Source organism: Micromonospora sp. USAFONa4, assembly GCF_057197825.1.
The window spans coordinates 1,145,533-1,259,293 of the sequence record NZ_CM170072.1 but is presented as its reverse complement, the minus strand read 5'-3'; the positions used below and the strand labels follow the sequence as shown (position 1 = coordinate 1,259,293).

General features: G+C 73.4%; 101 protein-coding genes (2 of these 101 running past the window's edge). 64 read left to right on the top strand and 37 right to left on the bottom strand.

The annotated features are described in order from the left end of the window. From pgl to tkt, 6 genes are all read right to left on the bottom strand, one after another. A protein-coding gene (pgl, locus tag AC0OO9_RS04930) for a 6-phosphogluconolactonase (RefSeq protein ID WP_484515921.1) crosses the window boundary here: on the bottom strand, nt 1-229 show its 5' end (the start). Its footprint begins 542 nt before the window's first position; the window shows 229 of its 771 coding nt (coding positions 1-229); it begins with the start codon at nt 227-229; the stop codon falls past the left edge of the window. Between the two features lie 67 nt (nt 230-296). Continuing rightward, a complete protein-coding gene (locus AC0OO9_RS04925; RefSeq protein WP_484515919.1) occupies nt 297-1,313 on the bottom strand; it encodes a glucose-6-phosphate dehydrogenase assembly protein OpcA in 1,017 nt (338 codons plus the stop codon). 85 nt (nt 1,314-1,398) lie between these two features. Continuing rightward, on the bottom strand, nt 1,399-2,949 hold the full coding sequence (zwf, locus tag AC0OO9_RS04920; RefSeq protein ID WP_421451779.1) for a glucose-6-phosphate dehydrogenase: 1,551 nt from the start codon (nt 2,947-2,949) through the stop codon (nt 1,399-1,401). A gap of 2 nt (nt 2,950-2,951) precedes the next feature. Continuing rightward, entirely contained in the window at nt 2,952-4,601 is a 1,650-nt protein-coding gene (locus AC0OO9_RS04915; RefSeq protein WP_484515917.1) for a glucose-6-phosphate isomerase, read from the bottom strand. Nucleotides 4,602-4,677: 76 nt separating this feature from the next. Next, the gene (gene tal / locus AC0OO9_RS04910; RefSeq protein WP_357579573.1) at nt 4,678-5,856 is read right to left on the bottom strand and encodes a transaldolase; all 1,179 of its coding nucleotides are present in this window, start codon (nt 5,854-5,856) and stop codon (nt 4,678-4,680) included. Between the two features lie 16 nt (nt 5,857-5,872). Next, nucleotides 5,873-8,011 (bottom strand): transketolase, encoded by a 2,139-nt coding sequence (tkt, locus tag AC0OO9_RS04905; RefSeq protein ID WP_484515915.1) that lies wholly within the window; start codon nt 8,009-8,011, stop codon nt 5,873-5,875. A gap of 265 nt (nt 8,012-8,276) precedes the next feature. Here tkt and AC0OO9_RS04900 point away from each other — a divergent pair, with 265 nt between their 5' ends. The 3 genes from AC0OO9_RS04900 (at nt 8,277) to AC0OO9_RS04890 (ending at nt 10,865) form a co-directional block, all read left to right on the top strand. Continuing rightward, complete coding sequence (locus AC0OO9_RS04900; RefSeq protein WP_484515913.1) at nt 8,277-9,236, top strand: heme o synthase; 960 nt, start codon at nt 8,277-8,279, stop codon at nt 9,234-9,236. A 366-nt stretch (nt 9,237-9,602) separates the two neighbouring features. Next, nucleotides 9,603-9,935, top strand: coding sequence for a hypothetical protein (locus AC0OO9_RS04895; protein ID WP_132240329.1), 333 nt, complete (start codon nt 9,603-9,605; stop codon nt 9,933-9,935). Between the two features lie 6 nt (nt 9,936-9,941). After that, on the top strand, nt 9,942-10,865 hold the full coding sequence (locus AC0OO9_RS04890) for an ATP-grasp domain-containing protein (RefSeq protein WP_484515911.1): 924 nt from the start codon (nt 9,942-9,944) through the stop codon (nt 10,863-10,865). 56 nt (nt 10,866-10,921) lie between these two features. On the opposite strand, the gene AC0OO9_RS04885 is transcribed toward AC0OO9_RS04890, so the two are convergent. Next, nucleotides 10,922-11,884 (bottom strand): COX15/CtaA family protein, encoded by a 963-nt coding sequence (locus tag AC0OO9_RS04885; protein WP_484515909.1) that lies wholly within the window; start codon nt 11,882-11,884, stop codon nt 10,922-10,924. Between the two features lie 98 nt (nt 11,885-11,982). Between AC0OO9_RS04885 and AC0OO9_RS04880 the strand changes: the two genes are divergently transcribed. The 15 genes from AC0OO9_RS04880 (at nt 11,983) to AC0OO9_RS04810 (ending at nt 25,803) form a co-directional block, all read left to right on the top strand. Next, on the top strand, nt 11,983-12,741 hold the full coding sequence (locus AC0OO9_RS04880) for a helix-turn-helix transcriptional regulator (RefSeq protein ID WP_484515908.1): 759 nt from the start codon (nt 11,983-11,985) through the stop codon (nt 12,739-12,741). After that, complete coding sequence (gene sufB / locus AC0OO9_RS04875; RefSeq protein WP_151453357.1) at nt 12,738-14,168, top strand: Fe-S cluster assembly protein SufB; 1,431 nt, start codon at nt 12,738-12,740, stop codon at nt 14,166-14,168. The genes AC0OO9_RS04880 and sufB overlap by 4 nt, the downstream gene beginning before the upstream one ends. 143 nt (nt 14,169-14,311) lie before the next feature. Then, nucleotides 14,312-15,454 carry a Fe-S cluster assembly protein SufD gene (gene sufD, locus AC0OO9_RS04870; RefSeq protein WP_484515906.1) on the top strand — a complete coding sequence of 381 codons (1,143 nt, stop codon included), beginning with the start codon at nt 14,312-14,314 and terminating at the stop codon, nt 15,452-15,454. Then, a complete protein-coding gene (locus tag AC0OO9_RS04865) occupies nt 15,454-15,780 on the top strand; it encodes a non-heme iron oxygenase ferredoxin subunit (RefSeq protein ID WP_484515905.1) in 327 nt (108 codons plus the stop codon). The genes sufD and AC0OO9_RS04865 overlap by 1 nt, the downstream gene beginning before the upstream one ends. Next, nucleotides 15,780-16,553, top strand: a complete 774-nt coding sequence (gene sufC / locus AC0OO9_RS04860; protein WP_393002497.1) for a Fe-S cluster assembly ATPase SufC — start codon at nt 15,780-15,782, stop codon at nt 16,551-16,553. Before AC0OO9_RS04865 ends, sufC begins: the two co-directional genes overlap by 1 nt. A gap of 32 nt (nt 16,554-16,585) precedes the next feature. Beyond that, on the top strand, nt 16,586-17,890 hold the full coding sequence (locus tag AC0OO9_RS04855) for a cysteine desulfurase (RefSeq protein WP_484515902.1): 1,305 nt from the start codon (nt 16,586-16,588) through the stop codon (nt 17,888-17,890). Between the two features lie 42 nt (nt 17,891-17,932). Then, nucleotides 17,933-18,409 carry a Fe-S cluster assembly sulfur transfer protein SufU gene (sufU, locus tag AC0OO9_RS04850; RefSeq protein ID WP_151453362.1) on the top strand — a complete coding sequence of 159 codons (477 nt, stop codon included), beginning with the start codon at nt 17,933-17,935 and terminating at the stop codon, nt 18,407-18,409. Next, a complete protein-coding gene (locus AC0OO9_RS04845) occupies nt 18,406-18,831 on the top strand; it encodes a metal-sulfur cluster assembly factor (RefSeq protein WP_421451749.1) in 426 nt (141 codons plus the stop codon). Before sufU ends, AC0OO9_RS04845 begins: the two co-directional genes overlap by 4 nt. 347 nt (nt 18,832-19,178) lie before the next feature. After that, nucleotides 19,179-19,550, top strand: coding sequence for a glyoxalase superfamily protein (locus AC0OO9_RS04840; RefSeq protein WP_484515899.1), 372 nt, complete (start codon nt 19,179-19,181; stop codon nt 19,548-19,550). 534 nt (nt 19,551-20,084) lie between these two features. Continuing rightward, nucleotides 20,085-20,417, top strand: a complete 333-nt coding sequence (locus AC0OO9_RS04835; RefSeq protein ID WP_484515897.1) for a PadR family transcriptional regulator — start codon at nt 20,085-20,087, stop codon at nt 20,415-20,417. Next, entirely contained in the window at nt 20,414-21,472 is a 1,059-nt protein-coding gene (locus AC0OO9_RS04830; RefSeq protein WP_484515895.1) for a hypothetical protein, read from the top strand. The genes AC0OO9_RS04835 and AC0OO9_RS04830 overlap by 4 nt, the downstream gene beginning before the upstream one ends. Before the next feature lie 242 nt (nt 21,473-21,714). After that, nucleotides 21,715-22,341 (top strand): LysE family transporter, encoded by a 627-nt coding sequence (locus AC0OO9_RS04825; RefSeq protein ID WP_484515894.1) that lies wholly within the window; start codon nt 21,715-21,717, stop codon nt 22,339-22,341. A gap of 56 nt (nt 22,342-22,397) precedes the next feature. After that, nucleotides 22,398-23,051 (top strand): acVLRF1 family peptidyl-tRNA hydrolase, encoded by a 654-nt coding sequence (locus AC0OO9_RS04820; RefSeq protein ID WP_484515892.1) that lies wholly within the window; start codon nt 22,398-22,400, stop codon nt 23,049-23,051. Nucleotides 23,052-23,095: 44 nt separating this feature from the next. Continuing rightward, complete coding sequence (locus tag AC0OO9_RS04815) at nt 23,096-24,475, top strand: hypothetical protein (RefSeq protein WP_484515890.1); 1,380 nt, start codon at nt 23,096-23,098, stop codon at nt 24,473-24,475. Further along, nucleotides 24,472-25,803, top strand: coding sequence for a helix-turn-helix domain-containing protein (locus tag AC0OO9_RS04810; RefSeq protein ID WP_484515888.1), 1,332 nt, complete (start codon nt 24,472-24,474; stop codon nt 25,801-25,803). Before AC0OO9_RS04815 ends, AC0OO9_RS04810 begins: the two co-directional genes overlap by 4 nt. 116 nt (nt 25,804-25,919) lie before the next feature. Here the strand turns inward: AC0OO9_RS04810 and AC0OO9_RS04805 are convergent, their stop codons facing one another. Then, a complete protein-coding gene (locus AC0OO9_RS04805; RefSeq protein ID WP_484515886.1) occupies nt 25,920-26,705 on the bottom strand; it encodes a dioxygenase family protein in 786 nt (261 codons plus the stop codon). A gap of 181 nt (nt 26,706-26,886) precedes the next feature. Continuing rightward, entirely contained in the window at nt 26,887-27,861 is a 975-nt protein-coding gene (locus AC0OO9_RS04800) for a helix-turn-helix domain-containing protein (RefSeq protein ID WP_484515885.1), read from the bottom strand. A 216-nt stretch (nt 27,862-28,077) separates the two neighbouring features. On the opposite strand from AC0OO9_RS04800, the gene AC0OO9_RS04795 reads away from it, so the two are divergent. Beyond that, a complete protein-coding gene (locus AC0OO9_RS04795; RefSeq protein WP_484515884.1) occupies nt 28,078-29,418 on the top strand; it encodes a carbohydrate-binding protein in 1,341 nt (446 codons plus the stop codon). 85 nt (nt 29,419-29,503) lie between these two features. Here the strand turns inward: AC0OO9_RS04795 and ypfJ are convergent, their stop codons facing one another. Continuing rightward, the gene (ypfJ, locus tag AC0OO9_RS04790) at nt 29,504-30,421 is read right to left on the bottom strand and encodes a KPN_02809 family neutral zinc metallopeptidase (RefSeq protein WP_484517853.1); all 918 of its coding nucleotides are present in this window, start codon (nt 30,419-30,421) and stop codon (nt 29,504-29,506) included. Between the two features lie 245 nt (nt 30,422-30,666). Between ypfJ and AC0OO9_RS04785 the strand changes: the two genes are divergently transcribed. Beyond that, nucleotides 30,667-32,271 carry an ABC-F family ATP-binding cassette domain-containing protein gene (locus AC0OO9_RS04785; RefSeq protein ID WP_484515882.1) on the top strand — a complete coding sequence of 535 codons (1,605 nt, stop codon included), beginning with the start codon at nt 30,667-30,669 and terminating at the stop codon, nt 32,269-32,271. A 171-nt stretch (nt 32,272-32,442) separates the two neighbouring features. On the opposite strand, the gene AC0OO9_RS04780 is transcribed toward AC0OO9_RS04785, so the two are convergent. Next, the gene (locus AC0OO9_RS04780; RefSeq protein ID WP_484515880.1) at nt 32,443-33,042 is read right to left on the bottom strand and encodes a cadmium resistance transporter; all 600 of its coding nucleotides are present in this window, start codon (nt 33,040-33,042) and stop codon (nt 32,443-32,445) included. 211 nt (nt 33,043-33,253) lie between these two features. Between AC0OO9_RS04780 and AC0OO9_RS04775 the strand changes: the two genes are divergently transcribed. From AC0OO9_RS04775 to AC0OO9_RS04765, 3 genes are all read left to right on the top strand, one after another. After that, nucleotides 33,254-33,481 (top strand): helix-turn-helix domain-containing protein, encoded by a 228-nt coding sequence (locus AC0OO9_RS04775; RefSeq protein ID WP_007462679.1) that lies wholly within the window; start codon nt 33,254-33,256, stop codon nt 33,479-33,481. Between the two features lie 46 nt (nt 33,482-33,527). Beyond that, nucleotides 33,528-34,295, top strand: coding sequence for an enoyl-CoA hydratase/isomerase family protein (locus tag AC0OO9_RS04770; protein WP_393168201.1), 768 nt, complete (start codon nt 33,528-33,530; stop codon nt 34,293-34,295). 116 nt (nt 34,296-34,411) lie between these two features. Continuing rightward, the gene (locus AC0OO9_RS04765; RefSeq protein ID WP_484517852.1) at nt 34,412-36,391 is read left to right on the top strand and encodes an ABC transporter ATP-binding protein; all 1,980 of its coding nucleotides are present in this window, start codon (nt 34,412-34,414) and stop codon (nt 36,389-36,391) included. An 84-nt stretch (nt 36,392-36,475) separates the two neighbouring features. Here the strand turns inward: AC0OO9_RS04765 and mug are convergent, their stop codons facing one another. From mug to AC0OO9_RS04735, 6 genes are all read right to left on the bottom strand, one after another. Continuing rightward, a complete protein-coding gene (gene mug / locus AC0OO9_RS04760) occupies nt 36,476-37,156 on the bottom strand; it encodes a G/U mismatch-specific DNA glycosylase (protein WP_484515878.1) in 681 nt (226 codons plus the stop codon). Next, on the bottom strand, nt 37,156-37,923 hold the full coding sequence (locus AC0OO9_RS04755) for an SDR family oxidoreductase (protein WP_484515876.1): 768 nt from the start codon (nt 37,921-37,923) through the stop codon (nt 37,156-37,158). Before AC0OO9_RS04755 ends, mug begins: the two co-directional genes overlap by 1 nt. A gap of 89 nt (nt 37,924-38,012) precedes the next feature. Further along, nucleotides 38,013-38,459 carry an SCO6045 C-terminal-like domain-containing protein gene (locus AC0OO9_RS04750; RefSeq protein WP_484515874.1) on the bottom strand — a complete coding sequence of 149 codons (447 nt, stop codon included), beginning with the start codon at nt 38,457-38,459 and terminating at the stop codon, nt 38,013-38,015. Next, nucleotides 38,456-39,274, bottom strand: a complete 819-nt coding sequence (locus AC0OO9_RS04745; protein WP_484515873.1) for an MbnB/TglH/ChrH family RiPP precursor modification enzyme — start codon at nt 39,272-39,274, stop codon at nt 38,456-38,458. Before AC0OO9_RS04745 ends, AC0OO9_RS04750 begins: the two co-directional genes overlap by 4 nt. Beyond that, nucleotides 39,271-40,182, bottom strand: coding sequence for a TIGR04222 domain-containing membrane protein (locus tag AC0OO9_RS04740; RefSeq protein WP_484515871.1), 912 nt, complete (start codon nt 40,180-40,182; stop codon nt 39,271-39,273). Before AC0OO9_RS04740 ends, AC0OO9_RS04745 begins: the two co-directional genes overlap by 4 nt. A 118-nt stretch (nt 40,183-40,300) precedes the next feature. Then, nucleotides 40,301-40,873 (bottom strand): TetR/AcrR family transcriptional regulator, encoded by a 573-nt coding sequence (locus AC0OO9_RS04735; RefSeq protein ID WP_132240304.1) that lies wholly within the window; start codon nt 40,871-40,873, stop codon nt 40,301-40,303. Between the two features lie 109 nt (nt 40,874-40,982). Here AC0OO9_RS04735 and AC0OO9_RS04730 point away from each other — a divergent pair, with 109 nt between their 5' ends. From AC0OO9_RS04730 to AC0OO9_RS04720, 3 genes are all read left to right on the top strand, one after another. Next, nucleotides 40,983-41,849, top strand: coding sequence for a carbon-nitrogen hydrolase family protein (locus AC0OO9_RS04730; RefSeq protein WP_484517851.1), 867 nt, complete (start codon nt 40,983-40,985; stop codon nt 41,847-41,849). Nucleotides 41,850-41,907: 58 nt separating this feature from the next. Further along, nucleotides 41,908-42,552: an HAD family hydrolase gene (locus tag AC0OO9_RS04725; protein ID WP_484515869.1), complete on the top strand. Its 645-nt coding sequence runs from the start codon at nt 41,908-41,910 to the stop codon at nt 42,550-42,552. A 247-nt stretch (nt 42,553-42,799) separates the two neighbouring features. Next, on the top strand, nt 42,800-43,735 hold the full coding sequence (locus tag AC0OO9_RS04720; RefSeq protein ID WP_421451708.1) for an RIO1 family regulatory kinase/ATPase domain-containing protein: 936 nt from the start codon (nt 42,800-42,802) through the stop codon (nt 43,733-43,735). Between the two features lie 45 nt (nt 43,736-43,780). Here the strand turns inward: AC0OO9_RS04720 and AC0OO9_RS04715 are convergent, their stop codons facing one another. After that, nucleotides 43,781-44,029, bottom strand: a complete 249-nt coding sequence (locus tag AC0OO9_RS04715; RefSeq protein ID WP_132240301.1) for a DUF2630 family protein — start codon at nt 44,027-44,029, stop codon at nt 43,781-43,783. Between the two features lie 82 nt (nt 44,030-44,111). On the opposite strand from AC0OO9_RS04715, the gene AC0OO9_RS04710 reads away from it, so the two are divergent. From AC0OO9_RS04710 to AC0OO9_RS04675, 8 genes are all read left to right on the top strand, one after another. Further along, entirely contained in the window at nt 44,112-45,026 is a 915-nt protein-coding gene (locus tag AC0OO9_RS04710) for a GNAT family N-acetyltransferase (protein WP_484515866.1), read from the top strand. A gap of 243 nt (nt 45,027-45,269) precedes the next feature. Further along, a complete protein-coding gene (locus tag AC0OO9_RS04705; protein WP_484515864.1) occupies nt 45,270-46,595 on the top strand; it encodes a cytochrome P450 in 1,326 nt (441 codons plus the stop codon). A 5-nt stretch (nt 46,596-46,600) separates the two neighbouring features. Then, nucleotides 46,601-47,524: a terpene synthase family protein gene (locus AC0OO9_RS04700; RefSeq protein ID WP_484517850.1), complete on the top strand. Its 924-nt coding sequence runs from the start codon at nt 46,601-46,603 to the stop codon at nt 47,522-47,524. Beyond that, a complete protein-coding gene (locus AC0OO9_RS04695) occupies nt 47,521-49,098 on the top strand; it encodes a prenyltransferase/squalene oxidase repeat-containing protein (protein ID WP_484515862.1) in 1,578 nt (525 codons plus the stop codon). Before AC0OO9_RS04700 ends, AC0OO9_RS04695 begins: the two co-directional genes overlap by 4 nt. A gap of 154 nt (nt 49,099-49,252) precedes the next feature. Further along, complete coding sequence (locus AC0OO9_RS04690) at nt 49,253-51,838, top strand: nitrate- and nitrite sensing domain-containing protein (protein WP_484515861.1); 2,586 nt, start codon at nt 49,253-49,255, stop codon at nt 51,836-51,838. Between the two features lie 91 nt (nt 51,839-51,929). Further along, complete coding sequence (locus AC0OO9_RS04685; RefSeq protein WP_091629996.1) at nt 51,930-52,352, top strand: roadblock/LC7 domain-containing protein; 423 nt, start codon at nt 51,930-51,932, stop codon at nt 52,350-52,352. 5 nt (nt 52,353-52,357) lie between these two features. Further along, nucleotides 52,358-52,744, top strand: a complete 387-nt coding sequence (locus AC0OO9_RS04680; protein ID WP_132240297.1) for a DUF742 domain-containing protein — start codon at nt 52,358-52,360, stop codon at nt 52,742-52,744. Further along, a complete protein-coding gene (locus AC0OO9_RS04675; protein WP_132240296.1) occupies nt 52,725-53,336 on the top strand; it encodes a GTP-binding protein in 612 nt (203 codons plus the stop codon). Before AC0OO9_RS04680 ends, AC0OO9_RS04675 begins: the two co-directional genes overlap by 20 nt. Nucleotides 53,337-53,596: 260 nt before the next feature. Here AC0OO9_RS04675 and AC0OO9_RS04670 read toward each other — a convergent pair whose 3' ends face one another. Next, nucleotides 53,597-56,482 (bottom strand): aconitate hydratase, encoded by a 2,886-nt coding sequence (locus AC0OO9_RS04670; RefSeq protein WP_484515858.1) that lies wholly within the window; start codon nt 56,480-56,482, stop codon nt 53,597-53,599. Nucleotides 56,483-56,641: 159 nt separating this feature from the next. Here AC0OO9_RS04670 and AC0OO9_RS04665 point away from each other — a divergent pair, with 159 nt between their 5' ends. Continuing rightward, complete coding sequence (locus AC0OO9_RS04665) at nt 56,642-56,998, top strand: VOC family protein (protein ID WP_484515856.1); 357 nt, start codon at nt 56,642-56,644, stop codon at nt 56,996-56,998. A gap of 127 nt (nt 56,999-57,125) precedes the next feature. Here the strand turns inward: AC0OO9_RS04665 and AC0OO9_RS04660 are convergent, their stop codons facing one another. Then, entirely contained in the window at nt 57,126-57,776 is a 651-nt protein-coding gene (locus AC0OO9_RS04660; RefSeq protein WP_484515855.1) for a C39 family peptidase, read from the bottom strand. Nucleotides 57,777-58,460: 684 nt separating this feature from the next. Here AC0OO9_RS04660 and AC0OO9_RS04655 point away from each other — a divergent pair. Then, nucleotides 58,461-58,997 (top strand): ArsC/Spx/MgsR family protein, encoded by a 537-nt coding sequence (locus AC0OO9_RS04655; protein ID WP_484515853.1) that lies wholly within the window; start codon nt 58,461-58,463, stop codon nt 58,995-58,997. Nucleotides 58,998-59,071: 74 nt separating this feature from the next. Then, nucleotides 59,072-60,742: a right-handed parallel beta-helix repeat-containing protein gene (locus AC0OO9_RS04650; protein WP_484515852.1), complete on the top strand. Its 1,671-nt coding sequence runs from the start codon at nt 59,072-59,074 to the stop codon at nt 60,740-60,742. A gap of 10 nt (nt 60,743-60,752) precedes the next feature. Here the strand turns inward: AC0OO9_RS04650 and AC0OO9_RS04645 are convergent, their stop codons facing one another. Then, complete coding sequence (locus tag AC0OO9_RS04645; protein WP_091630004.1) at nt 60,753-60,935, bottom strand: hypothetical protein; 183 nt, start codon at nt 60,933-60,935, stop codon at nt 60,753-60,755. 19 nt (nt 60,936-60,954) lie between these two features. Between AC0OO9_RS04645 and AC0OO9_RS04640 the strand changes: the two genes are divergently transcribed. From AC0OO9_RS04640 to pulA, 5 genes are all read left to right on the top strand, one after another. Then, a complete protein-coding gene (locus AC0OO9_RS04640; protein ID WP_484515850.1) occupies nt 60,955-61,695 on the top strand; it encodes a hypothetical protein in 741 nt (246 codons plus the stop codon). A gap of 37 nt (nt 61,696-61,732) precedes the next feature. Beyond that, nucleotides 61,733-62,122, top strand: a complete 390-nt coding sequence (locus AC0OO9_RS04635; RefSeq protein ID WP_132238701.1) for a hypothetical protein — start codon at nt 61,733-61,735, stop codon at nt 62,120-62,122. A 133-nt stretch (nt 62,123-62,255) separates the two neighbouring features. Further along, complete coding sequence (locus tag AC0OO9_RS04630) at nt 62,256-62,939, top strand: cellulose binding domain-containing protein (protein ID WP_484515848.1); 684 nt, start codon at nt 62,256-62,258, stop codon at nt 62,937-62,939. Between the two features lie 35 nt (nt 62,940-62,974). Then, the gene (locus tag AC0OO9_RS04625; protein WP_484515846.1) at nt 62,975-63,463 is read left to right on the top strand and encodes a GNAT family N-acetyltransferase; all 489 of its coding nucleotides are present in this window, start codon (nt 62,975-62,977) and stop codon (nt 63,461-63,463) included. 136 nt (nt 63,464-63,599) lie between these two features. Beyond that, the gene (pulA, locus tag AC0OO9_RS04620; RefSeq protein WP_484515844.1) at nt 63,600-69,089 is read left to right on the top strand and encodes a pullulanase-type alpha-1,6-glucosidase; all 5,490 of its coding nucleotides are present in this window, start codon (nt 63,600-63,602) and stop codon (nt 69,087-69,089) included. Between the two features lie 99 nt (nt 69,090-69,188). On the opposite strand, the gene AC0OO9_RS04615 is transcribed toward pulA, so the two are convergent. The 3 genes from AC0OO9_RS04615 to AC0OO9_RS04605 all read right to left on the bottom strand — a co-directional run bounded on the left by AC0OO9_RS04615 (nt 69,189) and on the right by AC0OO9_RS04605 (nt 74,462). Beyond that, nucleotides 69,189-70,754 carry a hypothetical protein gene (locus tag AC0OO9_RS04615; RefSeq protein WP_484515842.1) on the bottom strand — a complete coding sequence of 522 codons (1,566 nt, stop codon included), beginning with the start codon at nt 70,752-70,754 and terminating at the stop codon, nt 69,189-69,191. A gap of 367 nt (nt 70,755-71,121) precedes the next feature. Then, nucleotides 71,122-72,615, bottom strand: a complete 1,494-nt coding sequence (locus AC0OO9_RS04610) for a hypothetical protein (protein WP_484515840.1) — start codon at nt 72,613-72,615, stop codon at nt 71,122-71,124. Between the two features lie 365 nt (nt 72,616-72,980). Continuing rightward, on the bottom strand, nt 72,981-74,462 hold the full coding sequence (locus AC0OO9_RS04605) for an aminopeptidase P family protein (protein WP_484515839.1): 1,482 nt from the start codon (nt 74,460-74,462) through the stop codon (nt 72,981-72,983). A 274-nt stretch (nt 74,463-74,736) separates the two neighbouring features. Here AC0OO9_RS04605 and asnB point away from each other — a divergent pair, with 274 nt between their 5' ends. Continuing rightward, nucleotides 74,737-76,698 (top strand): asparagine synthase (glutamine-hydrolyzing), encoded by a 1,962-nt coding sequence (asnB, locus tag AC0OO9_RS04600; protein WP_484515838.1) that lies wholly within the window; start codon nt 74,737-74,739, stop codon nt 76,696-76,698. A 133-nt stretch (nt 76,699-76,831) separates the two neighbouring features. Here asnB and AC0OO9_RS04595 read toward each other — a convergent pair whose 3' ends face one another. Continuing rightward, entirely contained in the window at nt 76,832-77,947 is a 1,116-nt protein-coding gene (locus AC0OO9_RS04595) for a lytic polysaccharide monooxygenase (RefSeq protein ID WP_484515836.1), read from the bottom strand. Between the two features lie 437 nt (nt 77,948-78,384). Between AC0OO9_RS04595 and AC0OO9_RS04590 the strand changes: the two genes are divergently transcribed. Further along, entirely contained in the window at nt 78,385-79,320 is a 936-nt protein-coding gene (locus AC0OO9_RS04590) for a PfkB family carbohydrate kinase (RefSeq protein ID WP_484515835.1), read from the top strand. Nucleotides 79,321-79,437: 117 nt separating this feature from the next. Here the strand turns inward: AC0OO9_RS04590 and AC0OO9_RS04585 are convergent, their stop codons facing one another. Together AC0OO9_RS04585 and AC0OO9_RS04580 are read right to left on the bottom strand one after the other, a co-directional pair. Continuing rightward, on the bottom strand, nt 79,438-80,265 hold the full coding sequence (locus AC0OO9_RS04585; protein ID WP_484515833.1) for an MBL fold metallo-hydrolase: 828 nt from the start codon (nt 80,263-80,265) through the stop codon (nt 79,438-79,440). Next, nucleotides 80,262-80,666: a thioesterase family protein gene (locus tag AC0OO9_RS04580; protein ID WP_484515831.1), complete on the bottom strand. Its 405-nt coding sequence runs from the start codon at nt 80,664-80,666 to the stop codon at nt 80,262-80,264. Before AC0OO9_RS04580 ends, AC0OO9_RS04585 begins: the two co-directional genes overlap by 4 nt. Nucleotides 80,667-80,853: 187 nt before the next feature. Here AC0OO9_RS04580 and AC0OO9_RS04575 point away from each other — a divergent pair, with 187 nt between their 5' ends. Further along, entirely contained in the window at nt 80,854-81,888 is a 1,035-nt protein-coding gene (locus AC0OO9_RS04575; protein WP_484515830.1) for a phosphatase PAP2 family protein, read from the top strand. A 15-nt stretch (nt 81,889-81,903) separates the two neighbouring features. Here the strand turns inward: AC0OO9_RS04575 and AC0OO9_RS04570 are convergent, their stop codons facing one another. From AC0OO9_RS04570 to AC0OO9_RS04560, 3 genes are all read right to left on the bottom strand, one after another. After that, nucleotides 81,904-83,403 (bottom strand): PH domain-containing protein, encoded by a 1,500-nt coding sequence (locus AC0OO9_RS04570; RefSeq protein ID WP_484515828.1) that lies wholly within the window; start codon nt 83,401-83,403, stop codon nt 81,904-81,906. Between the two features lie 110 nt (nt 83,404-83,513). Further along, entirely contained in the window at nt 83,514-84,062 is a 549-nt protein-coding gene (locus AC0OO9_RS04565; protein ID WP_484515826.1) for a PH domain-containing protein, read from the bottom strand. A gap of 13 nt (nt 84,063-84,075) precedes the next feature. Then, nucleotides 84,076-84,306 (bottom strand): hypothetical protein, encoded by a 231-nt coding sequence (locus AC0OO9_RS04560; protein ID WP_421451650.1) that lies wholly within the window; start codon nt 84,304-84,306, stop codon nt 84,076-84,078. A gap of 277 nt (nt 84,307-84,583) precedes the next feature. On the opposite strand from AC0OO9_RS04560, the gene AC0OO9_RS04555 reads away from it, so the two are divergent. From AC0OO9_RS04555 to AC0OO9_RS04525, 7 genes are all read left to right on the top strand, one after another. After that, nucleotides 84,584-85,696, top strand: coding sequence for an AAA family ATPase (locus AC0OO9_RS04555; protein WP_132238733.1), 1,113 nt, complete (start codon nt 84,584-84,586; stop codon nt 85,694-85,696). Next, nucleotides 85,675-86,679: a DUF58 domain-containing protein gene (locus AC0OO9_RS04550; protein WP_484515824.1), complete on the top strand. Its 1,005-nt coding sequence runs from the start codon at nt 85,675-85,677 to the stop codon at nt 86,677-86,679. The genes AC0OO9_RS04555 and AC0OO9_RS04550 overlap by 22 nt, the downstream gene beginning before the upstream one ends. After that, the gene (locus AC0OO9_RS04545) at nt 86,676-87,626 is read left to right on the top strand and encodes a VWA domain-containing protein (protein WP_484515823.1); all 951 of its coding nucleotides are present in this window, start codon (nt 86,676-86,678) and stop codon (nt 87,624-87,626) included. Before AC0OO9_RS04550 ends, AC0OO9_RS04545 begins: the two co-directional genes overlap by 4 nt. Before the next feature lie 749 nt (nt 87,627-88,375). Further along, nucleotides 88,376-89,080: a 3-oxoacyl-ACP reductase FabG gene (gene fabG / locus AC0OO9_RS04540; RefSeq protein WP_151457585.1), complete on the top strand. Its 705-nt coding sequence runs from the start codon at nt 88,376-88,378 to the stop codon at nt 89,078-89,080. A 35-nt stretch (nt 89,081-89,115) separates the two neighbouring features. Continuing rightward, nucleotides 89,116-89,883, top strand: coding sequence for an enoyl-ACP reductase FabI (fabI, locus tag AC0OO9_RS04535; protein ID WP_132238740.1), 768 nt, complete (start codon nt 89,116-89,118; stop codon nt 89,881-89,883). 112 nt (nt 89,884-89,995) lie between these two features. Continuing rightward, nucleotides 89,996-91,045 carry a ferrochelatase gene (locus AC0OO9_RS04530; protein WP_484515821.1) on the top strand — a complete coding sequence of 350 codons (1,050 nt, stop codon included), beginning with the start codon at nt 89,996-89,998 and terminating at the stop codon, nt 91,043-91,045. A 128-nt stretch (nt 91,046-91,173) separates the two neighbouring features. After that, the gene (locus AC0OO9_RS04525) at nt 91,174-92,730 is read left to right on the top strand and encodes a serine/threonine-protein kinase (RefSeq protein WP_484515819.1); all 1,557 of its coding nucleotides are present in this window, start codon (nt 91,174-91,176) and stop codon (nt 92,728-92,730) included. 40 nt (nt 92,731-92,770) lie between these two features. Here the strand turns inward: AC0OO9_RS04525 and AC0OO9_RS04520 are convergent, their stop codons facing one another. Further along, nucleotides 92,771-93,565: a hypothetical protein gene (locus AC0OO9_RS04520; protein WP_132238744.1), complete on the bottom strand. Its 795-nt coding sequence runs from the start codon at nt 93,563-93,565 to the stop codon at nt 92,771-92,773. Between the two features lie 267 nt (nt 93,566-93,832). Between AC0OO9_RS04520 and AC0OO9_RS04515 the strand changes: the two genes are divergently transcribed. After that, nucleotides 93,833-94,642, top strand: coding sequence for a DUF3097 domain-containing protein (locus AC0OO9_RS04515; protein ID WP_132238746.1), 810 nt, complete (start codon nt 93,833-93,835; stop codon nt 94,640-94,642). A 54-nt stretch (nt 94,643-94,696) separates the two neighbouring features. Here the strand turns inward: AC0OO9_RS04515 and AC0OO9_RS04510 are convergent, their stop codons facing one another. Next, nucleotides 94,697-96,013, bottom strand: coding sequence for a serine hydrolase domain-containing protein (locus tag AC0OO9_RS04510; RefSeq protein WP_484515817.1), 1,317 nt, complete (start codon nt 96,011-96,013; stop codon nt 94,697-94,699). A 111-nt stretch (nt 96,014-96,124) separates the two neighbouring features. On the opposite strand from AC0OO9_RS04510, the gene AC0OO9_RS04505 reads away from it, so the two are divergent. The 4 genes from AC0OO9_RS04505 (at nt 96,125) to AC0OO9_RS04490 (ending at nt 101,058) form a co-directional block, all read left to right on the top strand. Then, nucleotides 96,125-96,598 carry an NfeD family protein gene (locus tag AC0OO9_RS04505; RefSeq protein WP_151457518.1) on the top strand — a complete coding sequence of 158 codons (474 nt, stop codon included), beginning with the start codon at nt 96,125-96,127 and terminating at the stop codon, nt 96,596-96,598. 4 nt (nt 96,599-96,602) lie between these two features. Continuing rightward, on the top strand, nt 96,603-97,709 hold the full coding sequence (locus tag AC0OO9_RS04500) for an SPFH domain-containing protein (RefSeq protein ID WP_357580091.1): 1,107 nt from the start codon (nt 96,603-96,605) through the stop codon (nt 97,707-97,709). A 148-nt stretch (nt 97,710-97,857) separates the two neighbouring features. After that, entirely contained in the window at nt 97,858-98,658 is an 801-nt protein-coding gene (locus AC0OO9_RS04495; RefSeq protein ID WP_484515815.1) for a hypothetical protein, read from the top strand. Nucleotides 98,659-98,841: 183 nt separating this feature from the next. After that, a complete protein-coding gene (locus AC0OO9_RS04490; protein WP_484515813.1) occupies nt 98,842-101,058 on the top strand; it encodes a transglycosylase domain-containing protein in 2,217 nt (738 codons plus the stop codon). 229 nt (nt 101,059-101,287) lie between these two features. Here the strand turns inward: AC0OO9_RS04490 and AC0OO9_RS04485 are convergent, their stop codons facing one another. Continuing rightward, entirely contained in the window at nt 101,288-101,896 is a 609-nt protein-coding gene (locus tag AC0OO9_RS04485; RefSeq protein WP_484515811.1) for a nucleoside/nucleotide kinase family protein, read from the bottom strand. Between the two features lie 142 nt (nt 101,897-102,038). Between AC0OO9_RS04485 and AC0OO9_RS04480 the strand changes: the two genes are divergently transcribed. Continuing rightward, the gene (locus AC0OO9_RS04480; RefSeq protein ID WP_484515809.1) at nt 102,039-102,602 is read left to right on the top strand and encodes a dihydrofolate reductase family protein; all 564 of its coding nucleotides are present in this window, start codon (nt 102,039-102,041) and stop codon (nt 102,600-102,602) included. A 46-nt stretch (nt 102,603-102,648) separates the two neighbouring features. On the opposite strand, the gene AC0OO9_RS04475 is transcribed toward AC0OO9_RS04480, so the two are convergent. Next, nucleotides 102,649-104,520 (bottom strand): thiamine pyrophosphate-requiring protein, encoded by a 1,872-nt coding sequence (locus AC0OO9_RS04475; RefSeq protein WP_484517849.1) that lies wholly within the window; start codon nt 104,518-104,520, stop codon nt 102,649-102,651. Nucleotides 104,521-104,635: 115 nt separating this feature from the next. On the opposite strand from AC0OO9_RS04475, the gene AC0OO9_RS04470 reads away from it, so the two are divergent. From AC0OO9_RS04470 to argG, 4 genes are all read left to right on the top strand, one after another. Continuing rightward, a complete protein-coding gene (locus AC0OO9_RS04470) occupies nt 104,636-105,472 on the top strand; it encodes a TrmH family RNA methyltransferase (protein WP_311413879.1) in 837 nt (278 codons plus the stop codon). Between the two features lie 199 nt (nt 105,473-105,671). Further along, nucleotides 105,672-106,523 (top strand): LLM class flavin-dependent oxidoreductase, encoded by an 852-nt coding sequence (locus AC0OO9_RS04465; RefSeq protein WP_484515807.1) that lies wholly within the window; start codon nt 105,672-105,674, stop codon nt 106,521-106,523. After that, nucleotides 106,520-106,945, top strand: a complete 426-nt coding sequence (locus AC0OO9_RS04460) for a nucleoside deaminase (protein ID WP_151455753.1) — start codon at nt 106,520-106,522, stop codon at nt 106,943-106,945. The genes AC0OO9_RS04465 and AC0OO9_RS04460 overlap by 4 nt, the downstream gene beginning before the upstream one ends. A gap of 107 nt (nt 106,946-107,052) precedes the next feature. Beyond that, nucleotides 107,053-108,504, top strand: coding sequence for an argininosuccinate synthase (gene argG / locus AC0OO9_RS04455; RefSeq protein ID WP_132238770.1), 1,452 nt, complete (start codon nt 107,053-107,055; stop codon nt 108,502-108,504). 100 nt (nt 108,505-108,604) lie between these two features. Here argG and AC0OO9_RS04450 read toward each other — a convergent pair whose 3' ends face one another. After that, complete coding sequence (locus AC0OO9_RS04450) at nt 108,605-109,564, bottom strand: quinone oxidoreductase family protein (protein ID WP_484515806.1); 960 nt, start codon at nt 109,562-109,564, stop codon at nt 108,605-108,607. 126 nt (nt 109,565-109,690) lie between these two features. Here AC0OO9_RS04450 and AC0OO9_RS04445 point away from each other — a divergent pair, with 126 nt between their 5' ends. Continuing rightward, nucleotides 109,691-110,113 (top strand): MarR family winged helix-turn-helix transcriptional regulator, encoded by a 423-nt coding sequence (locus AC0OO9_RS04445; RefSeq protein WP_484515805.1) that lies wholly within the window; start codon nt 109,691-109,693, stop codon nt 110,111-110,113. A gap of 173 nt (nt 110,114-110,286) precedes the next feature. Here the strand turns inward: AC0OO9_RS04445 and AC0OO9_RS04440 are convergent, their stop codons facing one another. Next, on the bottom strand, nt 110,287-110,859 hold the full coding sequence (locus AC0OO9_RS04440; RefSeq protein WP_484515803.1) for a DUF6892 domain-containing protein: 573 nt from the start codon (nt 110,857-110,859) through the stop codon (nt 110,287-110,289). Nucleotides 110,860-110,996: 137 nt separating this feature from the next. Between AC0OO9_RS04440 and AC0OO9_RS04435 the strand changes: the two genes are divergently transcribed. Further along, entirely contained in the window at nt 110,997-112,922 is a 1,926-nt protein-coding gene (locus AC0OO9_RS04435) for a PucR family transcriptional regulator (RefSeq protein ID WP_484515801.1), read from the top strand. 29 nt (nt 112,923-112,951) lie between these two features. Here AC0OO9_RS04435 and AC0OO9_RS04430 read toward each other — a convergent pair whose 3' ends face one another. Beyond that, nucleotides 112,952-113,761, bottom strand: partial view of a MurL-like N-terminal domain-containing gene (locus AC0OO9_RS04430; RefSeq protein WP_484515799.1) — the 3' portion only. The gene runs 540 nt beyond the window's last position; only the last 810 of its 1,350 coding nucleotides appear in the window; its start codon lies off the right edge, out of view; the stop codon is at nt 112,952-112,954.

Here is a 113,761-nt window from a genome sequence, read left to right as displayed (position 1 = left end):
ACCGCTCGTCGCCCCACCAGACGTCCACCCGGGACCAGTCCACGGCGTCGCGGGCCGGCAGCGCCGCCACCGCCCGGTGCACCGCTGCGGCTATCCGCCCGCCGGTCAGCACCACCGACGCCTGGCCCCGCTCGGCCTGCGCGTCGAGCAGCTTGACCACCAACCGGGCGGCCACCGCCTGGGCCAGCAGGTCTGCGTCGGCGTGGACGGCGACACTCGCCTCACTCATCTGTGTGCCTTCGTTTCTCCGGCCGCCGCGCGGCCGGTCCTCCGTGGTGCCCCGGGTAGTCGGGCGCTCAGCGCTCGGCGCTCGTTCCCACGTGCGCGGTGACCCCCGCCTCGGCCCGCTGGGCCGTGGCCGGGTCCTTCCAGACGTGCACCCGCTGCGGTGGGCGCTGGTCGAGGTCGGCCAGCCCGGCCGCCGTGCCCAGCGCCTCCGCGTAGACCTGGTCGGCGTCGAGCCGGCGCAGCTCCTCGGCCAACTCGTCGCCGAGGGGCCGCCGGACGAGCGGCAGCTGCCGGTCCTCCTGGCCGGTACGCCGGAACGTCGCCACGCTGTCGTCCCGGCTCAGCGTCAGCGTGTCGCCGTTGGCGCAGCGCAGCTGCACCTCCCGCATCCGCGGCGACGCGTCGGTGTGCTCCCACACCGGCTCGATGCCGAGGCGCGCGGCCAGCCAGCCCTGCATCAGCGCGGCGGTCGGGTCGGTGGGCGGGCCCACCACGGTCGCCTCCGTCACCTTGGCCTGCGTGGTGTCGAACGCGCCCGCCACGAGCGTGCGCCACGGGGTGATCCGGGTCCACGCCAGGTCGGTGTCGCCGGGCGCGTAGTCCCGGGCCCGCTGGCGCATCGCCTCGATCGGGTCGGCGGCCTGCGCGCAGTCGGTGATCCGCCGGTCGGCCACCACGCCGAGGAAGTCCGTGGCGATCTCGGCCGGCGGCTCGCCGTGCCACCACGTCACCACCGGCACGTCCGGCACCAGCAGCGGCATCACCACCGACTCCGCGTGCAGGGCGAGTCGCCCGTACATCCGGGTGACCACCGCCTCGCACGGGCCGAGCCGGCCGCCGACGACGATCTCCGCGTCCAGCCGGTTGCGCTCGCGCTCCACGTCGGTGCGGACGACCACCAGTAGCCGGCAGGGGTGGGCGGCGGCCGCTATCGTCGCCGCCGCCTCCGCCTCGCGGACCCGCTTCTCGTCCACCACCACGATCAGGGTGAGCGCCATGCCGCTGGCCACCCCGCCCGCGCTGCGCCGCTCGGCGGCCAGCGCCTTGACCACCTCGTTCCCGGTGGTGTCCCACAGGCCGATCAATGGAGCCTCCTGGTCTGCTCGCTGCGCCCGGTCACGGCACCTGCCTTCGTTCGCGGCTGCGGGGCTCGCAGGACCGGCTCACTCCTCACGCCCGCCGCCACGCCCGGCCCTCGCGGGCCAGCATCTCGTCGGCGGCGCGGGGACCCCACTCGCCGGCCCGGTACGGCTCCGGCTTCGTGCCCGCCCACGCGCGCTCCAGCGGGTCCACCACCTGCCAGCTCTGCTCGACCTCGGCGGCGTCGGGGAAGAGGGTACGGTCGCCGATCAGCACGTCCAGCACGAGCCGCTCGTACGCCTCGGGGCTGGCCTCGGTGAACGCCTCGCCGTACTGGAAGTCCATCGCGATGTCGCGGACCTCCATCGTGGTGCCGGGCACCTTGGAGCCGAACTTGAGCACGACGCCCTCGTCCGGCTGCACCCGGATCACGAGCTGGTTGTTGCCGAGCGACTCCATGTCGGCCTCGTTGAACGGCAGGTGCGGCGCCCTCTTGAACATGATGGCGACCTCGGTGACGCGGCGCGGCAGCCGCTTGCCGGCCCGGATGTAGAACGGCACCTCCGCCCAGCGGCGGTTCTGGATGCCGAGCCGGACGGCCACGTAGGTCTCCGTGGTCGAGTCCTCCGGGACGCCCTCCTCCTCCAGGTACCCGACGGCACGCTCGCCCCCCACCCAGCCGGGCAGGTACTGGCCGCGCACGGTGCCCTCGGCGACGTCCTTGGGCAGGGTGATCGCCCGGAGCACCTTGAGCTTCTCCGTGCGGATCTCGTCGGCGTCGAAGCTCGTCGGCTCCTCCATCGCCACCAGCGCCAGCAGTTGGAGCAGGTGGTTCTGGAACACGTCGCGGGCCGCGCCGGCCGAGTCGTAGAAGCCGGCGCGGGTGCCGATGCCGACGTCCTCGGCCATGGTGATCTGCACCGAGTCGACGTACTTGGAGTTCCACAGCGGCTCGAACAGGTTGTTGGCGAACCGCAGGGCGAGGATGTTCTGGACGGTCTCCTTGCCCAGGTAGTGGTCGATACGGAAGACGTCCTCGCGGGTGAAGACGTCGTCGACCAGGTCGTTGAGCGCCTTCGCCGAGGGCAGGTCGTGCCCGAACGGCTTCTCCACCACCACCCGGCGCCAGCCGCCGGACTTGGCGTTGTCGGCCATCCCGGTGCGGGCCAGCTGCTTGAGGACCACGGGGAACGCCGCCGGGGGGATGGAGAAGTAGAAGGCGGCGTTGCCCGGGATCCCGTGCGTCTGGCGCAGCTCGTCCAGCATCTCGGAGAGGTGGTCGAACGCGGCGTCGTCGTCGAACGATCCGCCGACGAACTTGATGTTGCCCACCAGCCGCGCCCACACCTCCTCCCGCCAGGGGGTGCGGGCGTGCTTCTTGGCGGCCTCGTGGGCGAGCGACTCGAAGTCCCCGTCGCCCCAGTCCCGCCGGGCGAAGCCGAGCACGGCGAAGCCCGGGGGCAGCAGCCCCCGGTTCGCCAGGTCGTACACGGCCGGGAGGAGCTTCTTGCGGGCCAGGTCACCGGTGACGCCGAAGATCACCAGAGCGCACGGCTCCGGGATCCTCGGCAGCCGGCGGTCCTGCGGGTCGCGCAGCGGGTTCACGCCGCCTCCTCGCTCCGCGTCATCCACGGTCCTCATCGTCACGCCCGCAACGCCCCGACGGCATCGAGCAGCTGGGCCACGCCCGCCGACCGGTCGGTCAGGTGCAGCCGGACCACCGGGCGCTCCCGCTCGGCCAGGGCCTGCCGGTCGCCGGCGGCCTGCGCCGCCTGCAACTGCCCGAAGGTGTAGGGCCTGCCCGGCACCGGCAGGTCGTCGACGACCGCGCCGGTGAGCTGGAGGTAGCTGCCGACCTGCGGACCGCCCTTGTGGTACTGGCCGGTGGAGTGCAGGAAGCGCGGGCCCCACCCGAAGGTGACCGGCCGGCCGGCGGCACCGGCCAGCAGCGGCCGCAGCCGGGCCGCGTCGGCGTCGGCGAACCGGTCGAGGTACGCCATCACCGCGAGGTAGCCGTCGTCGCCCGTCGCGTCGACGAGCTGGCGGAGCACGCCGGCCAGGTCGCCGGGGGCGCCCTGCGGCGCGTACACCTCGATCGCGCCCTCGGTGAACGACGGCGTCTCCGCCGGCGGACCCGAGGCGAGGATGCGGTTGGTGTTCTCCTTGGACTCGGTGACGTTGGGCTGGTCGAACGGGTCGATGCCGAGCACCACACCGGCGATCGCGGTGGCGTACTCCCAGGCCAGGAAGTGCGCGCCGAGCGGGCCGTTGACGGCCACGTCGGCGTCCACGCCGCCGCCGGGGACGGCGCCGGCGGGCAGCGCGCCGCCGTAGGTCACGGTGAGCACGTCGTCGCCGGCGGCGCCGGGGCTCTGCGGCGACTCCACGACGACCGGCAGGATGCCGACCCCGGCCTTGCCGGTGGACTCGGCGATCAGCTGCTCGGCCCAGTCGCCGAGGCCCTCGATGCCGGTGCCGTCGGAGATCAGGGCGACCTTGTCCCGGCCCATGGTGGCCGCCGCCCCGAGGGCCGCGCCGAGCGCCAGGGCCGGGTTGTCGCGGTCCCCGCCCAGGGAGGCCGCCAGCGCCTCCGCCTCGTCGAGCAGCTCGGCCACCTCGACCCCGGCCAGCGCCGACGGGACCAGCCCGAACGCGGTCAACGCCGCATAACGGCCGCCGACGTTCGGGTCGGCGAGTACGGTGAAGGCACCCATCTCGGCGGCGGTGGCCTCCAGCGGCGAGCCCGGGTCGGTGACGACGACGAAGTGCCGGCCGGCCTCCGCCTCGGTCATCCCCGCGTCGAGGAACGCCTGCCAGTACGCCCGGCGGTGGCTGTCGGTCTCGACCGTCGAACCGGACTTGCTGGCCACCACGACCACGGTGCGTTCCAGCCGGTCGGCCAGCGCCGCCCGGATCTGCCCCGGGTCGGTGGTGTCGAGCACGGTCAGCGGCTTGCCGAGGGTACGGGCGATGACCTCGGGGGCCAGCGACGAGCCGCCCATCCCGGCGAGCACCACGTGGTCCAGGTCGGCCAGCTCCGCCTTCAGCTCGGCGAGCTGGGGGAGCAGCTCGCGGCTGCGCAGGTAGGTGTCCACCCAGCCGAGGCGGATCTTCGCCTCCGCCTCGGCGTCCGGACCCCACAGGGTCGGGTCCTTCGCGGCCAGCTTGCCCGGCGTGCCGGCGTTCACCAGCGCGTCCCGGGTGGAGGCGGGGGCCGACTTGTCGACGTTGTCGGCCCCGTGCACGGAGAGCCCGGCGGCGGCCTCGACCGCCCCGTTGAGCAGATCACTCACGCCGCCACCTCGCTCCGCTCGGCGGCGGCGCGAGGCGCCGCACTGCTGAGCCTGATGGTTCGCTCGCTACGCTCGCTCACGCGTTCCCTCCCGCCTGCTGCGCGGCCTGCGCGTTGTCCTTCGCGGCGTCGCTCGGGTTGCCGGCGCCGCGGCCCGCGGCCGCCAGCGACTTGCGGACGCCGTCGAGCAGTTCCTGCCAGCTCGCCTCGAACTTCTCCACGCCCTCGCGCTCCAGGGTCTCGATGACGTCGGCCATGTCGATCCCGACCGACTCCAGGTCCGCGAAGGCCTTGCGGGCCTCGTCGTACGAACCGGTGATGGTGTCGCCGCGGGTCTCGCCATGGTCGGCGTACGCGTGCACGACCGGCTCCGGCATGGTGTTGACCGTGCCGGGAGCGATCAGTTCCTCGACGTAGATGACGTCCCGGTAGTCCGGGTTCTTGGTCGAGGTGGAGGCCCACAGCGGCCGCTGCGGGTGGGCGCCGGCGTCGGCGAGCGCCTGCCAGCGGTCGGACGAGAACACCTCGCCGTAGCGCTCGTACGCGAGCTTGGCGTTGGCGACGGCGGCCTTGCCGCGCAGCGCCTTGGCCTCGTCGGAGCCGAGCTTCTCCAGCCGCTTGTCGACCTCGCTGTCGACGCGGGAGACGAAGAACGACGCGACCGACCCGATCTTCGACAGGTCGTGCCCGTTCGCCTTCGCCTGCTCCAGGCCGGCCAGGAACGCCTCCATCACCTGCGAGTAGCGGTCCAGCCCGAAGATCAGCGTGACGTTGACGCTGATCCCCTCCGCCAGGGTGGCGGTGATCGCCGGCAGGCCGGCCTCGGTGGCCGGGATCTTGATGAAGAGGTTCGGCCGGTCGACCAGCCACCACAGCGCCTTGGCCTCGGCGACGGTCCTGTCGGTCTCGTGGGCCAGGCGCGGGTCCACCTCGATGGAGACCCGGCCGTCGACCCCGCCGCTGCCCTCGTACGACGGGCGCATCACGTCGCACGCCCACCGCACGTCGTACGTGGTGAGCATGCGTACGGCCTCCTCGACCTCCACCCCACGGGAGGCGAGGTCGCGCAGCTGCCAGTCGTACTCGTCGGCGTCGCTCAGCGCCTTGGCGAAGATCGTCGGGTTGGTGGTCACCCCGGCCACGTGCTTCTCCCGGCGGAGCTGGTCCAGCCCGCCGGAGGACAGCCGTACCCGGGAAAGGTCGTCGAGCCAGACCGCCACGCCTGCGGCGGTGAGTTCACTCAGCCTGTCCGTCATGCCGTCCACGCTCCCCTCAGTTGCCGGTGGTGAAACCGGTGATGTCGCCCATCCGGGTCAGTGCCGCGTGCGCGGCGGCCACGATCCGGTCGGGGGTGAATCCGAACTGCTCGAAGAGCACGGAGTGCGGGGCACTCGCGCCGTAGTGCTCCAGGCTCACGCTCTCGCCGCAGTCGCCGACGATGCCGCGCCAGGACATGGCGATGCCCGCCTCCACGCTCACCCGTGCCTTTACCCCGCGCGGCAGCACCGACTCCCGGTACGCCTCGTCCTGCTCGAAGAACCACTCCTGGCAGGGCATCGAGACGACCCGGGTCGGGGTGCCGTCGGCCTCCAGCCGGTCGCGGGCGGTCAGGCAGAGCTGCACCTCGGAGCCGGTGCCGACGAGGATGACCTGCGGCTTGCCGTTGGACGCCTCGGCCAGCACGTAACCGCCCTTGGCCACGCCCTCGGCGCCGGCCAGGGTCGACCGGTCCAGCGTCGGCAGCGGTTGCCGGCTCAGCGCCAGCGCGGTCGGCCGGTCGGTGTGCTCCAGGGCCTGCCGCCAGGCCCAGGCGGTCTCGTTGGCGTCGGCCGGCCGGACCACGTCCAGGCCGGGGATGGCGCGCAGCGCGGTCAGGTGCTCCACCGGCTGGTGCGTCGGGCCGTCCTCGCCGAGGCCGATCGAGTCGTGCGTCCAGACGTAGACCACCGGCAGCTTCATCAGCGCGGCGAGCCGTACCGCCGGGCGCATGTAGTCGCTGAAGACCAGGAAGGTGCCGCCGTACGGGCGGGTGCCGCCGTGCAGCGCGATGCCGTTGAGGATGGCGCCCATGGCGTGCTCGCGGATGCCGAAGTGCAGCGTGCGGCCGTACTCGTGGCCGGGGAAGTCCTTGGTGGCGTGGACGGCGGGGACGAAGGACGGCTCGCCCTTCATGGTGGTGTTGTTGCTCTCCGCCAGGTCGGCCGAGCCGCCCCACAGCTCCGGCAGCACTCCGGCGAGCGCCTCCAGGACCTTGCCGGAGGCCGCCCGGGTGGCGACGCCCTTGGCGTCGGCCGGGAACTCCGGCAGCGCCTCGGTCCAGCCGGTCGGCAGGACCCGTCCGGCCATCCGGTCGTAGAGTGCGCGGCGCTCCGCGTTGGCCTTCGCCCAGCCGTCGAACGCCGTGGTCCACTCCTGCTGGGCCTGCGCGCCGCGCTCCATCACCGTGCGGGCGTGCCCGAGCACCTCCTCGCCGACCTCGAAGGAGCGGGCCGGGTCGAAGCCGAGCAGCTGCTTGGTGGCCGCCACCTCGTCGGCGCCCAGCGCCGAACCGTGGATCTTGCCGGTGTTCTTCTTGTTGGGCGCGGGCCAGCCGATGATGGTGCGCAGCGCGATGAACGAGGGGCGGCCGGTCTCGGCCTTCGCCGCCAGCAGCGCCCGGTACAGGGCCTCCACGTCCTCGTGGTAGTCGCCCTGGTCGGCGTCGCCGGCGCGCCAGTCGACGGTCTGCACGTGCCAGCCGTACGCCTCGTAGCGGGCCGCGACGTCCTCGCTCTTGGCGATGCGGGTGTCGTCCTCGATCGAGATCTCGTTGTCGTCGTAGATCACCGTGAGGTTGCCGAGCTGCTGGTGCCCGGCGAGCGCGCTGGCCTCGTGGCTGATGCCCTCCTCGATGTCGCCGTCCGAGGCGATGCACCAGATGTCGTGGTCGAAGACCGACCGGCCCGGCTCCGCCTCCGGGTCGAACAGGCCGCGCTCGCGGCGGGCCGCCATCGCCATGCCGACCGCGTTGCCGAGGCCCTGCCCGAGCGGCCCGGTGGTGGTCTCCACGCCGGGGGTGTGCCCGTGCTCCGGGTGGCCCGGGGTCAGCGAGCCCCACTGCCGCAGCGACTTCAGGTCCTCCAGGGCCAGCGGGTAGCCGGAGAGGAAGAGCTGGATGTAGAGGGTGAGGCTGGAGTGGCCCGCGGAGAGCACGAAGCGGTCCCGGCCGGGCCAGTTCGGGTCGGCCGGGTTGTGCCGCATGACCCGGTTGAAGAGCAGGTAGGCCGCGGGCGCGAGGCTCATCGCGGTGCCCGGGTGGCCGTTGCCGGATTTCTCCACGGCGTCCATGGCCAGCACGCGGACGGTGTCGACGGCCCGGCGGTCGAGGTCGGACCAGTTGAGTGCGGGGTGCTCGGGTCGGTTGGCAGCCACGATGGTTGTGCTCCTCGGCAGATGGGCGGAACCCTCAGTGATGACCCTATCGAGCGGTCCTAAACGTCCGCCCAGGGATCTCTGCATGCCGGTCTGTACTGGTCCGCGCCGGTGCGCGGCGCTGCCCCGACGGTGTGACGGCCCGCACCGTTGTCGGGTCGCCCGGGCAGCCAAAACGACGACGCGTAGTCTGTGGTCCGGCGTGTGGCCCCAGTCGGGTCCGGCCGATCCGACCTCCCCTGCCGACGCCGGAAGGTGGCAATCCGTGAGCATGATCACCGAGCGCCCCGTCAGCAACTCTGCCGGGCAGCCGCCGGTGCGGACTGCGGCGGAGACGTCGGAGGTGGCCCGCCGGGACGTCCGCGCGGTGGTCGCGGCCTACGTGACGCTGACCAAGCCGCGGATCGTGGAGCTGCTCCTCGTCACCACGGTGCCGGCGATGATGCTCGCGGACGGCGGGATGCCGTCGCTCTGGCTGGTGGCCGTGGTGCTGGTCGGCGGCTCGCTCGCCGCGGGCGCGGCCAGCGTCATCAACTGCTACATCGACCGGGACATCGACCAGCTGATGCGGCGCACCAAGCGCCGCCCGCTGCCGACGCACACCGTGACACCGCGCAACGCGTTGATCTTCGGGCTGGTGCTGGCGGCGGTGTCGGTCGCGATGATGGCGGCGTTCACCAACCTGCTGGCCGCCGGGCTCACGCTGGCCGCGATCGTCTACTACGACGTCGTCTACACCCTCTGGCTCAAGCGCACCACGACGGCGAACACGTTCTGGGGCGGGGCCTGCGGGGCGGCGCCGGTGCTGATCGGCTGGGCGGCGGTCACCGGGACGCTCTCCCCGGCCGCGTGGGCGCTCTTCGCGGTGGTCTTCTTCTGGCAGATGCCGCACTTCTACCCGCTGGCGATGAAGTACAAGGACGACTACGCCCGGGCCGGCATCCCGATGCTGCCGGTGGTGGCCTCCACGCGGCGGGTCAACGCCGAGATCATCGGCTTCGCCTGGCTGACCGTGGCGTCCTCGCTGGCCGTGTGGCCGCTGGGGATGAGCCTCATCTACGGCGTGCCCGCCGTGGTGGTCGGCGCCATCTTCGTGGTGGAGGCGCACAAGCTCGCCCGCCGGGTGGCGCGGGGGCAGGCCGTCAAGCCGATGCGGCTGTTCCACTGGTCGACGACCTATCTGACCATCCTCTTCGCCGCCGTCGCGCTCGACGCGCTGATCTGACCCGGCTGCGCCCGCCGCTCCGGCGGGCCGCCGCGTCGAAGCCGGATCCCGGCCTGGTCCGTCCCGCCCCGGTCCCGGCGGGAGGGCCGTACCGCCCGGTCCCCGGCGGCCGGAGGCCGTACCGGCAAATCATCATCGTGCATGGCTTGTCCGGGTTTCTTGTCACATCGGTGACGCCGTCGGTATGGTTCCAGAACCGCTCGGATGGCCCGGGCCGGCCCGGTTCGGGCCGACCTTTTGGCGGGATAAGTCCGGACAAGACTGGGCATTTCGCCTGTGGTTCTCCTTAAACCTGCGGGTAATTGGCATCACAAAAGGTTCATGGTTCTCGCCCGCCCGGGTGCAAGTCTGCTTACGCTTCCCGACATGGCAGATGGTTCCGATACGACGCTGACGGCCGAGCAGACCCCCGGGCAGGCCCCGCAGGGCCTGGTCGCGGGCATCAAGTCGTTCGCCGCCGGTCACGGCGGGGCGAAGGCGGTCATCGAGTACGTCGGCAAGCGTGGCGCGCGCATCGTCCTCGTGGGCGAGGACGGGGTGTGGGGCGACCAGTTCGCCGACGACACCGTCGTGGCGCGGCAGGCCTGCGCGAAGGCGGGAGTCACCGTCGAGAACGCCTGGGAGCGTGAACTGATGGACCAGATGCGTCCGAGCAACGACCTCTGGCGGTCGATGGCCCGTCGCACGATGGCCCGTTGACATAACTTGACCGATCACCACCAGCCGACCCGGGGGAAACCCCGGGTCGCTCTCGTCACCTGTGCCGACCTGCCCGACCTCGACCCCGACGACCGGCTGCTGCTCGACCCGCTGGCGCGCCGCGGCGTGAGCACCGAGGCGGTGGACTGGGCCGACCCGGCCGCCGACTGGGCCGCGTACGACCTGGCGGTGCTCCGCTCGCCGTGGGACTACGCGCTGCGCCGCGACGAGTTCGTCGCCTGGGCGTCGCGGGTCCCCGCCCTGGCCAACCCGGCCGACGTGGTGCGCTGGAACACCGACAAGCGGTACCTGGCCGAGCTGGCCGCGGCCGGGGTGCCCACCGTGCCGACGTCCTGGGTCGCGCCGGGGGAGGGCTGGCGACCGCCCGCCGTCCGCGGCGAGTACGTCGTCAAGCCGGCCGTCAGCGCGGGCAGCCAGGACACCGGCCGCTACGACCTGGCCGATCCGCACCACCGGGAACTGGCCGTGGCGCACGTGCGGCGGCTGTCGGACGCCGGGCGGCTGACCATGGTGCAGCCGTACCTCGACGCGGTCGACACGGCCGGCGAGACGGCGCTGCTCTTCCTGGCCGGTCCGGACGGCCCGACGTTCAGCCACGCCATCCGCAAGGGCCCGATGCTGACCGGCCCGGACCTCGGCGCCGACGCGCTGTACCGGCCCGAGGAGATCACCGCCCGCACCGCCACCCCGGAGCAGTCGGCGGTGGCGGAGCGGGCCCTCGCGGCGGTGCCAGGCGGGCCGGGACGGCTGCTCTACGCCCGGGTGGACCTGATCCCGGGCCCGGACGGCGCGCCGGTCCTGGTGGAGCTGGAACTCACCGAGCCGTCGCTGTTCCTCGGCCACGCCGCCGGCGCCGCCGACCGCCTGGCCGACGCGATCCTGACCCACCTGGACCGCGCCGCCGGCTGACCGTCGGGGCGGGTGGGGGAGCGCTCAGGTGCGCAGCCGGACCGGCCGGGGCGCGGTCAGGCGGCGACCGGGACGGCCCGGTCGGCGGCGTCCGGGGCGGGGGCCGGCCCGACCGGGCGGCGCTCGCGGGTGGACCACTGCACCGAGAGGGTGGCCAGCAGCACCAGGCAGGAACCCAGCATGTGCGCGCCCACCAGCAGCGCCGGCAGGTTGGTGAAGTACTGCACGAAGCCGATGAGGCCCTGGCTCAGCTCGACGCCGACGAGCACCAGCGCGGCCCGCGCGGCCCGCTGCGCGCCGACCGCGCGGAAGGCGAAGACCAGCGCCACGGACAGGCCGATCAGCAGGAAGACGCTGTCGGCGTGCACCTGGGAGATCGTCTCCGGGTCGAGCCCGTTGCGGGCGGCGCCGTGGTCGCCCGCGTGCGGGCCGCTGCCGGTCACCCAGGTGCCGATCACCAGCACCGCCGCGCTGACCACGGTGGTGATCGCGGTCAGGGTCCGCAGCGGGGTGGGCACGACGGCCTCCGCCGGGCCCACCGGGTCCTTGACCCGCCGCCACAGCGCGTACGCGGCCGCGATCACCAGCATCGAGGCGAGGAAGTGCAGGCCGACCACCCACGGGTTGAGGTCGGTGAGCACGGTGATCCCGCCGATGATCGCCTGTGCGGGGATGCCGAAGAGCACGGCGACCGCGAGCGGGACCAGGTCCCGGCGCCGGGGGAGGTGCAGCAGCACGGCCAGCAGCACCGCCAGCGCGATGAAGCCGACCGCGAAGGTGAGCAGGCGGTTGCCGAACTCGATCACTCCGTAGATGCCCATCTCCGGCGTCGTCACGTACGACTCCTCGGTGCACCTGGGCCAGGTGGGGCAGCCGAGGCCGGACCCGGTGAGCCGGACGGCCCCGCCGGTGACGACGATGCCCACGTTCGCGATGATCGAGGCGAGCGCGAGACGGCGCAGCAGGGCGGTGGAGACCGGGAACCGGACGGATCGCTTCACGGCGCAAATCCTACGCACCGTAGTGGAGCACGATCGGGTGACTCCGTCCGTGCGGTGGTTCGGATCACCGGGGCCCGGGTTTGCGGGCCCCGGACGAATTACGTAACGTTGGCGTTGTGAAAAACGCGGCGGCGCTCTCCGGGCACCAGCCGGCGGCCGTCCCGGCCGCCGGTCAGTCCGCGTCCGTCGCGGATCTCTCCACCCGTGACCGGGTCACCCAGCTGCTGCTGGAGCGGGGCGCGACCACCGCCGCGCAGCTCGGCTCGGTGCTCGGGCTCAGCCCGGCCGCGATCCGCCGCCACCTCGACGCGATGCTCGCCGACGGCGACGTGCTCGCCCGCGAGCAGACCGTCCGCGGCCACCGCGGCCGGGGCCGGCCGGCGAAGGTGTTCGTGCTGACCGACGCGGCCCGGGTCCGCTGCGGCACCCACCACTACGACAACATGGCCACCGCCGCGCTGCGCTGGATCGCCCGCAACGGCGGCGCCGCGGCGGTCGAGGCGTTCGCCGCCGACCAGGTCGCCGCGCTGGAGACCCGCTGCCGGGCCGCCATGGAGGACGCCGGCGACGACCCGCTCGCGCGGGCCGAGGCACTCGCCGGAGCGCTGACCGCCGAGGGTTACGCTGCGAACGCGTCCACGATCGCCACCGGCGGCCAGCTCTGTCAGCACCACTGCCCGGTGGCGCACGTGGCCGCCGAGTTTCCCCAGCTGTGCGAGGCCGAGACCGCGGTGATCTCCCGCCTGGTCGGCACCCACGTGCAGCGCCTGGCCACCATCGCGCACGGCGACGGAGTGTGCACCACGCACATTCCCACCCAGCCGGGGCGTGCCCGTTCCGGTAAGACCGTCACCACTGTGAGGACAGATAGATGACCGAGCAGATCGTCCAGCCCCTGACGCAGGAAGAGCAGCTCGCCGCCCTGGGTCGCTACGAATACGGCTGGGCCGACCCCGACGTCGCCGGGGCGGTCGCCCAGCGCGGCCTCAACGAGGCGGTGGTGCGGGACATCTCGGCCAAGAAGAACGAGCCGGCCTGGATGCTCGACCTGCGGCTGAAGGGCCTGCGGCTGTTCGGCCGCAAGCCGATGCCGGCCTGGGGCGCCGACCTCACGGGGATCGACTTCGACAACATCAAGTACTTCGTCCGGTCCACCGAGAAGCAGGCCACCAGCTGGGAGGACCTGCCCGAGGACATCAAGAACACCTACGACCGGCTGGGCATCCCCGAGGCGGAGAAGCAGCGGCTGGTCGCCGGCGTCGCGGCGCAGTACGAGTCCGAGGTCGTCTACCACAAGATCCGTGAGGACCTCGAGGAGCAGGGTGTCGTCTTCCTGGACACCGACACCGCCCTGCGCGAGCACGAGGACGTCTTCAAGGAGTACTTCGGCACGGTGATCCCGGTCGGCGACAACAAGTTCGCCGCGCTGAACACCTCCGTGTGGTCCGGCGGCTCGTTCATCTACGTGCCGAAGGGCGTGCACGTGGAGATCCCGCTGCAGGCCTACTTCCGGATCAACACGGAGAACATGGGCCAGTTCGAGCGGACGCTGATCATCGTCGACGAGGGCGCGTACGTGCACTACGTCGAGGGCTGCACCGCGCCGCTCTACTCCTCCGACTCGCTGCACAGCGCGGTCGTGGAGATCATCGTCAAGAAGAACGCCCGGTGCCGCTACACGACCATCCAGAACTGGTCGAACAACGTCTACAACCTGGTCACCAAGCGGGCCGTCTGCCACGAGGGCGCGACCATGGAGTGGGTCGACGGCAACATCGGCTCCAAGGTCACCATGAAGTACCCGGCGGTCTACATGACCGGCGAGCACGCCAAGGGCGAGGTGCTCTCGGTGGCCATGGCCGGCGAGGGCCAGCACCAGGACGCGGGCGCCAAGATGGTGCACGCCGCGCCGCACACCTCCTCGACCATCGTCTCCAAGTCGATCGCCCGGGGCGGCGGCCGCACGTCGTACCGGGGCCTGGTCCAGGTGCTGGAGGGCTCGCACAGCAGCCGCAGCACGGTCAAGTGCGACGCCCTGCTTGTCGACACCATCTCCCGCTCGGACACCTACCCGTACGTCGACATCCGCGAGGACGACGTGTCGATGGGGCACGAGGCGACCGTCTCCAAGATCAGCGACGACCAGCTCTTCTACCTGATGAGCCGGGGCCTGAGCGAGGACGAGGCGATGGCGATGATCGTTCGCGGCTTCATCGAGCCGATCGCCAAGGAGCTCCCGATGGAGTACGCCCTGGAACTCAACCGCCTGATCGAGCTCCAGATGGAGGGCGCGGTCGGCTGACGCCGCCCCGACCCGCTGCGGGCCGCGCCGAAAGCCGGCCCGCTGCGGGGGCCGGTGGACGCCGACCCGTCTGACCGGGCCGCGCGGACACCGACCGACCTCCGACCAATGACACCGTCGTCGCAGAACAGACCAAGGAAGAGATGACTACCCAGGCTTCCGCGCCGCCCAGCACCAAGTCGCAGGCGCTCCGCTCGTACGACGTCGCCGACTTCCCGGCCCTGACCGGCCTGGAGGAGGAGTGGCGCTTCACCCCGCTCAAGCGGCTGCGCGGGCTGGTCGGCGCGTCGCCGGCCGCCACCGGCGCGGTCCGCCACGAGCACGGCGACCTGCCCGAGGGCGTCACCGTCGGGCGGATCGGCTCCGACGACCCGCGGGTGGGCAGCGTGCTCACCCCGGTCGACCGGGTCAGCGCGCTGGCCTACGGCGGGGCCGACCAGGCGCTGCTGGTCCAGGTCGCCCGCGACGCCGTGGTGGCCGAGCCGGTGAGCCTGCGGGTGGTCGGCGAGGGCGTCGAGGGCCTGGCCTTCGGGCACACCTTCGTCGAGGTGGGCCGGTTCGCCGAGGTGACCCTGGTGGTGGAGCACGTCGGCTCGGCGACGCTGGCCGACAACGTCGAGGTGGCGGTGGCCGACGGGGCGAAGCTGACCCTGGTCACCGTCGCGGACTGGGCCGACGACGCCGTCCAGGCCCAGCACCTGAAGGTCCGGCTGGGCCGCGACGCGAAGGTCGTGCACGTCCAGGTCTCCCTCGGCGGCGACCTGGTCCGGCAGTACACCTCGGTGGAGTACACCGACCGGGGCGGCGAGGCCGAGCTGTACGGCCTCTACTTCGCCGACTCGGGTCAGCACCTGGAGCACCGCCAGCTGGTCGACCACACCGTGCCCGACTGCCGCAGCTACGTCGGCTACCGGGGCGCCCTGCAGGGCGAGAGCGCGCGCACCGTCTGGGTGGGCGACGTGCTGATCCGCGCCGAGGCGACCGGCACCGACACGTACGAGATCAACCGGAACCTGCTGCTGACCGACGGCGCGCGGGCGGACTCCGTACCCAATCTGGAGATCGAGACCGGCGAGATCGCCGGCGCCGGGCACGCGAGCGCGACCGGCCGCTTCGACGACGAGCAGCTGTTCTACCTGATGGCCCGGGGCATCCCGGAGGCCGAGGCGCGGCGCCTGGTGGTCCGCGGCTTCTTCGCCGAGCTGATCAACAAGATCCCGGTCGAGGAGCTGCGCGAGCGGCTGGGCGACGCCATCGAGGCCCGGCTCGCGAAGGCCGGCGCCTGATGATCCGCCTCTGCGCCACCGAGGACGTGCCGAAGGGCACCGTGGTCAGCGCAAACGTCGACGGCACCCCGATCGCGCTGGTGCACGGCGAGGACGGCGTCTTCTACGCCGCCTACGACGAGTGCTCGCACGCCGCGGTCGCCCTCTCCGAGGGGGAGGTCGAGGGCTGCACGCTGGAATGCTGGCTGCACGGATCCCGTTTCGACCTGAGGACCGGCGAGCCGACCGGGCTGCCCGCCACCGAACCCGTTCCCGTCTATCCCGTCGAAGTCCGAGACGGCGACATCTACGTCAGTCTCACGCCGAGCAATGGAGTGACCCGATAATGAGCACCCTGGAGATCCGCGACCTGAAGGTGTCGGTCAAGCTGCCCGAGGGTGAGCTCAAGCCGATCCTGGCCGGTGTCGACCTGACCGTCCGCTCGGGTGAGACCCACGCGATCATGGGCCCGAACGGCTCCGGCAAGTCCACCCTGGCCTACTCGATCGCCGGCCACCCCAAGTACGAGATCACCGGCGGATCGGTGACCCTCGACGGCGAGGACGTGCTGGCCCTGTCCGTGGACGAGCGCGCCCGCGCCGGCCTCTTCCTGGCCATGCAGTACCCGGTCGAGGTCCCCGGCGTCTCGGTGGCGAACTTCCTGCGTACCGCCAAGACCGCCATCGACGGCCAGGCGCCCAAGCTGCGCACCTGGGGTGGCGAGCTGCGCGGGGCCATGGAGCGCCTCCAGATGGACCCGGCGTTCGCCCAGCGCAACGTCAACGAGGGCTTCTCCGGCGGTGAGAAGAAGCGGCACGAGATCGTGCAGCTGGAGCTGCTCAAGCCGAAGATCGCGATCCTCGACGAGACCGACTCCGGCCTCGACGTGGACGCGCTGCGCGTGGTCAGCGAGGGCGTCAACCGGGTCCGCGACACCGGCGACACCGGGATGCTGCTGATCACCCACTACACCCGGATCCTGCGCTACATCAAGCCGGACTTCGTGCACGTCTTCGTCGCCGGCCGGATCGTCGAGCAGGGCGGCCCGGAGCTGGCCGACAAGCTCGAGGAAGAGGGCTACGAGCGCTACGTCGCCGGGGCCGGCGCGGCGCGGGCCTGAGTCCTCTCGGAAGAATGGGTGGGCCGGTCGACATGACTTCCATCGCGATCCCGTCGGGGATGCCGCAGTACGACGACGTGCCGCGTTACGACGTGGCGAAGGTGCGCGCCGACTTCCCGATCCTCGACCGGGAGGTCAACGGGCACCGGCTGGTCTACCTCGACAGCGCCAACACCTCGCACAAGCCGCGGCAGGTGCTCGACGTGCTCGGCGAGCACTACGCGATGCACAACGCCAACGTGTCCCGCTCGGTGCACACCCTGGGCACCGAGGCCACCGAGGCGTACGAGGGCGCGCGGGCGAAGATCGCCGCGTTCATCAACGCGCCGAACGTGGACGAGGTGGTGTTCACCAAGAACTCCACCGAGGCGATCAACATCGTCGCGTACGCGTTCTCCAACGCGTCGCTGCGGCCCGACGGCGACCCCCGGTTCCGGCTCGGTCCCGGCGACGAGGTGGTGATCTCCGAGATGGAGCACCACTCGAACATCGTGCCGTGGCAGCTGCTCTGCGAGCGCACCGGCGCGACCCTGCGCTGGTTCCCGGTCACCGACCAGGGGCGGCTGGACGAGTCGGGGCTGGAGGACCTGGTCACCGAGCGGACGAAGATCGTCTCGCTGGTGCACACGTCCAACATCCTCGGCACGGTCAACGCCACCTCGCGGATCACCGCGCGGGTCCGCGAGGTGGGCGCGCTGCTGCTGCTCGACTGCTCCCAGTCGGTGCCGCACATGCCGATGGACGTGGTCGACTACGACGCCGACTTCATCGTCTTCACCGGGCACAAGATGTGCGGCCCGACCGGCATCGGCGTGCTCTGGGGCCGGGCCGAGCTGCTGGCGGCGATGCCGCCGGTGCTGGGCGGCGGGTCGATGATCGAGACGGTCACCATGGCCCGCTCGACGTTCGCCGCGCCGCCGGCCCGGTTCGAGGCGGGCACCCCGCCGATCGCGGAGGCGGTCGCGCTCGGCGCGGCCGTCGACTACCTCGCCGGCATCGGGATGCGGGCCATCCAGTGGCACGAGAAGGAGCTGACGGCGTACGCGCTGGACGCCCTCGCCACGGTGCCCGGCCTGCGGATCTTCGGGCCGGCCGTGCCGGTGGGCCGGGGCGGCACGATCTCGTTCGCCCTCGGCGACATCCACCCGCACGACGTCGGGCAGGTGCTCGACTCGCTGGGCGTGCAGGTGCGCGTCGGCCACCACTGCGCCAAGCCGGTGTGCAGCCGGTTCGGCGTGCCGGCCATGACGCGGGCCTCGTTCTACCTCTACACCACCACCGAGGAGATCGACGCCCTGGTGGCGGGCCTGGAGCAGGTGCGGAAGGTGTTCGAGTGAGCGGCGACGCAGGAGCCCGCGGATCGACGGGAGTTCAGCCCGATGCAGCTTGAATCTCTCTACCAGGAGATCATCCTGGACCACTACAAGCACCCGCACGGTCGCGGCCTGCGCGACCCGGACGCCACTGGCGCCCGGGTCGCCGAGGCGCACCACGTCAACCCGACCTGCGGTGACGAGGTCACCGTGCGGGTGGCCACCGACGGCGACGTGCTGCACGACGTCTCGTACGACGGCATGGGCTGCTCCATCAGCCAGGCGTCGGCGAGCGTGCTGCACGAGCTGCTGGTGGGCCGGGATGCGGGCGACGCGTTCCGGGTGCACGAGGCGTTCGTCGAGTTGATGTCCGGCCGTGGCCAGGTCACGCCGGACGAGGACGTGCTCGGTGACGGGGTAGCGTTCGCGGGCGTCGCCCGCTACCCCGCCCGGGTCAAGTGCGCGCTGTTGCCGTGGATGGCGTTCAAGGACGCCGCGGCACGCGCCGGTGTGGGCGTGAGCCCGACGGAGGTTGAGGCATGAGCAGCGAGGACACCGCCACCGCGGCGACCCCGGAGACCGAGGGCGCGGCCGTGCCGGCGGCTCCGGCCGCGGAGGCCGCCACGTCGGCGGCCAAGGGGAAGGCCGCCGTCGCCGACGTCGAGGAGGCGATGAAGGACGTCGTCGACCCCGAGCTGGGCATCAACGTGGTCGACCTCGGCCTGGTGTACGGCGTGCACGTCGGCGACGACAACGTCGCCACCCTGGACATGACGCTCACCTCGGCGGCGTGCCCGCTGACCGACGTGATCGAGGACCAGGCCCGGCAGGCGCTGACCACCGGACCGGGCGGCGGCCTGGTCGACGACATCCGGATCAACTGGGTGTGGCTCCCGCCGTGGGGGCCGGACAAGATCACCGACGAGGGGCGCGACCAGCTCCGCTCCCTCGGCTTCAACGTCTGACCCGTTTCTCGTCGAGCGCGTCGTCCCGGAGGGGCGGCGCGCTCGACGTTTTCTCGGCGCGATCACCCTGAATCGCCCTGGGCCTCGTGACGTCCGGCTCCGGCTGGGCTCCCGGGTCTGACTCGATTACGCCCACAACGTCCTGCGCGCTCCTGACCACCTCAGGGACCCTAGACCGGCGGACGTACGCGGAATGCCTTCCACGCCGCCTCGACGTTGTCCATCCGGTCCGGAGCCGGGCCCCGTCGGCGTAGCGGTCCGGCCAGTTATTCCATCGAGTCACACCACGCGATACCCACGCTGCAGCCTCCCCGCGCGGAACCGTAACCATGTCCTACGGTGGGTCCATGGACTGGAAGATCGAACTCATCCCCGTTCCGGTGACCGATGTCGACCGGGCCAAGGCGTTCTACCAGAAGGTGGGCTTCAACGCCGACCACGATCACAGGGTGCACGAGGGCCTGCGGTTCGTCCAGCTCACACCACCCGGCTCGGCCTGCTCCATCGTGATCGGCGAGGGCATCACCGACAAGACTCCCGGCAGCCAGGAAATCCAGGTTGTGGTCGCCGACGCCGAGGCGGCGCGCCGGCAACTGCTCGACGCCGGCGTCGATGCCAGCGAGGTCGAGGTGCAGCCATGGGGCAGCTTCGTCTACTTCGGCGATCCTGACGGCAACAGGTGGTCGCTGCAGGCGATCGAATCACGCCCCAACGGCTGATCGATGGCCCACGGCAGCCCTGGCAATGCCTTGACGTACTGCTGACTGTGCGCCGATCTGCCAAGATCAGTGCACGTTCGTCCGCCCATCGCTCGTCATGCAAGGCGACGCGCGGTCTTGCCGACGTGCGGGGCGTTTGCCAGCTTCCAACCCCGTTACGGATGATCGTCGGCCGCTGCCCGTGAATCCTCTCCAGCGCCGCCGCCAAGGTCACCGCTTGCGACTGGGGGTAGTGGCCGAACCCGTTGCGGAGCCCGGGGCAGCAGGACCTGACCGCTGTATCCGGGGCCCAGGACGATGGCCGGCGCGTTGGTGGGCGGGGCGCCGACGACGCTGCTCTCCACCGCCGGTATCGCCGGAGCGAAGTCCGGCCCGCCCAGGTCGCCGGCGTCCGCCGCGTCACCGTCGCCCATGATCACTCCTTCTTGGGTGGGCTCCGCGCGTGCCAGGGTCCGGTGCACCCTGGCGCCAGTCTGACTCCGTCGCGGAAGATATCTTGTCTTCCACTATATTGGGCAGATGAGTTCCCGGGCTATGACAGAGCCAGCCTTCTTCATCCTCACCGTGCTGCTCGACGCTCCGCGTCACGGCTACGGGATCGTCGCGGACGTGGCGGAACTGTCGCGGGGCCGCGTGCAGCTGAAGATCGGCTCCTTGTACGGGGTCCTGGACCGACTCGTCGGTGACGGCCAGGTCGAACTGGACCGCGAGGAGGCATGGCAAGGACGGTTACGCCGGTACTACCGGGTGACCGAGCGGGGCCGCCAGGCCCTCGAAGCGGAGGCGCAACGGCTGGCCGCCAACGCGCGCCTCGCCTCCACCCGGTTGCGCGACCGGCCGAACCCGATCACGGGGACGCCGTCGTGAGCCGGCTGGAGGAGCGCTACCGGTTCGTTCTCCGGCTGCTGCCCGCCGCCTACCGGCGGGAATGGGAGGACGACATGGTCGCCGCCTTTCTGGACAGCATGGAAGCCGGCGACTCCGAGACCACCGCATATGTCACGGACTACGGCCGGCCGAGCCTGTCCGAGGTCGCCAGCATCGTCTCCCTCGCCGTTCGGTTGCGACTCGGCGGGGCTGACGCGCCACCCCGCTCGTTTGCCTGGGGGCAAGCCGTGCGCCTGGCGACCCTGATGGCGATGCTGGCGCACGCGGTCATGGTCACCGCCAGCATCACCGTCACGCTGTGGCTCTCCCGGAAGATCGCCTGGTTGCCGGCTCCTGAACTGGAATGGCCACTCAGCCCGTCGTCGAACATCTGGCACACCGCGTGGAATCTCGCCGACTACGCGTGGTTGCCGGCCTACGTCGCGCTCGTGCTCGGACACCGGCGGGTGGCCCAAGCGGTCGCCCTGCTCGCCATCGTGCCTCCGGCCATCACCACCGCCGTGGAACAAGGCGTCGGTGACGTACCGCTGTCCGTGACGCCCTGGGCGATGCGATTCGTCGACGTGCTCCTGCTACTCGCGATGGCGGCTTTTCACCACGGCGCCCCACCGGTGCCGCGCCGTCCCTGGCTCCTCGCGCTGCCGATCGGCATCTTCCTCGTCCCTGTGCCGCTGTTCACCATCCAGGCGGCGAGACCGGCGCTGAGGCTGCTGGACTGGCCGGGCCTGTCCTGCGCGGTGGTCACTGTCGCCATGGTGGTCCACCTGGCCGGTCGGGTGTCCAGCCACCCATCTCGGAGGCTGCCATGGTCACTGGCACTCACCCTGCTCGCCGCGACCGCGCTCGCCCTGCGAACCGCAACCCTGCCCGACTACAGCAACCAGGCGCAGCGGACAACACTCGCCACGATTGCCTTCGTAGAGGTTGTCGCCGTGCTGGCGGTAGGCGTACCGCTCGCCGTACTGGCCATCCGAGCACTGCGCCGACTTCCACCGATCCCCACCGTCGCCCCAAGACCCACCACACCGACGTAGGAACTCGTCCGTCGGGGTGACTGTGACCCTCGGTAACGCCACCCCAGCCGAGCCCCGCGGTCGCGTCCACCTGCGGATGAACGGCGTCGGTGGGGAATTCGGTGGCAGGGCCGAGGTGGCGGGGCCGAGGATGAGCGGGTGATCGAGACGTACCCGACGAAGACCGTCCCCGTCGCCGCGGCCGCCGCCGCACGGCGACAGCGGACCGCGTCCGGTCGCGTCCCGACCCGCCGCCGACCGTCGTGATCGGCGCGTTCCTGGCCGGTCTGCTCGCCGGCTACGGCGTCGCCATCCCGGTCGGTGCGATCGCGGTCCTCATCCTCGGGCTCAGCGCCCGCACGTCGTTCCGGGTCGGCGCCGCCGCCGCGTTCGGGGTGGCCACCGCCGACGGGCTCTACGCCACCGTGGCGGCCCTCGGCGGGGCCGCCGTCGCCGGGCTGATCGCCCCGGTCGCCGGGCCGCTGCGGCTGGCCGCCGCGCTGGTGTTGCTCGTCCTCGCCGGCCACGGCGCCTGGCGCGCGCTGCGTCCCCGCGCCGCGACCGGGACCGCCGGCGTCCGCCGGGGCCTGGACACCCCGGTCCGCGCCTTCACCGGCGTGCTCGCGCTGACCCTGCTGAACCCCGCGACCGTGGTCTACTTCGCCGCGCTCGTGCTGGGCCGTACGGACCACGCCGAGCCGGATCCGCTCGCCGCCGGCCTCTTCGTGCTCGGCGCGTTCGTCGCCTCGGCGAGCTGGCAGCTGTTGATCGCCGGCGGCGGCACCCTGGTCGGCCGGGTGCTCACCGGCCCGCGCGGTCGACTCGTGACCGCGCTGCTCTCCAGTGCCATCATCGCCGCCCTGGCCGTGGCGATGCTGCTGTCCGGCTAGCCGGGCCACCCACCCACGGCGGTCAGCCGGCGCCGCCGTGCCGTAGGTTCGGGCGTATGAGCAGCCGACCCGCAGCCGGAGGCGGCCGGTGGGTGGAGGTGGACCCCGCCCGGGTCGCCCGGTGGGTCGAGGGCTTCGCCGACCGGCACGGCCCGCCCACCACCACCGTCGAGGCGTACGGGCTGCTGCTCGCCGCCGCGGACGGCGCGACCGCCGAGTTGCACGCCCCGCCCGGCGCGCCCGCCGCCCCCGACCTGCCCGGCTTCGTGGCCGCCGCCGCCGCGCCCCGCCGCATCGGCCTGCTGCTCGCCCGCAAGGGCGCGGTGGCCCTCGGCGTCGCGGCGGGGGAGCAGCTGGTCGTCTCCAAGGTGGACACCCGCTACGTGCAGGGACGCACCGCCGCCGGGGGCTGGTCCCAGCAGCGCTTCGCCCGGCGGCGCGACAACCAGGCGAAGGCGGCGCTGGGCGACGCGGCCGACCTGGCCGTACGGCTGCTGCTGCCGGAGGCGGCGTCGTTGCGCGCGGTGGTCTGCGGCGGCGACCGGCGGGCGGTGGACACCGTGCTGGCCGACCGGCGCCTCGCCCCGCTGGCGGCGCTGCGCGCGGAGCGGCTGCTGGACGTGCCCGAGCCCCGGCACGCGGTGCTCGTCGGCGCGATCGCGGCGGCCCGGGCGGTCCGCATCCTGGTGCGCGATCCCGCCCCGTCCTGACCCGGCGCACTAGGCTGGGCGCGACGGTCGGGGAGGGAGCCAGGATGGCGGAGACGGCGGCGGCCGACGTCGCCGTGGTCAGGGTCGTCGATGCCCACGACGACGCGGTCGGGGTCGTCGATGCCCACGACGACGCGGTCGGGGAGAGCCTGGGTGACCGGATCCGACGGCTGCGCCTGGCCCGTGGCCTGACCCAGCAGCAGGTCGTCGGCTCCCGTTACACCCGCGCCTACCTGGGTGCCGTGGAGTCGGGTGCCCGGATGCCCGGTCCCGATGCGCTGGCCCACTTCGCCGACCGCCTCGGGCTGGCGGTGGACGACCTGCGCCACGGCCGGCCGGCGAACGCCGCCGCCCAGCTCGCTGCCGAGCTGGCGGCGGCCCGCCGGGACCTCTCCGCCGGGCGGTTGGACGCCGCCGAACGGGCGTTGACCGGGATACGTCGCCGCGCGGAGCGCTACCGGCTGCCCGAGCTGGCCGGTTGGGCCGGATACCAGCTGGCGGAGGCCCAACTGCACCGGGGGCGCACCGAGGACGCGGCCGCCCGGTACGACGAGCTGGCCGGGGACCTGCCCGACGACTGCCCGGCGCTGCGCGCGGCCGTGCTGGCCCGGCAGGCGTACTGCCTGCTCGTCGCCGGGGACGCGCCGCGGGCGGTGGCGATCCTGGAGGGCGGCCTGCGGGCCCTGCGGACGACGCCGCCGGTGGACGCCGACGCCGAGCTGCGGTTGACCAACGCGTTGATGTACACGTTCCTCGAGCTGAGCTGGCGGGAGCGGGCCCGGCGGTTGGAGCGGGAGGTGACGCCCCTGCTCACCCGGGCGACCAACCGGGAGTGGGCGGCGCAGTTCCACGCTGTCGCCGGGCAGTTGCGGCGCGACGGCGAGCTGGACGAGGCGGACCGGCACCTGCGGGAGGCCGTCCGCCGCTACACCGAGCTGGGGCTCACCCGGGAGATCGGTCTGTGCCACTGGGCCCGTGGCTACGTGCTGCTGCGGGCCGGGCGACCGGGGGAGGCGGGTACGCAGCTGCGGCGGGCCCGGGAGACGCTGGGCGACGTCGGGGCGGTGCTCGACCACGCCGGGGCGACGCTGGAGCTGGCCGAGGCGCGCCGGCGCGAGGGCGCGCTGGACGAGGCGGCCGAGCTGGCCGAGGAGGCGGCCGGGGCGGCGACCGCCAGCGACCACCGCGAGATCATGGCCGAGGCCGACCGGGTACGCGGGCTGGTGCGGGCCGCCCAGGGCGACGGCGAGCAGGCGCGGCGGCTGCTGCTGCGGGCGGTCGACAGGTACGAGCGGGCCGGCCTGATGGGCGACGTGGTGATCACCTGCCGTCACCTGGCGGAGCTGCTGCTGGCCCGGGCGGAGCGGGACGAGGCGGCGGCGGTGCTGCGCCGCGGCCTGCGTGCGGCGGAGCGGCTGTCGTGAGCCGGCCGGAGCCGGACGGAACGGGCGCGACGGCGAGCGGGCTGGGCGCGCGGGTGCAGCGGCTGCGCGCGCAACGGGGGCTCACGCAGCGCGCCCTGGCCGAGCCCCGCTACACCGCGGCCTTCGTCTCCGCCGTGGAGAGCGGTCGCCGGGTGCCCTCGGCCGACGCCGTCGCCCATTTCGCCGAGCGGCTCGGCGTCACGCCCTCGGACCTGACCACGGGCCGCTCGCCGGCCGAGGTGGTGCGCCTGGGCCTGCGCCTGGCCGAGGCCGACCTGGCCGGCTCCGTCGACGAGACGGCCGCCGTCTGCCGCGAGGTGGCCGACGCCGCCGTCGACCTGGCGGAGCCGGTGCTGGAGGCCCGGGCCCGGCTCGGCCTGGCGGGCGTGGCGCTGCGCCGCGACGAACCTCGTACCGCCTCGGTCCAGCTCGACCGGGCGGAGGCCCTCCTGGCGGGGGCGGCGCCGCACGTACGGGCCGAGGTGGCGGTCGGCCGCGCCGGGCTGGCGCACCACGACGGTGACCCGCGCTACGCCCGCTACCTGCTGATCGAGGCCCGCGACGCGCTGGTGCGCGACGGGTACCCGGACCCGTCGGTCCTGCTGGTCCTGCACGCCGAGCTGGTGCGCTGCCACGTCGCCCTCGGTGACGAGGGGGCGGCGGCGGAGGCCGCCACGCAGGCCCTGGCCCTTGCGGTGCTTCCCGCCCCGGCCCGGGTCGCCGGCCTGCACCTGGGCGTCGCGGCCTCGCTGCTCGCGTCGGGGCGGACGGCGGAGGCCGCCGTCGCCGCCGAGCAGGCCCGCCAGGCGGCCCGGCAGGTCGCCCTGCGGTGGCTGCTGGCGTGCTGTCACCGGGCCCGGGGACAGGGGCGGCGGGGAGCCGGCGACCTGGCCGGCGCGCTGGCCGACCTGGCGGAGGCGCACGCGATGCTGACGGACACCGGGCAGCCGGCGCTGGCCAGCGAGGTGGGGGTGGAGCTGGCGGAGGTCTACCACGCGCTGGGCCAGCCGGGGCGGGCCGGGGCGCTGTTGCGCGACGCCGTCGACCTGGGCGGCGACCCGGTGGTGGCGGCCCGCGCGGAGCGGGTGCGTGGTCTGCTGCGCGACGACGCCGGCGACCGGGCCGGTGCCGAGCGGCACCTGCGGGCGGCGCTCGCCGGCTACCGGGCGGCCGGGCGGCGCCGGGAGTTGGCGGCGGCGGTTCAGTTGCTGGCCGACCTGGTGCAGGGGTGGGGCCGCCCCGACGACGCGCTCGCTCTGCTCCGCGAGGGGCTGCACCAGGTGGAACAGCTCGGTGAGCGGGTCGCCGTGCCGCGCGCCACGGCCTGAGCCCCCGGCGACGGGTACGCCGCCGGGGGCCCCGGCCGGGCCGTCGGGTCGGCCCGCCCGTGCACCGGTCACCCCGTCCGCCGTGCCCCGGCGGGTGACCGGTGCGTGCCCGTGCGTCAGTCCCGGGCCCAGAGCGCCGGCGCGTTCGGCGGCTCCCAGCCGGGCTGGGCGGTGTGCGCCTGCTGGCACCGGTAACCGGCACCGCCGTAGGTGACCCGGGCCCCGACCGGGTACGCGGTGCCGGCCGCCCAGGTGCCGCCGGGGGCGCTGCCGGTCGGGGTGGGGGTGGGACCCGAGGGGACGTTGAGGACGAAGTCGAAACTCGCCTCCCGGACGCCGTTGACCGTGCGTACCGTCATCAGCAGCGCGGGGTCGAAGAGCGTGTCGGTGCTGTTGCGGGGCTCGCCCGGGAAGTACAGCTGGGTGGTGAGCGCCGGCCGGTTCGGCGCCTGCGCCTTGACGTGGATGTGCCGCGTCCGCCCGGGATAGAGGCCCGGCACGATCGTGCTGAGCCGGTACGCGCCCGACGCGTCGGTGAACTGGTGGCCGCGTAGCCGGTAGCCGACGTTGTCGTAGCCGCCGTTGGCGTCGGCCTGCCAGAAGTCCAGCAGCACGTCGGGCAGGGGCCGGCAGTCCAGCCCGAAGACGTACCCGGTGACGGTGAGTCGGGTGCCGACCGTACCGGCCTCGACGAGCGACGAGCGGCGCGGCGAGTTCGGCTTGAAGTAGGGACCCTCCATCTGCGACGGCGTCGGGTCGTCGCCGTCGTCGCAGTACGGGGTGAGGGGCGGCACCGACGCGGGGTCGGCGGTCCTCGCGCCCACCGCCCGCGCGGCGCCGGCGACGAGGAACGGGGCGGGCAGGGCGAGCGCCGCCGCCCGCAGCACGCTCTTGCGTGTCACACCGCTGTGGGGATGGGCACCGTCTGGCTCCCGTGCGCCGCTGGCTGCACCGTTCATGAGCGTTCCTCCTGCTGGAAGGGCGGGTGTCGGGGTCCGGCCGGCCCGGTAGCTCCCTGGCCCACCCGGGCCGGTCGGGCCGGCGACCCGACGCTATTGACGGACGTCGGGGTGCGTCGATGTGTCAGCCGGCGGGATCGTGGTGTTTTCCGCCGTGCCGGCGGAACGCCCCGGGGGAGTCGCCGGCCTCCCGGCGGAAGAACCGGCAGAAGTAGGCGGGGTCGGCGAAGCCGAGCCGGTCGGCGATCGCGGCCACGGTGAGGTCGGTGCGGGTCAGCAGGCGCTTCGCCTCCAGGACCCGGGCCCGGCGGATCAGTCGGGCGGGGGTGGCGCCGGTGGCCAGCGGGACCGCGTCGTTGAGGTGGCGCACCGACACGCCGATGCGGCGGGCGTACGCGCGGGGAGGCTCGCCGACGAGGTCCGGTTCGCCGAGCAGCTCCTCGAAGCGGCGGGCGATCGCGGCGGCACGCCGGTTGCGGGTGTCCGGCCCGGACGGCGGGTCGGGCGGTGGGCCCGTGGGCCGGGACCGGCGCACCTCGGTGAGCAGGAGGTGCAGGTAGGCGCGCAGGGTACTCGTCCGGCCCGGCCCACCCCGGCGGTACTCGGCCGTCGCCCACCGCATCAGGGCGGCGATCCGCCTCGCCTGCGCGTCGTCACGCGGGCGCCAGGAGCGGTGCGCCGAGCGGCGTAGCGCGTCGCGGTCGGCGGGGAAGGTCAGCAGGAACTCGGCGGCGCAGAGCAGCACGTGCCCGCGCAGGTCGCGCTGGTCCTGCCAGTGGTGCACCTGTCCGGGCGTGACGACGAACAGGTGCGGCGGTCGGACGGGGTGGGCGTCGAGGTCGATGACGTGGGTGGCCCGCCCGTGGGTCACGTACACCAGCTCGTAGAAGGCGTGCCGGTGCGGGAAGTCGGCGCGGGAGAGCGGGCCGATCTCCTCGAAGGAGCCGACGGCGAAGGGCAGCTCGTCCGGGGCGGGTACCGCCAGGTCGTGCCGGGGCAGCGCCGGGCCTGGCGCGGCGGCCGGTGCCGGGGAGGGGGCGACGGCGGGTCGTGCGGGGACGGTCCGGGTCCGGCGGTCGTACGGGCGCGGCGGGGACACGAGCGGCTCCGTTCGCAGTGGAGGGACAGTTCGGCGATCGATCGCCGGCTGTATTGACGGCGTCGGATGTCTAACCTACGGTGAGGGCAACACAGTTAACAACATTTGTTGTTCTGTATGTAGCGCATCGGCACGATCCGCCGTCCGGCACTCGCGTGCCTGATCAGGCGGGCCTCATTCGACCCTCCACATCGTTCTGACCGCGAGGAGACCCCCATGCTCCGACGACCAGCCACCGTGGCGGCAACTACCCTGAGTGTTGCCGCTCTGGTGCTGACCATGGCCCTGGCCACCCAGGCCGGCGCCGACACCACCCCCACCTCCGCCGCCCCGGGCGCCGGCCCCGAGGGCGTCGCGCCCGAGATGTTCGCCGCCCTGCAACGGGACCTTCGACTGACCCCGGCCCAGGCCCGCGCCCGCATCGAGGTGGACGAGCACGCCAGCCGGGTGCAGCAGGTGCTGGCCGCCGACCTCGGCGCGGGCTACGGCGGCACCTGGGTCGCCGACGGGGGCGCCGCCGTGGCGGTCGGCGTCACCCGCGCCGCCGATGCCGTACGGGTCCGCGCCCTCGGCGCGGTCCCCGTCCCCGTCACGTACGGCGAGGACGCCCTGGACGGCGCGGTCGACCGGCTGAACCGTCGGGCCGCCGCCGCGCCGCCCACCGTCGTCGGCTGGTACGCCGACCTTCCCGGCAACTCCGTCGTGCTGCTGGCCCGTGAAGGCGGCACCCCCGCGGCCCGCGCCTTCGCCGCCGCCGCGGGGGTGCCGGCCGGCGCGGTGCGGGTCCAGGCCAGCACCGAGAACCCGAGGCCGTACGCCGACGTGATCGGCGGCAACGCCTACTACACCGGCAGCAGCCGCTGCTCGGTCGGGTTCTCCGTCGGCGGGGGCTTCGTCACCGCCGGGCACTGCGGCCGGACCGGCGCCCGTACCTCCCAGCCGGGCGGCACCGTGCGCGGCTCCACCTTCCCCGGCCGCGACTACGCCTGGGTGCAGGTGGACGCCGGGAACACCCCGCGCGGGCTGGTGAACGACTATCGCGGTGGAACGGTCCCGGTGGCGGGCAGCGTCGAGGCCGCCGTGGGGGCGGCGGTCTGCCGGTCCGGCTCCACCACCGGCTGGCGCTGCGGCACCATCCAGCAGAAGAACGCCTCGGTGACCTACCCGGAGGGCACCGTCACCGGGCTGACCCGCAGCAACGCCTGTGCCGAGCCGGGCGACTCCGGCGGCTCGTGGATCTCCGGCGACCAGGCGCAGGGAGTCACCTCGGGCGGCTCCGGCAACTGCACCAGCGGCGGGACGATGTACTTCCAGCCGGTCAACGCGATCCTGGCCGCGTACGGGCTGACCCTGGTCACCGCCGGCGGTCCCGCGCCGACCCCCACGCCCACCTCGACGGGCAACCCGCCCGGCGGCACGACCTGGCAGGCCGGCACCGGGTACGCCGCCGGCGCGACGGTGACCTACGCGGGCGTCTCCTACCGCTGCCTCCAGGGGCACACCGCCCAGCCGGGCTGGGAGCCGCCGAACGTGCCGGCGCTCTGGCAGCGGGTCTGATCACCGCCGCCCCGTACGCGTACGCCACGGGCCCGGTCACCGACCGGGCCCGTGGCGTCGTCCGTCAGGACGGTGTCCTGCCTGCTCAGAGGCTGCCGCGGAAGGTGTCGCAGGACTTCGGGTCGCCGGTGTCGAAGCCCCGGGTGAACCACTCCTTGCGCTGGGCGGAGGAGCCGTGGGTGAACTCGTCCGGGTTCACCGGCCGGTTGGCCCGCTTGGAGATGGCGTCGTCGCCGATCTTCTCGGCGGCGTCGACGGCCTGCTGGATGTCCTGCTCGCTGATGCTGGTGAAGATCTTCTGGCCGCTCGCGTCGGCGGTGCCGGTGGCGTTCTTCGCCCACGCGCCCGCGTAGCAGTCGGCCTGCAGCTCCAGCTTCACCGAGAGCTGGTTGGCGTTGTCCGGGTCGCGCTGCTGCTGGCGGCGCATCTCGGCCTCCGTGCCGAGCAGGTCCTGCACGTGGTGGCCGTACTCGTGGGCGAGCACGTACGGCTGGGCGAACTCGCCGGAGGCGCCGAGCTGCTGGGCGAGCACCTGGTAGAAGGTGAGGTCGATGTAGACCTGGTCGTCGGCGGGGCAGTAGAACGGGCCGACGCCGGAGTCGGCCTGCCCGCAGGCGGTGTTGACGCCCTGGCTGAAGAACACCGTCTTCGACGGGCGGTACTGCTCGCCGAACGCCTCGGGCAGGGCCTTCTGCCAGTACGCCTGGATCGAGTTGACGTAGAGCGTGTTGCGGCAGTCGAGCTGCTGGAGCGCGTCCTCGGCCGCGCACTTCTGCTCCAGTGACGAGTTGTCGCCCTGCGGCTCGTCGCCGCCGCTGGTGGCCGCGTTCAGGCCGAAGCCGCCGCCGACGAGCGCGACGAGCACGGCGATGACGATGCCGACGATGCCGCCCCGGCCGCCACCGATCGGGATGGGTATGCCGCCCAGCCCGCCGCCTCCGCCGGATCCTCGCCGGTCATCCACCTGGCTGGTGTCGACCCGCGCGTTCTCGTTCAGCTCCATGTCTACCCCGATCACCGATTTGATCCGTTTTGGTGGTTGCGGTACCGGACCGGGTCCGGACGGCGATTCGGTACCCGATGATCTTGATCGGTAATCCGGCGGGGTGCTCCGGCGGCGCCCGGTACACTTGGGCCCGTGCTGCTCTGCGAAGGCTGAACCGCCCCGCGCCGACGGGCCTCGTGCCCGCCGGCGCTTTCGCGTGCCCTGAGTCAGCCCTTCCAGACCCCGAGAGCGAGTCCTCCGACATGATCACTGCCACCGGCCTGGAGCTGCGCGCCGGCGCCCGGATCCTGCTGTCCGACACCACGCTGCGGGTGCAGCCGGGTGACCGGATCGGCCTGGTCGGCCGCAACGGCGCCGGCAAGACCACCACGCTGAAGGTGCTCGCCGGCGAGGGCCAGCCGTACGCCGGTCAGATCGACCGCCGCAGCGCCATCGGTTACCTCCCGCAGGACCCCCGCACCGGCGACCTGGAGGTCACCGGCCGCGACCGGGTGCTCTCCGCCCGGGGCCTGGACGTGCTGATGGCCCAGATGAAGGAGATCGAGGCCAAGCTCGCCGACGACGCCGACGACCGGCTGGTCCGCCGCTACGGCGCGCTGGAGGACCAGTTCGCCTCCCTCGGCGGGTACGCGGCCGAGGCCGAGGCCGCCCGGATCTGCGCCAACCTCGGCCTGCCGGACCGGGCGCTCGCCCAGACCATCGGCACGCTCTCCGGCGGTCAGCGCCGCCGCATCGAGCTGGCCCGGATCCTGTTCCGCGACGCGGGCGAGAACGGCGGCGGCATCCTGCTGCTCGACGAGCCGACCAACCACCTCGACGCCGACTCGATCACCTGGCTGCGCAGCTTCCTCGCCAACCACAAGGGCGGCCTGATCGTGATCTCCCACGACGGCTCGCTGCTGGAGTCGGTGGTCAACAAGGTGTGGTTCCTCGACGCCACCCGCTCCGTGGTCGACGTCTACAACCTGGGCTGGAAGGCGTACCTGGAGGCCCGCGAGACCGACGAGCGGCGCCGCCGCCGGGAGCGGGCCAACGCCGAGAAGAAGGCCGGCGCGCTGATGGCGCAGGCCGACAAGATGCGGGCCAAGGCCACCAAGACCGTCGCCGCGCAAAACATGGCCCGCCGGGCCGAGAAGCTCATCTCCGGCCTGGAGGAGGTACGCGTCGCCGACCGGGTGGCGAAGGTGCGCTTCCCGAATCCGGCCTCCTGCGGCAAGACCCCGCTCACCGCGACGGGCCTGTCGAAGTCGTACGGCTCGCTGGAGATCTTCACCGACGTGAACGTGGCGGTCGACCGGGGCTCGCGGGTGGCCATCCTGGGGCTCAACGGCGCCGGCAAGACCACCCTGCTGCGGATGCTCGGCGGCCTGCTGGAGCCGGACACCGGCGAGGTGCACGCCGGTCACGGCCTGCGGCTCGGCTACTACGCGCAGGAGCACGAGACGCTCGACGTGGACCGTACCGTGCTGGAGCACATGCGCAGCGCCGCCATCGAGCAGACCGACACCGACCTCCGCAAGATCCTCGGCGCGTTCCTGTTCTCCGGCGACGACGTGGACAAGCCGGCCGGGGTGCTCTCCGGCGGCGAGAAGACCCGGCTCGCGCTGGCCACCCTGGTCTGCTCCGGGGCGAACGTGCTGCTGCTCGACGAGCCGACGAACAACCTCGACCCGGTCAGCCGGGAGCAGGTGCTCGACGCCATCGCCCGCTACCCGGGGGCGATCGTGCTGGTCACCCACGACCCCGGCGCGGTCATGGCGCTGAAGCCCGACCGCGCCATCCTGCTCCCCGACGGCGACGAGGACGCCTGGAGCGACGACCTCCTCGAACTGGTCGAACTGGCCTGACCGCCCCACCCCACCACGCTCCGCCCCACCCCGCCCCGCCCCGATCTGTCGATCATGAAGTTGTTGCCCTCCGCCCCGGCGTGTCGCGACAACAACTTCATGATCGACCAGGCGGGGCGCCCTGGGTGGGGTGGGTGCGCGGGTTGCGGTGGGTGCGGGTGGGGCGTGCGGTCAGCGCAGGAGGCCGAGGAGGTGGGGCAGGACGCCCGAGGTGGTCAGGATGACCACGCCGATGGCGATGAAGACCGCCGGGACGAGCCAGTGGCCGACGCGCCCGACGAGCCGTGTCACCCGGGGGTGCCCGCCCAGCCACGCCCCGGCGGCGCACCACAGCGCGATGAGCACCACGAAGACCAGCAGGAAGACCGCGCCGTCGGCCGGGCCGAGCGCCCGGAACACCGGTACGTAGACGGCGATGTTGTCGGCGCCGTTGGCGATCGTCACCCCGGCCACGCCGAGCGTCGAGCCGACCACGGCCGGGGCGTCGTCGGCGTCGTCACGCAGCAGCGCGCGCACGCCGAGGGCGACCGGCAGCAGGCCGAGCAGCCCGGTCCACGGCTCGGGCACCACCAGCAGCCCGGCCGCGACCACCGTGCTGGCCAGCGCGAGCGCGCCGATGCCCAGGTACTGCCCGGCGACGATCTGCCAGGTGCGGGGGCGGCCGGTGGTGCGGGCGGCGACGAAGAACAGGGTCAGGACGACGATGTCGTCGACGTTGGTGGCGGCGAACACCACGGCGGCGCCGGCCGCGGTGCCCAACAGGTCGATCACGCCAGCAGGGTACGGCGCGGTCACCCGTCACGCCCGGCGCCGGGGGGCCGGGCGGGCCCCGGGTGGCGTCGGGAGCATCACGCTATCGGGAAGCTGACATTGCATAGCGTGTCGGTTGGCGAAGAGTTGATATCTGGCGCATGATCGTTCGAGGCGGTCTAATAGGTGGGACCGTATCCGAACCGCACAGTCTGGGACGTGAGGACACAGCATGGCAGCCACTGGCACAGCCACCAGCACTGAGAAGGGTCGCCGGATCGTCGGAGCCGAGCGTCAGACGCTCGCCAAGGACCTGGTAAAGCGGTACACCTCGGGTGAGAGCATCCGCGCGCTCGCGGCCTCGACCGGCCGTTCCTACGGGTTCATCCACCGGGTGCTCACCGAGTCCGGGGTCCAGCTGCGGCAGCGTGGCGGCGCCCGACGCCGCAAGAAGGCGTGACCCGCCCACCAGCGTCGTCCATCAGCGCCGCTCCCCGGGTCGCTCGGTGACCGCCGAGACGACCGGGGTCCGGCTGGAATGCGACGGGCCGGTCGCGACGGTCACGTTGTGCCGGCCCGACGTGCTCAACGCGCAGACCCCGGCGATGTGGCGCGCGATGAGCGACTTCTCGCGGGACCTCCCCGGCGACGTCCGCGTCGTGGTCGTACGCGGCGAGGGGCGGGCGTTCTCCGCCGGCCTCGACCTGTCGGTGGCCGGTGCGTCCGGTCCGGGGTCGTTCGCCGAGCTGGCCACCCTGCCCGAGCAGGAGTGCGCCGACCGGATCGCGGAATACCAGGGCGGCTTCACCTGGCTGCACCGTCCCGACGTCGTCACCGTCGCCGCCGTGCAGGGGCACGCGATCGGCGCCGGCTTCCAGCTGGCGCTCGCCTGCGACCTGCGCGTGCTCGCCGAGGACGCGAAGCTCTCCATGGCCGAGGTGACGCTCGGCCTGGTCCCGGACCTCGCCGGCACCGGCCGCCTGGTCGACCTGGTCGGCTACAGCCGTGCCCTGGAGATCTGCGCGACCGGCCGGCGGATGGACGCCGCCGAGGCGGACCGGATCGGCCTGGCCACCCTCGTGGTGCCGAACGCCGAGCTGGACGCCGCGGTGCGTGACCTGACCGCCGGGCTGCTGGCCAACGACCGCAACGCCGTGGTGGAGATCAAGGCCCTGCTGGCCGGCGCGACCGGTCGGTCCGCCGCCGACCAGCAGCGGGCCGAGCGGGAGGCGCAGACCCGCCGGCTGCGTGATCTCGCCGGGCGGGGAGAGTAAGTCGTAAGGACCGTCCGGGAAGATCAGGGTTACGGCCGAGGTTGTCAGAGTCGTCGGGAGAATTGACCTGACGGTGCGGCCAGCCCGACGACCCGGAGGTGAACGTGTCCCACTCGATGTCGGGCGGCGGCATGACCGGTTGGAGCATGCTCCGGTCGATGCGCAACCGCGACGAGATCTCCACCCACCGACTCAAGCGCGGGGTGGCCCGCAGGATCGTGGCCTTCGCCGGGCCCTACCGCCGGGACATCGTCGTCTTCCTGGTCACGGTGGTGCTGGCCGCCGTCATCGGCGTCGCCACCCCGGTGCTGGCCGGCGACGTCATCGACACGATCACCCGGGGCGGCGCCGACGCCGGCAGCGCGGTGGTCCGGCTGGCCCTCGTCATCGCCGGGCTCGCGGTGTTCGACGCACTGCTCTCCCTCGCCCAGCGGTGGTATTCGGCCCGCATCGGCGAGGGCATCATCCTCGACCTGCGCACCCGGGTCTACGACCACGTCCAGCGGATGCCGCTGCAGTTCTTCACCCGCACCCAGACCGGTGCGCTGGTCAGCCGGCTCAACAACGACGTGCTCGGCGCGCAGCGGGCGTTCACCTCGACGCTGTCCGGGGTGGTCAGCAACGTCATCCAGCTCGTGCTCACCGCCGCGGTGATGTTCACCCTCTCCTGGCAGATCACCGCGCTCTCCCTGGTGCTGCTGCCGGTCTTCATCATCCCGGCCCGCCGGGTCGGCAAACGGCTCGCCGAGATCACCCGCGAGTCCTACAACCTCGACGCGAAGATGAACGCGACGATGACCGAGCGCTTCGGCGTCTCGGGCGCGTTGCTGGTCAAGCTCTTCGGCCAGCCCGAGGTGGAGGCGCGCCGGTTCGCCGCGCGGGCCGAGCGGGTCCGCGACATCGGCATCCAGTCCGCGATGTACTCGCGGACCTTCTTCGTGGCGATGCTGCTGGTCGCCTCGCTGGCCCAGGCGCTCACCTACGGGCTCGGCGGCTGGCTGGCGGTCACCGGCAACGTCAGCGCCGGCACCGTGGTGACCCTCGCCCTGCTGCTCACCCGCCTCTACGGTCCGCTGACCGCGCTGTCCAACGTCCGGGTCGACGTGATGAGCGCGCTGGTCTCCTTCGACCGGGTCTTCGAGGTGCTCGACCTGAAGCCGACGATCGAGGAGCGGCCCGACGCGGTGCCGGTGCCCCGGGCCAGCGGCCGGGTCGAGTTCCGCGACGTCCGGTTCCGCTACCCCAGCGCCGCCGAGATCTCGCTCGCCAGCCTGGAGGAGGTCGCCGCCCTCGACCGTACGATCAACGAGCCCGTGCTCAAGGGCGTCTCGTTCGCGGTCGAGCCGGGGCAGATGGTGGCGCTGGTCGGCCCCTCCGGCGCCGGCAAGTCGACGCTGTCCATGCTGATCTCCCGCATCTACGACGTCACCGACGGGCAGGTGCTGGTCGGCGGGGTCGACGTCCGCGACGCCACCCTCGCCTCGCTGCGCGACGAGATCGGCGTGGTCACCCAGGATTCGCACCTGTTCCACGAGACCATCGCCGAGAACCTGCGCTACGCCAAGCCGGACGCCACCGACGACGAGATCTGGGTGGCCCTGGCCGGGGCGCAGGTCGCCGACCTGGTCCGGTCGCTGCCGGAAGGGCTGGAGACCCTCGTCGGCGAGCGCGGCTACCGCTTCTCCGGCGGCGAGAAGCAGCGCATCGCCATCGCCCGGCTGCTGCTCAAGGCCCCGTCGATCGTGATCCTCGACGAGGCGACGGCGCACCTCGACTCGGAGAGCGAGGCCGCCGTGCAGCGGGCGCTGTCGGTGGCGCTGACCGGGCGTACTGCGCTGGTGATCGCGCACCGGCTCTCGACCGTCCGCGACGCCGACCAGATCCTGGTGCTCGACGACGGGCGGATCGTCGAGCGGGGGCGGCACGAGGAGCTGGTGGCCGTGGGCGGGCTCTACGCCGAGCTCTACCGCACCCAGTTCGCGGTCGCCGACTCGCCCACCCCGTACGTCGACGCGACCGGGCCCGAGCCGGTGGCCGTGCCTCCGCTGCGGCCCTACCTCGCCGACGAGGCGCTGCCGCCGGCGGCGGCCAACTGACGTTGCCGCCGGCGGCGGCCAACTGACGCTTGTCGCCGGCGGCGGCCAGCTGCGCCAACTTGCCGGCTGCGGCCAACTGCCGTCTCAGCCGGCCGCGACCGCCGCCCGCAACTCCCCGAACGCGGCGCCGAGCGTCGCGGGGGTGAAGTGCGCGTTCAGGCCGCTGGGGTTGGGCAGCACCCAGAGCCGGGCGCCGGCCAGCCGCTGCGGCTGCGGCCCGAAGGCGGCCTTCGGCCGGGCGAACCCGATCCGGTACGCGGTCACCCCGACCACGGCCACCCACCGGGGGCGGTACCGCTCGACCTTGCCGGTGAGGATGTCCGCGCCCTCGACCAGCTCGGCGGGGGTCAGCTCGTCGGCCCGGGCGCTGGCCCGCGCGACCATGTTGCTGATACCCAGCCCGTACCCCGGCAGCTCGTCCTGCTCGCTGGGATGCAGCAGCCGGGGCGTGAACCCGCCCCGGTGCAGCGCGGGCCAGAACCGGTTGCCCGGCCGGGCGAAGTGCCACCCGGTCGCGGCCGACCACAGGCCCGGGTTGATGCCCACGAAGAGCACGTCCAGGCCTGGGGCGATGACGTCGGGGATGGTGCGCTCCGCCGCCGCGGCGAGTTCCTCCCGTGTCGGCCGCGGATACCGCCCGGCCGCCCGCGCCACCCGCGTCCCTCGCCGGAGCGGCGATCCGCCAGACGACCCGTCGGCGGGCGATCCGCCGGACGATCCATCGGCGGAGGGACCGGCAGGCGAGCCGTCGGCGGGCGGGGCCATCACAGGCTCCGCAGCACGCCGCCGTCGACCGGCACGGTGACCCCGGTCAGGTAGCTCGCCGCGGGGGAGAGCACGAACGCGGCCACCCGGCCGAACTCGTCCGGCGCGCCGATGCGGCGTAGCGGAATGGCCGCCTCGGCCTCCGCGCGGGCCCGGTCGGGGTCGCCGGTGGCGGCGAAGAGTTCCACGTTGCGGTCGGTCATGATCCGTCCGGGCAGCAGGCCGACCACCCGCACGCCCCGGGGCCCGTACTCGTCGGCGACGTCCTTGGCCATGCCCACCAGGCCGGGCCGCAGGCCGTTGGAGATGCCCAGGCCGGGCACCGGCCCGCGCGCCGAGGTCGACAGGACCAGCCCGACCGCCCCGCCCCCGCCTGCGACCAGGTTCTCGGCGACGGTGCGGACCATCCGGACGGTGCCGAGGAAGACCGTCTCGAAGGAGCGGCGCCACTGCTCGTCGGTGACCGAGGCGGCGCTGCCCGGCGGCGGTCCGCCGACCGAGACCAGCGCCCCGTCGAGCCGTCCGAAGTGCTCCCGGGCCGCTGCCACGAGGCGCTCCGGCGTCTGCGCGTCGGCCAGGTCGGCGGTCAGCCCGACCGCATGCTCCGGCCCGCCGAGGCGGTGCGCGGCGGCGGCCACCGCGTCGGCGTCGCGGGCGGAGAGCACCACCCGGGCGCCGTCGGCGACGAGACACTGCGCGGTGGCGAAGCCCAGCCCTCGGGAGGCGCCGGTGAGTACGTACACCCGATCGGTCAGTCCGAGATCCATGCCGTCGATCCTGCCGCACCCGGCCGGATCCGCCACTGGGGCCCTCGGGTCGGTGCGCGCCGGTCCGGCGGGCGTTCAGCGGCGGGCGTTCAGCGGCGGGCGGGACGCAGCAGGCGTACCCGACCGGCGAGCTGGACCGCGACGGCCCCGCCGGCGCGCCCCCAGGCCGGCAGCCGACGCGGGCGCGGCGGGGTGTGCCCGTCGTAGCGGTGGGCGGCCTCGCGCGCGGCCAGCTCCTCCGCGCCGAGCGGCGGCAGCGCGCCCCGGTCGCGCAGGTCGCGGGCCAGGTCCCAGCCGTCGCGCAGCGAGCCCCCGGTCGGCCGCCCCGTCGCCCAGCGGGCGAAGGTCTCCGGCCACCGGGCACCGAGACCGGCGGCGAGCAGCGGCCAGTGCCGGGCCACCTCCCCGGCACGCTTGCGCAGCAGCGCGGTCCCGGCGGCGGCGAGCGCCGCCGGGTCGAAGCCCGCCGGCACCGGGCCGCCGGCGACCAGCGCCGCCACCAGCGCCGCCTGCCGCTCGGCCAGGTCGCCGCTCACGTCACCACCGGGAAGCCGGACGCGGCGGCGAGGGCGTCCAACTCGGCGCGGAGCACCGGGGCGGGCTGGTAGTGCCCGTCGCGTTCCAGCAGGAACGCCGGCGGCCGGCGGCGGGCGCACAGCTCGCGGATCAGGTCGAGCACCGCCGGGGGCACCGGATCGGTGTGCGTGTCGTGGTAGTAGCCGCCGTGCTCGGCGCCGCCCGCCACGTGCACGTAGGAGACCCGCTCCAGCGGCAGCCGGTCGAGCAGCGCGAGCGGGTCGGTGCCCCGGTTGCGGGCGTTGGCGTACACGTTGGCGACGTCCAGCAGCAGGAACGCGCCGGTGCGGTCCAGGATCTCGGTGAGGAAGTCGGCCTCGTCCAGCTCGTCGTCGGGCCAGTCGAACAGGGTCGCGATCGGTTCCAGCGCGAGCGGCACCGGCAGCGCGGCCTGCGCGCGGGCGACGTTGGCGCAGACCGCGTCGACCGCCTCCCGGCTGCGGGGCAGCGGCAGCAGGTGACCGGCCTCGACGCCGCCGGCCCGGACGAAGGCGATGTGCTCGCTGACCAGGGGCGCCCCGACCAGCTCCGCCACCGCGCCCAGGTGGGCGACGCGCGCCGGGTCGACCGGTTCCGCGCCGCCGAGGGAGAGGCGCACGCCGTGCGGTACGACCGTCACGCCGCGCTCGCGCAGCGCGGCCAGCCCGGCGGGCGGTGGCCCGGTCGCGGCGACGCTCTCCGCGACCACCTCGACGAAGCGCAGCCCGGGCAGGTCGGCGACGAATCCGGCGATCTCCGGCCGCCAGCCGATGCCGACGCCGGCGGGGCCGGTCATCCGCCGCACCCGCCGCCGCCGCAACCCCCGCCGCCGCCGCACGAGCTGCCCCCGCTGCACGAGCTGCCGCCGCCGCATCCGCCGCCGGTCGAGGACGCGCCGGAGCCGCTGATCGCCTGGCGCTGGATCTCGGCCTGGCTGGCGAAGCCGGGGTCCATGGCGTAGAGCGACGCGGTGCCGAACAGCGCGACCCCCATCGCGGCGCCCGCCGCGCCGTAGGTGGCGTAGGCGGGGGCGGAGGCGGGCGCGAGGTAGGTGTGCTGACGCCGGAGGCCGCGCAGGGCCTGGGTGGCGGCGCGGGTGCGCCACGGCACCCGGTACAGGAGGACGGCCACGACGATCAGCGGGAGCTGGCTCAGCACGAGCCAACCCACGGGACGGTCGTTGCCCAGGCCGGCGAAGATGCGCAACACGCCGACCAGCAGCAGGGCGGTGAGCAGGAACGCGCCCAGGCGCAGTGCGGATCGGCGGGCCGGCGCGAGCGCGAGCCCGCGCTGCTCCAGGCTCGTCCGGAGCTGGTCGAGCGCCCGGACCACCCACTCGTCGCGGGCCAGTTCCCGGGTGCTGGCGTTCCGGCCCGCCGCGAAGTGGATGGCCTGGTCCAGCGGCGTGATCCCGGCCGGCAGCGGTCCGCCGGTGGTCAGCCGCCGGTCCGGGCGTACGCCGATGGCCCCGCTGCTGCGCAGCCCGCCGAGCGAGGCCCAGATCGCCAGCTGCTGCCCGCCGTTGAGGTAGGCGACCTGCTGTGGGCCGAGCTGACCCACGTCTCCCACCTGCGGCCCGGCGAGGACCGAGAGCCGGTGGACGACCGTGCCGACGATGATCACGACGGCTGCGAGGAGATAGACCCCGAGGAAGGCGGGACCGGAGATGCCCCAGGTGTCACCAGGTGCGGCGAGGACGGTCATGTGCTGCTCCTGTCGGGCGAGGGGGATCGCGACCCAATTGTGGAGCAGGCCCGCCAGGGCGGATCCACCGCGTGGACCGAGTTACCGGACCGATACGCGGTGGCGCGGGGGCGGCCGGTCAGCGGCGGCGGACGGCCTCCTCGACCAGGTCGAGCACCGGGCCGAGGTCGCCGGCGGGCCGGCCCATCGCCAGGTGCAGCACCAGGCCGTCGTAGGCGAGTTCGAGGAACTGGGCCAGCACGTCGATCGGCACGTCCTCGCGGAGCACGCCCGCCTCCCGCTGCCGGGCCAGCCGGTCGCGGGTCGCCTCGGCGATCGCCGCCGACCGTTCCGCCCACCGCCTGGCGAACGCCGGGTCGGTCCGGAGCCGCCGGGACACCTCCAGTTGGCTGCCCAGCCAGCCGGTGGTGTCGGGGGAGACCGCGCCGGCCAGGAGGTCCCGCATGACCTGGACCAGGCCGTTGCGGGCCACCGTCTCCACCATGGCCGCGGCGTCGTCCTCGGCCACCGCCAGGAAGAGCGAGTCCTTGTCGCGGAAGTGGTGGAAGATCGCGCCCCGGGACAGCCGGGTGGCCTCCTCCAGCCTGCGGACGGTGGCGCCCTCGTAGCCGTGCCGGGCGAAACAGGCCCGCGCGGCGGCGAGGATCTCCTGCCGGCGCGCGTCGAGCTGGTCCTGACTTACTCTGGGCACGGGTCGATCGTGACAGCTCGCCCCCCGCCATGCAAACCGTACGTACGGCTTGGTTTGGTCGCGCGCATGATCATCCAAGGTCGGCGCGCCGGTCTAGGATCGGCCCGTGATGCCACTTCCCACCGCCGTCGCGGTCCCCGCCGCACCGCTGACCGTCGCGGCCGTGCAGGCCGAGCCCGTCCCCGGCGACGTGGCCGGCAACGCGGCGAGCGCCGCCCGGCTGGTCCGCCAGGCCACGGAGCGGGGCGCCCGGGTGACCGTGCTGCCCGAGCTCTTCCTGCCCGCGTACCACCTGCCGACGCTCGCGGCCGATCCGGCCGGCACCGACGTCGCGGCCGACGCGGCGGCCGGGGTGGACGACCCGCGGCTGGACCCGCTGCGCGAGGCGGCCCGCGACGGCGACGCCGCCGTGGTGGTCGGCGCCGCCGTCCGTCACCCGGACGGCCGGCGGACGATCTCCGCCCTGCTGGTCGACCGCTCCGGTGAGGTCCGCGTCGGCTACGACAAGCAGCAGCTGTGGAGTGGCGAGCGGGAGCTGTTCGTCGCCGGTGACCGGGGTGCCACCCTGCTCGTCGACGACTGGCGGCTCGGGCTCGGCATCTGCTACGACGGCTGCTTCCCCGAGCACGGCCGGGCCGCGGCGGCCGACGGTGCGCACGGCTACCTCTGCCCGAGCGGCTACCTGGCCGGCTCCGAGCACCGCCGCGACCTCTACTACGCCGCCCGCGCGCTGGACAACACGATGTACGTGGTGTTCGCCAACCTCGTCGGCGGCGCCGACCCGTGGCGGTTCAACGGCGGCGCGGCGGTCTACGACCCGGAGGGCCGGTCGCTGGCCCGGGGCGCGGACACCGGCGAGGCCGTGCTGGTCGTCGCGCTCGCCCCGGAGGCCCTCGCGGCGACCCGGGCGGCCCACTGCATGCTGCTCGACCGCCTGCCCCACCAGGGCGGCAGCCGAACGGCGCTGCCGGCCTGACAGGCGCGGGGGGAGCCGGCACTGTCGCCGGGCGGGCGTGCTCCCGTAAGGTGCCCGAGTGCCGCTGCTCCTGCTGAGCCTGGACAACACGCTGCTCGACCGGGCCGGTCCGTTCCGCGCCTGGGGGGAGCGTTTCCTGGCCGGTGTCGGCGCGCCGCCGGCCGACATCGACTGGCTGCTGTCCATCGACGCCGACGGACTGACCGACCGGTGGGACGTGGCCGACGCCGTGCGTGACCGCTACGGGCTGCGGATCCCGTCCATCGACCTGGTCGAGGAGCTGCACGACGGCGTGGTGGCCAACATCCGGCTCGATCCGTTGGTCGCCTGCGCGCTGCGGATCGCCGACGAGGCCGGCTGGACGCCCGTGGTGGTCAGCAACGGCGGGGTACGCCAGCAGGAGGCCATGATCCGGCGTACCGGGCTGGACCGCTTCGTCGCCGACTGGGTCATCTCCGAGGAGGTCGGCGTCAGCAAGCCCAACCCGAGGATCTTCGCGCTGGCCGCCCGGCGGGTACGGCTGCCCCTGCGCGGCGCATGGGTGGTCGGCGACGGCCCGGAGGCGGACATCGGGGGCGCCGCCGCCGTGGGCCTGCCCAGCGTCTGGCTGCACCGGGGGCGGAGCTGGGTCGACGACCGGTTCGCCCCCACCCGCACGGCGGACGGTGTGATCGCCGCCGTCGCGACGGTGCTCGCCGCCTGACGGGCAGCGCCGCCCGCCGCCCGATGAGCCGGCGCGGCGGCTGGCCATGCCCTACGCGGGGCCTGAGCGGGGCGCCGGGGCGGGCTGGCGTAATTCGGTTGACCGGGGCGGCGTCGGAGCGCGAGCATGGTCGGCGCATCGTGCAACCGGGTCCGCGCCCGGTCGAGGAGAGGGGGTCGGTCATGGCCGTCTTCGCAGGTCAATACCACCTGCCCCCATCAGCCTCGAGTAAGGGATCACCACCGCAGTGCGCGATCACGACCTTCCGGCGCGCGAGCGCCGTACCCGCGGCAAGCGCCGCTTCGACGACGACGAACAGCTCTTCCTGAAGCGCGGCCGGGCCGCCGAGCCCGCCCTCGCCGACCCCGACGCCGAACCCGACCCCGACACGGGGGAGCGCTGGTCGTCCTGGGACGACGCCGTGCACGGCCCGCAGCCCCACCCCGAGTGGCTGGTCACCGAACTGGCCGCCAAGGACACCGAACTCGGGATGCTCAAGACCGGCAAGGAGGCGGACGTCCACCTGGTCCGCCGGGCGGTGCCCGGCACCGACCGGTCCTGCCTGCTGGCGGCCAAGCGCTACCGGGACCCCCAGCACCGCCTCTTCCACCGCGACGCCGGCTACCTGGAGGGCCGCCGGGTCCGCCGGTCCAGGGAGAACCGGGCGATGGCCGGCCGTACCGCCTTCGGGCGGCAGATGATCGCCGGGCAGTGGGCGGCGGCCGAGTTCGCCGCGCTGGCCCGGCTCTGGGAGGTCGGCGCCCGTTACGGCACGATCACCGTCCCCTACCCGGTGCAGCTGCGCGGCACGGAGCTGATGCTGGAGTTCCTCGGCGACCAGGAAGAGGGGCTGGCCGCGCCCCGGCTGGCCCAGCTGCGGCCGGAGGCGGGGGAGCTGCGCGAGCTGTGGGGGCAGCTCGTCGACGCCCTCGTGGTGCTCGCCCGCGCCGGCCTCGCGCACGGCGACCTGTCGCCGTACAACCTGCTGGTGCACGCGGGGCGGCTGGTGCTCATCGACCTGCCGCAGGTGGTCGACGTGGTGGCCAACCCGCAGGGGCCGGAGTTCCTGGCCCGCGACGTGCGGGTGGTCGCCACCTGGTTCGCGGCCCGGGGCCTGCCCGCGGCGGACGCCGACCCGGCCGCGCTGAGCGCGCTGCTGCTGCGGGAGGCGGGGATCCGCTGACCGCGACGTCCCGGGTGGCCAGGCACCGGCCACCCGGGGCCCGGGTCACTGGAGGTAGCGCTCGACCGCCGGCTTGGGGCGCGTCCCCTGGGCGTCCGGGTCGCCGTGGGTCTCCCGGGCCGCGCGTCGCCGACGCAGCAGGTCCCAACACTGGTCGAGGGACTCCTCCAGCTCGCGCAGCCGGGTGCGGGCGTCGTCGTCCGTGCCCGACTCGCCGGCCTGCGCGTCGGCGCGCAACCGGTGCTCCTCGTCGACCAGTTCCGAGATCCGGTTCAGGATCGTCTTGTCGTCCATGCCCTGAGCCTGGCACAGGCCGCGCGGGCGCGCCCGGGTTCCACCGCCGCCCGCCACCGCCGCTGCGGTAGGTTGCCCAGCCATGGCTCCCACCGTCCGGGCCGCCGGCCCCGCCGACCTGACGCCGGTCGCCGACCTGCTCCGCGCCGCCCGGCCCCACCTGGTGGTCACGCCGGAGCTGCTCGCCTGGCAGGCGACCGGCAAGCCGGCCGAGCGCTTCGGGATGCTCGTCGCCGAGGCGGGCGACGGGATCGCCGGCGTCGCCCGGACGGGGCTGCTGTACGAGAGCGCCGAGCCGGGGCTCGGCTTCGTCAACCTGGTCGTGCGTCCCGAGGGGCGGGGGCGGGGCGTCGGGTCGGCGCTGCTCGCCGCCGCCGAGGAGCGGCTCGCCGGGCTGGGGGTGCGCCGGGCGTACGCGCGGGTCGTCGACGAGCCGGCGCCGCTCGCCTTCGCCGAGCGGCGCGGCTACCGGCCCGGCCGGCGCAGCGTGATCATGGGCCTTGACCTGGCGGCGGCGCTGCCGGCGGCGCCCGATCCGCCGGGCGGGGTGCGGCTGGGCACGGCTGCGGACCTGGTCGACCCGCGTCCGCTGTACGAGGCGGACCTGGCCGCCGCAGCCGACGAGCCGGGCGACGTCGGGAGGGACGAGACCGACTTCTCCGACTGGCGGGCCGCGTACTGGGACCGGCCGGACCTGGACCGGGCGCTGAGCACGGTGGCGACGGCCGACGGAGTGGTGGTGGCGTTCAGCCTCGCGCTGACCGACGGCCGGGACCGCTACCTGTCGGGGATGACGGGCACCCGCAGCGGGTGGCGGGGCCGGGGCCTCGCCCGGTCGGTCAAACACGCGTCGCTGCGGGCGGCCCGGTCGGCGGGCTTCCGGTGGGCGTCCACGATCAACGACGCCGGCAACGCCGCGATGCGGGCGGTCAACGCGTGGTTCGGGTACCGGCCGGTGGCCGCCGAGTGGCGCCACCTGCGCACCCTTCCGAAGTGACGCCCGACACGAAATCCTTCATGGACGAGCATTCCCATGAGCAAAATTCTCATTCGACGGCTAGCGGAGTCTCGACGGGTGATGGCATGCTTCCCGAATCGTGACGCAAGGCAGCCGTTCGCATGACGGTCCGTCACAACGGAGCGTGACCGACGGGAGGAGCCACGGGTGCGGGATGCCATTGCTGAACGGGGTGCCGACGACCCGCGAGGTCGCCCGGCGCGGTCCGCGCCACTGTGGAGGATGCTGCCGGGCCTGCTGCGTGACCCGCTGGGCCAGCTCGTCGCGATGGCGGACGCCGCCCCGGGCCAGGTCCTGCGGCTCAACCTCGGGACGATCCGCCCCTACCTGGTCACCGAACCCGCCCACGTGCAGCACGTGCTGCGGGACAACGCGGCCAACTACACCCGCGGCGGCCGGAGCATGCTGTGGCGGCCGGTACGACGGCTCACCGGCGACGGCATCATGTCCGACGGACCGGAGTGGCAGGCCAGCCGCGGGCGGATGCAGCCGCACTTCACCGCCAAGCGCATCGACTCCCTGGTGGACTCCATGAGCCAGGCCGTCAGCGAGGCCGTCGACGAGTTCGACGAGCCGGCCCGCACCGGCCGGTGGCTGGACGCCGGCGCCGAGCTGGGCCGGGTCATCTGCCGGGCGATCAGCAGCGTCTTCTTCGCCGACCGGGTGAGCCTCGCCGACCAGCTGCGGATCGTGGCCGCCCAGGACACCATCGTGACGGCGCTGCGGGCCCGCCTGCTCCTGCCCTTCGTGCCCGACGCCGTACCGGTGCCGGGCGACCGCGCCCTGCGCCGCGCCATCGGCGTCGTCGACGACATCATGCTGCCCCTGGTGCGGGCCGAGCGGGCCCACCCGCGCGACGGCGACGATCTGCTCGCCGCCCTGGCGAACGCCCGCGACGACGACGGCCGCCCGCTCGGGGAGCGACGCGTCCGCGACGACGTGGTGTCCATGTTCGCCACCGCGACGGAGACGACGTACGCCGTACTGACCTGGCTGTGGCCGATCCTGGACGCCAACCCCGAGGTGGCCGGCCGGCTCTACGCCGAGCTGGACGAGGTGGTGGGCGCGGACCGGGTGATCAGCCGGGAGCAGCTGCTCGCCCTCACCTACACCCGGTCGGTGGTCGACGAGCTGCTGCGCATGTACCCCGCCGGATGGCTGGTGCCCCGCACGGCGGTGGCGGATGACGTCATCGGCGGCACCAGGATCAGAGCCGGCAGCATCGTCGCCGTCAGCTCCTACGTCACCCAACGGCTGGCCCGGTACTGGGACCGCCCGGACACCTTCGATCCCGACCGGTTCCGGGGCGACCAACCGCGGCGGGAGCACCGGTACGCGTACTTCCCGTTCGGCGGCGGCCCGCACCAGTGCCTCGGCATGTACCTGTTCAACCTGGAGGCTCCGCTGGTGGTCGCGACGATCCTCAGCCGGTACCGCTTCCGGCTGCGCGACGCCGGGATGCCGCCCAAGCAGCTGGCCGCGACCCTGCGTCCGGGCCGGCCGGTGGTCATGGCGTTGACCCCGGTCCACGAGCGGAGGCCGGCGTGACCGCGGTGACGCCCGACCGGTCGCGCGACGCGACGCCGGGCGGGCGCGACGAACTGCGGGACGCGCGGGAACAGGGCCGGATCTGCGGCCTGGCGGTACGCGGCCAACGCGACCTCCAGGCGTCGGCCGCGGCGCACCCCGAGCTGTTTCCCGCCGACCCGTTCGACACCATGCTGTTCGCCAACATCTCGCTGGCCATCGCCTTCGGCGCCCCGTGGTGCACGGCCGGGCAACTGCGCGCGACGAACCGGACCGTGCTGTGGGGCTTCGCCCTCGACTGGCTGATCGACCACCGGGCGCGCTCCCGCGACGAGGTCGACGGCCTCGTCGCGCGCTGCCTCGCGGTGGCCGCCGGCGAGCCGCCCGCCGCCGACGACCACCTCGGCGGCTACCTGGCCGCGCTCCAGGACGAGCTGGCGACGTCCGACGCCTTCGCGGCGCACCGTCCGCTGTGGCGGGACCGGGTGGACGCGACTGTGCGGGCGATGGCCCGCGAGTGGGAGTGGAAGGCGGCGTGGCGGCCCGGGGACCGGTCGTCCCTGCCGAGCCTCGACGCGTACCTCGACAACGCCGACAACCACGCGTGCACGATCGTCAACGTCGCGCACTGGCTCTACACCGGCGACGAGGCCACCCTCGCCCAGCTGGACGAGCTGGTCGCGGTCAGCGACCAGGTGCAGCGCGCCCTGCGCCTCGTCAACGACCTCGGCACCTACGAGCGGGACCTGCGCTGGGGCGACCTGAACGCGCTGCTGCTGGTCGAGGACCGCGCCGAGGTGGAGCAGCGGCTCGCCGCGCTGGTGGACACCTGCCGCCGGATGCTGGTCCCGCTCCGGGACACCTGCCCGCGCGAGGCGGACTACCTGGCCCGGCAGGTCGGCTTCAGCAGCGGCTTCTACCAGCTGGCCGACTTCTGGGGCATGTCGTGACGGCGGCCCCGGTCGCCGTCCGGGACGTGGGGGGCGCCGCGCTCGCCGTCGCCGGTCGGGACCTGGTGGCGGCGATGCTGGCCGCCCCCGACGGCACGGTCTCGCCCTCGGTCTACGAGACCGGTCGGCTGGTCGGCGACGCCCCCTGGCTGCCGGGGCACGCCGAGCGGCTGCGTCACCTGCTGGCCGCCCAGCGCGCCGACGGCGGGTGGGGGGCGCCGGGCGCGTACGGCCTCGTGCCGACCCTGAGCGCGGTGGAGGCGCTGCTGAGCGCACTGCGCACGCCGGGGCGCGCCCGCCCACGGGAGGCGTACCGGCTCTCGACGGCCGTGGACCGGGGCGTCGCGGTGCTGCGGGACCGGCTGCTGGTCGCCGCCGAGCCCGTGCCGGACATGCCGGGCGTCGACCTCATCGTGCCCGCCCTGATCGACCGCATCGACGCGCTCCTCGACGGCGCGGGGGCACCCGGGCGGGCGGTGCCCCCGCTGCCGATGCCGCACGGCATGACCCGGCACCGGGCCGAGGCGGTCGGGCGGCTCCTCGCCGCGGGCGGGCCCGTACCGGAGAAGCTGTGGCACGCCTTCGAGGTGCTCGACGAGCGGGCGCGGGTGGGCCTGCCGGCCCGGCCCGTGTCCGGTGCCGTCGGGGCCTCGCCCGCCGCCACCGCGGCCTGGCTGGGCGATCCCGCCCGTCCCGGCGCGGACCGGAGCGCGCTGGAGTACCTGACCGGGGCCGTGGCGCGGGGTGGCGGGCCCGTGCCGTGCACGACACCCATCGCCGTGTTCGAGCGGGCCTGGGTGCTCAGCGGGCTGGCCCGGGTCGGCGCGGCGGCGGACGTACCCGCCGAGCTGACCGACAGCCTGGCCGCCGCGCTCGGACCGACCGGCGCGGCCACCTCGCCCGGCCTCCCGACGGACGCCGACACCACCGCCGTCACCCTCTTCGCGCTGGCCCGGCTCGGCCGCCCGGTCGCGCCCGACAGCCTCCTGGCGTACGACACGGGCACGCACTTCTGCACCTGGCAGGGCGAGGACGGCGCGTCGGTCACCACGAACGCCCACGTCCTGGAGGCGCTCGGCTGGCATGCCAGGCACCGTCCGGGCCGCCCCTACGCCGACGTGGCGCGGCGGGTGACCGGCTGGCTGCTCGACGGTCAGCTCGCCGACGGCAGCTGGACGGACCGCTGGCACGCCTCGCCGTACTACGCGACGGCCAGCGTCGCGGCGAGCCTCGCCGAGTACACGCCCGACACCACAGGCGGCCGGCTCGACCGGGCGGCCGACTGGGTGCGCGACACCCAGCGCGACGACGGGTCGTGGGGGCTGTGGACGGGCACACCGGAGGAGACCGCGTACGCCCTCCAGGTGCTGCTCGGCACGGGACGACCGCCCCGGCCGGGCCTCGCCACCGCCGTGCGCCGCGCGCTCGCCTACCTCGACGACCACCGCGACGAGGACGGTGACGGCGTTCCACTGTGGCATGACAAGGATCTCTACCACCCGGTGCTCATCGTGCGGGCCGCCGTGCTCGCGGCGCGGCACCTGGCGCGGCTGAGCGGCCACGCAGGACGGTGAGCCCGGCGACCCGGTGCCCGCGATGACGCACCGGTCATGATCAGCACTGCTTGAGTGATCGTCGGGACACTGCTACCGTGCGCCGGGTCGGTCGAAGCGCCATGCGGAAACCGCCGATCGGATGAATCAGACTCCCCGCCAGGGATGGTTTTAAATGGGTTCCCGCAGCTCCAATCTGCGCCGGAAAGTCGTGGCTCTGCTGGCCTCACTCGTTGCGCTGTGGGCGTTCGCCGCGTGGGTGACCCTCCGGGAGGGCGTCAGTCTCCTCTGGGTGCAGGTGCTCGACGCCCAGGTCGCCCAGCCGGGTGAGCCGCTGGTGCTGGAGTTGCAGGCGGAACGCCGGGCGTCCGCGGCGTACCTGGGCGGTTCGGGCGCGGCCGAGCGGGAGCAGCTCGACGCGCAGTGGCGGCGGACCGAGGGCGTCGCCGACGACTTCCGCAAGTCCGTCAGCAGCTGGCGGGTGGACCTGGCGGCCGACGAGAGCCAGCGGCAGATCGACACGGTCGTCAGCGGGCTGGACCGGCTCGCCGCCGTACGCGAGTCCATCCGCGACCGCCAGGTGGACCGCGCCGCCGCCACCCGCGAGTACACCGATCTCATCGACTCGGTGCTGCGGATGTACGGGTCGCTGGGCAACCTGGACGACGAGCAGTTCACGCGGGAGACCGCGGCGCTGATCCAGCTCGTCCGGATCCGCGAACTCATGTCGCAGGAGGACGCCCTCGTCACCGGCGCCCTGGCCGCCGGCCGGATGACGCCCGAGGAGACCGCCGCCTTCGCCCGCGCCACCGGCGCCCAGCGCTACCTGGACAGCCAGGTCCGTACCGACCTGTCGAGCGGCGACCGGGCCCGTTACGAGGCACTTGTCGGCGGCGAGGCGTACACCACGTTCCGGTCCCTGGAGGACCGTGTCGTGCAGGGACGGCCGGGCGGCGCGCCACCCGTGTCGGCGGCGGAGTGGCGCGCGGCGGCCGACGTGGTGGTCGGCGAGCAGCAGCGCTTCATCATCGAGGCCGGTGACGCGCTCGTCGAGCGGGCCGCGCCGATCGCCGTCGGCGTCGTCCTGCGGCTGGTGCTGGCCGCCGGCCTGGGCCTGCTCGCCGTCGTCGCCTCGATCGTCGTGTCGATCACCACCGCGCGGGCCCTGGTGCAGCAGTTGGAGCGGCTGCGCGAGGCCGCCATCCGGCTGGCCAACGAGCGGCTGCCCAGCGTCGTAGAGCGGCTCGGCCACGGCGAGGAGGTCGACATCGCCAAGGAGGCGCCTCCGCTCGAGTTCGGCGACGACGAGATCGGGCAGGTGGGCAAGGCGTTCAACGCCGTGCAGGAGACCGCCATCCGCACCGCCGTCGAGCAGGCCGACCTGCGCCGAAACGTGCGCGAGGTATTCCTCAGCCTGGCCCGGCGCACCCAGGCGCTGGTGCACCGCCAGCTCACCCTGCTCGACGCGATGGAGCGCCGCGAGCACGACGCCGAGGAGCTGGAGGACCTGTTCCGGGTCGACCACCTCGCCACCCGGATGCGGCGCAACGCGGAGAACCTCATCGTGCTCTCCGGCTCCACCCCGGGCCGCGCCTGGCGGCGCAACGTGCCGATGGTCGACGTCGTCCGGGGCGCGGTCGCCGAGGTGGAGGACTACACCCGGGTCAACGTGCTGCCCCTCGGCGCGGTCTCGCTCACCGGCCGCGCGGTCGGCGACGTCATCCACCTGCTCGCCGAGCTGATCGAGAACGGGCTGTCGTTCTCCCCGCCGCACACCTCGGTGGAGGTGCGGGGGCAGCAGGTGGCCAACGGCTTCGCCATCGAGATCGAGGACCGCGGCCTGGGCATGAGCGAGGAGGACCTGGCCGCCGCGAACCACCGGATCGTCGACCAGTCCGAGCTGAACCTGGCCAACGCCTCCCGCCTCGGGCTCTACGTGGTCAGCCGGCTGACCGAGCGGCACGGCGTACGGGTGCAGCTCAAGGAGTCCGCGTACGGCGGCACCACGGCCGTCGTGCTGATCCCGGCCGAGCTGGTCACCTCCGACGACGAGGACCCGAGCACCTCCGGCGGCTTCCCGGCCGGACTGCCCGCCGGCGTCCCGGTGGCCGGCGCGTCCGGGCAGGCGCCGCCCGCCGCCGAACCGCCGCTCGCCACCACGCCGGTGGCGCTGGCCGAGCCGATCGCGCCCCGCCCCCGTCCGGCGGCGGACGTCGAGGCTCCCGCCACGGGCGACGCCGACGATGGCGCCCTGCCGACCCGGTCGCGCGGCCGGAGCCTGCCGACGACGGGTCCGGCCCTCGACGCGCGGCTTCCCGTGCGCCCCCGTGGCGGCTCCGAGCAGTACGCCCTGGACGGCCCGACCTTCCCGACCGGCCTGCCGGTGGCCGCCCGGCCCGCGCCGGCGCCCGACACGACGGGGACCCCCGCACCGGAGGCGGACACCGGCTCCACGACGACGGGCGGTCCGGCGCCGACGGCCCGGCAGGTGACGGCGCGTACCGACTCGGGCCTGCCGGTCCGGGTCCGGCAGGCCAGCATCGTGCCGGAACTCCGCGACGATCCGGCCGCCGACGGGGACGACGACGGAGACGAGGACATGGCGCGCCCGCCGGAGCAGGTACGCCGAATGATGAGCTCCTACCAGACCGGCACCCGGCGGGGCCGTACCGACGCCGCCCGGCTGCTCGGTGGAGCGGGCGACAGCCGAACCGAGGCCGGCGAGGAACCCGACGCCGGCGACGACCTGCAAGCGACCTGACCGGCGCCGTCGCGGTGCGGGGGATCCCCGCGCCGCAGCGGTCAGCCGAGACGAGCACGGCGACAACAGCCGGGGGAGAAGAGGACGACGAGTGGCGCAGAAGACGGCTTCGAGTGCCGACCTGACGTGGTTGCTGGATGATCTGGTCGGCCGGGTGAAGCAGGCCGACCACGCGGTCGCGCTCTCGACGGACGGCCTGTTGATGGCCGCCTCGCGAGGGTTGGGCCGGGACGACGCCGAGCACCTGGCGGCCATGGCGGCCGGCATCCAGAGCCTGGCCCGGGGCGCGGGCAAGCGCTTCGGCGGCGGGCAGGTGCAGCAGACCATCATCGAGATGCAGTCGTCGTTCCTGTTCGTCACGGCGGCCGGGCGCAACGCCTGCCTGGCCGTACTCGCCAGCGAGGACGCCGACGTCGGCCTGATCGCCTACGAGATGGCGATGCTGGTCACCCGCGTCGGCAAGTACGTGGCGTCGCCCTCGCGGACCGGCGAGCAGCAGACCGGCGAGAAGTAGCCGCGATGACGGTGCAGGGGGAGTCCTCGGAGCACCAGTGGGTCGACGACCATGCCGGCCCGGTCGTGCGCCCGTACGCGATGACGCGCGGCCGGGCCCGGCCGGTCACCGGCACGTTCGACCTGATCTCCCTGGTGACGGCGACCCGTGCGGACGTGATCCCGGAGGTCGGGCTGGGCCCGGAGCACCTGGCGATAGTCGGGCTCTGCCAGCGGATCCAGTCCGTCGCCGAGATCGCCGCCCACCTGGACCTGCCGGTGGGCACCATCCGGGTCCTGCTCGGTGACCTCGCGGCCCGCAGCCTGGTGCAGGTACGCGAACCGCACACCACAGCCGGCCTTCCCGACAACAGCGTTTTCGAGGCGGTAATCAATGGACTACGGGCACTCTGAGCGGCCGGCGGGAGCGACGCCACTGCCCACCGCGATCAAGATCCTCGTCGCGGGTGGCTTCGGCGTGGGCAAGACCACCATGGTCGGTGCGGTCAGCGAGACACGCCCGCTGCGTACGGAGGAGGTGTTGACCGAGTCCGGCGTCGGCATCGACGACCTCTCCGGGGTGGAGAGTAAGACGACCACCACCGTGGCGATGGACTTCGGCCGCATCACCATCAGCGACGACCTGGTGCTCTACCTCTTCGGCACCCCCGGCCAGGACCGGTTCTGGTTCGTCTGGGACGAACTGGCGCTCGGCGCGCTCGGCGCGGTGGTGCTGGCCGACACCCGGCGGCTGGCCGACTGCTTCCCCTCCATCGACTACTTCGAGGGCAGGGGCACGCCGTTCGTGGTGGCGGTCAACTGCTTCGAGGGAAGCCGGCAGTACCGGCTCGACGAGGTGCAGGCGGCGCTCAACCTCGACCCGGGTGTGCCGGTGCTGCTCTGCGACGCGCGGCAGCGGGAGTCCAGCAAGGAGGTGCTCATCACGCTGATGGAGCACGCCATGAAGACCCGCGAGGCCCGCCGCCGCGCCGCCGCCACCGACTGACCGGGCCGTCACCACCGCCGTGTAGCAGCCGCTACGGGTGCCGCAGTCGCCGTCGCGCGGGTAGCCGCCGTTGCGGCTGCCCCGCGTCGCTGCTTGCTGCCCCCGTGTCTGCTGCGTCGCGTCCCTCGACGCGTAGACCGGATCTTGGCGAGAAACGACCCCTCTGGGGGCACGTCCGTACCAAGACCTCCGGGCGTGAGAGGAAGGGCCCCTTGTCAACGCATAGCGTTGACAAGGGGCCCTTCCTCTCACCTCAGACGTCAGTTGGCGATCATGCGACGCAGCACGTACTGCAGGATGCCGCCGTGCCGGTAGTAGTCCGCCTCACCCGGGGTGTCGATCCGGACCACCGCGTCGAACTCGACGCCGGTGTCGGTGCTGACCTTGACCGTACGCGGGGTCTCGCCGTCGTTCAGCGCGGTGACCCCGGCGATGGAGAACGTCTCCGTGCCGGTGAGGCCGAGCGACTCGGCGGTCTCGCCGGCCGGGAACTGCAGCGGGAGCACGCCCATGCCGATCAGGTTCGAGCGGTGGATCCGCTCGTACGACTCGGCGATGACCGCCCTGACGCCGAGCAGCATGGTGCCCTTGGCCGCCCAGTCGCGCGACGAGCCGGAACCGTACTCCTTGCCGGCCAGCACGACCAGCGGGATGCCCGCCTCCTGGTAGGCCACCGAGGCGTCGTAGATCGAGGTCTGCTCGCCGGTCAGGTGGTTGACCGTGAAGCCGCCTTCAGGGAGCGCAGCTCCCGCATCGGAACCGGCGCCCGGGATCCGCAGTTGATTGCGCAGCCGGATGTTGGCGAAGGTGCCGCGGATCATCACCTCGTGGTTGCCCCGGCGCGAGCCGTACGAGTTGAACTCGTGCCGCGGCACGCCGTGCTCGGCGAGGTACGTCCCGGCGGGCGAGTCGGCCTTGATGGAACCGGCCGGCGAGATGTGGTCGGTGGTCACCGAGTCGCCCAGCTTGGCCAGCACCCGCGCGCCGGTGATGTCGACGACCGCCTTCGGCTCCCGCTCCATGCCCTCGAAGTACGGGGGCTTGCGGACGTAGGTGGAGTCGTCCGCCCAGGCGAACGTGTCGCCGGTCGGGGTGGGCAGCGACTGCCAGCGCTCGTCACCGGCGAAGACGTCGGAGTACGCGGCGCTGAAGCCGGTGGCGCCGATCGCCGAGGCGATGACGTCCTGGATCTCGGCGCTGTTGGGCCAGATGTCCCGCAGGAACACCGGGTTGCCCTCGCCGTCCTCGCCGATCGGCTCGTTGGCCAGGTCGATGTCCATCGTGCCGGCCAGCGCGTACGCGACCACCAGCGGCGGGGACGCCAGGTAGTTCATCTTGACGTCCGGGTTGATCCGGCCCTCGAAGTTCCGGTTGCCGGAGAGTACGGAGACGACGGCCAGGTCGGCCTCGTTGACCGCGGCCGAGACCTCCTCCGGCAGCGGGCCGGAGTTGCCGATGCAGGTGGTGCAGCCGTAGCCGACCAGGTGGAAGCCGAGCTTCTCCAGGTAGGGCGTGAGGCCGGCCCGCTCGTAGTAGTCCATGACGACCTTGGAACCCGGGGCCAGGGTGGTCTTCACCCACGGCTTGCGGGTCAGGCCCTTGTCGACCGCGTTGCGGGCCAGCAGGGCCGCGCCGATCATCACCTGCGGGTTGGAGGTGTTGGTGCAGGAGGTGATGGCCGCGATCACCACGGCGCCGTGGTCCAGCTCGTACTCGACACCGTCGGCGCCGGTGACCCGGATCGGGTTGCTGGCCCGCCCGCCGGAGCCGACCGCCGCCGTCTCCAGGTCGCGCGGCGCGTCGGCCGGGTCGCTGACCCCGTTGGCCGGGGAGTCGCTGGCCGGGAAGGACTCGGCGCTCGCCTCGTCGGCGTGGCCCTGCACGCCGAACGGCTTCTCCTGCTGCGGCACGCCCGACTTGCGGCCACGGTCGCCGCCGGTCTCGTCGGCGGCCACGTAGTCGGTCAGCGCCGAACGGAACAGCGTCTTGGCGTTGCCCAGCGGGACCCGGTCCTGCGGGCGCTTCGGGCCGGCCAGGGACGGCTCGATCGTGCCCAGGTCCAGCTCCAGGCGCTCCGAGTACTCCGGCTCGGCGTCCGGGTCGTGCCAGAGGCCCTGCTCCTTGGCGTACGCCTCGACGAGCGCGACCTGCGCGGCGTCGCGGCCGGTCAGCTCCAGGTAGCGGACGGTCTCGGCGTCGATCGGGAAGATCGCGACGGTGGAGCCGTACTCCGGGGACATGTTGCCGATGGTGGCCCGGTTGGCCAGCGGCACGGCGCTCACGCCCGGCCCGTAGAACTCGACGAACTTGCCCACCACGCCGTGCTTGCGCAGCATCTCGGTGATGGTGAGCACCAGGTCGGTGGCGGTGGTGCCGGCCGGCATCTCGCCGGAGAGCTTGAAGCCCACCACGCGCGGGATCAGCATGCTGACGGGCTGGCCGAGCATCGCGGCCTCGGCCTCGATGCCGCCGACGCCCCAGCCGAGCACGCCCAGGCCGTTGACCATCGTGGTGTGCGAGTCGGTGCCGACCACCGTGTCCGGGTACGCCTGGCCGTTGCGCTCCATGATCGTACGGGCCAGGTACTCGATGTTGACCTGGTGCACGATGCCCGTGCCCGGGGGGACGACCTTGAACTCGTTGAACGCGGTCTGGCCCCAGCGCAGGAACTGGTAGCGCTCCTTGTTGCGCTCGTACTCCAGCTCGACGTTGCGCTGGAAGGCGTCCTCGCGACCGAACAGGTCGGCGATGACGGAGTGGTCGATGACCAGCTCGGCAGGGGCGAGCGGGTTCACCTTGGTGGCGTCGCCGCCCAGGTCCCGTACCGCCTCGCGCATGGTGGCCAGGTCGACCACGCAGGGCACGCCGGTGAAGTCCTGCATGAGCACCCGCGCCGGGGTGAACTGGATCTCGACGCTCGGGTCGGCGTCGGATTCCCAGGCGCCGAGCTGCCGGATGTGGTCGGCGGTGATGTTCGCGCCGTCCTCGGTCCGGAGCAGGTTCTCCAGGAGGATCTTCAGGCTGTAGGGGAGCCGTTCGTGGCCCTCCACCTTGCTGATCTTGAAAATCTCGTAGCTCGCGTCTCCGACGCGTAGCTGGGTCTTCGCACCGAAGGTGTCGAGGCTCGCCACGTCGTACTCCTTCACACCAGCGACCGTGAGTAGTCCTGAGCAGTCTGTCGCACCGGTCGGGGTGCCGCCGTGGTTAGGGGACACTTACCGCCGATCTCGTCGTCAACAAAACCGTACGTCCGTCTTGCTAACTTCGCAACCTCGTGCCATCGTTCGGGACGAGGAGGTACCACCATGATCCATCACGTCCAGCTCGCCTGCCCACGCGGCTCCGAGGAGGCGTCGCGGGCCTTCTACGTCGGGGTGCTCGGGATGGCCGAGAAGCCCAAACCGCCCGCGCTCGCGGCCCGTGGCGGCTGCTGGTTCACCGGGCACGGCGCGGAACTGCACCTGGGCGTGGAGGACGACTTCCGCCCCGCCCGCAAGGCCCACCCCGGCCTGCTGTGGCCGGACCTGGACGCGCTCGCCGCCAGGTTGGTCGCCGCCGGGTACCCGGTGAGCTGGGGCGACGACGAGCTGCCCGGGCTGCGCCGCTTCCACTCCGAGGACGCGCACGGCAACCGGCTGGAGTTCCTCGCCCCGATCGACTGACTCGGCCCCGGCCTGCTCGGTTGCGCACGCTGGGGGTGAGGGTGAAGACGACGAGAGGGCCGGCCCCTGGTGGGGGCCGGCCCTTGTCGTTGGGCGGTGCGCGGTGGTGCGTGTCGCTGGTGTTGGGTCAGGCGGTGTAGCCGCGGGTGGCGATCCAGTCGGCGAGGTTGTCGACGCTCATCCGGTAGGAGGCCTGGTTGGGGTTGGCGGAGTCGGCGATGGTGACGGTGTTGCCGTTGTCGCGGTAGCCGACGACGCTGATGTAGTGCCCGCCTTCGAAGGAGTGGGTGGTGCCGTCGGTGTCGGTGGCGGTGCCGGCGATGTTGGCGACGATGGCGTGGCCTTCGTCGATGGCGGTGACGATGTCGCCGCGTAGCTTGTCGGTCTGCTTGTCGTCGGCCTTGGCGCCGGGGATCTCGACGGACTGGTAGGCGTCGGTGCCGGTCTCCTTGTTGAGGACGGGGGTGATGTCGTTGATGGAGTTGGTGCCGGCTTCGGTGGTGCCCATGCGCTGGGCCATGCCGTCGACGTCGATGTTCTTGCCCTGCACGCTGAGGGCGTTGCGGGCGGCGGCGGGGCCGCAGTAGTAGAAGTTGGGCTGTGCTTCGTAGCGCACGCCGAGTTCGCGCTCGCTGCCCTTGCGGTCCTGGGCGACCGTGGCGGACACGGGCGTGGTGGGGGCGGCGAGGGCGGTGGTGACGGGGCCGGCGATGGCGCCGCCGGTGAAGGCGAGCCCGGCAGCGGTCAGGGCGGTCTTACGCAGGATGTCGGTACGCATGATGGCAGCACCTTTCGATCGGGGGTACGCGACACACACCACGGGGGGACCGGTGGCGTCGCGGGCTGAGGGAAAGGTCGAACCAGGTACGCCCTCGACGAGAGGGTGGGGCGCGTCCGGGGGATGTAACGACACGGGCCCGGCCGGCATTCCGACCGGCGACCCGACCATCCCGGAGGGGCTCGGGGGTCTTGGGGGCCCGGGGTTACGCGCTCACGGTGGTTACAACGACCCGCGCCCCCGACCCATACCCACTGGGCGCGTGACCGGCGCCACCACAAACCCCCATCAACCGGACAGCGACTTGAGGTGGTTGGGACCTTGCGTGGTTACGGGGTCGGTGCGTCGTGGTGGGGGTGTGGCCCGCCGTGCCCGGCTCCGGGCGGTCAGGCTTGATCCCTGTGCGGGGCGCGGCGGGCCACACCCCGTCGGTGCCTACTCTCGCGCCCGTCCGCCGGGCTCCCTACCGGAGATCTTGGCAAGAAACCGCCCCTTTCGCGCTTGTTGATGGTTCCGGCCGACGAAGCACGGGTCCCCCGGGACGACGTCCCGATAGGGGTCTATGTCCGTCTCGGGGGTGGTGTCCGTCCTGATCACGCCGGCTGAGCGCGGGAGCGGCGGTACGTGGACGCGTGCGGGAGCGGGGCGGGCTCGTACGTGACGTCGGAGGGGACGCTTGCGACGATGACGGGCATGGAGATCTGGAACAACCCGTCCTGCTCGAAGTGCGCCGCCGCCCGTACCGCGCTCGACGAGGCCGGGGTCGGCTACGCGCTGCGCCCGTACCTGGACCGGCCGCCGAGCGCGGCGGAGCTGGCCGAGGTGCTGCGCCGGCTCGACGCGCGCCCCTGGGACGTCTGCCGCACCCAGGAGCCCGCCGCGGTGGCCCTCGGCATGGCCGACTGGCCCAGGGACGAGGCGGCCGAGCCGCGCTGGATCGAGGCGATGGTGGCCGCCCCCGAGCTGATCCAGCGGCCCCTGCTGCTGCTCGACGACGGGAGCGCGCTCGTGGGCCGTACCGCCGAGGCGCTGGCGGAGGCGCTGCGCCGCACCGGCGCGACGCCCGGCACCGCCGCGATGCCCGGCACCGCCGCGACGCCTGGCACCGCCGCGACGGCCGGCACCGCCGCGACGCCCGGCACCGCCGCGATGCCCGGCAGCGGCGCGGCGCCCGGCCCGGCGGCTGTCGCGTCGGCGGACCCGCTGCACCCGGCCGGGTAGCGCGTTTCCGGGCGGGTGCGGCGGGAATGCGCCGCTCGCGGGCGAACGACCGGACGCCGCAGAGGAGGGGTCGGATGCCGCACCAGGGCCTGTCCACCGCCGCGAAGCGGCTCACCCCCGTCGCCGGCGCGCCGCTGTGGTGCGACGCGCGGGAGTTCGGGCTGCGCGGCGACGGCGTGACGAACGACCAGCCGGCGCTGTCGGCGCTGGTCGACCGGCTCGGCGAGGGTTACGCCGCCGACGGGCGAGCCCGGGTCATCCACTGTCCGCCGGGGATCTACTCGATCCGGGACGCCGGGACGGTCTGGCGCAGCGGGGTGTCGCTGATCGGCGCGGGCCCGGGGGCGACGCGGTTCCTGCTCAGCAACGAGGGGAACCGGGCGGACCCCACGCCGTTGGCCTTCTGGACCACCGTGCAGCACGGCGCGAGCCGCGACCGGCACATCGCCGACTGCACCTTCGCGGACTTCGAGATCGACGGCTCGGGCGTGGCGATGGTCGAGTACAACTACCTCGCCAAGGGGCTCGGCCTCCAGTACGTGGTGCGCGGCGTCTTCCGCAACCTCTACATCCACCACACGGGCGCCACCGGGCTCGGCTGCGACTTCCTCCAGGACAGCCTGATCGACGGGGTGGTCGTGATCGGTTGCGGCCGGCTGGACAACGGCGAGGAGATGGGCGGCGCGGGTATCGGCGTCGGCATCGGCGGCTGGGGCGACGTGGAGCGCCTCACGATCGCCAACTGCACCGCCGTCGGCAACGGCACCAACGGGATCTTCCTCGAACTCCAGAAGGACTACTGGACGCCGCCGCGCGGCTACCGCATCATCGGCTGCCACAGCCAGGCGAACCGCTTCGGCATCTCCGACTGGGGCGCCGACGGCCTGATCGTCTCCGCCTGCACGCTGACCGGCAACCTGGAGGCGGGCTTCGACGTCTCCGGCAACGGCACCGCCGGCGTGTCCGGCCGGGGCGGCATCATCAGCGACTGCGTCGTCGACCGCAACGTCCGCGACGGGATCAGCATGGGCAACACGCCCGGCCCGTACACCGTGCGCGGGAACCGGATCAGCGCCAACGGCGAGTACGGCTACCACGAGCACGACCTGGGGCACGGCTACCGGGGCGCGGCGGCGGGCGTGGTCGTCGACGGCAACGACTTCTCGGACAACGGCCTGGACGCGATCCGGATCGACCGGCCGATGACCGACGCGGTGGTGGTGAACAACCGGATCCGCAACAACGGCCGCCGGTGCGCCCCGGCCGCCACCGGCGCGGGCGAGTCCGTGCGCTACCACCACCGCTCCGTCACCGACCTGGCGGCGCACTGGCCGCACAACGGGCACCGGGGCAAGGTGGTGCGGGTCGGGTCACGCATGGCGGTGGTGGTGTCCAACACCGACACCGACCTCACCCTCGCCGAGGTGCGGGCGGATTCTCCCACCGGCTGGAACGAGGACACGCCGCCGCCCGGGGCGGCGTACGAGCTGCCGGCGGCCCCGCCGATCCGGGCCGGCATCACCGTCAACGCGCCGTTCGACTCCGCCACGGTGCGCGGCAACCGGATCTGGGACCACCGCGACGAGCAGACCCAGAGCTACGGGCTATGGATCACCCCGGCCGGCAGCTGCGTGTCCTGCCGGATCGAGGACAACGACCTCGCCGGCAACGCCGTCGGGGCGGTGCGGCTCGACACCCCGCCCGTCGGCGGGCGCTGGGACCGCAACCACCACGAGGTGGACTGACGCCGGAGGCTCAGCGCGCGTCGTCGGCGGGGGCCGTCGCCTCCGCGTGCCGGTCGCGCAGCCGGGCCCGGATCTCCTCCGGGGTGTACGCCCGGCGCCGCCGTTCCGCCCGGGCGATGACCACGCCCGACGCCGCGACGCCGGCCAGGCCGGCCAGCCCGAGGACCTTCCACCACCGCATCCGTTGCCGCATCGGCCTAGGGTAGACCCCCATGAGCATCAGCCTGGACGAGGCCGTGGACCTGACCCGTACCGGCGACGTGTGGGTGTTCCGGGGGCGCAGCGTGCCGGACCGGGCCATCCAGCTGACCACCAACAGCCCGGTCAACCACGTCGGCATGGCGGTCGTGCTGGACGACATGCCGCCCCTGATGTGGCACGCCGAGCTGGGCAAATCGCTGCCGGACATGTGGACGGGCACCCACCAGCGCGGCGTGCAGCTGCACGACCTGCGGGACGCGGTCTGCGTCTGGGCCAACCGGTACGGCCAGCGGGGCTGGCTGCGCCAGCTCGACCCGCCGGCCGACGCGGAGATGGAGAAGGCGGTGCTGCGTACCGTCGCGCGCCTGGACGGCACCCCGTTCCCGTCCACCGCCCAGCTCGCCTGGCGCTGGCTGCGGGGCCGGGTCCCGGCGGTGCGGCTGCCGGCGCTGCCGGGCCGGGCGGGAGACCGCGAGGCCGCGCCGGCGCCCGACCGGACCGGGGCGAGCGCGTCCGACCGGACCGGGGGGACCGCGTCCGACCGCGCCGGGATCGCCGTGCGCGACCGTGCACTGGAGACGGCTTACTGCGCGGAGGTGGTCGCGGTGACCTACGAGGCGATGGGGCTGCTGCCCGCCGGGCGGCGTCCCAACTGGTACGACCCGGGCCGGTTCTGGAGCGGCGACGACCTCGGACTCGCCGGCGGCGCCCGGCTCGGGGCGGAGATCGAGGTGCGCATCCCGCCGCGTTGAGGTTTGGCCCGCCGTCCGGCCGGCAATTGCTCTCCCCGTGAGAGCCCCCACCGATCTGGACACGCTGACCGACTTCTTCGACCGGTACGGCGTGGCGCTGACCACCGGCGACGTGCCTGCCATCGCCGGCTGTTACGCCCTGCCCGGGATGGTGGTGGCCGACACGTACAGCTTCTCGTTCACCTCGCCGGCGGCGGTGGCACTGTCCTTCGTGGGCGCCGCCCCCGACTACCAGGAGCGCGAGCTGGTCGCGGCGCACGCGACCATCGAGGACGTGCTTGCGGTGTCGGCGCTGCTGACCATGGTCGCCGTGGAGTGGGAGTTCCTGGACAGCCAGGGCCGGGCGGTCCCCGGCGAGCGCTACCGCTACCTGCTGCGCTCCACCGACGACGGCCCGCTCATCTGCACGGTGCTGCGGACCGCCTGAGCGTCGGCCGGACCCGCGGCACCCTCCGACGGGCGGCGGCCCTGCCGTACGCGCCGCGCGCACACGGTCGCACCATGTCGCCACGGACCGCTACGCTGCCCCGGAGGACCGCGGGAGGAGAAGCATGTCCGGCATGCGCCGAACATCGAGCAAGTCCTACGGCACGACCGCCATCGCGTCCTCGCCGTGGATCGTGGTGTCCGTCGGCGTCGCGGTGATGGTGGTCCTGCTGGCCATCGCGCTCGGGGCCTACCGGGGGCGCGGTCCCGCGTTCGACGCGCAGCCCGCCCCGCCGCTGCCGACCGTCGGCCTGGCCGACCCGGAGCCGTCGGCGGCCAGCCCGACGGTGACGCGCTCGCTGCGGGCGACGGCCACGCAGTCCGGCCGCTCCACCACCCGGCCCACCCCGACCCGGTCCACGCCCGCCCGCAGCAGCGCCCCGCCGTCGCCGACCCCCACCGGGAGCGAGGAGACGGCGCTGATCGCGCCGCCATCGCCGTCGGGGTCCCCGCTGACGGGCCGGTACCGGGTGGTCGAGTCGTACGCGGACGGGTTCGTCGGTGAGGTGGTGGTCGGCAACACCTCGTCGGCCGGCCGGGCGTGGACGACGCGGCTGACCTTCCCGGGAGCGCGGTTGGGCAGCGCCTGGATCGAGGGCGCGCCACAGGGGACGGCGCAGCGGATCGACGACGGCTTCACCTACCGCAGCGGCGGCGACCTGCCCGGGGGCGCGTCGGTCACGCTGCGCTTCTACGTCCAGGGCACGCAGAGCCGCCCGACGAGCTGCACGGTCGACGGCGTCTCCTGCCGCCTCTGATCGACGCCCCGCCGTCGGCCACCCAGGGAGCCGCCATGGCGCTCACCCTCCGCCCGCTCACGCTCGACGACACCGACGCCGTGCACGACTGGGCGTGTCTACCCGAGTCGTGCCGCTACCAGGCGTGGGGGCCCAACACCTACGCGCAGACGCAGGCGTACGTGCGGGCTGCCGTGGCGGCGTCCCCGGACCGGCTGGTGTTCGGGGTGCTCGTCGACGGCGAGGTCGTGGGCAGCGCCGAGCTGAAGCTGCACGGCCCGAGCACCGGCGAGATCGCGTATGCGGTCCATCCTCGGCGGTGGGGGCAGGGCATCGCCACGGCCACGGCGCGGCAACTGCTGCGACTGGGTTTCGACCGGCACGGGCGCCATCGCATCTTCGCCACGTGCGACCCGCGCAACCTCGCCTCGGCGGCGGTGCTGCGCAGGATCGGCATGCGGTACGAGGGCCGGATGCGTGGGACCGCCCTCATCCGCGACGGCTGGCGCGACTCGGACCTGTATGCCGTCCTCGCCGACGACTGATCCCCGGGCACAGGGTCGCTGCGGAGGGCCGCCCTTGCAAGTGGGCTGTCGTGTTACGACTTTGTTTGCAAGGTATTGCAGAACGTTTCGGCAAGAGCTAGCGTGCGGGCCAGCCAGCGACCAGAGGAAGGCGTCGATGACACCCCCGCCGATACCGCGCAAGGCCCTGCTCGCCCTCGTCTCCCTGCTCACCCTTACTCTCGTCGGCACCCCGCTGGCCGTGCGCCAGCTGGGTTCCGACGCCCCCGACGACACCGGCCCGCTGGTCACCACCGGCGCCGCGCAGTGGCGCACCGAACCCTCGGCGGAGGCGCTGCTCGCCGCCGGAAGCGGCCAGGCCCGCGCCGAGCAGTTCTACTTCGTCCTGCCGGACCGGTTCGCCAACGGCGACCGGCGCAACGACGCCGGGGGCCTCACCGGGGGCCGCCTCTCCACCGGCCTCGACCCGAAGGACAAGGGCTTCTACCACGGCGGCGACCTCAAGGGCGTCATGGACCGGCTCGACTACATCGAGGGGCTCGGCACCACGGCCATCTGGCTCGCGCCCGTCTTCAAGAACCGCCCGGTGCAGGGCACCGGGGCCGACGCCTCCGCCGGCTACCACGGCTACTGGATCACCGACTTCACCCAGGTCGACCCGCACTTCGGCACCAACGAGGACCTGAAGCGGCTGGTCGCGCTCGCCCACAAGCGGGGGATCAAGGTCTACCTCGACGTCATCGTCAACCACACCGCCGACGTCATCAGGTATGCCGAGGACAAGTACACCTACGTGGACAAGGCGACGTCGCCGTACACCGACGCGCAGGGGCGCCCCTTCGAGGACCGCAACTACGCCGACGGCACCCGGGGCTTCCCCAAGGTTGACGACACGTCCTTCCCGTACACCCCGACGTTCGAGACCCCGGCCGACGCGAAGGTCAAGGTCCCGGCGTGGCTGAACGACCCGACGATGTACCACAACCGGGGCGACTCCACCTTCGCCGGGGAGAACAGCGAGTACGGCGACTTCTTCGGCCTCGACGACCTGTGGACCGAGCGCCCCGAGGTGGTGCGCGGCCTGACCAAGGTCTACTCCGACTGGGTGGCGTCCACAGGCGTCGACGGCTTCCGGCTGGACACGGTGAAGCACGCCAACCTCGACTTCTGGCCGCAGTTCAGCCAGGGCGTCGAGCGCGCCGCCGCGCGCGCCGGCAAGAAGGACTTCTTCATGTTCGGCGAGGTCTACAGCGCTGACCCGGAGATCACCTCGACGTACGTGCGGCGCGGCGGCCTGCCGGCCACCCTCGACTTCGCCTTCCAGGAGGCGGCGCGCGGCTACACCGCCGGCGACGGCTCCGCGAAGGCGCTCGCCGACGTGTACGCCCGCGACGACCTCTACCGCGCCCGGGACACCGACGCGCGCCGGCTGACCACCTTCCTCGGCAACCACGACATGGGCCGGATCGGCTCGTTCATCGCCGGCAGCGGCACCGACCCGGGCACCCACCTGCGCCGCGACCGGCTCGCCCACGAGCTGATGTTCCTCACCCGTGGCCAGCCGGTCGTCTACTCCGGCGACGAGCAGGGCTTCACGGGGCCGGGCGGCGACAAGGACGCCCGGCAGGACATGTTCGCCTCGAAGACCCCCGACTACCTCGACGACGACCTGATCGGCACCGACCGCACCCACGCCAGCGACCAGTTCGACCGCGCCCACCCGCTCTACCGGGCCATCGCGGAGCTGGGCGCGCTGCGCCAGGCGCACCCGGCGCTGCGCGACGGCGTGCAGGTCGGGCGGTACGCCGCCGACGGCCCCGGCGTCTTCGCGTTCTCCCGGATCGACCCGAAGCAGCGCACCGAGTACGTCGTCGCGGTGAACAACGCCGCGACCGCGCAGACTGTCACCGTGGACACGTGGTCGGCCGGCGCCACCTTCACCGGCGTGTACGGCGCGTCGGCCGCCCCGGTCGCCGGCGCGGACGGCAAGCTCACGCTGACCGTGCCGCCGCTGTCGGCCGTGGTGCACCGCGCCGGCACGCCGATCGCGTCGCCCGGCGCCGCGCCGAAGATCACGATCACCGCCCCGGCGCCCGGCGCGCCCGTCGCCACGAAGCCCGCCGTCACCGCGCAGGTCACCGGCGACCCGCTGGCCACCGTCACCGTCGCCGCCCGGGTCGCCGGCGGCAGGTGGACGCTGCTGGGCAGCGCCGACCGGGCCCCCTACACCGTGCACCACGACCTGACCGGGCTGGCCGGCGGCACGAAGATCGAGTACAAGGCGGTCGTCCGCGACGGGAAGGGTCGCACCGCGACCGCCCGGTCCACCGCGACCGTGGGCACGCCGGCGCAGTCCGCCTCCCGCGACTGGGCCGTGGTGCACTACCAGCGCCCGGCCGGCGGCTACGACGACTGGGGCCTGTACGCCTGGGGCGACATCGACCCGGCGTACGCGACCGAGTGGCCCAAGGGGCAGCCGTTCGCCGGCGAGGACTCCTACGGCCGGTTCGCCTGGGTGAAGCTCAAGCCGGGCGCGAAGTCGGTCGGCTTCGTCGTGGTCGACAAGTCCGGGAAGAAGGACGTGGAACAGGATCGGACGATCGACGTGACGAAGGCCGGCGAGGTCTGGGTCAAGCAGGGCGACCCGGCGACCTACCCGAGCCGGCAGGCCGCCACCGGCGAACCCGACCCGCCGGTCGAGGACGGCACCGCCCTCATCCACTACCGCCGCGCCGACGGCAACTACGACGGCTGGGGCCTGCACCTGTGGGACGGTGCCGCCAACCCGACGGACTGGGCCACGCCGCTCGCCCCGGCCCGGATCGACGCCTTCGGCGCGGTCTTCCGGGTGCCGCTGGCCGCCGGGGCGACCGGGCTGAGCTACATCATCCACAAGGGCGACGAGAAGGACCTGCCGACCGACCAGCGGCTCGACTTCGCCGACGCCGGACGCGAGGTGTGGCTGCTCGCCGGCACGCCCGGCCGGCTGCTGCCGTCCACCGCGTCCGCCGCCGGCCCGGACGTCGACATCACGAAGCAGAAGGCGCACTGGATCGACCGCTCGACCGTCGCCTGGCAGGCCGGGCCCACCGACGGCAGGACGTACGCCCTGGTCGCTGCCCCGGCCGGGATCACCGTCGCCGACGGCGAGCTGGTCGGGACGTACCGCACGCTGCCGTTGACCGCCCAGCGCAACGGGCTCACCGAGGCCCAGCGCGCGGACTTCCCGCACCTGTGGGCGCACGGTGCCTTCACGCTCGACCGGCGGGACCTGGCGAAGGTCCCGGCGGCCCTGCGCGGGCAGCTCCTGGTGACCGAGCGGGACGCGGCGGGCACCCTGCTCGCCGCGACCGGCGTGCAGATCTCCGGCGTGCTCGACGACGTCTACGCCCGGGCCACCGACGCGCGGCTCGGGCCGACGTTCGCCGGCGGGGTGCCGACGCTGGCCGTCTGGGCGCCCACCGCCCGCACGGTCTCGCTCCAGCTCTTCGACTCGCCGACCGCGACGCCGCGGACCGTCGCGATGCGCCGCGACGACCGCACCGGCGTCTGGTCCGTGCGTGGCGCCCGCGACTGGACCGGCAGGTACTACCGGTACCAGGTCCAGGCGTGGCAGCCGGCGACGCAGAAGGTGGTCGACGCCGCCGTGACCGACCCGTACTCGCTGGCGCTGGCGCCGGACTCCACGCACAGCCAGATCGTGGACCTCGCCGATCCGGCGCTCGCGCCGGCCGGGTGGGCGTCGCTGCGCAAGCCGGCGGCGGTGCCGTCGACCAAGGTGCAGATCTCCGAGCTGTCGGTGCGGGACTTCTCCATCGCCGACGGCAGCGTGCCGGCCGAGCGGCGGGGCACGTACCTCGCCTTCACCGACCCGGGCACCGCCGGCATGCGGCATCTGAAGGCGCTCGGCGACGCCGGGGTTACCCACCTGCACCTGCTGCCCGCGTTCGACTTCGCCACGATCCCCGAGCGTCGCGCCGACCAGCGGCAGCCGGCCTGCGACCTGGCCGCGCTGCCGCCGGACTCCGAGCAGCAGCAGAAGTGCGTCGCGGCCGTGGCGGACACCGACGGCTACAACTGGGGGTACGACCCGTTGCACTACACCGTGCCGGAGGGCGGCTACGCCGTCGACCCGGCCGGGGCGAAGCGCACCACCGAGTTCCGGCGGATGGTGGCCGGCGTCAACGGCGCCGGGCTGCGCGTGGTGATGGACGTCGTCTACAACCACACCTCGGCGGCGGGCGCCGACCCCAAGTCGGTGCTCGACCAGATCGTTCCCGGCTACTACCACCGGTTGCTGGACGACGGCGCCGTCGCCAACTCGACCTGCTGCGCCAACACCGCCCCCGAGCACGCCATGATGGGCAAGCTCGTCGTGGACTCGCTGGTCACCTGGGCCCGGGCGTACAAGGTGGACGGCTTCCGGTTCGACCTGATGGGCCACCACCCGAAGGCGAACATCCTGGCCGTGCGCAAGGCGCTCGACGAGCTGACCGTCGGCCGCGACGGCGTGGACGGGAAGAAGATCCTGCTCTACGGCGAGGGCTGGAACTTCGGCGAGGTCGCCGACGACGCCCGGTTCACGCAGGCCACCCAGGCCAACATGGCCGGCACCGGGATCGGCACGTTCAACGACCGGCTGCGCGACGCCGTACGCGGCGGCGGGCCGTTCGACGCCAACCCGCGGGTGCAGGGCTTCGCCTCCGGCCTGTTCACCGACCCCAACGGCGACGACGTCAACGGGTCCACGGCCGAGCAGCGGGCCCGGCTGCTGCGCCAGCACGACCTGATCAAGGTGGGGCTCACCGGCAACCTGCGCGGCTACCGCTTCACCGACTCGTCGGGCCGGCAGGTGACCGGCGCGCAGGTCGACTACAACGGCTCGCCCGCCGGCTACACCGCCGCTCCGGGGGAGGCGGTCACCTACGTCGACGCGCACGACAACGAGATCCTGTACGACGCGCTGGCGTACAAGCTGCCGCGGGACACCTCGGCGGCGGACCGGGCCCGGATGCAGGTGCTGGCGCTGGGCACGGTGGTGATGGGCCAGGGGCCCGGGTTCGTCACCACCGGCACCGAGCGGCTGCGCTCGAAGTCGCTGGACCGCAACTCGTACAACTCGGGGGACTGGTTCAACCAGATCCGCTGGGACTGCGCCCAGGGCAACGGGTTCGGCGCCGGCCTGCCGCCCGAGCAGGACAACCGGGACAAGTGGCCGTACGCGAAGCCGCTGCTGGCCGACCCGGCGCTGGTGCCGGACTGCGCGGCGATCGACCTGGCTGACGCCCGCTACGCCGAGCTGCTGAGGATCCGGGCCTCCTCGCCGGTCTTCGGGCTGACCACGGCGGAGCAGGTGCAGAAGCGGGTCGCCTTCCCGCTCTCCGGCGCGGGGGAGACCCCCGGCGTGCTCACGATGACACTCGACGGCCGGGGCCTCGACGGGCGGTGGAAGTCGGTCACGGTGGTCTTCAACGCCACGCCGGAGACGGCGACGCAGCGGCTGACCGGGCTGCGCGGGGCTGACGTCACGCTGCACCCGGTGCTGCGGGCCTCGGCGGACGAGTCGCTGCGGACGGCCTCCTTCGACCGGGCCAGCGGCACGTTCACCGTGCCGGCCCGCAGCGTGGGGGTCTTCGTGCAGCGGTAGGTGTCACACGTGTCCGGCCCCCTTCCGCGACGCGGAAGGGGGCCGGACCGTCTCTGCGTCAGCCGATGCCGTTCCAGCTGATGCCGCGTGGGCTGTACGTCAGTTGGCGCAGCCGGTGACGTTGGTGCAGTTGCGGGGTTCGTTCTTCTTGATGATGGTCTTGTTGTCGAGGTTGACGGTGGCGTTGTTGGCGTTGAAGATGCCGCCCGCGCCGGCGGTTTCGGAGGCGAAGTTGCCGACGATCTTGCTGTTGCGGATGGTGAGGGTGGCGTTGTTGTCGTTGTAGATGGCGCCGCCCTGTTCGGCGTGGTTGTCCTTGAACTCGCTGTCGTGCAGGTTCAGGGTCTCGCCGTTGAACAGGCCGCCGCCGTTGTCGCCGGCGGTGTTGTCGGTGAAGACGGCGTGCCGGATGGTGGCGGTGTTGTCGCTGTCGTGGAAGACGCCGCCGCCGTCGTCGGTGGCCTTGTTTCCGGCGATGATGACGTACTCCAGCACCATGGTGGAGTCGCCGTCGTTGTGGATGCCGCCGCCGTCGTCGCAGGCGGTGTTGTGGGCGATCTTGGTGCGGGTGACGGTGAGGCGGGCGTCGTCTTCGCTGTGGATGCCGCCGCCGTCGTTGCTGGCCTTGTTGTTGGTGATCTGGCTGTAGGCGATGGTGGCGATGCCGTCTTCCTCGTTGGCGATGCCGCCGCCGTTGCCGCTGACGGCGCTGTTGCCGGTGGCGGTGTTGTTGTCGATGCGGGTGTCGTGGACGGTCAGTGCGCCTTCGTTGTAGATGGCGCCGCCGTTGCCGCCGTTGCCGACGCCGCGGGCGTGGTTGTTGGCGAGGATGCTCTTGTCGATCTCGACGGTGCCGAAGTTGGCGATGGCGCCGCCGTTGCCCTGGGTGCCGACCCCGGTGACCCGGTTGTCGATCAGCTTGGTGTGCTTCAGGGTGGCCTCGCCGCCTTCCTGGACCAGCAGGGCGCCGCCGTTGGCGCCGCTCGGCGGCGGCGGGGGCGCGGTCACCTGGCCGCCCTTGAGGGTGAGGTCCTTCAGTGTCAGGTCGCCGCCGGAGGCGACCTCGAAGAACCGGAACAGCGCGGTGCCGTCGTGGAAGAGCGTGGAGTTGTTGCCGAGGATCGTGATCCGCTGGTCGATGACGGGGAAGGCGTTGTTCCCGGTCTCCTCGGTGAACTTGTAGGTGCAGTCCTTGGCCAGCTTGAACGTGCCGCCGTTGTCCTCGTTGGCCCGGTTCACCGCCTCGATGAGCACGTCGGAGTCACACGGCACGTCCTTGGCGTCACGGCCCTCGCGGCCGTCACGGTCCTCGCGGTCCTTCTTGCCGTCCCGGCCGTCCTCGCCCTGCCAGTCCTTACGGTCCTTGCCCTGCCAGTCCTTGTCCCGCCAGTCGTGCTGGCCGCGGGCGTCCTGCCCCTCCCGGTCCTTGCCGGTCTCGCCCGCACGGTCGTCGCGACCGGCGGCGTCGTCCTTGGTGACCTGCTCGGCCGTGGACCACTTCAGGTCTGCGAGACGGTCGACCCCGACGGCGCCCGCGCTGCTCGCGGCCCCGACGCCGGCGAGGCTGACCACGCCGGTCAGCCCAGCGACGCCGGTGGCGAGCCACAGCTTGCGCCGGCTCTTCGGCGCGGTGTTCTCGGCGTTGTTGCGAAGGTAGTTGGACATCGGAGCTCTCTGCTCTCTCCTCGTACCAGACAGGGCCGCTCCGCCACCGCGGGCTGCCCTGGCTACAAATCGGTTGTAGCAACTGAGGACCACCGTATGAGAATCTTTTTCTCTTCACGGCCATATCCGAAAGGAACCCACGTTAGGGGTAAAGCGGGTCGGCACGGGACGCTTCGGACGGCCGGGGAGTGGGGCCGCGCAGTAGTGCCGAAACGGGGCGGACTGCGCCACGAGTGGGCGCACCGGTCCGTAACCCCCAACGCGCTGGCGCCTGCACCGCCAGGCGGGACCGTCCTGTCCCGGCGCCCGCATGGAAGGGATCCCTTCCCCCGGGGCGGGGGAAGGGATCCCTTCGTTATGTGGCGGCTCAGTTGGCGCAGCCGGTGACGTTGGTGCAGTTGCGGGGTTCGTTCTTCTTGATGATGGTCTTGTTGTCGAGGTTGACGGTGGCGTTGTTGGCGTTGAAGATGCCGCCCGCGCCGGCGGTTTCGGAGGCGAAGTTGCCGACGATCTTGCTGTTGCGGATGGTGAGGGTGGCGTTGTTGTCGTTGTAGATGGCGCCGCCCTGTTCGGCGTGGTTGTCCTTGAACTCGCTGTCGTGCAGGTTCAGGGTCTCGCCGTTGAACAGGCCGCCGCCGTTGTCGCCGGCGGTGTTGTCGGTGAAGACGGCGTGCCGGATGGTGGCGGTGTTGTCGCTGTCGTGGAAGACGCCGCCGCCGTCGTCGGTGGCCTTGTTTCCGGCGATGATGACGTACTCCAGCACCATGGTGGAGTCGCCGTCGTTGTGGATGCCGCCGCCGTCGTCGCAGGCGGTGTTGTGGGCGATCTTGGTGCGGGTGACGGTGAGGCGGGCGTCGTCTTCGCTGTGGATGCCGCCGCCGTCGTTGCTGGCCTTGTTGTTGGTGATCTGGCTGTAGGCGATGGTGGCGATGCCGTCTTCCTCGTTGGCGATGCCGCCGCCGTTGCCGCTGACGGCGCTGTTGCCGGTGGCGGTGTTGTTGTCGATGCGGGTGTCGTGGACGGTCAGTGCGCCTTCGTTGTAGATGGCGCCGCCGTTGCCGCCGTTGCCGACGCCGCGGGCGTGGTTGTTGGCGAGGATGCTCTTGTCGATCTCGACGGTGCCGAAGTTGGCGATGGCGCCGCCGTTGCCCTGGGTGCCGACCCCGGTGACCCGGTTGTCGATCAGCTTGGTGTGCTTCAGGGTGGCCTCGCCGCCTTCCTGGACCAGCAGGGCGCCGCCGTTGGCGCCGCTCGGCGGCGGCGGGGGCGCGGTCACCTGGCCGCCCTTGAGGGTGAGGTCCTTCAGTGTCAGGTCGCCGCCGGAGGCGACCTCGAAGAACCGGAACAGCGCGGTGCCGTCGTGGAAGAGCGTGGAGTTGTTGCCGAGGATCGTGATCCGCTGGTCGATGACGGGGAAGGCGTTGTTCCCGGTCTCCTCGGTGAACTTGTAGGTGCAGTCCTTGGCCAGCTTGAACGTGCCGCCGTTGTCCTCGTTGGCCCGGTTCACCGCCTCGATGAGCACGTCGGAGTCACACGGCACGTCCTTGGCGTCACGGCCCTCGCGGCCGTCACGGTCCTCGCGGTCCTTCTTGCCGTCCCGGCCGTCCTCGCCCTGCCAGTCCTTACGGTCCTTGCCCTGCCAGTCCTCCTGGCCACCGCGGGCGTCCTGACCGCTCTCCTTGTCGTCCCTCTCACCGGGGCCCGGGTCGGCCGTGCCGGCGTCGCTGACGTTCTGCTTCAGGGTCGACGACTGCGCGTCCGACAACCGGTCCGCGCCGCCGGGCTTGTCGTCGCGGGCGGCCAGGCCGCCCAGTGCCGCCAGGCCGACCGCGCCGGTCAGTCCGGCGATGCCCGCAGCCACCCAGAGTTTGCGCCGCCCTCGGGTCGGTGCGCTTGTGGGAGCACCACCGTCGGGAGTCGTTGCTTCGTTGGACATCAGAGCCTTCCGCCCTTTCCTGCTGCCAGACGGGGTCGCACCACCCGAAGCGGCGCGACCAGCTACAAATGGGTTTGCAGCCTCTGATAGCCACCGTATGAGAAGGATCCTCGCGAGAAGCGTTAATCCGAAGAAACCCCGCATTCCCCTCACTTTGGGCGCTCCGCGTCAACCCGCCGGGTCCGGGCAGGAAGCGGGTGAGCGGCGTGCACGACGACGGCCCCGCCACCGGCGCGTCCGCGAAGGACGTCGCGACCGGCGGCGGGGCCGTCGTGGTCGTACCCCTGGGGTCAGCCCGGCAGGCGCGGGCCCGCCTCGCGCTGCTCGGCCAGCCAGGTCTCCACCTCGTCGGCGGCGCGCGGCAGCCCGGCGGAGAGGTTCACCGCGCCGGTCGCGGTGACCAGGATGTCGTCCTCGATCCGGATGCCGATCCCGCGCAGCTCCTCGGGAACCAGCTCGTCCTCCGGCTGGAAGTAGAGCCCGGGCTCGACGGTGAGCACGTAGCCCTCGCCCAGCGTGCCGTCCCGGTACTTCTCCTTGCGGGCGTTCGCGCAGTCGTGCACGTCGATGCCGAGCATGTGGCTGGTGCCGTGCAGCGTCCAGCGCCGGTAGACCGTCGACCGTCCGTCCATGGCCTCGTCGACGCCCACCGGCAGCAGACCCAGGTCGGACAACGCCTGGGCGAGCACCCGCATCGACGCCAGGTGGACCTCCCGGAACGCCACCCCGGGGCGGATGGCGTCGATGCCGGCCTGCTGCGCGGCGTGCACGGCGTCGTAGACCTGGCGCTGGAGCGGGCTGAACCGGCCGTCGACCGGCAGCACCCGCGTGACGTCGGCGGTGTAGAGGTTGCGGTTCTCCACGCCCATGTCCATCAGCAGCAGCTCGCCCGGCCGGGTGGCGCCGTGGTTGTGCACCCAGTGCAGGATCGTGGCGTGCTCGCCCGCGCCGACGATCGAGCCGTAGCCGACGTCGTTGCCGTCGTGCCGGGCGCGCAGCGCGAAGATCCCCTCCAGCAGGCGCTCCGACACGCCCCGGTCCGCCGGCAGCGCCCGGGCCACGTCCTCGAACCCCCGGACGGTGGCGTCGACCGCGTCCTGGAGCTGGGCGATCTCCCACTCGTCCTTGACCAGCTTCAGCTCCGAGACGGCGATCGCCAGCTCCCGGTCGCGGGCCGGCTGGCCCTCGGCGCGGTGGCCGTCGTACGGGCGCACGGCCGTGTCCACCCGTGCGTCGAAGCCGCGCAGCACCCGGGTACGCCCCGGCGCCAGGTCGGCCAGCGTCGCGTCCAGCTCGGTCAGGTCCGCCGTGGGCAGGCCCAGCTCGGCCGACTTCTCGGCCAGGGTGTGCCGCCGGCCCACCCACAGCTCGCCGTGCCGGCTGCGGAAGAACTCGTCGGTCAGCCGCGACGACCGGGGCCGCATGTAGAGGGTGGCGTCGTGGCCCGACCCGTTCGGCCGCAGCACGAGCACCCCGTCCGGGTCGTGGTCGCCGGTGAGGTAGACGAAGTCGCTGCCCGGGCGGAAGGGATGATCGGTGTCGTTGGCACGTACCTTCTCGCCGCCGGTGGGGATCACCAGGGTCTCGCCCGGGAAGGCCGCCGAGAGCGCGGCACGGCGCTTGGCGTGGTTGGGCACCTCGGGCCGCGGGCCGACCGGCAGGGTGGTGTCCCGCCACCCCTGCCGCATGAACGCCAGGAACGCCTCCGGGAAGTCCGGGTCGTGCGACTCGGTGCCGTCCGCCGGCCGGTTGTCGACGGGTTCCTCGGTCATGCTCCGCTCCTTCCGCATTCTTGCAGGTCAGACCGTACCGCGCGGCGCTGTTGTCCGGTCGCGGGTGGTGGGCGAGTACGTCGCACGGCGCTGTCGAGCTGAGTCGTTCGCGACATCGGGCGGTTGCCCGAATCGTTCACGACATCAGCTCGACAGCGTCCCGCATGCGCGATCCGGCTCCTGGCGACCCGGAACGCGCGGGTCGGGCAGCCTCGCGGCGTGGAGCCCAGCGGTGCCGCGACGCCCGCTCGGGCCGCGTGGAAAGATGGCGACCATGTGCGGACTCCTGGCCTTCTTCAGCGCGCGCGGCGACGCCGCCGCCCACCGCGACAACATCGCCGGGGCGTTGGAATGCCTGCACCACCGCGGACCGGACGAGACCGGTGTCGAGGTGGTCGGCGACGCCTCCGGCCGGTACGCGGACGGGGTGTTCGCGCACAAGCGCTTGGCGATCATCGACGTGGCCTCCAGCCAAGAGCCCCTGTCCTACGCGAACGGGCGCTACCTGCTCACCTTCAACGGCGAGATCTACAACTACATCGAGCTGCGCGAGGAGCTGATCCGGAGCTTCGGCGCGCAGTTCGCCACCGCCGGCGACGGAGAGGTGATCGTCGCCGGCTACCACTACTGGGGCGAGCAGGTGCTCACCCGGCTGCGCGGCATGTTCGCCTTCGTCATCTGGGACCGGCAGGAGCGCCGCGCGTTCGGCGGCCGGGACTACTTCGGCATCAAGCCGCTGCACTACCTGGAGACCGCCGACGGCCTCTACCTGGCCTCGGAGAAGAAGGCGCTGCTGCCCTTCGCGCACTCCAACTACCAGGGCGACGCCGGCATCGACACGGCCAACCTGAGCCACTACCTGACCCTGCAGTACGTGCCCGAGCCCGGCACCCTGCACAAGGGCATCAGCCGGATCGGCTCGGGCGAATACCTGAACTGGACCCCGGGCGGGCGGATCGACGTGCGCCGGTGGTACCGGCCGGTGTTCCGGCCCACCCCGGTCGACGACGAGCAGCGGCTCTACCACGAGATCCGGGAGACGCTGCGGGAGAGCGTCCGGATGCACATGCGCTCCGACGTGCCGGTCGGCTCGTTCCTCTCCAGCGGCATCGACTCGACCGCGGTGGTCGCCCTGGCCCGCGAGTTCAACCCGAACATCCTCACCTTCACCGTCGGCTACGACGTCCCGGGCTACTCGGAGATCGACGTCGCCCAGGACTCGGCCCGCCACCTCGACGTGACGACCATCCCGACCAAGATCGGGCCGTACGACATGATCGAGGCGCTGCCGAAGATCGTCTGGCACCTGGACGACCCGGTGGCCGACCCGGCCCTGGTGCCCCTCTACTTCGTGGCGAAGAAGGCCGCCGAGCACGTCACCGTGGTGCTCTCCGGCGAGGGCGCCGACGAGTTCTTCGGCGGCTACACCATCTACCGCGAGCCGCTGTCGTTGAGCTCGGTCAACGGGCTGCCCGACGGGGTGCAGAAGGGACTGCGGGCGGTCTCCAAGGCCATCCCGCAGGGCGTGAAGGGCAAGAGCTTCCTGGAGCGCGGCACCACCCCGATCGAGCAGCGCTACTACGGCAACGCCCGGATGTTCACCGAGGAGGAGAAGCAGCACCTGCTGCGCCGCTACGACCCCTCGGTCCGCTACACCGACGTCACCGCGCCGATCTACGCCGAGTGCACCGAGCTCGACGACGTCACCAAGATGCAGTACGTCGACCTCTACACCTGGCTGCGCGGCGACATCCTGGTCAAGGCCGACCGGATCTCGATGGCGCACTCGCTGGAGGTGCGGGTGCCCTTCCTGGACCGGGCGGTCTTCGACGTGGCGTCGCGCATCCCGGTGGACCTCAAGCTCCCGCCCCGCTCCGAGGCCACCAAGTACGCGATGCGCCAGGCGTTGCAGGGCGTGGTGCCGCCGGCCATCGTCAACCGCAAGAAGCTCGGCTTCCCGACCCCCACCCGGGTCTGGCTGCGCGGCGAGATGTACGAGTGGGCCCGGCACGTGCTGTCCACCTCGGGCGCCGGTGACCTGCTCGACCTGTCGTACGCGATGCGGCTGCTGGAGGAGCACAAGCGGGAGGAGGCCGACCACTCCCGCAAGGTGTGGACCGTGCTCATCTTCTGCATCTGGCACGCCATCTTCGTCGCCAAGACCCTCGACCCGGGCATCCAGCGCAACCAGTCCGCCCTGCTCACCAAGCCCGTGGTCGGCTCCATGGTCCGCTGACCCGGCCACCGCAACCCGGGCCCCGCGCCTGCCCGGCGACCATGCCGTCGATCAAGAGGTTTGCGTCCCCGGACTGGTTCCCGGGGACGCAAACCTCTTGATCACTTCAGGGGCCCGGTGTCGGGCCGGGGTCTCAGCGGCCGGAGCAGGTGACCGTGGGCAGGGTGTTGGTGCCGTTGGTGGTGGCGACGAAGCCGAAGGTCGTGGTGCCCTCCGGGGCTATCGTGCCGTTGTAGGGCGCGTTGGTCACGGTGACCGAGGAGCCGGATCCGCTCAGCGTGCCGCTCCACAGGCTGTTGATGGTCTGCCCGCTGGGCCACGTCCAGTTGGCCGTCCAGCCCGACCAGGTCGACGAGCTGTGGTTCATGATCGTGACCTCACCCTGGAAGCCGCCGTTCCAGGTGCCGACCACCTTGAAGACCGGCATGCAGTCCCCGCCGTGCGGCGGCGGCGTGGTCGGGTTCGGCGGCGGCGTGGTCGGGTTGGGCGGCGGGGTCGTCGGGTTGGGCGGGGGAGTGGTCGGGTTGGGCGGCGTGCCGCCCGGGCCGACGCCGGTGACCTCGCCGTTGCCGCCGTCGAAGGTGACGTCCGAGCAGCCGAAGAAGTTCTCCTGGCTGTCGGAGCGCACCCAGCGCGAGTAGATGAGGTGCCGGCCGCTCTTGTTGGTGGGCAGGTTGCCGCTGAAGTAGTAGTGCCCGTCGTTGGTGCCGCTCGAGCCGCGCTGCGGCGGGTTGGTCACCGTCAGGAACGGCTCCTCCAGGTCGCTCCAGGCCAGCGGCCGGTTCGGGCTCCAGCTGTCCTTCGTGACGTAGAAGTAGAACGTGCCCGGGTGGTGGGCCCAGTTGCTGTAGCGGAACTCCATCCGGGCCCCGGCCGTCAGGTGGGTCAGCGGCCAGTCGGTGCGGGCCAGGTCGTAGCCGGCGAAGCCCGGGTTGCCGCCGCTGCACAGCTTGCCGTCCGGGATGAAGCCGACGGTCCGCCCGGCGGCGTCGGAGCGCAGCACGCTGAACCAGTTGTAGAGCGAGTTGGCCCCGCTCTGCGCCACGGCGGCGGAGCACGCCGGGTTGTTCGGCTTGATCTCGCCGGTGGACGAGAGGCCGTCCTTCCAGCAGAGGAAGGTGCGGCTGCCGGGGGCCATCGGGGTGCCGTGCGCGGCGGCGGGGTCGGGCCCCGCCGTCAGGACGACGGCGCCCGCGAGAAGGGTCGCGGCCGCGGTGAGCAACGCGGCCATACGCGATCGGTGGGACACGGGGGTTCTCCTCACTCGTGGGACGGGGGAGTCCCACGGGCAACGCGCGGGGTGGCAGCACCGGCCGCCCCGCTGCGACGCGGGCAAGACGGTCGCGGCGGACGTGCCCCGGCGCGGATGGCCGGCGTACGTGCGCCGTCGGCGGCCCGACTCGCGGGCCGGTGCCCTCGCGTGGATGTGAACCCGGCGCCGGCGGCGCGGCAGCCCCCGCACCGCCCGGCAAGCGCCATCCCACCACGGTGTGGTGACGAGACGCAATAGCCGTTGCTCGATGTGTCAGTAGCGCTCGGCGAGCAGCCCGGCGAGGGCGCCCCAGTCCCGCGCCTCCAGGGCCGTCCAGTAGGCCGATACGGTGGCTTCGGCGCTCGTCATGGCGCGTACTGTGCCAGCCTGGTGCGACGAGACCGGTCGGCGCGCGGCGTGGACGGAGGACACCAATGGGTTACGCGGTGGTGCTCGGCGAGGCACTGGTCGACCTGCTCGACACCGAGCGCGACGGCGAGCCGGTCTACCGGCAGGCCGTCGGCGGTGGGCCGCTGAACGTGGCGGTCGCCGTCGCCCGGCTCGGCGGCGCGGTGCAGTTCGTCGGGTCGCTCGGCGACGACGTCCTGGCCGGGCGGATCCGCGACTTCCTGACCGGCGTGGGCGTCGGCCTGGCCGGTGCGGTCACCGTCGCCGCCCCGACCGCGCTGGCGGTGGCCACCTTCGCCGGCCCGGAGCCCGACTTCCGGTTCTACGGCGAGCCGCCCTCCTACGGCCTGCTCGGCCCCGACGACCTCGACGCCGACCTGGTGGCGGGCGCCGACGTCCTCTACTGCGGGTCGATCGTGCTGCTCCAGCCGCCGGCGCTGGCCGCCGCGCGCCGGGCCTGGGCGCTGGCGTCCGGGCTGCGGGTCTTCGACCCCAACGTCCGTCCCCGGCTGCTCGACGGGCCGGCCGCGCTGGCCGGGCTGCGCGAGGTGGTGGCCGAGTTCGCCGCCGGCGCCCACCTGGTCAAGCTGAGCGCCGCCGACGCGAAGCTGCTCTACCCGGGCGAACCCGAGGAGGGCGTGGCGGCGTACCTGCGGGAACTCGGCGCGGGCACCGTGGTGGTCACCCTCGGCGCCGCCGGCGCGGTGGTCGCCGCCGCCGGCGCCGATCCGGTACGTGTACCCGCGCCGAAGGTCGCCGCGATGGACGCCACCGGCGCGGGCGACTCGGTGATGGGCGCGCTCGTCGCGGAGCTGCTGGCCGGCGGCGAGCCCACCGAACCGGTGGGCTGGCACGAGCGGGTGGCGTTCGCGCTGCGGGTCGCCGGCCTGGTCTGCGAGTCACCCGGCGGCGCGACCGCCATGCCCACCCGCGCGCAGGTCGACGCCCGCTTCACCCGCTAGGCCGGCGTGCGGGTCCGCAGGGCCCGGACGGACCGGTCGAGGGCCGGCGCCAGGCTCTCGGGCGCCGGCCGACCGCCGACGACGGAGAGCAGCCGCAGGTGACGCAAGGCCGTCGCGTCAGGCGGTGCCGTCGAGTTCGGCGTAGCCGCGGCGGGCGGCGTGGAGGGCGGGACGGGCGCCGAAGGGCGCCTCGGCGGCGACGCGCTCCGGCGGTGCGCCGCCGGTGTGCCCGGCGCGGATGAGCCAGGCCAGCTCGACGAGCTGGGCGTGCTGCGCGCGCACGAACGCCGCGTCGACCGGCTCGCCGTGCCCCGGCACGACCACCGTGGCCGGGGTCGTCGTCCGCAGCAGCTCGGCCACCGTGTCGGGCCACTGCAACGGGTACGACTCCTCGAAGGCCGGCGGGCCGCTCTGCTCCACCAGGTCCCCGGCGACCAGCACGTCGACGTCGGGCACGTGCACCACCAGGTCACCTGCGGTGTGCCCGCGACCGGGGTGGCGCAGCACCACCCGCCGGCCGCCCACGTCGAGCACGGTCTCGCCGTGCACGGTGTGCGTCGGCGCCAGCAGCTCCGTGCCGGCCACCTCGGCGGCCAGCGCGGGGTGCGCGTCGCGCAGTTCCGCGTACGCCTCCCGGCGCAGCCGGTCCGGCTCGCGCATCGCCTCGGCGGCCAGCTCGTGGGCGTACACCGGGCGGGGCGGGTCGGCGGCGAGGGTCGCGTTGCCGAAGCAGTGGTCGAAGTGGTGGTGGGTGTTCACCAGCGTCCACGGATGGGGGGTGACCGCCCGGGCGGCGGCGGCCAGCTCGGCGGCCTGCCCGGCGGTGGAGAGCGTGTCGACCAGCAGGGCGGCCCCGTCGCCGACCACGAGCGTGACGTTGACGTGCAGCAGCGGCTCGCGCAGCACGTGCACCCCGTCGGCGACCCGCGCGAAGCGGGCGGTCACGACGACCGCGCGGCGCGTTCCACGAAGCGCTGCCGGTCGACAAGCACCCGCTCCACCCGACCCTCGGCGACCGTCTCGTCGCCGTCGCTGACGCTGACCTCGAAGTACAGCCGCCGCCCCTCGACCGCGGTCAGCCGGGCCTGCGCCACCACCGTGCGTCCCACCGGGGTGGCCGCCCGGTGGTCGAGCTCGACCCGGGTGCCGACGGTGGTCGACCCGCCGGGCATCCGGGCGGCGGTGGCAGCCACCGTGGCGGCCTCGGCGATGGCGAGCACCCGGGGCGTGCCCAGGACGGGCACGTCTCCGGAGCCGACCGCCTGGGCGGTGTCGGTGTCGGCGACGGTCAACTCCACCCGGGCGGTGAGGCCCGGGGTCAGCGCGGGCTCCGGCTGCTCCTGCATGGCCAAAGCCTAGACGAGGCGGCGGCGGGCGGCGGCGCGTGCGCGTCGGTCGCCCCCGCCGGCGCACACCGCCCCTGGGCGCGGCGGAACCGGCATACCCGCCGCCGGTTCCGCCGCGCCCGAGAGGACGGCGCGGCCGGGTGGTCGGCGTGGGTCGATGCCGCCCGCGCCGCTAACCTTGACCGCGATGTCTGTCGCGACCGACCCCCAGCCCCCCGCCCGGACCGAGCCCCCCGCCGCACCCGACGGCGGGCGTCGTCGCGTGGTCGCGATGACACTCTGGGGGCTCGCCTTCGTCGCCGGCTGGCTCGGCATCGGCCTGCCGACCGACCCGGCGTACGCGTTCCTGTGGATCTGGGCGGGGACGATCGCCTGGAACAGCAGCCGACCGTGGCGCAGCCACCTGCGCTTCGCGCGGGACTGGGTGCCGGTGGTGCTGCTGCTGGCCGTCTACAACCTGTCCCGGGGCTTCGCCGACAACGGCGCCACCCCGCACGCGTACGAGCTGATCGTCGCCGACCGGGTGATGTTCGGCTGGGCGACGGGTGGGCAGGTGCCGACGACCTGGCTCCAGGAGCACCTCTACCGGCCCGAGGTGCACTGGTGGGACGTCGCCGTCAGCTGGGTCTACTTCTCCCACTTCGTGGTGGCGCTGGCCGCCGCGGCGGTGCTCTGGCTGCGGGACCGGGGACGGTGGGCGGCCTTCATGCGCCGCTGGGGCTTCCTCTGCGCCACCGGCCTGGTCACCTACTTCCTCTACCCGGCCGCCCCGCCCTGGTGGGCGGCGCAGAACGGGCTGCTGGAGGAGGTCGCCCGGATCTCCACGCGCGGCTGGAAGGCGTTCGGCATGCACGGTGCCGGCAACCTGCTCAACGCCGGGCAGATCGCCTCCAACCCGGTGGCCGCGATGCCGTCGCTGCACACCGCGTTCGCGCTCTTCGTGGTGCTGTTCTTCCTGCGGCAGACCCGCCGCCGCTGGTGGCCGCTGCTGCTGGCGTACCCGCTGGCGATGACGTTCACCCTGGTCTACTCGGGCGAGCACTACGTCATCGACGTGCTGGTCGGCTGGGCGTACGTCGGGATGACCTTCCTCGCGGTCGGCCTGGCAGAGCGCTGGTGGGCGGCCCGCAAGGCCCGCCGGGCCCCGGCGGAGGAGTCCGACGCAGCGCCGACCGATCCGCCGGCCGCCGCCGAGCCGCCGCCGGTGACCGCGGCCCACTGACCGCCCCGGGCGGGGTCAGCCCGCCCGGCGGGCCGCGCGCGAGCGGGCCGTCAGCTCCGCCGCCAGGGCCCACGCCTCGGCGAGGTCCCGGTCCCGGGCGGCCGCGCCGGCGCCGCCGGCGGTGTCGGCGTGCACCGTCGCCAGCCGCAGCCGCCGCTGCGCCGGCCCCTGCACGACCCGCACGCTCTGGATCCGGGCGTACGGCACGAGCGCCAGCTGCCGGGTGAGCAGGCCGGAGCGGACGGCGAAGACCCGGTCGTCGAGCCCGGCGCCGAGCACGCCCCGGCTCAGCGGGTTGAGCCAGCGGGCCCGCGTCGGCGGCGGGCTCAGCGGCAGCGCGGCCAACCGCACCCCGGGCAGCACCTCGGTCACGATCGCCTCGCCGGTCGCCAGGTCACCGACGGGGAGCAGCCGGTCCGGCCGGTTGCGCTCGTCGGCCTCGCCGGCGGAGTAGCCGGCCACCTCCAGGCGCAGCCGCAGCCAGCCCTTGACCCGCCACAGCAGCGGCCAGGTCACCCCGACGGCCTGCACCCGGTCCAGCGGCACGGTCTGCGCGCGGGTCTCCAGCAGGCCGTTGCGGATCCGCAGCGTGCCCTCGTCCCGGGCGAGCCGGAAGTTCCAGTCGTCGAGCACCCGCCGCACCGGTTGCAGCAGCACGCCGGCCATGGCGGTGAGGGTGCTCGCCACCGCGACGAACGACCAGGAGTCCTCGGAGAGGAACTGCGCCACCACGAACGCGACGCCGAACGGGATCATGAACGCCTGCGGGGTCAGCAGCTGGCTGACCAGCAGGTCGTTGTTGGTCACGGCGTGCAGGGGCCGGCCGGGCGGCGGTGCCGGGGTCCCCGCCGGTCCCGCGGCCACTCCCGCCGGCGGCGCACCCGGCTCGGCCACGATCCGTCCGGCGAGGGCGAGCAGCCGCTGGCGCAGCGCGTTCGCCTCAGCGACGCTGAGGTAGGCCAGCGGCGCCTCGGTCTTGCCCCCGCCCACCACCTCCAGCCGCAGCTCGGCCAGGCCGGTGAGCTGGGCGAGCAGCGGGCGGACCACCTCGACGGCCTGGAGCCGCTCCAGCGGGATCGCCCGGGTGCGCCGCCAGAGGAGGCCCTCGTGCACCCGCAGCTCGCGGCCCACCACGTGGTAGCCGGTGTAGTACCAGCTCACCACGGCCAGCACGGTGGCGCCCAGGGCCAGCACCACCGCCATCAGCGCGAACCAGCCGAAGCCGACCCGCGACAGCGTCGACCACGACAGGCCGGCGATCACCACGACCAGGGACTTGGCGCCGTGCAGGGCGGGACTGAGCGGGTGCAGCCGCTGCCGCGGCTCGGCGCCCTGGGGCACCCCGGCGGACCAGACCGGCCCGGGCGGGACGGGCTCGGTGGTCGGGGGCGGGAAGCCGGACCCGGCGCCGCGCCATGCCGCCTCCGGCGGCGCACCGGGCCCGGCGGTCTCCGGCGGCACACCGGGTCCGGTCGGCCCTGGCGGCACATGGGGTCCGGTCGGCCCTGGCGGCACATGGGGTCCGGTCGGCTCCGGCGGTGCACCGGGTCCGGTCGGCGACGGCGGGACGCCCGGCTCCGCCGGGGACGGTCCGGCGTGGTCCGTGCCCCGGGCGGCCGGGTCGCTCACAGGCCCTCCGCCCGGTCCTCGCCCAGCGCGGTGAGCCGGTCGCGCAGCCGGGACGCCTCCGCCGGGCGCAACCCGGGCACCCGGGCGTCGCTCGCCGCGGCAGCCGTGTGCAACTGCACGGTGGCGAGCTCGAACGCGCGCTCCAGCGGCCCCGCGCTGACGTCGACGAACTGCATCCGCGAGTACGGCACGATGGAGAGCCGCCGCACCAGCAGCCCGTGCCGGACCAGCAGGTCGTCCTCCCGCTCCGCGTAGCCCCAGGCCCGTACGGCGCGGACGATCGTCACGCCCCGCAGGACGCCGAACAGCAGCACCGCGCCGAGTGCCGCGCCGAGGAAGCCGCTGCCGCTGAACGCCCAGCCGACGCCCAGCCCGAGGGCGAGGACGACCAGCACCAGCGCCAGGCGGATCAGCTCCACCCAGATCAGGTCGGACGAGATCGGCTGCCAGCGGACGGTGTCCGGCCACGGCTCCAGGGGGCCCGCCGGCGGAAGGGGTGGCGCCGGCGGCGGGCCGGCGGACCCGTCACTGCTCACCGGGGACATCCGTTGTGCGCGCTCACCCTTCGAGCGTAGGCGATCCGGGCACCGGTACGACCTCCCGGAGGAAGCCACGGGCGTCGAGGAAGTCGCCGAGGGTGGCGCGGTGCGCGGTGCACGCGAGCCAGGTCTTGCGCCGGTCGGTGTCGTGCAGCCGGGGATTGTTCCACCTCAGCGCCCAGTGGGCGGGGGCACGACAGCCGCGGGACGAGCAGACCAGCGGCTCGTCGGCGGGAAGGGGGCTGCTCATCCCGGCCAGTCTAGGGGCGGTGGCGGCACCGGAAGTTTGAGCGCCGGGCGGCCACGGGGGGAGCCGCCCGGCGACGGGTGAATGGTACACGCGCCGGACCCGTCCCTGTCCACCCGTGAGCGGCGATTCCGTACCGTGCGACGGCGTGGCGGCCCGCGACCCGGCACCGGGGACGCGGCGGCGAGAATCGGCTTCTCCCCACCTCGGCACTCAGCCGGGCATGCGAGTCTTGATACGCACCACGCCGCGCGACAACCGATCATGCTGTGGAGGACCGGTGGCCCAGCCGACCACGCCCGACGCCCCGACGCCGAACGGGACGGGCCCGGAGACACCCGAGCCGGTGACCACGCCGGCCGAGGACGCGACCCTGCTCGAGCGGGCGCTGTTCGAGATCAAACGGGTGATCGTCGGGCAGGACCGGATGGTGGAGCGGATGTTCGTCGCGCTGCTCGCGCGCGGCCACTGCCTGCTGGAGGGCGTGCCGGGGGTCGCGAAGACCCTCGCGGTGGAGACCCTCGCGAGGGTGGTCGGCGGCTCCTTCGCCCGGGTGCAGTTCACCCCCGACCTGGTACCCGCCGACATCATGGGCACCCGCATCTACCGCCAGTCGAGCGAGAAGTTCGACGTGGAGTTGGGCCCGGTGTTCGTCAACTTCCTGCTCGCCGACGAGATCAACCGGGCGCCGGCCAAGGTGCAGTCGGCGCTGCTGGAGGTGATGAGCGAGCGGCAGGTCTCCATCGGCGGCGAGAGCCACCGGGTGCCCGACCCGTTCCTGGTGATGGCGACGCAGAACCCGATCGAGCAGGAGGGGGTCTACCCGCTGCCCGAGGCCCAGCGGGACCGCTTCCTCATGAAGATCGTCGTCGGCTACCCGACCGACGCCGAGGAGCGGGAGATCGTCTACCGGATGGGGGTCGCCCCGCCGCAGCCGGCGCCGGTATTCACCACCCCCGACCTGATCGCCCTGCAACGCAAGGCGGACCAGGTCTTCGTGCACAACGCCCTGGTCGACTACGCGGTCCGGCTGGTGCTGGCCACCCGCGCCCCGGCGGAGCACGGGATGCCGGACGTCGCCCAGCTCATCCAGTACGGCGCGAGCCCGCGCGCCTCGCTCGGCCTGGTCCGGGCCACCCGCGCGCTGGCGCTGCTGCGCGGCCGCGACTACGCCCTGCCGCAGGACGTGCAGGACATCGCACCGGACATCCTGCGCCACCGGCTCGTGCTCAGCTACGACGCGCTCGCCGACGACGTGCCCGCCGACCACGTGGTGCACCGGGTGATGTCCACCATCCCGCTGCCCTCGGTCGCGCCCCGGCAGCAGGCCACACCCGCACCCATGCCGACCTCCGCGCCGCCCGGCGCCGGTTGGCCCGGGCAGCGCCCGTGACCTCACCCGCCCGTCGGCCTGCCGACGTCCCCTCAGACCGTACCGAGGCCGTCCTGTCGCGGCTGCAACTGATGGTCACCCGCAAGCTCGACGGCCTGCTCCAGGGCGACTACGCCGGCCTGCTGCCCGGGCCGGGCAGCGAGGCGGGGGAGTCCCGGGAGTACCGCCCCGGCGACGACGTACGCCGGATGGACTGGCCGGTCACCGCCCGCACGACGATGCCGCACGTCCGGCGTACGGTGGCCGACCGGGAGCTGGAGACGTGGCTGGCGGTGGACCTCTCGGCGAGCCTGGACTTCGGCACCGGCCGGTGGCTCAAGCGCGACGTCGTGGTGGCCGCCGCGGCGGCGCTGGCCCACCTGACCGTCCGGGGCGGCAACCGGATCGGCGCGGTGATCGGCAGCGGCGGCGGCACGAGTGCGCCGGCCCGCCGGTGGCGCGCCGCGCCGCCGGTCGCCGGCCCGGACGTCTACACCCGGCTGCCCGCGCGCTCCGGCCGCAAGGAGGCCCACGCGCTGCTGCGAGCGATCGCCGGCACCGAGATCCGCCCCGGGCGCAGCGACCTGGGCACGCTTGTCGACATGCTCAACCGGCCACCCCGGCGGCGGGGCGTGGCGGTGGTCATCTCCGACTTTCTCGCCCCACCGCAGCGGTGGTCCCGGCCGCTGCGTAAGCTGCGCGTCCGGCACGACGTGGTGGCGATCGAGGTGGTCGATCCCCGGGAGCTGGAGCTGCCCGACGTCGGGGTGCTGCCGGTGGTCGACCCGGAGACCGGCGAGCTGCACGAGGTGCAGACCGCCGACCCGCGGCTGCGCCACCGCTACGCCGAGGCGGCAGCCGGCCAGCGGGCGGAGATCTCCGCGGCGTTGCGCGGCGCCGGCGCGGCCCACCTGCGACTGCGTACGGACCGAGACTGGCTGCTCGACATGGTGCGTTTCGTTGCCGCGCAGCGGCACGCGCGCACCAGGGGGACGACACGATGATCCGCTTTCTGCAACCGTGGTGGCTGCTGGCCGTGCTGCCGGTGCTCGCCCTCGCCGCGCTCTACGTCTGGCGGCAGCTGCACCGCCGGGCGTACGCGATGCGGTTCACCAACGTGGACCTGCTGCGCACCCTGGCGCCGAAGGGGCTGGGCTGGCGGCGGCACGTGCCGGCCACGGCGTTCCTGCTCTGCCTGCTGGTGCTGGCGACCGCGCTGGCCCGGCCGTCGGTCGACACCCGGGAGCCGCTGGAGCGGGCCACCGTGATGCTCGCCATCGACGTGTCGCTGTCCATGCAGGCCGACGACGTGGCGCCGAACCGGCTGGAGGCGGCGCAGGAGGCGGCCAAGCAGTTCGTCGGCGAGCTGCCGGAGAGCTACAACCTGGGGCTGGTCTCGTTCGCCAAGTCGGCGAACGTGCTGGTGCCGCCGGGCAAGGACCGGGACACGGTGACCGCCGCGATCGACGGGCTGGTGCTGGCCGAGGCCACGGCGACGGGCGAGGCGGTCTTCACCTGCCTGGAGGCGATCCGGTCGGTGCCGGCCGACGGCGCGGCGGGCATCCCGCCGGCCCGCATCGTGCTGCTCTCCGACGGGTACCGCACCTCGGGCCGGTCGGTGGAGGAGGCGGCCGCCGCCGCGCAGGCGGCGAACGTGCCGGTCTCCACCATCGCCTTCGGCACCGACTCCGGGCAGGTGGACATCGGCGGCCAGCTGCAACGGGTGCCGGTGGACCGGCTGGCCTTGGCCGACCTGGCCGAGGCCACCGAGGGCTACTTCTACGAGGCGGCGTCGGTGAGCGAGCTGAAGCAGGTCTACCAGGACATGGGCAGCTCGATCGGGTTCCGCACGGAACCCCGCGAGGTCACCCAGTGGTATGCGGGGGTGGCCCTGCTGCTGGCACTCTGCGCGGGGGCCCTCAACCTGCTGTGGTCCTCGCGGATGCTCTGACGCGCGGGGTGCGGGTGGCCGGCGGCCGGTGCGCCGTCGCAAAGGCGATCGGGCGCGCCCCGGCGGTCGGTGCATGCCGTCGGTCGGTGCGTGCCGTCGGCAGTGGCCGGGGCGCGTCCCGGCGGTCGGTGCGCGCCGCCGCCGGTGGTCAGTGCGCGGCGCCGCCGGCGAGGACGAAGACGACGGCCACCCAGACGGCGGCGAGGGTGAAGCCCAGTGGGGCGACGTAGCGGCTCATGGACGGCTCCGGGCGGCGACTGGACGGTCCGCGCGTGCGGGGGCGGACCGCAGAGGGGTGGGTCGGGACGCGCACACGAAGTCGTGACCGGGCGGCCCCCGGCGCGGCGCGGCCGACCGGCGCGGGGCCGGTGACCGGGCGGGGCGGGGAGCGGAGCTGGGTCAGCTCACCTGCTGAGTCGTGGCTCAGCGGGGCTGACGTTCGGCCCGGCCACGACTGGGAGGATCGCTATCTCGCACAGCGATCACCTCCTGCGGTCGGCGGGGCCCGGAAGCGGACCGCACGGCCCGCAAACGCGGATCATCGTACACCCGCCGGTCGCCGTCGCCGCACTCGGCCGAGCGGCCGGACGGACCTCGGCCGAGGGGCCCGCGCGTCGCCGGCGGGGGCGGGGCGGGGGCCGGTGCCGGGCGACGCCGCGCCGGCCCGGACGTGCACGGCGTTAGCGCTTACCTGCCGGTAACGCCTAGGCTCCGACCGACCGGGAGATCACTGAACTACAGGGGGAACCGTGGCCCGTACCGTCCTGGTGACCGGCGGCAACCGGGGGATCGGCCTGGCCATCGCGCAGGCCTTCGCGAAGCAGGGCGACCGGGTGGCGGTGACCCACCGCAGCGGCGAGCCACCCGAGGGGCTGTTCGGGGTCCGCTGCGACGTGACCGACTCCGCGTCGGTCGACGCGGCGTTCACCGCGATCGAGGCCGAGCTGGGGCCGGTGGAGGTGCTCGTCGCCAACGCCGGGATCACCGACGACACGCTGCTGCTGCGCATGTCGGAGGAGCAGTTCACCCGCGTGCTGGACACCAACCTGACGGGCGCGTTCCGGTGCGCCAAGCGCGCCTCGGGCAAGATGCTGCGCGCCAAGTGGGGCCGGATGATCTTCATCTCCTCGGTGGTCGGCCTCTACGGCGGCCCCGGCCAGGTCAACTACGCGGCGAGCAAGGCCGGCCTGGTGGGCGTGGCCCGCTCGATCACCCGCGAGCTGGGCAGCCGCAACATCACGGCGAACGTGGTCGCGCCCGGCTACGTGGAGACCGACATGACCGCCGGCCTGCCCGAGGACCGCAGGACCGAGTACCGCAAGGCCATCCCCGCCAACCGGTTCGCCCAGCCGGACGAGATCGCGGGCGTGGTCACCTGGCTGGCCGGCGACGCCGCCGGCTACGTCTCCGGCGCCGTCATCCCGGTCGACGGCGGCCTCGGCATGGGCCACTGACAAGCGGTCACTGAGAACTACGGAGGAATCCCTGCATGTCCGGACTGCTCGCCGGTAAGCGGCTGCTGGTCACCGGCGTCATCACCGACGCCTCCATCGCCTTCTCGGTGGCGAAGCTCGCCCAGGAAAACGGGGCGCAGGTCGTGCTCACCGGCTACGGCCGGCTCTCCCTCGTGGAGCGGATCGCCAGGCGACTGCCCGAGCCCGCCCCGGTGATCGAGCTGGACGTCACCGACGCCGACCACCTCGCCGGGCTCGGCGACCGCGTGCGCGAGCACGTCGACGGCCTGGACGGGGTGGTGCACTCGATCGGCTTCGCCCCGCAGAGCTGCCTCGGCGGCGGCTTCCTCGACGCCCCCTGGGAGGACGTGGCGACCGCGCTGCACGTCTCCACGTACTCCTACAAGTCCCTCGCGATGGCGGCGCTGCCGCTGATGTCCGCCGGCGGCGCGGTGGTCGGCCTGACCTTCGACGCCACGAAGGCGTGGCCCGTCTACGACTGGATGGGCGTGGCCAAGGCCGGGCTGGAGTCCGCCTCCCGCTACCTGGCGCTGCACCTGGGCAAGCAGGGCATCCGCAGCAACCTGGTCGCCGCCGGGCCGTTGCGCACGATCGCCGCCAAGTCGATCCCCGGCTTCGAGCAGTTCGAGGAGGCCTGGGCCGAGCGCGCGCCGCTGGGTTGGAGCCTCACCGACCAGGAGCCGGCGGCGCGGGCCTGCCTGGCGCTGCTGTCCGACTGGTTCCCGGCCACCACCGGCGAGATCGTGCACGTCGACGGCGGTTACCACGCCATCGGCGCCTGACGGGTGAGGAAGGCCCCCTGCAATCGCATTTTGCACAGCAGGGGGCCCTTCCTCACACCCCGGGTCAGGGGGGCGCGCCCGGCGGGGACGGCCACCGGGAAGAATGGGAGCCATGGCGTACGACGCGGTGGTCCTGGTGTCCTTCGGCGGACCGGAACGGCCCGAGGACGTGATGCCGTTCCTGCAGAACGTGACCCGGGGGCGGGGCGTGCCGCCGGAGCGGCTGGCGGAGGTCGCCGAGCACTACCAGCACTTCGGTGGCGTCTCGCCGATCAACGAGCAGTGCCGGGAGCTGCTCGCGGCAATCCGGGAGGATTTCGCCGCCAACGGCGTCGACCTGCCGGTCTACTGGGGCAACCGGAACTGGGACCCGATGCTCGCCGACACCGTGGCGCAGATGCGCGACGACGGCGTCACCCACGCCCTGGCGTTCGTGACCAGCGCCTTCGGCGGCTACTCCTCCTGCCGGCAGTACCAGGAGGACATCGCCGCCGCCCGCGCGGCGGTCGGCCCCGACGCCCCGCTGATCGACAAGCTCCGCCAGTTCTGGGACCACCCCGGCTTCGTCGAGCCGCACGCCGACGCGGTACGGGCGGCGCTGGGCCGCCTCGACCCGGCGAAGCGGGACGGCACCCGGCTGGTGTTCACCGCGCACTCGGTCCCGAACTCGATGGCCGCGAACGCCGGCCCGCACGGCGGCCGGTACGAGGCGCAGCTCGCCGAGGTCGCCCGGCTCGTCCACGCCGCGGCCGCCCCGGACCTGCCCTGGGACCTGGTCTGGCAGAGCCGCTCCGGCCCGCCGCACGTGCCGTGGCTGGAGCCGGACGTCAACGATCACCTGCGTACGCTGGCCGAGGCCGGCACCACCGGCGTGGTGGTCAGCCCGATCGGGTTCGTCTCCGATCACCTGGAGGTGGTGTGGGACCTGGACACCGAGGCGCGGGAGACGGCCAGGCAGCTCGGGCTGGACTTCGTCCGGGCCGCCACCCCCGGCACCGACCCCCGGTTCGTGGCGATGGTCCGCGAGCTGGTCCGCGAGCGTACCGACCCGGACGGGACCGGCCTGCGCCGCCGACTCGGCGAGCTGCCCATATGGGACACCTGCCCCACGGTCTGCTGCGTCCCGGCGCGCCGCCCGACCACCGCCCCCGGGCACGGGTGACCCGACGACAGCGAGCGCCAGCTGCGCCACCCGGCCCGGGATCTCCCTCCGGGCGAAGCCGCTGACTGCCGCCGCCTCCGCCGCTGTCGACGTTCATCGATGGGCGCGTCGCCGCTATCGTTCCGGACGTGGCGGAGGAGCGGCGTACCCTGGCGGCCGGTCGATACGTCCTGCGGACCGAGCCGGTCGGCAGCGGCGGCATGGGGGTGGTGTGGCGGGCTGCGGACACCCTGCTGGACCGCGAGGTGGCTGTGAAGGAGTTGCGGCTGCCCGAGGGCCTGAACGAGTCCGAACGCCTGGCGCTTCGGGAGCGGGCGATCATCGAGGCGCGGGCGGCCGGGCGGCTGAACCACCCCGGCATCGTGACCATCCACGACGTCCTGCTCGAGGATGGTCGCCCCTGGATCGTGATGGGCCTGGTCGATGGCCCCTCTCTGCACGCCGTGGTGTGCGAGGACGGGCCACTGGGTCCACGGCGGACCGCGGAGATCGGCGCGGGTCTGCTCGCGGCCCTGAGGGTCGCCCACGACGCCGGCATCCTGCATCGTGACATCAAGCCGCAGAACGTCCTGTTGGACCGGGACGGTCGCGCCGTGATCACGGACTTCGGGATCGCCGCGGTCGTCGGCGCCACCCGGGGGCTCACCGGGACCGGCTCGGTGATGGGCACGTTGGGCTACGTACCGCCGGAGCGGCTGACCGGTCGGGGCGCCGAGCCGGCGTCGGATCTGTGGTCACTCGGCGCGACGCTGTACTTCGCCGTCGAGGGCCGGCCCGCGTACGACATGGACGATCCGGCGGAACTGATCGCTGCCGTGCTGAGCCGTGACCCCGCGCCGGCTGAACGCGCGGGTCCGCTGAACCCGACGCTGCTCGGCCTGATGGCGCGCCGCCCGGACGAACGTCCGTCTGCCGAGCTGGCCGCAGAGCGCCTGCGGGAGGTGGCCGCCGGCACCACGGCCGACAACCGGCCGACGATCCGTGCGAACCCGCGGACCGCGAGGCTGAGCGGGTCGTTGCCGCCTGCGAAGAGGGGTGCGCGCGCCCGCCGGGTTTCGCGCGCGCGGATCGCCGGGATGAGCGGCATCGCCGTGCTCCTGTCAGCCGCCCTGTTGTCGGCGGGCTACGCGCTCGCGCTGGCCCGGGTGGGCGACGGGGAGGCCGCCGGGGGCGGGGTGAGCGGCAGCCCGTCGGTCACGGTGCCCCCGTCGTCCGGATCGCCGTCGGCCAGAGAATTCACGGCGTCGCCGAACGCGTGCCTGTACCTGACCGATCACCCCCAGGTGGTCGCGCCGTTGGTCCCCGAGGCGAAGTTGTGGGCGATGCACAAGTCCACGAACAGTTGTTCCTGGGAGCCCACCCAGAAACCCGACGGGGAGATCACCCGGCTCAGCGTGGAGGACCCTCTGCTTCCCGCGAACCTCGGGGACTGCCCCACGCAGGGCGAGCGGCTTCCCGGCCTTGGTGACGAGGGCTATGTCTCGGAGGAGACGGACCTCGACGCATACGGCTGGCACGAACGCGACGTGCGGGTCTACTTCCGCGTCAGCAACCTCGGGGTGTGCGTGAAGTACCGGACGGCCTCCCGCGCTTCGATGCCGCCTTCCGCCAAGGCCGAGGTGACCGAGTTCGCGCGCGTGCTGGACCGGTGGGCGGCACAGGCCCTCGACGCTCGCGGCAACTGAGTGCCGGCGGCGTCAGGGGCGCAACCGAGTGCCGGCGACGTCAGGGACGCAGCGGGGCGTTGCAGGCGGCCACCAGCGCCTGCCGGCAGGCGGTGGTCAGCGGGCGCAGTGCGGCGTCGCGCTGCTGGGCCTCGTAGTTGTTGATCGCGCCGCCCGGCGCCGCGTGCCCGGCCAGCGCGAGCACCCGGTCGAGCACGGCGGCCCGGGCGAAGAGCCGCCGGGCCCGCGGGTCGAACCCGGGCGGCAGGTCGGTGGCGCCGTCCGGCCGGCGCAGCGCCTCCAGCGCCCCGGCCAGCTCGGGTCGCCACTGCGCGACGTCCAGCCGGGTCAGCGCAGCGGTCGTGTCGGCCAGGGCCACCGCCAGCTCCGCCTCGGCCTCGGCCGCGCCGGGCAACGCGAGGGAGGCGGCCGGGGCGTCGGCCGGCAGCGGGTAGACCCGCCAGAGGACCGTCTCGAAGGTGTCGCCGGAGCCGGACGTGTGCGTGCGCACGTGCGGGATGAGCCCGAGGCCCCCGGCGACGACCGCCTCGCCGGCGACCAGCGCCGCGCCGGCGAAGTCGCCCGGCCCGGGCAGCCCGCGCGGGTCGCCGGGCGCGGGCAGCACGAGCCGGATCTCGTCGGGCGAGAGCTTCGCGAGGGTGGGTAGCGCCTGGGGCAGGGGAACGTCGGTCCAGGTGCCGGGCGCGTCGGCGACCAGGTGCTCCTCGTCGCCGGCGATGGCGTCGGCGACCTCGTCGAAGGGCACCAGCCCGGCGCGCCACGCGCGCACCCAGGCCACGAACCGGCTGGACCGGCGCGGTGTGAGAGTGGCCGCGCCCGCTGCGGGGGTGGACATGCCGAAAGGGTACGTGGTCACCGCCGCCCCTGTCTCGACTGCCGCTCCGACTGTCCCCACGCCCGCTGATCATGCACTCCCCGTCCCGTCGATCATGGAGTCGTGGTGGGTGGATCGTCGACCTCTGCCCCTTTCGCGGGGCACCACAACTGCATGATCGCCGCGGCGGGGGCGGCGGGGGCGGCGGGGGCGGCGGGGGCGGCGGGGGTGGCGGGGGTGGCGGCGTGTCGGGTGCGGGGGGCGGGGTGGGCGGTTAGCTTGATCGGCATGGGGCGGTACGCGGACGATGTGCTGGCGGGGGACTGGCGGCGGCGGAAGGTCACGCCCGAGGTGGACGCCGAGCCGGACCTCGTGGTCGAGGACGCCGACTCCGGCTTCTGCGGGGCGGTGGTCGGCTTCGAGGCCGGCGCGGTGGTGCTGGAGGACCGGCACGGACGCCGGCGCAACTTCCCGCTGCTGCCGGCGGCTTTCCTTCTCGACGGGCGGCCGGTGACGCTGCGCCGGCCGACCCGCGCCCCGGTGCCGGCCGCCCGCCGCCGCACCGCCTCCGGCTCGATCGCCGTCGACGGCGTACGCGCCCAGGTCGCCAGGGCCAGCCGGATCTGGGTGGAGGGCATCCACGACGCCGCCCTGGTCGAACGGATCTGGGGCGACGACCTGCGCATCGAGGGCGTGGTGGTGGAGCCGCTGGACGGCATCGACGCGCTCGACGCCGAGGTGCGCGACTTCGCCCCGGGCCCCGGCCGGCGCCTCGGCGTGCTCGTCGACCACCTGGTCGCCGGCTCCAAGGAGAGCCGGATCGTCGCGAAGGTGACCTCCCCGCACGTGCTGGTCACCGGGCACCCGTACGTCGACGTGTGGCAGGCGGTCAAGCCGGCGGCGCTGGGCATCCGGGCGTGGCCGGTGGTGCCGCCGGGACGCCCGTGGAAGGAGGGCGTCTGCGCCGCGCTCGGAGTGGCCGAGCCGGCGGACATGTGGCGGCACATCCTGTCCCGGGTCGACAGCTTCGCCGACGTGGAGACCCCGCTGATCAACGCGATGGAACGCCTGATCGACTTCGTCACCGAGCCGGCCTGAGGCCGACCTGAGCCCGGTCGCCGACGGGCCGGGCCCGTCGGCGACCGTCGACCCTCAGGGCTCCTGGTCGGGGGTGCGGGTGAAGACGAAGGTGGCAATGTCGAGCGCCACCGCCCGCCCCGACCCGTCGCGCAGCACCGACAGGATCTCGCCGTTCTCGGGGCCGGAGCGACCCCGCCAGCGGTCCGGACCCTCCGGGACGAACACGCTGACCCGCTCGCCGCGCACGTAGACGACCAGCTCACCCGCGTTCGCGTCCCAGGTCACGTCGAGTGACGCCCCCATCCACCACCAGCGACCGGTCACCTCGTCGACCTCGGCGGGCGGGGGAGCGGCGGCCGGCAGCCAGGGCTTCGGAAGGGCCGGCTCGGCGTCCAGCACGGTGGTGAGGACCTGTAGCGCGAGCCCGCCGATCCCGCCGGTGCGGAAGCCGTACGAGTTGGCGAAGCCGACCACGCCGGTGCGCGACGGGCGGTGCACCGCCAGGGCGGCCACGTAGCCGGGCATCGAGCCGCCGTGCCCGACGTACACCCGCTCGCCCTGCCGGTAGAGCTCCAGCCCGAGGCCGTGCCCGCCGGTCCACGAGTCGACGTCGCTGATCGACACGGGGACGCACATCTCGGCCAGCGTCTCCGCCGCCAGCACCTGCGGCGCGGGGTCGGCCAGGAAGGCCGCCCACCGGGCCAGGTCCTCGGCCGTGGACCAGAGCTGCCCGGCCGGTGCCATCGCGCCGGTGTCGGTGCGCGGCTCCTCCCGCAGCGTGCCGTGCCAGGGGTGCACCACGTAACCGCAGGCGAACGGTTCGGTGGCCGCGTACGTGGTGCGGCCCATGCCGAGCGGCTCCAGCACGCGCTGGCGCAGCAGCTCCGCCCAGGGGGTGCCGGTGATCCGCTCCAGCACGCCGCCGAGCAGCCCGTACGCCAGGTTGGAGTAGTGGTAGACCCGGTGCGGGGGATAGGCGATCTTCTCGGCGCTCACCCCGGCCAGCAGGGTCGCCAGGTCCCCGACCTCTGCGCGCTCCCACCACTGCCCGTCCGGCTCGCGGCGTAGGCCGCTGGCGTGGCCGAGCAGTTGCCGCAGGGTGAGCGCGCCCACGCCGGTGCCGGGCAGGTGCTTCTCCAGCGGGTCGTCCAGGGCCAGCCGGCCGGCGTCGCGCTCCTGCATGACCAGGGTGGCGGTCATGGTCTTGCTGATCGACCCGAGGCGGTACTGGAGGTCGGCGGCGGGGCGCGGGTGCTCGCCGGCGGTGGCGAGGTGGGTCAGCGCGCCGTCCCGCACCACGCCGATCAGCAGCGACGGCGTACGACCGGCGGACTGTGCCCCGGCGACGAGGGCATCGACCTGGCGGGTGGTCTCGGGCAGCAGGGACACGGGCTCTCCTCGGGGGATTCCGGTGCCGTCGGGGTGGGCCGCCGGCGTGCCGCCGAGCTTACTGATCTTCGCGGGTGGGCTCCACGTGCTTTGACGTGTCACGATCGGGGGGTGGACGCCGTGTTCTGGATCGTGCTGGGTGTCGTTCTGGCGGTCGCTGAGATCTTCACGACGACGCTTTTTCTGATCATGTTCGCGGTCGGGGCCCTGGCCGCCGCGGGAGCGGCGGCGCTCGGCGCCCCGGTCGAGGTGCAGGCGATCGTCTTCGCCGGCGTGTCGGCGCTGACGGTGCTGGGCGTGCGGCCGACGCTGCGCAGGCACCGCCGCTCGGCGCTGGAGAGCGGCGAGCAGCCCTTCGGCGTGGAGGCGATCGAGGGCAGCACGGCGCTGGTGCTGGAGCAGGTCGACGCCGGGCAGGGCATGGTGAAGATCGACGGCGAGCTGTGGCAGGCCCGCTCCTACGACGCGAGCCAGCACTTCGCCCCGGGCGACCGGGTGCAGGTGATCCAGGTGCGGGGCGCCACCGCCCTGGTGTGGCGGGACGACGTTTCTCCTTCCGGGGAGCTACCCGAAGCGAAAAGGTGAGTACATGGAACTTGTGATCCCGGTCCTACTGATGGCCATCGCTCTGATCGGGGTGATCACCCTGGCCAAGGCGGTACGGATCGTGCCGCAGCAGCGCCAGGACGTCGTCGAGCGGCTCGGCAAGTACAAGCGCACCCTCAACCCGGGGCTGAACATCCTGGTCCCGTTCGTCGACGCGGTGCGTACCAAGGTCGACCTGCGGGAGCAGGTGGTCAGCTTCCCGCCCCAGCCGGTGATCACCTCCGACAACCTGGTCGTCTCGATCGACACGGTGCTCTACTTCAAGGTCGTCGACTCGGTCCGGGCCACGTACGAGATCTCGAACTTCCTCCAGGCCATCGAGCAGCTCACCGTCACCACGCTGCGCAACGTGATCGGCTCGCTGGACCTGGAGCGGGCGCTGACCAGCCGCGACCAGATCAACCGGCATCTGTCCGGCGTGCTGGACGAGACCACCGGGCGGTGGGGCATCAAGGTCACCCGGGTGGAGCTCAAGGCGATCGAGCCGCCGGCGAGCATCCGCGACTCGATGGAGAAGCAGATGCGCGCCGAGCGGGACCGCCGGGCGGCGATCCTGAACGCCGAGGGGCACAAGCAGTCGCAGATCCTCACGGCCGAGGGTGAGAAGCAGTCCGCGGTGCTGCGCGCCGACGGTGACCGGCAGGCCCGGATCCTCCAGGCCGAGGGCCAGGCGAAGGCGATCAAGACGGTGTTCGACGCGATCCACCAGGCGAACCCGAGCCAGAAGGTGCTCGCCTACCAGTACCTCCAGGCCCTGCCGCAGATCGCCAACGGCACCGCGAACAAGGTCTGGATCGTGCCGGCCGAGCTGACCAAGGCGCTGGAGGGCATGGGCGGCGCGCTCGGCGGGCTGAGCCGGATGGTCGGCGACGAGCCGGCGCCGGAGGCGGCCGGCAGCGCGGGCGAGGTGGAGCGCGAGGCGGCCGAGGCCGCGCAGGCCGCAGCCGCCGCCGCCCAGCAGATCCACGACGAGGTACGCGTCGCCGAGGCGCAGGCCACGGGCGGCCAGCCGCAGGGGCTGCCGGCACCGGAGCCGGTCTCCCCGGCGAGCCTGCTCAACGACCCGGCCGACCAGCGCGAACGGGCCTGACCGGGTCCGGGCGCGATCGCCCGGAAATGCGAGAACCACTCATGGGGCGCTCCGTCGCCTGCCACCATCGGTCCTAGGACGGGCGGTGAGCAGGCATCGGGGCGCCCCGGCGCGTCCCGCACCGCTCGTCGGACGAGCGAGGTGACGCATGAAGGATCCGGCGAAGCGGGTACGCTCCTCGGCCCCGGTGCCCGGTGCGCACGATCCCATCGGGCCGCTCGGCAGCCGGCGTACCGGCGGGGGTTTCGGGGTGCTGCCCTTCGTCGAGCCGACGCCGGTCGGGCCGGCCACGAACGCCACCTGGGCCTGGTCGCTGCGCCGGCTCGCCCGGGGCGCGGTGTGGCTGCTCCCCGCGTACGCCATCCTCTACGCCGTCGTGGCGATGGCCAGCGACGGCGGGGTGGGCAACGACCCGTATCCGGCCGACGGCCGGCCGCTCTACCTGGTGGGCTGGGTGGCGGCGGTGTGGCTCGGGCTGCTCGCCCTGCTGGCGCTGACCGGGCTGCTGGCGGCGACCCGCAGCCGCCGGGCGGCCGTCGCCGGCCTGCTCGTCTCCATAGCCGGCACGGTGCTCATGCTCCCCTTCGCGGGGCTGACGGAGCAGACCCCCGTCTTCGGCACCACCGCGCGCATGCTCGTGCTCGTCGGCGCCACCTGCTACAGCCTGGGCTGGCTGCTGACCGGCTGGTCGGTGGCCCGGTCCGGCTCGTTCAGCATCGGCGACGGCGTGATGCTGATGATCGCCGCCCCGCTGCTGGGCGTCGGCGGCGCGCTGATCGGCTCGTTGCAGACCTTCGGCGCGATCTTCGTGCTGGTCGCCGGCATCGGCATCGGCTACCGCTCCGGCCGCCTGGTGCCGCGGGACATCGCCCGCGACGCCGCCAGCGCGAGCCTCGCCACCGCCGCCGCCCCGGCCACCCCCGGCCCGAACGGCCCCCTGCCCACCTGACCCGTCGCACCGCCCCGGCGGGCACCGGACACCCGGTGGGCGTCGGGGCGGGTGGTGGCCACGGGGTTCGCGGTGGCCGAGGGGGCGGTGGGATGGGAAGTCGCTGGTCACGGGCGGTGAAATTGCTGACAACCGGGTCGCGGGGGTGGTCGGTCGGCCCGTTACGTGGCAATCCTGGGGACCATGGCCCCACCCCGCCCGCCGCTGTCGCGGCTGTTCACCGTGCTGCTCGCCGGCGTGCTCGCCGGCCTCGTCCTGGCGGTCGCCGCGCTGCCGGGAAACCTGCTGCTCGGGTTCGCCGCCAAGGCCGCGGTCGGGTCGTACGCGGGGCTGCCCGAGGCCCTACGCACCCCGGCCACACCGCAACGGTCCTACCTCTACGCCAACGACGGCAGGACGCTGATCACCACGTTCTACGACGTCAACCGCACCGACGTGCCGCTCGACGAGATCGCCCCGGTGATGCGGCAGGCGATCGTGGCGGCCGAGGACCGGCGCTTCTACGACCACGGCGGCGCCGACCTGCGCGGGCTGCTGCGGGCCGTGGTGTCGAACGTCTCCGGCGGCGGCCAGCAGGGCGGCTCCACGCTGACCATGCAGTACGTCCGCAACGTGCTCAAGACCGACCCCGGGCGCACCGCCGAGGAGCGCGCCGCGGCCACCGAGCAGACCGTCGGACGCAAGATCCAGGAGATCCGGTACGCCTCGGCGCTGGAGCAGCGCCTGAGCAAGGACGAGATCCTCAACGGCTACCTGAACATCGCCTACTTCGGTTCCGGGGCGTACGGCATCGCGGCGGCCAGCCAGCGCTACTTCGCCAAGTCCCCGGCGGAGCTGACCCTCGGCGAGGCGGCCCTGCTCGCCGGCCTGGTGCAGTCGCCGGAGGCGTACAGCCCGATCGACGGCGACGCGGACGCCGCGCTTGAGCGGCGCGGCTACGTGCTGGACTCGATGGTCGCCACCGGCGCGATCAGCGCCGACGAGGCCGCGCGGGCCAGGACCGAGAAGCTGACGCTGCGCCCCACGGCCCAGCCCAACGGCTGCACCGCCGTGGCCGAGGGCCACGACGACTGGGGCTTCTTCTGCGACTACCTGCGGCAGTGGTGGCTCGCGCAGCCGGAGTTCGGCGCGACCGTCGAGGAGCGCGAGCAGGCCCTGCGCCGCGGCGGCTACACAGTGGTGACCTCGCTGGACCCGAAGATCCAGGCCACCGCGCAGAAGCAGGCCACCAGCGTCTACTCCTACGACAACAAGCGCGCCCTGCCGATCGCCGCCGTCGAACCGGGCACCGGCCGGGTGCTGGCAATGGCGGTCAACCGGCACTACAGCCTCGACGCGAACCCGGACGGGCAGGCCAACCGCCCCAACACCGTCAACCCGCTGATCTCCGGCGGCGACAGCGTGGCCGGCTACCAGGCCGGCTCGACGTTCAAGCTCTTCACCATGCTCGCCGCGTTGGAGGCCGGCAAGCCGCTGTCCACCGGCTTCGACGCGCCCAGCCGGCTGCCCACCCGGTACGCCGCCGAGGGCGAGGGCAGCTGCGACGGCCGGTGGTGCCCGGCCAACGCCAACCCGGAGTGGATGGACGGCTACCGGATGATGTGGGACGGCTTCGGCCGCTCGGTGAACACGTACTTCGTGTGGCTGGCCGAGCAGGTCGGGCAGGAGAAGGTGGTCGAGATGGCGAAGCGCCTCGGCATCACCTTCCGGGCCGACGCCGACGCCACCTTCGCCGAGAACGACGCCGCCGACTGGGGCTCGTTCACCCTGGGCGTCACCGCCACCACCCCGCTCGACCTCGCCAACGCGTACGCCACGGTGGCCGCCGAGGGCACGTACTGCGCGCCGCTGCCGGTGGTCTCGGTGACCGCCGCCGACGGCGAGAAGGTGCCGGTCGGCGACCCGTCCTGCCGCCGGGTGCTCGACGCCGACGTGGCCCGGGCCGCCACCGACGCCGCCCGCTGCCCGGTCGGCCAGCAGTCCACGCTCGCGCAGTGCAACGGGGGCACGGCCACCTCGGTGAACCGGATCCTCGACGGCCGGCCGGTGGCCGGTAAGACCGGTAGCTCGGAGAAGAACGCCACCGAGACCTTCGTCGGCTTCACCCCGCAGGTGGCGGTCGCGGGCATCGCCGCCAACCCGGACGACCCGACCGACTCGGTGGGCGCGGCCGTGCAGGCGCGGGTGATCGACGCGGTCGCCCGGGTCATCGGCACCGCCGTCGCGGGCGAGCCGGAGAAGAAGTTCGCCGCCCCCAGCCGCGAGCTGGTCGGCGACCCGCGCCGCCCGGTGGAGCGCCCGCCGGTCGAACAGCGCCGCCCGTCCGAGGAGCGGCGGCCGGCGCCCCAGGACGATCAGCGCCTGTCCGACCTGCGTCGCTGGCTGGAGCGCCGCGGCTGACCGGCTGCCCCGTCCCTGGTCTTTGCTGACCGGCTGGCTCGTGCCGACCGCCGATCCGCACTCCGGTGCGCTCGTCGGCTGCCGTCCTTCCCCGACCGGGCACCTGGCGCGCCCTGTCGAGCTGCCCCACCCATAGGACCGCCCGGCGGACAGATCCGGGCTGGACGGGCCCGGTGGTCTGGACGGGTCGGGTGAGCCGGTCGGCCGGTCGGCCGTCGGGGACCGGAGGTCAGCGGGAGCGGGCGAGAGCGGCCCGGACCACCTGATCGAGGGCGGCACCGACGTCGACCGGGTCGCCGTCCGCGTCGATGACGGTGAACGAGCCGAACTCCGGCAGCCCCCGGTAGCCGGTGTCCAGGGACCGCAGGTGAGTCAACTCCTCGGTGTCGATGCCCCGGGCCAGCACCCGTTGTTGCGCCCGTTCGGGCGAAACCGCCAGGAAGCAGACCAGATTCGGTCGCGGGAAGATCGCGTACGCCAGCCGGACCAACCGCCCGCCCCGGTCGCCGCGGGCCCGCATCACCACGCATTGGCACCAGGACCAGCGGTCCATGACCGTCGTCCTGCCGGTCAGCCGGGCGGCCAGCACCGCCCGGGCGATGGCGAGCCAGCGTACGGTCGCCTCGATGGTCACGTAGCCGGTGCGGCCGAACAGGTGCGGCCCGTCGCGGCGGCCCAGCGTCTGCGCGAGCCGGTTCCAGAGGGGCCGGCCGCCAGCGTTCTCGAAGTAGCTGGCCGGCACCCCGGCCGCCCGCAGCCGGGCGGCCAGCGCCTTTGCCTGGGTGGTCTTTCCGGCCCCGTCGACGCCGATCAGAGCAATGATCATCGGACGGCGCATGAGCGGCACGGTAGCCGCCCCGGACAAGCCTCAGGAAAAATCTCGAGAAGGTGGTGCCGGGCTGTCGGATCCGGCGGGGCCGTTCCGACCACCTGGCGAGAGCGCCCACGAGGGGGCGTCAGGGGCCAGGAGGAGCAGCGCCATGCGGAAGATCGTCTACGGGGTGCACCAGTCGCTCGACGGGTTCATCGAGGGGCCGAACGGCGAGTTCGACTGGCCGGAGATGGGCCCGGAGCTGTCCGCGTTCTCGCTGGAGCAGTGCGACCGGGCCGGCGCGCTCGTCTACGGCCGCCGGGTCTGGGAGTTCATGGCCGCCTACTGGCCGCAGGCGGAGTCGATCTCCGACCACCCCCACGACCTCGCGTTCGTGCCGATCTGGCGGCGGACGCCGAAGGTGGTGCTCTCGCGCACGCTCACCGAGGCCGATCACGGCGCCCGAGTGGTAGGCGGCGGGGATCTCGCCAGGGAGGTGACCGCGCTCAAGGAGCAGCCGGGCGGTGACCTGCTGCTCAACGGTGGCGCCGAGGCCGCCGCCGCGCTGACCGACCTCGGCCTGATCGACGAGTACCAGATCTTCGTGCACCCGGTGGTGCTGGGCGGCGGCAAGCCGGTCTTCGCCGCGACCGAGCGGATGAAGTTCCGCCTGGCGGAGTCGCGGACCTTCGACGGCAGGTCGGTGCTGCTGCGGTACCACCGGGCCGGCTGACGCCGGGCCGCGCTGGCCCCGTCCGGGTCGCACCGCGCCGCGCCGGTCAGCCCCGGCCGCGTCCCGGGCGGAGGGTGGCGACCGCCGTGGGCAGGCCCCGCCGGATGATGCCCGCCCAGTCGGTGTCGCCGCGCAGCACGGCCGCGGCGGTGTTGCGGGCCTGCTCGGCGGTGAAGTGCGGCGGCAGCATCAGCTCGGCCGGGTCGACCAGCGCGTTGACGACCACGGGCCGGTCCGCGCCCAGCGCCCGCTCCCAGACGCCCGGCACCTGCTCCGGCGTGTCGACCAGCTCGCCGTGCAGGCCCAGCACCTCCGCCCACCGGTGGTAGCCGATGTCGGGCAGCTGCTGGCTGTCCGGGAACATCGGCGTGCCCTCGCTGGAGCGCTGCTCCCAGCTGACGAAGGCCAGGTCCCGGTTGTTGAGCACGAGCACCACGAAGCGGGGGTCCGACCAGCTCCGCCAGTACTTGGCCACCGTGATCAGCTCGTTGACCCCGTTCATCTGCATCGCGCCGTCGCCGATCAGGGCCACCAGCGGGCGGTCCGGGTGGGCGAACTTGGCGGCCAGCGCGTACGGCATCGCGCCGCCCATCGAGAGCAGGGTGCCGGAGAGGCTGGCCAGCATGCCGGGGCGGACCTGGAGGTGCCGGGCGTACCAGGCGGTCGTGGTGCCGCAGTCGACCGAGATCATCACGTCGTCGGGGAGCCGGTCGCTGAGGGTGGCGAAGAGCAGCTGCGGGTTGACCGGGTCGGCGGCCTGCCCGGCCAGTTCCCGCTGCGTACGGCGCCAGGCGGTGGTGGCCTTGCCGATCGTCGCCCGCCAGCGGGTCGGCCCCGGGCCCGGGCCGAGCTCGCGCATCAGGGCCCGCAGGGTGGGGGCGGCGTCCCCGGTCAGGTTCACCTCGGTCGGGTACCGCAGCCCCAGCTGGGTGCCGTCCCGGTCGATCTGCACCGCCCGGGCCTGCCCCTGCGGCGGGTAGAACTCCGAGTACGGCATGTTGCTGCCCACGATCAGCAGCCGGTCGCACTCGTTCATCAGCTGCCAACTGGGCCGGGTGCCGAGCAGGCCGATCGCCCCGGTCACCCACGGCTCCCGATGGTCGACCGCGGCGAACCCGAGCAGCGCCGCCGCCACCCCCGCGCCGAGCCGGTCGGCGACCGCGCGGACCTCGTCCACCGCGCCGAGCGCGCCCTGCCCGACCAGCATGGCGACCCGCTCGCCGCCGCCCAGCACCTCGGCGGCCCGGCGCAGCTCCGCCTCCGGCGGCACCGTCGGGGCGCTGCTGGGCACGTCGCTGGTGCGGTAGTAGCCGTGGGCGTGCGGTGGTTCCGGCACGGCCGGCGCGTCCTGGATGTCGGACGGCAGCACCAGCGCGGTGACGGTACGCCGGGCCAGCGCCGTGCGGCAGGCCCGGTCGACCAGGTGGCGGACCTGGCTGGGATGGTCGAGCTGGGCCAGGAAGGCGGCGGCGACGTCCTTGTAGAGGGCGAGCAGGTCCACCTCCTGGTAGTAGCCGCCGCCCTCGGCGGTGAGCGCGGTGTGGCCGACCAGGGCGACCACCGGCTGGTGGTCCAGCTTGGCGTCGTACAGGCCGTTGAGCAGGTGGATCGCGCCGGGGCCGCTGGTCACCAGCGCGCAGCCGAGCGGCCCGCCGCCGTACTTGACGTGCGCCGACGCCGCGAAGCCGGCGGTCTCCTCGTGGCGGACCTGGACGAACTGCGTCTGCTCCCCGGTGCGTTGCAGCGCCGAGGTCAGGCCGTTGATGCCGTCGCCGGGATAGCCGAAGTAGCGGCGGACCCCCCAGCCGGCCAACCGGTGCACGATGTGGTCCGCGACGGTGGCGTCGCGGGGCAGGGGACCCAGGTCGACGCGCCACCCGTCCGGCTGGTCGGTGCGGGCCGGCCCCGGCGTGCCCATGGGACGTGCGTTCACCTGACTGTCCTTCCGTCGCTCCGCCGCTCCGGCCCGCCATTCCCGTCTTTCCCGGGACAAAACGCCACGGGGTGCCCCGGCGTCGGGCGGTCCGGGACGGCTGCGGCGCGTCCGGCAGAATCGGCGGGTGCCCATCCACCCGATCACCGACCCCGACGACGACCGGATCGCCGACTACCGCGCGCTGACCGACGTCGAGCTGCGTACCCGCTGGGAACCGCCGCACGGCCTGTTCATCGCCGAGGGCGAGCTGGTGCTGCGCCGGGCACTGCGCGCCGGCTATCCGGCCCGGTCGTACCTGGTGGACGCCAAACGGGTCGACCAGCTCGCCGACCTGGACACCGGCGACGCCCCCGTCTACGCCGCCACTCAAGACGTGCTGCAACGGGCGACGGGGTTCCACGTGCACCGGGGCGTGCTGGCGTCGTTCCGGCGCAAGCCGCTGCCGCCCGCCGCCGAGGTGCTGGCCGCCGCGCGGCGGGTGGTGATCCTGGAGGACGTGAACAACCACACGAACCTGGGGGCCATCTTCAGGGCGGTGGCCGCGCTCGGCGTGGACGCCGTGCTGCTCTCGCCGACCTGTGCCGACCCGCTCTACCGGCGCAGCGTCCGGGTCAGCATGGGCGAGGTCTTCGCCATCCCGTACGCGAAGCTGGAGCCCTGGCCGGACGCGCTCGGCGACGTCCGCGCGGCCGGCTTCACGGTGCTGGCGATGACCCCGGCACCGGACGCGGTGCCGATCCAGCGGCTCGACGCGGCGCAGCGGGCCCGCGCGGCGCTGCTCATGGGGGCCGAGGGCGCCGGCCTGACCCGGGCGGCGATGGACGGCAGCGACGTCCGGGTGGTGATCCCGATGCGCCGCGGCGTCGACTCGCTCAACGTCGCCGCCGCGACCGCCGTGGCCTGCTGGGAGTTGGGTCGCGACGACCCGGCCTAGCGCTCCGCTTCAGCCGCGGGGGCGTTCGTGCCCGGGTCAAGATCGGGGCGGCGACAGGCGCGGGCCCCGATAGGGCAGGGTGGCGCCGTACGTCGCTCCAGCAACTGGTGCAGCGGTTCGTGCCGACTGCCGGGGTACTTCAGCCGGACCAGGAACGCGATGTTCACACACGGAACCCACCCCGGCTAGCGTGGAACCCGTGCAAATTGGCGTCAACGTACCGAACTTTGCCCCGGGTACCGACCCCGAAACGCTGCGACGGTGGGCGCAGACGGTCGAGGGCCTCGGCTTCGACCTGCTGATGGTCTCCGATCACATCGCGGTGACCCCGGACGTGGCCGAGCAGTATCCGGCGCCGTTCTACGAGCCGTTCACCACGCTGTCCTGGCTGGCCGGGGTGACCCGCCGGGTCCGGCTGGGCACCACGGTGCTCATCGTTCCGTACCGGCACCCGCTGCTCACCGCCCGGATGGCGGCGAACCTCAACCGGCTCAGCGGCGGCCGGCTCGTCCTCGGCGTCGGCGTCGGCTGGGCCCGGCAGGAGTTCGAGGCGCTCGGCGTGCCGTTCCGGCGGCGCGGCGCGCTGACCGATGAGTACCTGCACGTCATGCGCGACGCCTGGCGGAACACCGACGACTACGATACGACCCCGATCCCGATCTGGGTCGGCGGCAACAGCGACGCCGGCATACGTCGCGCGGTACTGCTCGGTGACGCCTGGCACCCGCTGCGGGTCACGCCCGGATGGCTGGCGGACGCAGCGGGGCGGCTGAAGGCCACCGCCGGCGAACTGGGCCGGCCGGTGCCCGCGTTGATGCCACGCATCGGACTCCGGGAGACCCGAGAAGTGGTCACCGCCCCGGACCGGCTCGCCGGTGTCGGCACCATCGAGCAGATCATCGCCGACATCGACCAGATCCGTCTGCTCGGGGCGGAAACGGTGGTGCTCGACCCGTTCAACGGCGACCTGACCGAGATCCGCCAGCCCGAACGCGCCTGGCAGACCCTTGCGGCCGTGGCCGCGTACCACAGATCCCAGGAGGACCGATGACCCCTGACGACGAGAGATTTCTCCGCCGTGCGGTGGAACTCGCCAGCGAGGCCGGGGCGTCCGGCGAACGGCCGTTCGGCTCGTTGCTGGTCGGTGCGGACGGCACCGTCCTGATCGAGGACCACAACACCGTGGTCTCCGACTCGGACATCACCGCCCACCCGGAACTGAAGCTGGCCCGCTGGGCCGCTCGGGAACTCGCTCCCGACGTGGCCGCCGGCACCACCATGTTCACCAGTTGCCAGCCCTGCCCGATGTGCGCGACCGCGATCGACCGGTCCGGCCTCGGCCGGGTGGTGTACGCCCTGTCCGCCGAACAGTTCGAGGAGGTCAAGCCGGTCACCCCGCCGCTGCCCCCGGTGCGGTACGAGGGGCCGGCGCTGTTCGACGAGGCGCGCCAGCCGATCGACAACTATTACTAGAGCGGGACCCTTGCGACGGTGCGGGGCGTGCGGTGGGTCCCGCTGTCGCTGGTCATGTCCCCACCCTGCGTTTGCATGGCCATGCGGCCTAGTGCATAATCTTCCTTGTGTCCAAGGTTCTCACCTCCCTGCCCATCGGCGAACGTGTCGGCATCGCCTTCTCCGGCGGCCTCGACACCTCGGTCGCGGTCGCGTGGATGCGCGACAAGGGCGCCGTTCCCTGCGCCTACACCGCCGACATCGGCCAGTACGACGAGCCGGACATCGCCTCGGTGCCCGGTCGCGCGCTCAGCTACGGCGCCGAGGTCGCCCGCCTGGTCGACTGCCGCGCTGCCCTGGTCGAGGAGGGCCTGGCGGCGTTGACCTGCGGGGCCTTCCACATCCGGTCGGGCGGGCGGGCGTACTTCAACACCACCCCGCTGGGCCGGGCCGTGACCGGGACCCTGCTGGTCCGGGCGATGATCTCCGACGACGTCCAGATCTGGGGCGACGGCTCGACCTTCAAGGGCAACGACATCGAGCGGTTCTACCGCTACGGCCTGCTGGCCAACCCGCAGCTGCGCATCTACAAGCCGTGGCTCGACACCGACTTCGTCACCGAACTCGGTGGGCGCAAGGAGATGTCGGAGTGGCTGCTCGAACGCGGCCTGCCGTACCGGGACAGCACCGAGAAGGCGTACTCGACCGACGCCAACATCTGGGGCGCCACGCACGAGGCGAAGACCCTCGAACACCTCGACACCGGCATCGAGACGGTCAACCCGATCATGGGAGTCCGGTTCTGGGACCCGTCCGTGGAGATCCCGACCGAGGACGTCACGATCGGCTTCGACCAGGGCCGCCCGGTGACTATCAACGGCAAGGAGTTCGGCAGCCCCGTCGACCTGGTGCTGGAGGCCAACGCCATCGGCGGCCGGCACGGCATGGGCATGTCGGACCAGATCGAGAACCGGATCATCGAGGCCAAGAGCCGGGGCATCTACGAGGCGCCCGGCATGGCGCTGCTGCACGCCGCGTACGAGCGGCTGGTCAACGCCATCCACAACGAGGACACCCTGGCGAACTACCACAACGAGGGCCGCCGCCTCGGCCGGCTGATGTACGAGGGGCGCTGGCTGGACCCGCAGGCGCTGATGCTGCGCGAGTCGTTGCAGCGCTGGGTGGGCACGGCGGTCACCGGCGAGGTGACGTTGCGGCTGCGCCGGGGCGAGGACTACTCGATCCTCGACACCACCGGCCCGGCGTTCAGCTACCACCCCGACAAGCTGTCGATGGAGCGTACGGAGGACTCGGCGTTCGGCCCGTCGGACCGGATCGGCCAGCTCACCATGCGCAACCTGGACATCGCCGACTCGCGGGCGAAGCTGGAGCAGTACGCGACCCTCGGCATGGTCGGCGGCGCGGCCCCGCAGCGGATGGTCGGCGCCGCGCAGGCGGCCTCGACCGGGCTGATCGGCGCGATGCCGCAGGGCGGCGCGGAGGCCATCGCCTCCCGGGGCGTCCCCTCGGCCGCCGACGAGGCCCTCGACCGCGCCGCGATGGAGTTCGGCGTCGACTGAGCGGCGCCCGGCAGGTGAGCGTCACGCGGCCCGGAAGTCCCTCACGCCGAGGGGCTTCCGGGCCGCGTCGCTCAGGGAGCCTCGGGCCGTCTGTCGCGTCCTATCCGACCTTGAGGGCCAGCTTCCCGACATAGTGATCGTCTAGGGCGCGGTGCGCTTCCCCGGCCCGGGCCAACGGGAAGGTCCGGGCGACGTGGACCTCGAAGGAGCTCGCCTCGATGATCGCGTTCAGCCGATCGGTGGAGGCGCGGCTCCGGTCCCCGTCGTAGTGGGACACCGTCGCACCCGGCGACGTCACCGGCGCGGGCAGGACACCGTTCGGCCAGGCGATCCGTCCCGACTTCCTGACCGCGCGCAGGGATCGTTCGGCAATCTCGCCTCCCACGGTGACCAGAGCCGCATCGAGCCCGCCCGGTGCGAACTCGAACGCCGCAGCCGGCACGTCGTCCCGACGACCGTCGACGGCGTCGTCGGCGCCCAGCCGCCGGGCCAGGGCGACGCCGTCGTCACCAGAGGCCACGGCCAACACCCGGATGCCGCTGTGTCGCGCCAGCTGCACGGCCATGTGGCCGATACCCCCGCTGGCCCCGAAGACCATGAGCGTCTCGTCCGCCCGCAGCCCGAGCAGGTCGAGACCGCTCAGTGCGGTCAGGGCATCCCACGCCATCGCGCCGGCCTGTCCGGTCGGCAGCCGGTCGGGCACGCGAGCCACGAACTCCGCCTCGACGACGGCGTACTCGGCGTAGGCGCCACCACGCGGCACCGGCATCGTCGCGGCGTAGACTCGCTCGCCCACGTCGAACCGGGTGACGTTGCGCCCGACCGCGGCGACCGTGCCGGCCGCGTCCCAGCCGAGGACGTAGGGGAAGGTCGAGGCGACGCCGAATACGCCGTCGTATTCCCCCTCCCGTTCGCCCGCGTCCCAGGACCCGACGCCTGCGTACTCCACCCTGATGAGGACGTCGTCGTCGCCGACCTGCGGGAGCGGTATCCGACGCGACGAGAGTTCGTCGACTCCGCCGAACCGGTCAAGGACGACCGCGTTCATCTGCGGCGCCACGATCGCGTCGCCCGCTGTGCGCTTGGCTCTGCTCCTCATCGTCCCCCCTGATTTGCTTGAGTGCATCAAGGATCATTGGACCACAGCTATTTGAGCGAATCAACTAACTCGTCTAGGCTGGGGGATATGGCGCTGCCGAACGGACCCGTGACTCCCTCGTCCGAGGCCGAGGCAGCCCTGTTCGACCTGGTCGACGTGTACGACCGCGCCTACGAGACGGCGGCAGCCGAGCTGTCGCTCAGCCCGGCGCAGGCATGTGTGCTCGGGCGACTCGATGAGCGACGGGGCATGGGCGCCCTGGCCGGGGAACTCGGCTGCGATGCCTCCAACATCACCCAGATCGTCGTGCGTCTCGAAGCGCTCGGCCTCGTGACCCGCGAACCGAATCCCCGGGACCGCCGCGCACGGCTCGTCGCGAGAACCCCCCGGGGCGACGAGATCAATCACCGGTTCGCAACGGCCTTCACCTTCGCCCGCACGGCGGTCGGACGACTCTCGCCCGACGAGCAGGACCAGTTGACGGCGCTGCTGCGCAAGGCACTGGGCTGACACGCGCCCGCCCGCACCCGTCGAGCTGGATCCCACGGCTTCACCCGGGCGGGCCATATCAAGCAAGCCGGGGCGTGCTCAGGCTTGGCGTGGTTGGACCGGCGGCACGGCGTCACGCCACCTCGGCGCACGGGGCGGCGATCAGCGTCGCAACGGCCTCTGCTGTCGCGTGGTCAACGCTGGATTGTCGTTCCGCGGGCCTCCAGGCGGGTCAGGACATCGGGGTCGTCGAGGTGCGCCAGCGAGACGTCCAGGGTGTGTAGCGCAGGCAGCGACTCCAGCGCCGCGGCTCCCGTGCACTTCCCGGTCAGTACCAGTTCCGACAGGGCCGGGTGGCCGGTCAGCGGGGTCAGGTCCAACGGCCCTGGGCGATAGCCGTGGCCGTCCAGGTCCAAGGACTGCAGGCTGGACAATGTGTCAATGCCCTCCAGCGACGTCACGTTGTAGTCGTCGGACTCGCCGCCGGTGTCGATGTCCAGGGTCTGCTCGATCAGCATGTAGATGTCGCTGCCGCCGTCGAACTGCAGTTCGGTGATCGCTGCGGCCTCGGCCGGCGGCACCGTGACGGCATGTAACAGCTTCAGTGACGCCTGCAGGCGCGGGCCCGGACCTGGATAGCCGTCCTCCGGGCCATCGGGGCCGGTCGACTCGATGAGCGCCTTGAGGTCGTCGGCAGCGATCGCGTCGTCCAGCAGGGCGTCCAGGACGCCCAGGTGCAGGCCGAGGTCGGCGAAGATGAGGGTCATGATCCCGACCGTATCTCGTTACTGATCTGCCTCAGGACGCGGAGTGGGTCGTCGTCCGAGTTGGACGGGGCAGGCGGGGCCCGCGACCCGGGTGGCGCCCGTGCGGAATCTATGTCACGGACGGTAGCGTGTCGCCCGTGTTCCCTACCGTCCGTGAGGTCCTCGCGCTGGACCCGGTCCGCCACGGCGCTCCGCGCCTGGTCGCCGGGGACGCCGGTCTCGACCGCCCGGTGCGCTGGGTGCACGTGACCGAGGTGCCCGACATCGCCCCGCTGCTCGGCGGCGGCGAGCTGGTGCTCACCACCGGGATCGGGCTGCCCGCCGACGACGCCGGGCTGCGCGCCTTCATCGGCGACCTGGCCGACGTGGGCGTCTCCGGCCTGGTCGTCGAGCTGGGCCGCCGGTACGTCAGCGGGGTGCCCCGGGTGATGGCCGCCGCCGCCGAGCGGCGCGGCCTGCCCCTGGTCGAGCTGCGGCGGGCCACCCCGTTCGTCCGGATCACCGAGGCGGTGCACGCGCTGATCGTCGACGCCCAGCTGACCGAGCTGCGGGCGACGGAGGAGATCCACCAGCGCTTCACGGAGTTGTCGGTGGAGGGCGCCGGCCCCAACGAGGTGGTACGGCAGGCCGCCGACCTCTCCGGCTGCCCGGTGGTGTTGGAGAACCTCTCCCGGCAGGTGCTCGCGTACGACCCGGCGGGGGAGAGCGCCGAGCTGCTGCTGGACTGCTGGGAGCAGCACTCGCGGCGGATCCGGCCGGCGGGGCGCACCGCGTACGACGGCGACAACGGGTGGCTGGTGACCACGGTGGGCGCCCGGGGGCAGGACTGGGGGCGGCTGCTGCTGCGCTGGCCCGGCGGGGGCGACCTGGCGGCGGGCCGGCGCGTGTTCGACCCCGCCGAGGAGGGCGGTGCGCCCGTCGGCGTCGCCGTGCCGCCCGTGGTCCCGCCCACGCGGCTGACCATTCTCGTCGAGCGGGCCGCCTCGACGCTGGCCCTGGGCCGGCTGATCCGGCGCGACGCCGAGGGCCTGGAGCGGCAGATCCACCGTACGCTGCTCACCGCCCTGCTCGACCACTCGCTGCCGGTGGACGAGGTCGCCCTGCGGGCCCGGGCCCTCGGCGTGCTGCTGGAGCGCCGGCACCTGGTCGGGGTGGTGGTCCGGCACCGGGCCGACGACCCGGCGGGGGAGGGCGGACCGGCCCCGGACCAGGGGCAGTCGGGCGGTCCGGAGGCGGGCCCTGCCCGGCTGCGTGATCTCGCCGAGGCGGTCGGGCAGGCGTTGCACGAGGCGAAGCTGACCGGGCTGTCCAGCGCCATCGACGACCACGCTGTCGGCGTGCTGCTCGCCCTGCCGGAGCCGGCGGCCGAGGAGCGGTCGCTGGCCGCGTTCGCCGCCGCGCTGCACCGCACCCGCCCGGACGCCCCCGCCCGCTCGGACGGCCATGCCCGCCCGGACGGGCTCGTGCGCCCGGATGGTCATCCTCGCCCGGGCGGTTCCGCTCGCCCCGACGGCCAGGCCCGCCCGGGCGGCCCCGGCCGCGGTGACGGACCGGCCCGGTCCCACGGGCGTACGAACGGCGTGGCCCGGCCGGCAGGCGGCGGACTGCTCGTCGCGGCCGGTTCCGGCGTGCCCAGCCTGCGGGAGGCGCGCCGCTCGCTGGTCGAGGCCCGACAGATCGCCGACGCCGCCCGGCGGGACCGGCGGGACCTGCCGGTCTTCCGGCTGCCGCACGTCGGGCTGGCGGGGCTGCTGCACCTGCTGCGCGACGAGCCCCGGTTGCAGACGTTCGTCGAGCGGGAACTCGGCGCGCTGCTGACCCACGACGCGCAGCACCCACGGGAGCAGTTGCTGGGCACCCTGCGGGCGTACCTGGAGCAGGGCCGCAACAAGTCGGCGGCGGCCGGGGCGGCACACCTGTCCCGACCGGCCTTCTACGAGCGGCTGGCCCGGATCCGCCGCGTCCTGGACGTGGACCTCGACTCGGTCGAGGCCTGCCTCTCCCTGCACGTCGCACTGCTGGCCCTCGACGCCATCCGCACCCACCCCACATCACCCCGTTGACCCCGGGTCGGGGCGAGCGAGGGAGGGGGTCAGGTCAGGGCCGTGAGGGCCTTCGCGTAGGGCGGGGGGATGTGGTTCGGGCCGCCCGGGGTGAAGACGTCCGAGGTGGCCGCCGTCGACCAGGCCGTGGCCGGGACCGCGTCGACCAGGGCGCGCACCACCGGGGCGTCGCGCCACTGGTCCTGCTCGGCCAGCAGGCTCAGGGCCACCACGGACTCCTCCACCTCGCCGACGCACTCGAACGGCTTGTGCCCGTCCACGCCCAGCAGCTCCCGGTAGCCGGGGATCTGCGACTCGTCGGCGAGCAGGTCGCCGCCGAAGATGTGGGTGACCCGCTCGCGCGACATGAACGGCGCCATGGCCAGGAAGACGAACCGGCACTTCGGGCAGTCGCGGCACCAGCGCTCGCTGGCGTCGCGCAGCTTGAACGCGGCGTTGCAGCTCGTCACCACGTCGTCGTAGCGGTCGATCTCGGCGAACGACCGGGCGATGTGCAGCTCCGACAGCGAGCGCAGCAGCGAGAAGTAGGGCTCGGTCAGCCCGGCGTGCGCGGCCAGCGCGGCCCGGAGCAGCCCCTCCGCCTCCACGCCCTTGGACCACTGGTGGTTGATCTCGTGGCCGTTCCAGACCAGGTTCGGGTCCGACGCCGAGCGCTCGTTGGACATCACCACCGGGCCCAGGCCGTGCAGCACCGCCGTGGCGACGGCGATCAGCGAGTTGATCGCGGTGACCGGGATGTGGCCGTTGCGGGCCCCGGCGGCGTTCAGCTCGAACAGCACCGGGTCGATCCGCCGACGGGCGGCGAGCGGGGCCAGCCCGGACGCCTCGTTCACCGCGAC

Bases quoted from the DNA above. Each gene is read 5' to 3' on its own strand.
- zwf (WP_421451779.1), bottom strand. From the start codon at position 2,949: ATGAGGACCGTGGATGACGCGGAGCGAGGAGGCGGCGTGAACCCGCTG.
- tal (WP_357579573.1), bottom strand. From the start codon at position 5,856: ATGACGGACAGGCTGAGTGAACTCACCGCCGCAGGCGTGGCGGTCTGG.
- AC0OO9_RS04895 (WP_132240329.1), top strand. From the start codon at position 9,603: ATGGCAGATGGTTCCGATACGACGCTGACGGCCGAGCAGACCCCCGGG.
- sufB (WP_151453357.1), top strand. From the start codon at position 12,738: ATGACCGAGCAGATCGTCCAGCCCCTGACGCAGGAAGAGCAGCTCGCC.
- sufD (WP_484515906.1), top strand. From the start codon at position 14,312: ATGACTACCCAGGCTTCCGCGCCGCCCAGCACCAAGTCGCAGGCGCTC.
- AC0OO9_RS04865 (WP_484515905.1), top strand. From the start codon at position 15,454: ATGATCCGCCTCTGCGCCACCGAGGACGTGCCGAAGGGCACCGTGGTC.
- sufC (WP_393002497.1), top strand. From the start codon at position 15,780: ATGAGCACCCTGGAGATCCGCGACCTGAAGGTGTCGGTCAAGCTGCCC.
- AC0OO9_RS04855 (WP_484515902.1), top strand. From the start codon at position 16,586: ATGACTTCCATCGCGATCCCGTCGGGGATGCCGCAGTACGACGACGTG.
- sufU (WP_151453362.1), top strand. From the start codon at position 17,933: ATGCAGCTTGAATCTCTCTACCAGGAGATCATCCTGGACCACTACAAG.
- AC0OO9_RS04845 (WP_421451749.1), top strand. From the start codon at position 18,406: ATGAGCAGCGAGGACACCGCCACCGCGGCGACCCCGGAGACCGAGGGC.
- AC0OO9_RS04840 (WP_484515899.1), top strand. From the start codon at position 19,179: ATGGACTGGAAGATCGAACTCATCCCCGTTCCGGTGACCGATGTCGAC.
- AC0OO9_RS04835 (WP_484515897.1), top strand. From the start codon at position 20,085: ATGACAGAGCCAGCCTTCTTCATCCTCACCGTGCTGCTCGACGCTCCG.
- AC0OO9_RS04820 (WP_484515892.1), top strand. From the start codon at position 22,398: ATGAGCAGCCGACCCGCAGCCGGAGGCGGCCGGTGGGTGGAGGTGGAC.
- AC0OO9_RS04815 (WP_484515890.1), top strand. From the start codon at position 23,096: ATGGCGGAGACGGCGGCGGCCGACGTCGCCGTGGTCAGGGTCGTCGAT.
- AC0OO9_RS04795 (WP_484515884.1), top strand. From the start codon at position 28,078: ATGCTCCGACGACCAGCCACCGTGGCGGCAACTACCCTGAGTGTTGCC.
- ypfJ (WP_484517853.1), bottom strand. From the start codon at position 30,421: ATGGAGCTGAACGAGAACGCGCGGGTCGACACCAGCCAGGTGGATGAC.
- AC0OO9_RS04785 (WP_484515882.1), top strand. From the start codon at position 30,667: ATGATCACTGCCACCGGCCTGGAGCTGCGCGCCGGCGCCCGGATCCTG.
- AC0OO9_RS04775 (WP_007462679.1), top strand. From the start codon at position 33,254: ATGGCAGCCACTGGCACAGCCACCAGCACTGAGAAGGGTCGCCGGATC.
- AC0OO9_RS04765 (WP_484517852.1), top strand. From the start codon at position 34,412: ATGTCGGGCGGCGGCATGACCGGTTGGAGCATGCTCCGGTCGATGCGC.
- mug (WP_484515878.1), bottom strand. From the start codon at position 37,156: ATGGCCCCGCCCGCCGACGGCTCGCCTGCCGGTCCCTCCGCCGATGGA.
- AC0OO9_RS04755 (WP_484515876.1), bottom strand. From the start codon at position 37,923: ATGGATCTCGGACTGACCGATCGGGTGTACGTACTCACCGGCGCCTCC.
- AC0OO9_RS04745 (WP_484515873.1), bottom strand. From the start codon at position 39,274: ATGACCGGCCCCGCCGGCGTCGGCATCGGCTGGCGGCCGGAGATCGCC.
- AC0OO9_RS04740 (WP_484515871.1), bottom strand. From the start codon at position 40,182: ATGACCGTCCTCGCCGCACCTGGTGACACCTGGGGCATCTCCGGTCCC.
- AC0OO9_RS04730 (WP_484517851.1), top strand. From the start codon at position 40,983: ATGCCACTTCCCACCGCCGTCGCGGTCCCCGCCGCACCGCTGACCGTC.
- AC0OO9_RS04715 (WP_132240301.1), bottom strand. From the start codon at position 44,029: ATGGACGACAAGACGATCCTGAACCGGATCTCGGAACTGGTCGACGAG.
- AC0OO9_RS04710 (WP_484515866.1), top strand. From the start codon at position 44,112: ATGGCTCCCACCGTCCGGGCCGCCGGCCCCGCCGACCTGACGCCGGTC.
- AC0OO9_RS04705 (WP_484515864.1), top strand. From the start codon at position 45,270: ATGCTGCCGGGCCTGCTGCGTGACCCGCTGGGCCAGCTCGTCGCGATG.
- AC0OO9_RS04690 (WP_484515861.1), top strand. From the start codon at position 49,253: ATGGGTTCCCGCAGCTCCAATCTGCGCCGGAAAGTCGTGGCTCTGCTG.
- AC0OO9_RS04680 (WP_132240297.1), top strand. From the start codon at position 52,358: ATGACGGTGCAGGGGGAGTCCTCGGAGCACCAGTGGGTCGACGACCAT.
- AC0OO9_RS04675 (WP_132240296.1), top strand. From the start codon at position 52,725: ATGGACTACGGGCACTCTGAGCGGCCGGCGGGAGCGACGCCACTGCCC.
- AC0OO9_RS04665 (WP_484515856.1), top strand. From the start codon at position 56,642: ATGATCCATCACGTCCAGCTCGCCTGCCCACGCGGCTCCGAGGAGGCG.
- AC0OO9_RS04660 (WP_484515855.1), bottom strand. From the start codon at position 57,776: ATGCGTACCGACATCCTGCGTAAGACCGCCCTGACCGCTGCCGGGCTC.
- AC0OO9_RS04655 (WP_484515853.1), top strand. From the start codon at position 58,461: ATGACGGGCATGGAGATCTGGAACAACCCGTCCTGCTCGAAGTGCGCC.
- AC0OO9_RS04650 (WP_484515852.1), top strand. From the start codon at position 59,072: ATGCCGCACCAGGGCCTGTCCACCGCCGCGAAGCGGCTCACCCCCGTC.
- AC0OO9_RS04645 (WP_091630004.1), bottom strand. From the start codon at position 60,935: ATGCGGCAACGGATGCGGTGGTGGAAGGTCCTCGGGCTGGCCGGCCTG.
- AC0OO9_RS04640 (WP_484515850.1), top strand. From the start codon at position 60,955: ATGAGCATCAGCCTGGACGAGGCCGTGGACCTGACCCGTACCGGCGAC.
- AC0OO9_RS04630 (WP_484515848.1), top strand. From the start codon at position 62,256: ATGCGCCGAACATCGAGCAAGTCCTACGGCACGACCGCCATCGCGTCC.
- AC0OO9_RS04625 (WP_484515846.1), top strand. From the start codon at position 62,975: ATGGCGCTCACCCTCCGCCCGCTCACGCTCGACGACACCGACGCCGTG.
- pulA (WP_484515844.1), top strand. From the start codon at position 63,600: ATGACACCCCCGCCGATACCGCGCAAGGCCCTGCTCGCCCTCGTCTCC.
- AC0OO9_RS04615 (WP_484515842.1), bottom strand. From the start codon at position 70,754: ATGTCCAACTACCTTCGCAACAACGCCGAGAACACCGCGCCGAAGAGC.
- AC0OO9_RS04605 (WP_484515839.1), bottom strand. From the start codon at position 74,462: ATGACCGAGGAACCCGTCGACAACCGGCCGGCGGACGGCACCGAGTCG.
- asnB (WP_484515838.1), top strand. From the start codon at position 74,737: ATGTGCGGACTCCTGGCCTTCTTCAGCGCGCGCGGCGACGCCGCCGCC.
- AC0OO9_RS04590 (WP_484515835.1), top strand. From the start codon at position 78,385: ATGGGTTACGCGGTGGTGCTCGGCGAGGCACTGGTCGACCTGCTCGAC.
- AC0OO9_RS04580 (WP_484515831.1), bottom strand. From the start codon at position 80,666: ATGCAGGAGCAGCCGGAGCCCGCGCTGACCCCGGGCCTCACCGCCCGG.
- AC0OO9_RS04575 (WP_484515830.1), top strand. From the start codon at position 80,854: ATGTCTGTCGCGACCGACCCCCAGCCCCCCGCCCGGACCGAGCCCCCC.
- AC0OO9_RS04565 (WP_484515826.1), bottom strand. From the start codon at position 84,062: ATGTCCCCGGTGAGCAGTGACGGGTCCGCCGGCCCGCCGCCGGCGCCA.
- AC0OO9_RS04560 (WP_421451650.1), bottom strand. From the start codon at position 84,306: ATGAGCAGCCCCCTTCCCGCCGACGAGCCGCTGGTCTGCTCGTCCCGC.
- AC0OO9_RS04545 (WP_484515823.1), top strand. From the start codon at position 86,676: ATGATCCGCTTTCTGCAACCGTGGTGGCTGCTGGCCGTGCTGCCGGTG.
- fabI (WP_132238740.1), top strand. From the start codon at position 89,116: ATGTCCGGACTGCTCGCCGGTAAGCGGCTGCTGGTCACCGGCGTCATC.
- AC0OO9_RS04530 (WP_484515821.1), top strand. From the start codon at position 89,996: ATGGCGTACGACGCGGTGGTCCTGGTGTCCTTCGGCGGACCGGAACGG.
- AC0OO9_RS04520 (WP_132238744.1), bottom strand. From the start codon at position 93,565: ATGTCCACCCCCGCAGCGGGCGCGGCCACTCTCACACCGCGCCGGTCC.
- AC0OO9_RS04515 (WP_132238746.1), top strand. From the start codon at position 93,833: ATGGGGCGGTACGCGGACGATGTGCTGGCGGGGGACTGGCGGCGGCGG.
- AC0OO9_RS04500 (WP_357580091.1), top strand. From the start codon at position 96,603: ATGGAACTTGTGATCCCGGTCCTACTGATGGCCATCGCTCTGATCGGG.
- AC0OO9_RS04495 (WP_484515815.1), top strand. From the start codon at position 97,858: ATGAAGGATCCGGCGAAGCGGGTACGCTCCTCGGCCCCGGTGCCCGGT.
- AC0OO9_RS04490 (WP_484515813.1), top strand. From the start codon at position 98,842: ATGGCCCCACCCCGCCCGCCGCTGTCGCGGCTGTTCACCGTGCTGCTC.
- AC0OO9_RS04485 (WP_484515811.1), bottom strand. From the start codon at position 101,896: ATGCGCCGTCCGATGATCATTGCTCTGATCGGCGTCGACGGGGCCGGA.
- AC0OO9_RS04480 (WP_484515809.1), top strand. From the start codon at position 102,039: ATGCGGAAGATCGTCTACGGGGTGCACCAGTCGCTCGACGGGTTCATC.
- AC0OO9_RS04475 (WP_484517849.1), bottom strand. From the start codon at position 104,520: ATGGGCACGCCGGGGCCGGCCCGCACCGACCAGCCGGACGGGTGGCGC.
- AC0OO9_RS04460 (WP_151455753.1), top strand. From the start codon at position 106,520: ATGACCCCTGACGACGAGAGATTTCTCCGCCGTGCGGTGGAACTCGCC.
- AC0OO9_RS04445 (WP_484515805.1), top strand. From the start codon at position 109,691: ATGGCGCTGCCGAACGGACCCGTGACTCCCTCGTCCGAGGCCGAGGCA.
- AC0OO9_RS04440 (WP_484515803.1), bottom strand. From the start codon at position 110,859: ATGACCCTCATCTTCGCCGACCTCGGCCTGCACCTGGGCGTCCTGGAC.